Origin of the sequence: Bradyrhizobium sp., from assembly GCF_016219575.1 — a bacterium.
GTDB lineage: Bacteria > Pseudomonadota > Alphaproteobacteria > Rhizobiales > Xanthobacteraceae > Bradyrhizobium.
This window is the reverse complement of record NZ_JACRMG010000001.1, coordinates 1-113,137: the sequence shown is the minus strand read 5'-3', so window position 1 is coordinate 113,137 and position 113,137 is coordinate 1. Positions and strand designations below refer to the sequence as shown.

107 protein-coding genes, 1 tRNA gene and 4 pseudogenes (1 of these 112 cut by a window edge) are annotated in these 113,137 nt (G+C 59.6%); 33 read left to right on the top strand and 79 right to left on the bottom strand.

The features are described from left to right. A protein-coding gene (locus HZB49_RS00560; protein ID WP_291608485.1) for an isochorismatase family cysteine hydrolase crosses the window boundary here: on the bottom strand, positions 1-445 show its 5' portion. Its footprint begins 200 nt before the window's first position; only the first 445 of its 645 coding nucleotides appear in the window; its start codon is at positions 443-445; its stop codon lies beyond the left edge, outside the window. Positions 446-548: 103 nt separating this feature from the next. On the opposite strand from HZB49_RS00560, the gene HZB49_RS00555 reads away from it, so the two are divergent. Continuing rightward, positions 549-1,052 carry a helix-turn-helix domain-containing protein gene (locus tag HZB49_RS00555; RefSeq protein ID WP_291608484.1) on the top strand — a complete coding sequence of 168 codons (504 nt, stop codon included), beginning with the start codon at positions 549-551 and terminating at the stop codon, positions 1,050-1,052. A 200-nt stretch (positions 1,053-1,252) separates the two neighbouring features. Here HZB49_RS00555 and HZB49_RS00550 read toward each other — a convergent pair. Both HZB49_RS00550 and HZB49_RS00545 read right to left on the bottom strand, forming a co-directional pair. After that, positions 1,253-1,444: pseudogene (locus HZB49_RS00550) on the bottom strand (IS3 family transposase); the annotation flags it as partial. Between the two features lie 75 nt (positions 1,445-1,519). Then, entirely contained in the window at positions 1,520-2,113 is a 594-nt protein-coding gene (locus HZB49_RS00545; protein ID WP_291608483.1) for a TetR/AcrR family transcriptional regulator, read from the bottom strand. 140 nt (positions 2,114-2,253) lie between these two features. Between HZB49_RS00545 and HZB49_RS00540 the strand changes: the two genes are divergently transcribed. Both HZB49_RS00540 and HZB49_RS00535 read left to right on the top strand, forming a co-directional pair. Continuing rightward, positions 2,254-2,865 carry an isochorismatase family cysteine hydrolase gene (locus HZB49_RS00540; protein ID WP_291608482.1) on the top strand — a complete coding sequence of 204 codons (612 nt, stop codon included), beginning with the start codon at positions 2,254-2,256 and terminating at the stop codon, positions 2,863-2,865. 3 nt (positions 2,866-2,868) lie between these two features. Next, entirely contained in the window at positions 2,869-3,486 is a 618-nt protein-coding gene (locus tag HZB49_RS00535) for a cysteine hydrolase (RefSeq protein ID WP_291608481.1), read from the top strand. Between the two features lie 612 nt (positions 3,487-4,098). Here the strand turns inward: HZB49_RS00535 and HZB49_RS00530 are convergent. From HZB49_RS00530 to HZB49_RS00505, 6 genes are all read right to left on the bottom strand, one after another. Next, positions 4,099-4,902 carry a xanthine dehydrogenase family protein subunit M gene (locus HZB49_RS00530; protein ID WP_291608480.1) on the bottom strand — a complete coding sequence of 268 codons (804 nt, stop codon included), beginning with the start codon at positions 4,900-4,902 and terminating at the stop codon, positions 4,099-4,101. Between the two features lie 10 nt (positions 4,903-4,912). After that, positions 4,913-5,395: a (2Fe-2S)-binding protein gene (locus tag HZB49_RS00525; protein ID WP_291608479.1), complete on the bottom strand. Its 483-nt coding sequence runs from the start codon at positions 5,393-5,395 to the stop codon at positions 4,913-4,915. Between the two features lie 101 nt (positions 5,396-5,496). After that, positions 5,497-6,216, bottom strand: a complete 720-nt coding sequence (locus tag HZB49_RS00520) for a hypothetical protein (RefSeq protein ID WP_291608478.1) — start codon at positions 6,214-6,216, stop codon at positions 5,497-5,499. 39 nt (positions 6,217-6,255) lie between these two features. Next, the gene (locus HZB49_RS00515) at positions 6,256-8,592 is read right to left on the bottom strand and encodes a xanthine dehydrogenase family protein molybdopterin-binding subunit (protein ID WP_291608477.1); all 2,337 of its coding nucleotides are present in this window, start codon (positions 8,590-8,592) and stop codon (positions 6,256-6,258) included. An 86-nt stretch (positions 8,593-8,678) separates the two neighbouring features. Beyond that, entirely contained in the window at positions 8,679-9,362 is a 684-nt protein-coding gene (locus HZB49_RS00510) for a TetR family transcriptional regulator (RefSeq protein ID WP_291608476.1), read from the bottom strand. A gap of 25 nt (positions 9,363-9,387) precedes the next feature. Beyond that, on the bottom strand, positions 9,388-10,587 hold the full coding sequence (locus HZB49_RS00505) for an ABC transporter substrate-binding protein (RefSeq protein WP_291608475.1): 1,200 nt from the start codon (positions 10,585-10,587) through the stop codon (positions 9,388-9,390). Between the two features lie 257 nt (positions 10,588-10,844). On the opposite strand from HZB49_RS00505, the gene HZB49_RS00500 reads away from it, so the two are divergent. Beyond that, positions 10,845-11,378, top strand: coding sequence for a helix-turn-helix domain-containing protein (locus tag HZB49_RS00500; RefSeq protein WP_291608474.1), 534 nt, complete (start codon positions 10,845-10,847; stop codon positions 11,376-11,378). On the opposite strand, the gene HZB49_RS00495 is transcribed toward HZB49_RS00500, so the two are convergent. Beyond that, positions 11,365-12,426, bottom strand: coding sequence for an aldo/keto reductase (locus tag HZB49_RS00495; RefSeq protein WP_291608473.1), 1,062 nt, complete (start codon positions 12,424-12,426; stop codon positions 11,365-11,367). The genes HZB49_RS00500 and HZB49_RS00495 overlap by 14 nt on opposite strands. A gap of 490 nt (positions 12,427-12,916) precedes the next feature. Between HZB49_RS00495 and HZB49_RS00490 the strand changes: the two genes are divergently transcribed. After that, entirely contained in the window at positions 12,917-14,905 is a 1,989-nt protein-coding gene (locus HZB49_RS00490) for an acetoacetate--CoA ligase (protein WP_291608472.1), read from the top strand. A gap of 345 nt (positions 14,906-15,250) precedes the next feature. On the opposite strand, the gene HZB49_RS00485 is transcribed toward HZB49_RS00490, so the two are convergent. Both HZB49_RS00485 and HZB49_RS00480 read right to left on the bottom strand, forming a co-directional pair. Further along, positions 15,251-16,495: a cytochrome P450 gene (locus tag HZB49_RS00485; protein ID WP_291608470.1), complete on the bottom strand. Its 1,245-nt coding sequence runs from the start codon at positions 16,493-16,495 to the stop codon at positions 15,251-15,253. Between the two features lie 31 nt (positions 16,496-16,526). Beyond that, positions 16,527-16,847, bottom strand: coding sequence for a 2Fe-2S iron-sulfur cluster-binding protein (locus HZB49_RS00480; RefSeq protein WP_291608469.1), 321 nt, complete (start codon positions 16,845-16,847; stop codon positions 16,527-16,529). Between the two features lie 153 nt (positions 16,848-17,000). Here HZB49_RS00480 and HZB49_RS00475 point away from each other — a divergent pair, with 153 nt between their 5' ends. Beyond that, positions 17,001-18,062 carry an AraC family transcriptional regulator gene (locus tag HZB49_RS00475; protein ID WP_365856140.1) on the top strand — a complete coding sequence of 354 codons (1,062 nt, stop codon included), beginning with the start codon at positions 17,001-17,003 and terminating at the stop codon, positions 18,060-18,062. A gap of 49 nt (positions 18,063-18,111) precedes the next feature. Here the strand turns inward: HZB49_RS00475 and HZB49_RS00470 are convergent, their stop codons facing one another. Beyond that, entirely contained in the window at positions 18,112-19,674 is a 1,563-nt protein-coding gene (locus HZB49_RS00470) for a fatty acid--CoA ligase (RefSeq protein WP_291608467.1), read from the bottom strand. Between the two features lie 173 nt (positions 19,675-19,847). After that, positions 19,848-20,789, bottom strand: a complete 942-nt coding sequence (locus HZB49_RS00465; protein WP_291608466.1) for a LysR family transcriptional regulator — start codon at positions 20,787-20,789, stop codon at positions 19,848-19,850. Between the two features lie 171 nt (positions 20,790-20,960). Here HZB49_RS00465 and HZB49_RS00460 point away from each other — a divergent pair, with 171 nt between their 5' ends. Next, positions 20,961-21,419: a MaoC family dehydratase gene (locus HZB49_RS00460; RefSeq protein ID WP_291608465.1), complete on the top strand. Its 459-nt coding sequence runs from the start codon at positions 20,961-20,963 to the stop codon at positions 21,417-21,419. On the opposite strand, the gene HZB49_RS00455 is transcribed toward HZB49_RS00460, so the two are convergent. From HZB49_RS00455 to HZB49_RS00425, 7 genes are all read right to left on the bottom strand, one after another. Next, entirely contained in the window at positions 21,416-22,204 is a 789-nt protein-coding gene (locus tag HZB49_RS00455; protein WP_291608464.1) for an SDR family oxidoreductase, read from the bottom strand. The genes HZB49_RS00460 and HZB49_RS00455 overlap by 4 nt on opposite strands. 54 nt (positions 22,205-22,258) lie before the next feature. After that, positions 22,259-23,050, bottom strand: coding sequence for a crotonase/enoyl-CoA hydratase family protein (locus tag HZB49_RS00450; protein ID WP_291608462.1), 792 nt, complete (start codon positions 23,048-23,050; stop codon positions 22,259-22,261). Positions 23,051-23,214: 164 nt separating this feature from the next. Next, positions 23,215-24,315, bottom strand: coding sequence for an NADH:flavin oxidoreductase (locus HZB49_RS00445; RefSeq protein ID WP_291608461.1), 1,101 nt, complete (start codon positions 24,313-24,315; stop codon positions 23,215-23,217). Between the two features lie 69 nt (positions 24,316-24,384). Further along, positions 24,385-25,584: an ABC transporter substrate-binding protein gene (locus HZB49_RS00440; RefSeq protein WP_291608638.1), complete on the bottom strand. Its 1,200-nt coding sequence runs from the start codon at positions 25,582-25,584 to the stop codon at positions 24,385-24,387. A 114-nt stretch (positions 25,585-25,698) separates the two neighbouring features. Continuing rightward, complete coding sequence (locus HZB49_RS00435; RefSeq protein ID WP_291608460.1) at positions 25,699-27,294, bottom strand: AMP-binding protein; 1,596 nt, start codon at positions 27,292-27,294, stop codon at positions 25,699-25,701. 505 nt (positions 27,295-27,799) lie between these two features. After that, positions 27,800-28,789: a quinone oxidoreductase gene (locus HZB49_RS00430; protein ID WP_291608459.1), complete on the bottom strand. Its 990-nt coding sequence runs from the start codon at positions 28,787-28,789 to the stop codon at positions 27,800-27,802. 46 nt (positions 28,790-28,835) lie between these two features. Continuing rightward, complete coding sequence (locus HZB49_RS00425) at positions 28,836-29,627, bottom strand: NAD(P)H-dependent oxidoreductase (protein ID WP_291608458.1); 792 nt, start codon at positions 29,625-29,627, stop codon at positions 28,836-28,838. Positions 29,628-29,782: 155 nt separating this feature from the next. Between HZB49_RS00425 and HZB49_RS00420 the strand changes: the two genes are divergently transcribed. After that, a complete protein-coding gene (locus HZB49_RS00420) occupies positions 29,783-30,175 on the top strand; it encodes a helix-turn-helix domain-containing protein (protein ID WP_291608457.1) in 393 nt (130 codons plus the stop codon). 71 nt (positions 30,176-30,246) lie between these two features. On the opposite strand, the gene HZB49_RS00415 is transcribed toward HZB49_RS00420, so the two are convergent. Next, entirely contained in the window at positions 30,247-30,651 is a 405-nt protein-coding gene (locus HZB49_RS00415; RefSeq protein WP_291608456.1) for a helix-turn-helix domain-containing protein, read from the bottom strand. Positions 30,652-31,174: 523 nt separating this feature from the next. Here HZB49_RS00415 and HZB49_RS00410 point away from each other — a divergent pair. Together HZB49_RS00410 and HZB49_RS00405 are read left to right on the top strand one after the other, a co-directional pair. Further along, on the top strand, positions 31,175-32,161 hold the full coding sequence (locus HZB49_RS00410; protein ID WP_291608455.1) for an MDR family oxidoreductase: 987 nt from the start codon (positions 31,175-31,177) through the stop codon (positions 32,159-32,161). Between the two features lie 37 nt (positions 32,162-32,198). Further along, positions 32,199-32,618, top strand: a complete 420-nt coding sequence (locus HZB49_RS00405; protein WP_291608454.1) for a PaaI family thioesterase — start codon at positions 32,199-32,201, stop codon at positions 32,616-32,618. Between the two features lie 137 nt (positions 32,619-32,755). Here the strand turns inward: HZB49_RS00405 and HZB49_RS00400 are convergent, their stop codons facing one another. Next, positions 32,756-33,850: an enolase C-terminal domain-like protein gene (locus HZB49_RS00400; protein WP_291608453.1), complete on the bottom strand. Its 1,095-nt coding sequence runs from the start codon at positions 33,848-33,850 to the stop codon at positions 32,756-32,758. A gap of 99 nt (positions 33,851-33,949) precedes the next feature. On the opposite strand from HZB49_RS00400, the gene HZB49_RS00395 reads away from it, so the two are divergent. Beyond that, positions 33,950-34,552, top strand: coding sequence for a TetR/AcrR family transcriptional regulator (locus HZB49_RS00395; RefSeq protein WP_291608452.1), 603 nt, complete (start codon positions 33,950-33,952; stop codon positions 34,550-34,552). A gap of 24 nt (positions 34,553-34,576) precedes the next feature. Here HZB49_RS00395 and HZB49_RS00390 read toward each other — a convergent pair whose 3' ends face one another. The 9 genes and pseudogenes from HZB49_RS00390 to HZB49_RS30005 all read right to left on the bottom strand — a co-directional run. Next, complete coding sequence (locus tag HZB49_RS00390; protein WP_291608451.1) at positions 34,577-36,328, bottom strand: hydantoinase B/oxoprolinase family protein; 1,752 nt, start codon at positions 36,326-36,328, stop codon at positions 34,577-34,579. Further along, complete coding sequence (locus tag HZB49_RS00385) at positions 36,321-38,450, bottom strand: hydantoinase/oxoprolinase family protein (RefSeq protein WP_291608450.1); 2,130 nt, start codon at positions 38,448-38,450, stop codon at positions 36,321-36,323. The genes HZB49_RS00390 and HZB49_RS00385 overlap by 8 nt, the downstream gene beginning before the upstream one ends. 199 nt (positions 38,451-38,649) lie before the next feature. Beyond that, a pseudogene (locus tag HZB49_RS00380) lies at positions 38,650-39,355 on the bottom strand (ABC transporter ATP-binding protein). 51 nt (positions 39,356-39,406) lie between these two features. Continuing rightward, positions 39,407-39,529: a hypothetical protein gene (locus HZB49_RS00375; RefSeq protein WP_291608449.1), complete on the bottom strand. Its 123-nt coding sequence runs from the start codon at positions 39,527-39,529 to the stop codon at positions 39,407-39,409. Between the two features lie 19 nt (positions 39,530-39,548). After that, on the bottom strand, positions 39,549-40,520 hold the full coding sequence (locus HZB49_RS00370; protein ID WP_291608448.1) for an ABC transporter substrate-binding protein: 972 nt from the start codon (positions 40,518-40,520) through the stop codon (positions 39,549-39,551). A gap of 37 nt (positions 40,521-40,557) precedes the next feature. Next, positions 40,558-41,352, bottom strand: a complete 795-nt coding sequence (locus HZB49_RS00365) for an ABC transporter ATP-binding protein (protein ID WP_291608447.1) — start codon at positions 41,350-41,352, stop codon at positions 40,558-40,560. Next, positions 41,349-42,296, bottom strand: a complete 948-nt coding sequence (locus tag HZB49_RS00360) for a branched-chain amino acid ABC transporter permease (protein WP_291608446.1) — start codon at positions 42,294-42,296, stop codon at positions 41,349-41,351. Before HZB49_RS00360 ends, HZB49_RS00365 begins: the two co-directional genes overlap by 4 nt. A 56-nt stretch (positions 42,297-42,352) precedes the next feature. Beyond that, the gene (locus HZB49_RS00355; protein WP_291608637.1) at positions 42,353-42,646 is read right to left on the bottom strand and encodes a hypothetical protein; all 294 of its coding nucleotides are present in this window, start codon (positions 42,644-42,646) and stop codon (positions 42,353-42,355) included. 62 nt (positions 42,647-42,708) lie between these two features. Further along, a pseudogene (locus HZB49_RS30005) lies at positions 42,709-43,122 on the bottom strand (branched-chain amino acid ABC transporter permease); the annotation flags it as partial. 264 nt (positions 43,123-43,386) lie between these two features. Here HZB49_RS30005 and HZB49_RS00345 point away from each other — a divergent pair. Beyond that, on the top strand, positions 43,387-44,337 hold the full coding sequence (locus tag HZB49_RS00345) for a LysR family transcriptional regulator (RefSeq protein ID WP_291608444.1): 951 nt from the start codon (positions 43,387-43,389) through the stop codon (positions 44,335-44,337). Between the two features lie 133 nt (positions 44,338-44,470). Here the strand turns inward: HZB49_RS00345 and HZB49_RS00340 are convergent, their stop codons facing one another. Continuing rightward, on the bottom strand, positions 44,471-45,472 hold the full coding sequence (locus HZB49_RS00340; RefSeq protein ID WP_291608443.1) for an NADP-dependent oxidoreductase: 1,002 nt from the start codon (positions 45,470-45,472) through the stop codon (positions 44,471-44,473). Positions 45,473-45,636: 164 nt separating this feature from the next. On the opposite strand from HZB49_RS00340, the gene HZB49_RS00335 reads away from it, so the two are divergent. After that, positions 45,637-46,188 (top strand): TetR/AcrR family transcriptional regulator, encoded by a 552-nt coding sequence (locus HZB49_RS00335; protein ID WP_291608442.1) that lies wholly within the window; start codon positions 45,637-45,639, stop codon positions 46,186-46,188. A 43-nt stretch (positions 46,189-46,231) separates the two neighbouring features. Here HZB49_RS00335 and HZB49_RS00330 read toward each other — a convergent pair whose 3' ends face one another. The 7 genes from HZB49_RS00330 to HZB49_RS00300 form a co-directional block, all read right to left on the bottom strand. Then, positions 46,232-47,011 carry an SDR family oxidoreductase gene (locus tag HZB49_RS00330; RefSeq protein ID WP_291608441.1) on the bottom strand — a complete coding sequence of 260 codons (780 nt, stop codon included), beginning with the start codon at positions 47,009-47,011 and terminating at the stop codon, positions 46,232-46,234. Between the two features lie 363 nt (positions 47,012-47,374). Beyond that, positions 47,375-48,220: an alpha/beta hydrolase gene (locus HZB49_RS00325; RefSeq protein ID WP_291608440.1), complete on the bottom strand. Its 846-nt coding sequence runs from the start codon at positions 48,218-48,220 to the stop codon at positions 47,375-47,377. 113 nt (positions 48,221-48,333) lie between these two features. Then, the gene (locus HZB49_RS00320) at positions 48,334-49,428 is read right to left on the bottom strand and encodes an alkene reductase (protein WP_291608439.1); all 1,095 of its coding nucleotides are present in this window, start codon (positions 49,426-49,428) and stop codon (positions 48,334-48,336) included. 171 nt (positions 49,429-49,599) lie between these two features. After that, the gene (locus HZB49_RS00315; protein ID WP_291608438.1) at positions 49,600-50,388 is read right to left on the bottom strand and encodes an SDR family oxidoreductase; all 789 of its coding nucleotides are present in this window, start codon (positions 50,386-50,388) and stop codon (positions 49,600-49,602) included. A 67-nt stretch (positions 50,389-50,455) separates the two neighbouring features. Beyond that, positions 50,456-51,460 (bottom strand): NADP-dependent oxidoreductase, encoded by a 1,005-nt coding sequence (locus HZB49_RS00310; RefSeq protein ID WP_291608437.1) that lies wholly within the window; start codon positions 51,458-51,460, stop codon positions 50,456-50,458. Positions 51,461-51,494: 34 nt separating this feature from the next. After that, positions 51,495-52,358: an alpha/beta hydrolase gene (locus HZB49_RS00305; protein ID WP_291608436.1), complete on the bottom strand. Its 864-nt coding sequence runs from the start codon at positions 52,356-52,358 to the stop codon at positions 51,495-51,497. A gap of 100 nt (positions 52,359-52,458) precedes the next feature. Beyond that, positions 52,459-53,286, bottom strand: coding sequence for an oxidoreductase (locus HZB49_RS00300; RefSeq protein WP_291608435.1), 828 nt, complete (start codon positions 53,284-53,286; stop codon positions 52,459-52,461). Positions 53,287-53,496: 210 nt separating this feature from the next. Here HZB49_RS00300 and HZB49_RS00295 point away from each other — a divergent pair, with 210 nt between their 5' ends. From HZB49_RS00295 to HZB49_RS00275, 5 genes are all read left to right on the top strand, one after another. Next, entirely contained in the window at positions 53,497-54,096 is a 600-nt protein-coding gene (locus HZB49_RS00295; protein WP_291608434.1) for a TetR/AcrR family transcriptional regulator, read from the top strand. A gap of 92 nt (positions 54,097-54,188) precedes the next feature. Continuing rightward, entirely contained in the window at positions 54,189-55,103 is a 915-nt protein-coding gene (locus HZB49_RS00290) for a LysR family transcriptional regulator (protein ID WP_291608433.1), read from the top strand. Positions 55,104-55,210: 107 nt separating this feature from the next. After that, positions 55,211-57,283, top strand: a complete 2,073-nt coding sequence (locus HZB49_RS00285; RefSeq protein ID WP_291608432.1) for a hydantoinase/oxoprolinase family protein — start codon at positions 55,211-55,213, stop codon at positions 57,281-57,283. After that, the gene (locus HZB49_RS00280) at positions 57,283-59,052 is read left to right on the top strand and encodes a hydantoinase B/oxoprolinase family protein (protein ID WP_291608431.1); all 1,770 of its coding nucleotides are present in this window, start codon (positions 57,283-57,285) and stop codon (positions 59,050-59,052) included. Before HZB49_RS00285 ends, HZB49_RS00280 begins: the two co-directional genes overlap by 1 nt. A gap of 44 nt (positions 59,053-59,096) precedes the next feature. Beyond that, the gene (locus tag HZB49_RS00275) at positions 59,097-60,074 is read left to right on the top strand and encodes a tripartite tricarboxylate transporter substrate binding protein (RefSeq protein ID WP_291608430.1); all 978 of its coding nucleotides are present in this window, start codon (positions 59,097-59,099) and stop codon (positions 60,072-60,074) included. Positions 60,075-60,147: 73 nt separating this feature from the next. Here the strand turns inward: HZB49_RS00275 and HZB49_RS00270 are convergent, their stop codons facing one another. The 4 genes from HZB49_RS00270 to HZB49_RS00255 all read right to left on the bottom strand — a co-directional run bounded on the left by HZB49_RS00270 (position 60,148) and on the right by HZB49_RS00255 (position 64,737). Then, positions 60,148-60,969 carry an enoyl-CoA hydratase-related protein gene (locus tag HZB49_RS00270; protein WP_291608429.1) on the bottom strand — a complete coding sequence of 274 codons (822 nt, stop codon included), beginning with the start codon at positions 60,967-60,969 and terminating at the stop codon, positions 60,148-60,150. A 78-nt stretch (positions 60,970-61,047) separates the two neighbouring features. Beyond that, the gene (locus HZB49_RS00265; RefSeq protein WP_291608428.1) at positions 61,048-61,752 is read right to left on the bottom strand and encodes an SDR family NAD(P)-dependent oxidoreductase; all 705 of its coding nucleotides are present in this window, start codon (positions 61,750-61,752) and stop codon (positions 61,048-61,050) included. A gap of 17 nt (positions 61,753-61,769) precedes the next feature. Further along, positions 61,770-64,097 carry a molybdopterin-dependent oxidoreductase gene (locus HZB49_RS00260; protein ID WP_291608427.1) on the bottom strand — a complete coding sequence of 776 codons (2,328 nt, stop codon included), beginning with the start codon at positions 64,095-64,097 and terminating at the stop codon, positions 61,770-61,772. 16 nt (positions 64,098-64,113) lie between these two features. Beyond that, positions 64,114-64,737, bottom strand: coding sequence for a TetR/AcrR family transcriptional regulator (locus tag HZB49_RS00255; protein ID WP_291608426.1), 624 nt, complete (start codon positions 64,735-64,737; stop codon positions 64,114-64,116). A gap of 170 nt (positions 64,738-64,907) precedes the next feature. Here HZB49_RS00255 and HZB49_RS00250 point away from each other — a divergent pair, with 170 nt between their 5' ends. The 3 genes from HZB49_RS00250 to HZB49_RS00240 all read left to right on the top strand — a co-directional run bounded on the left by HZB49_RS00250 (position 64,908) and on the right by HZB49_RS00240 (position 67,952). Further along, positions 64,908-66,107, top strand: coding sequence for an acetyl-CoA C-acyltransferase (locus tag HZB49_RS00250; protein WP_291608425.1), 1,200 nt, complete (start codon positions 64,908-64,910; stop codon positions 66,105-66,107). Positions 66,108-66,202: 95 nt separating this feature from the next. Continuing rightward, positions 66,203-67,414, top strand: a complete 1,212-nt coding sequence (locus tag HZB49_RS00245; protein WP_291608424.1) for a multidrug effflux MFS transporter — start codon at positions 66,203-66,205, stop codon at positions 67,412-67,414. A 226-nt stretch (positions 67,415-67,640) separates the two neighbouring features. After that, positions 67,641-67,952, top strand: coding sequence for a YciI family protein (locus HZB49_RS00240; protein ID WP_291608423.1), 312 nt, complete (start codon positions 67,641-67,643; stop codon positions 67,950-67,952). Positions 67,953-68,130: 178 nt separating this feature from the next. On the opposite strand, the gene HZB49_RS00235 is transcribed toward HZB49_RS00240, so the two are convergent. The 7 genes from HZB49_RS00235 to HZB49_RS00205 are packed head-to-tail and all read right to left on the bottom strand — an operon-like array spanning position 68,131 to position 75,826. Continuing rightward, complete coding sequence (locus HZB49_RS00235; protein ID WP_291608422.1) at positions 68,131-68,784, bottom strand: flavin reductase family protein; 654 nt, start codon at positions 68,782-68,784, stop codon at positions 68,131-68,133. Positions 68,785-68,819: 35 nt separating this feature from the next. Next, positions 68,820-69,833 carry a nitronate monooxygenase family protein gene (locus HZB49_RS00230; RefSeq protein WP_291608636.1) on the bottom strand — a complete coding sequence of 338 codons (1,014 nt, stop codon included), beginning with the start codon at positions 69,831-69,833 and terminating at the stop codon, positions 68,820-68,822. Between the two features lie 53 nt (positions 69,834-69,886). Beyond that, positions 69,887-71,074 (bottom strand): acetyl-CoA C-acyltransferase, encoded by a 1,188-nt coding sequence (locus tag HZB49_RS00225; RefSeq protein WP_291608421.1) that lies wholly within the window; start codon positions 71,072-71,074, stop codon positions 69,887-69,889. A 52-nt stretch (positions 71,075-71,126) separates the two neighbouring features. Further along, positions 71,127-72,257: an acyl-CoA dehydrogenase family protein gene (locus HZB49_RS00220; RefSeq protein ID WP_291608420.1), complete on the bottom strand. Its 1,131-nt coding sequence runs from the start codon at positions 72,255-72,257 to the stop codon at positions 71,127-71,129. 21 nt (positions 72,258-72,278) lie between these two features. Then, positions 72,279-73,460: an acyl-CoA dehydrogenase family protein gene (locus HZB49_RS00215; protein WP_291608419.1), complete on the bottom strand. Its 1,182-nt coding sequence runs from the start codon at positions 73,458-73,460 to the stop codon at positions 72,279-72,281. A gap of 14 nt (positions 73,461-73,474) precedes the next feature. Continuing rightward, positions 73,475-74,212, bottom strand: a complete 738-nt coding sequence (locus tag HZB49_RS00210) for an SDR family oxidoreductase (RefSeq protein ID WP_291608418.1) — start codon at positions 74,210-74,212, stop codon at positions 73,475-73,477. Between the two features lie 15 nt (positions 74,213-74,227). After that, positions 74,228-75,826 carry an AMP-binding protein gene (locus tag HZB49_RS00205; protein ID WP_291608417.1) on the bottom strand — a complete coding sequence of 533 codons (1,599 nt, stop codon included), beginning with the start codon at positions 75,824-75,826 and terminating at the stop codon, positions 74,228-74,230. 236 nt (positions 75,827-76,062) lie between these two features. Here HZB49_RS00205 and HZB49_RS00200 point away from each other — a divergent pair, with 236 nt between their 5' ends. Both HZB49_RS00200 and HZB49_RS00195 read left to right on the top strand, forming a co-directional pair. Then, a complete protein-coding gene (locus HZB49_RS00200; protein WP_291608416.1) occupies positions 76,063-76,806 on the top strand; it encodes an SDR family NAD(P)-dependent oxidoreductase in 744 nt (247 codons plus the stop codon). A gap of 1 nt (position 76,807) precedes the next feature. Then, positions 76,808-77,485 (top strand): glutathione S-transferase family protein, encoded by a 678-nt coding sequence (locus HZB49_RS00195; protein ID WP_291608415.1) that lies wholly within the window; start codon positions 76,808-76,810, stop codon positions 77,483-77,485. 32 nt (positions 77,486-77,517) lie between these two features. On the opposite strand, the gene HZB49_RS00190 is transcribed toward HZB49_RS00195, so the two are convergent. Both HZB49_RS00190 and HZB49_RS00185 read right to left on the bottom strand, forming a co-directional pair. Then, positions 77,518-78,717, bottom strand: a complete 1,200-nt coding sequence (locus tag HZB49_RS00190; RefSeq protein WP_291608635.1) for a CoA transferase — start codon at positions 78,715-78,717, stop codon at positions 77,518-77,520. Positions 78,718-78,816: 99 nt separating this feature from the next. Then, the gene (locus HZB49_RS00185) at positions 78,817-79,449 is read right to left on the bottom strand and encodes a 2-hydroxychromene-2-carboxylate isomerase (RefSeq protein WP_291608414.1); all 633 of its coding nucleotides are present in this window, start codon (positions 79,447-79,449) and stop codon (positions 78,817-78,819) included. Between the two features lie 238 nt (positions 79,450-79,687). Here HZB49_RS00185 and HZB49_RS00180 point away from each other — a divergent pair, with 238 nt between their 5' ends. Further along, on the top strand, positions 79,688-80,203 hold the full coding sequence (locus HZB49_RS00180; RefSeq protein WP_291608413.1) for a helix-turn-helix domain-containing protein: 516 nt from the start codon (positions 79,688-79,690) through the stop codon (positions 80,201-80,203). 137 nt (positions 80,204-80,340) lie between these two features. On the opposite strand, the gene HZB49_RS00175 is transcribed toward HZB49_RS00180, so the two are convergent. Continuing rightward, positions 80,341-80,733: a molybdopterin cofactor-binding domain-containing protein gene (locus HZB49_RS00175; protein WP_291608412.1), complete on the bottom strand. Its 393-nt coding sequence runs from the start codon at positions 80,731-80,733 to the stop codon at positions 80,341-80,343. 80 nt (positions 80,734-80,813) lie between these two features. Here HZB49_RS00175 and HZB49_RS00170 point away from each other — a divergent pair, with 80 nt between their 5' ends. Both HZB49_RS00170 and HZB49_RS00165 read left to right on the top strand, forming a co-directional pair. Beyond that, the gene (locus HZB49_RS00170; RefSeq protein WP_291608411.1) at positions 80,814-81,041 is read left to right on the top strand and encodes a TetR/AcrR family transcriptional regulator C-terminal domain-containing protein; all 228 of its coding nucleotides are present in this window, start codon (positions 80,814-80,816) and stop codon (positions 81,039-81,041) included. A 303-nt stretch (positions 81,042-81,344) separates the two neighbouring features. Continuing rightward, a protein-coding gene (locus HZB49_RS00165) for an IS630 family transposase (protein WP_291608410.1) occupies positions 81,345-82,284 on the top strand; the annotation gives its coding sequence in 2 pieces (ribosomal slippage) (positions 81,345-81,691 and positions 81,690-82,284; 942 coding nt in all). A 79-nt stretch (positions 82,285-82,363) separates the two neighbouring features. Here the strand turns inward: HZB49_RS00165 and HZB49_RS00160 are convergent. From HZB49_RS00160 to HZB49_RS00115, 10 genes are all read right to left on the bottom strand, one after another. Further along, on the bottom strand, positions 82,364-83,383 hold the full coding sequence (locus HZB49_RS00160) for a branched-chain amino acid ABC transporter permease (protein ID WP_291608409.1): 1,020 nt from the start codon (positions 83,381-83,383) through the stop codon (positions 82,364-82,366). Position 83,384: 1 nt separating this feature from the next. Next, positions 83,385-84,272 (bottom strand): branched-chain amino acid ABC transporter permease, encoded by an 888-nt coding sequence (locus tag HZB49_RS00155; RefSeq protein WP_291608408.1) that lies wholly within the window; start codon positions 84,270-84,272, stop codon positions 83,385-83,387. Between the two features lie 14 nt (positions 84,273-84,286). Beyond that, positions 84,287-85,033, bottom strand: coding sequence for an ABC transporter ATP-binding protein (locus HZB49_RS00150; protein WP_291608407.1), 747 nt, complete (start codon positions 85,031-85,033; stop codon positions 84,287-84,289). Further along, positions 85,026-85,781 carry an ABC transporter ATP-binding protein gene (locus HZB49_RS00145; protein ID WP_291608406.1) on the bottom strand — a complete coding sequence of 252 codons (756 nt, stop codon included), beginning with the start codon at positions 85,779-85,781 and terminating at the stop codon, positions 85,026-85,028. Before HZB49_RS00145 ends, HZB49_RS00150 begins: the two co-directional genes overlap by 8 nt. Before the next feature lie 114 nt (positions 85,782-85,895). Beyond that, on the bottom strand, positions 85,896-86,873 hold the full coding sequence (locus HZB49_RS00140) for an NADPH:quinone oxidoreductase family protein (RefSeq protein WP_291608405.1): 978 nt from the start codon (positions 86,871-86,873) through the stop codon (positions 85,896-85,898). 44 nt (positions 86,874-86,917) lie between these two features. Next, positions 86,918-88,435, bottom strand: a complete 1,518-nt coding sequence (locus HZB49_RS00135; protein WP_291608404.1) for an AMP-binding protein — start codon at positions 88,433-88,435, stop codon at positions 86,918-86,920. A 54-nt stretch (positions 88,436-88,489) separates the two neighbouring features. After that, positions 88,490-89,473, bottom strand: coding sequence for a quinone oxidoreductase (locus HZB49_RS00130; RefSeq protein WP_291608403.1), 984 nt, complete (start codon positions 89,471-89,473; stop codon positions 88,490-88,492). After that, positions 89,473-90,396, bottom strand: coding sequence for a 3-hydroxyisobutyrate dehydrogenase (gene mmsB / locus HZB49_RS00125; protein WP_291608402.1), 924 nt, complete (start codon positions 90,394-90,396; stop codon positions 89,473-89,475). Before mmsB ends, HZB49_RS00130 begins: the two co-directional genes overlap by 1 nt. Before the next feature lie 19 nt (positions 90,397-90,415). Then, complete coding sequence (locus HZB49_RS00120) at positions 90,416-91,633, bottom strand: ABC transporter substrate-binding protein (protein ID WP_291608401.1); 1,218 nt, start codon at positions 91,631-91,633, stop codon at positions 90,416-90,418. A gap of 53 nt (positions 91,634-91,686) precedes the next feature. Then, positions 91,687-92,460: an enoyl-CoA hydratase/isomerase family protein gene (locus HZB49_RS00115; RefSeq protein ID WP_291608634.1), complete on the bottom strand. Its 774-nt coding sequence runs from the start codon at positions 92,458-92,460 to the stop codon at positions 91,687-91,689. 135 nt (positions 92,461-92,595) lie between these two features. On the opposite strand from HZB49_RS00115, the gene HZB49_RS00110 reads away from it, so the two are divergent. The 4 genes and pseudogenes from HZB49_RS00110 (at position 92,596) to HZB49_RS00095 (ending at position 96,124) form a co-directional block, all read left to right on the top strand. Further along, positions 92,596-93,258, top strand: coding sequence for a GntR family transcriptional regulator (locus tag HZB49_RS00110; RefSeq protein ID WP_291608400.1), 663 nt, complete (start codon positions 92,596-92,598; stop codon positions 93,256-93,258). A gap of 64 nt (positions 93,259-93,322) precedes the next feature. Further along, entirely contained in the window at positions 93,323-94,801 is a 1,479-nt protein-coding gene (locus HZB49_RS00105; protein WP_291608399.1) for an aldehyde dehydrogenase family protein, read from the top strand. A 217-nt stretch (positions 94,802-95,018) separates the two neighbouring features. Further along, positions 95,019-95,780 (top strand): annotated as a pseudogene (locus HZB49_RS00100) (IS5 family transposase); the annotation flags it as partial. After that, entirely contained in the window at positions 95,780-96,124 is a 345-nt protein-coding gene (locus HZB49_RS00095) for a hypothetical protein (protein ID WP_291608397.1), read from the top strand. The pseudogene HZB49_RS00100 and the gene HZB49_RS00095, both read left to right, overlap by 1 nt. A gap of 160 nt (positions 96,125-96,284) precedes the next feature. On the opposite strand, the gene HZB49_RS00090 is transcribed toward HZB49_RS00095, so the two are convergent. The 8 genes from HZB49_RS00090 to HZB49_RS00055 all read right to left on the bottom strand — a co-directional run bounded on the left by HZB49_RS00090 (position 96,285) and on the right by HZB49_RS00055 (position 103,717). After that, positions 96,285-96,361 (bottom strand) — tRNA-OTHER (locus HZB49_RS00090). Between the two features lie 110 nt (positions 96,362-96,471). Next, on the bottom strand, positions 96,472-97,929 hold the full coding sequence (locus tag HZB49_RS00085; protein ID WP_291608396.1) for an NAD-dependent succinate-semialdehyde dehydrogenase: 1,458 nt from the start codon (positions 97,927-97,929) through the stop codon (positions 96,472-96,474). Between the two features lie 12 nt (positions 97,930-97,941). Beyond that, the gene (locus HZB49_RS00080; protein WP_291608395.1) at positions 97,942-99,093 is read right to left on the bottom strand and encodes an iron-containing alcohol dehydrogenase; all 1,152 of its coding nucleotides are present in this window, start codon (positions 99,091-99,093) and stop codon (positions 97,942-97,944) included. 15 nt (positions 99,094-99,108) lie between these two features. After that, positions 99,109-99,750: an ATP-binding cassette domain-containing protein gene (locus HZB49_RS00075; protein ID WP_291608394.1), complete on the bottom strand. Its 642-nt coding sequence runs from the start codon at positions 99,748-99,750 to the stop codon at positions 99,109-99,111. Beyond that, positions 99,743-100,471 (bottom strand): ABC transporter ATP-binding protein, encoded by a 729-nt coding sequence (locus HZB49_RS00070; RefSeq protein WP_291608392.1) that lies wholly within the window; start codon positions 100,469-100,471, stop codon positions 99,743-99,745. Before HZB49_RS00070 ends, HZB49_RS00075 begins: the two co-directional genes overlap by 8 nt. A 31-nt stretch (positions 100,472-100,502) precedes the next feature. After that, on the bottom strand, positions 100,503-101,450 hold the full coding sequence (locus HZB49_RS00065; protein ID WP_291608391.1) for a branched-chain amino acid ABC transporter permease: 948 nt from the start codon (positions 101,448-101,450) through the stop codon (positions 100,503-100,505). Then, positions 101,447-102,343, bottom strand: a complete 897-nt coding sequence (locus HZB49_RS00060; protein ID WP_291608390.1) for a branched-chain amino acid ABC transporter permease — start codon at positions 102,341-102,343, stop codon at positions 101,447-101,449. Before HZB49_RS00060 ends, HZB49_RS00065 begins: the two co-directional genes overlap by 4 nt. A 90-nt stretch (positions 102,344-102,433) precedes the next feature. After that, entirely contained in the window at positions 102,434-103,717 is a 1,284-nt protein-coding gene (locus HZB49_RS00055; protein ID WP_291608388.1) for an ABC transporter substrate-binding protein, read from the bottom strand. A 188-nt stretch (positions 103,718-103,905) separates the two neighbouring features. Between HZB49_RS00055 and HZB49_RS00050 the strand changes: the two genes are divergently transcribed. The 3 genes from HZB49_RS00050 to HZB49_RS00040 all read left to right on the top strand — a co-directional run bounded on the left by HZB49_RS00050 (position 103,906) and on the right by HZB49_RS00040 (position 107,775). Beyond that, positions 103,906-104,676: an IclR family transcriptional regulator gene (locus tag HZB49_RS00050; RefSeq protein WP_291608387.1), complete on the top strand. Its 771-nt coding sequence runs from the start codon at positions 103,906-103,908 to the stop codon at positions 104,674-104,676. A gap of 119 nt (positions 104,677-104,795) precedes the next feature. Beyond that, on the top strand, positions 104,796-105,785 hold the full coding sequence (locus HZB49_RS00045; RefSeq protein WP_291608386.1) for an MBL fold metallo-hydrolase: 990 nt from the start codon (positions 104,796-104,798) through the stop codon (positions 105,783-105,785). A gap of 985 nt (positions 105,786-106,770) precedes the next feature. Next, positions 106,771-107,775: a LysR family transcriptional regulator gene (locus HZB49_RS00040; RefSeq protein ID WP_291608385.1), complete on the top strand. Its 1,005-nt coding sequence runs from the start codon at positions 106,771-106,773 to the stop codon at positions 107,773-107,775. On the opposite strand, the gene HZB49_RS00035 is transcribed toward HZB49_RS00040, so the two are convergent. From HZB49_RS00035 to trbJ, 7 genes are all read right to left on the bottom strand, one after another. Beyond that, positions 107,748-107,990, bottom strand: a complete 243-nt coding sequence (locus tag HZB49_RS00035; protein ID WP_291608383.1) for a DUF2274 domain-containing protein — start codon at positions 107,988-107,990, stop codon at positions 107,748-107,750. The genes HZB49_RS00040 and HZB49_RS00035 overlap by 28 nt on opposite strands. Positions 107,991-108,002: 12 nt before the next feature. Continuing rightward, positions 108,003-109,196: a TrbI/VirB10 family protein gene (locus HZB49_RS00030; RefSeq protein WP_291608381.1), complete on the bottom strand. Its 1,194-nt coding sequence runs from the start codon at positions 109,194-109,196 to the stop codon at positions 108,003-108,005. Continuing rightward, a complete protein-coding gene (gene trbG / locus HZB49_RS00025; protein WP_291608633.1) occupies positions 109,196-110,137 on the bottom strand; it encodes a P-type conjugative transfer protein TrbG in 942 nt (313 codons plus the stop codon). Before trbG ends, HZB49_RS00030 begins: the two co-directional genes overlap by 1 nt. A 32-nt stretch (positions 110,138-110,169) precedes the next feature. Then, a complete protein-coding gene (gene trbF, locus HZB49_RS00020) occupies positions 110,170-110,847 on the bottom strand; it encodes a conjugal transfer protein TrbF (RefSeq protein WP_291608379.1) in 678 nt (225 codons plus the stop codon). A gap of 86 nt (positions 110,848-110,933) precedes the next feature. Then, positions 110,934-112,160, bottom strand: coding sequence for a P-type conjugative transfer protein TrbL (gene trbL, locus HZB49_RS00015; RefSeq protein ID WP_291608378.1), 1,227 nt, complete (start codon positions 112,158-112,160; stop codon positions 110,934-110,936). Further along, positions 112,161-112,535 (bottom strand): putative entry exclusion protein TrbK-alt, encoded by a 375-nt coding sequence (trbK-alt, locus tag HZB49_RS00010; protein WP_291608377.1) that lies wholly within the window; start codon positions 112,533-112,535, stop codon positions 112,161-112,163. Then, positions 112,532-113,137: P-type conjugative transfer protein TrbJ (gene trbJ / locus HZB49_RS00005; RefSeq protein ID WP_291608376.1), on the bottom strand; the 606-nt coding region annotated here is incomplete at its 5' end. The genes trbJ and trbK-alt, both read right to left, overlap by 4 nt.

The window sequence follows — 113,137 nt, the reverse complement described above, 5'->3', positions numbered from 1 at the left end:
TGTTGGCGAGTAATCCAACGACGATGACATGGGTGATGCCACGTTGCTTTAGCTGAGCGTCGAGATCAGTGTTGGCAAAGCCGCTCTGCGCCCAGTGTTCGCCAGCTACGACGTCGCCTTTCTGCGGCACGAAATCGGGGTGCCACTCGCCGCCCCAGCTGCCTTTGGCGAAAACCTGATGCTGGTTTGTGCCGATCTGCGACGGGTTGGGATGATCCCAGCCTTCATAATCTCCCTCTCGCCAGCGGCGATGGGGGACGAAGAACACAGTAACTCCTTTGTTCCTAGCTGACGCCACGGTGGAGCGGAGATTGTCAAGAAGGCCCACGGCCTCCGCCACGGGCTGGACCAAGGCCCACAGCTTGCCCCCTTCCGCCAAAAAGTCGTTGTAGGGATCCACCAGCAGCAGCGCAGTCCGGCTTGAATCATAGTGAATATTAGGCATCAGGCGTCTCCTGGAGGACGTGGCACTTGGTCGGTTAGCGCCCCGACGAAATATCGACTATGATTATCATAGTGTCAAGAGAATATGAAAAGGAGAGTCGACAATGTCGGATTCTGTCCCGGCGGAACAGACCTTGTGTCCGATCGCGCGGTGCACTGAGCTCGCTGGTGATCGATGGACGATCCTCATCCTGAGAGAATTGTTCGCAGGCTGCACACGCTTCGATGACATTCAGGCCCAGACCGGCGCAACAGCACAAATGATGGCGGGTAGATTGAGGCGGATGGAGGGTGATGGCCTGATAACCCGCAGGGTCTACGAGAAGCGCCCGCTGCGTCACGAATATCTGCTCACCGACAAGGGCAGAGACTACTACCCTGTGATCCTAGCGTTGCGGTCTTTTGGCGAACGTTGGTGCAAGCGTGCGGACGAGCCCAAAGCGATCCGCCTTTTTCACAACGACTGCGGCGGCGAGGTGGGCCTGGATGGCGTTTGTATCGGATGCCGGAACGCGGTCAATCTTTCAGATGCGACCGCGCACCCCACGCCCGAATACACTGACGAGCGACGGAAGCGAATGCGGGCGTTTAAAGCGCGAAACAAATAATTGTATCGAGTGAGATCGCCAAGCGGCCGGGACCAGTGAATAGTGATGGGATGTTGAGTTCCTGCCGCGTGCGAGGTGCCGCAGCACCTATGGATATTGGATATCAAAGCGGTCTCTTCACTGCGACCAACGGCTTGCGCTCGGCAACAGTCCGGCCTTGCCGGGCGCGCCTCCAAAATCGGTCGCCAGCGTCAAGTTGCGATCTTGGCGTGCAGTACCCTCACGTCCACCGCCGGCTCCGCGCCGAATACGTCGGCCGCGCTCTCCAGCAGCTTCGCCCACCACTGCGTGATTGGGTTCGGGTGAACGTCATACTGCTGCGCCAGTTCGGCCAAAGTTCGTCTCGCCCTTCACGCAGCCAACGCCACTTCCGCCTTGAATGCCGGCGCGATCGCTTACTCATCGTGCCTCCCTATCCGCGGCCACCTTGGCCGCCGTCAGGCCGACAATCCACTCATCCTCGCTGTTCAGATTTCCCGAGCCACCCTTCTGGCGATCAAAGGATTTGCCTCGATCATGTCGCGCGCTTCGCGCAAAATATCCTGCGAAAGCTGAGGATCGTTGACGGCACGCGCGAGCGTAAGTGCTCCGACCATTGTAGAAAGCATTCGAATGGATTTGCCCCGCGCATTCTTCTTGACGCGCCAAGGGAATAGCCGCTGCAGCTTGTCAGTCATCGCGACCACATGACGCGTCAAGACAGAGCGGACATCCTGTTCTCGCGCAATCTCAGAGGCCAATGCAGCCAACAGACATCCCTGGCCGGGCGCATCGCGATGTTCCTCACTCAGGTAGCCATGCAGGTACGCCAATAGTCCTTCCGGCGTATCAGCCGCCGCATCCATGGCCGCGAGCGCCTTTTCCGAAGCGTCATGGAGACTCTCGTAAATCAAGGCTTCCTTCGACTCGAAGTGGTTATAGAACGGCCCATGTGTGAGCCCGGTGGCCTGCATGATTTTCCCAACGCTGACGCCAGCGAACCCGTACTCGCGGAACAGCGCAGATGCTGCGCTGAGGATTTTCGTATGTTTTTCCGCTGTTTCGGCCACGGGGTAGCGCATGGGATCCCTTTTCGCATTGAACACTGACATCTTACATGATAACTATCATGCTTCATGCATGATAATCATCATGCTTAAGGCAATCATGATGATTATCATAGTTAACGCGAAACCTCTGCACATCCCTGTTGGAGTATCGAATGCCTGATATCAAAAATACGGCACTGGTCCTGGTGGATCCCTACAACGACTTCCTGTCCAGACGCGGTCAGGTTTGGTTGATGATGAGGAACGTGGCGCTCTCGAACGGAATGATTGCCAAGGCCCGATCTATCCTCAAGGCTGCCCGGGACCGTGGGATGACCGTGGCCTACGCGCCTCACCATCGCTGGCGGCCGAATGGCCTCACCGGACGGAAGTACTTGCATCCAACGCAATTCATGCAAGAGCGATCGCACATTTTCGCAGAGGGCCGGTTTGGCGGCAAGTTCCTTTCCGAGCTCGCCCCCGCCGACGGCGATATCATATCCAGTGAACATTCGTGCTCGAGTGGCTTCGCGGGTACCGATCTGCACCCACAGTTACAGGCCCGCGGCATCACGCATCTCATCATCATCGGCCTTGTGACGAATTCGTGCATCGAAGCCACTGCACGCAGCGCCGTGGACCTCGGTTACCACGTCACGTTGGTCACCGATGCCGTTGCGGCGTTTGCGCCCATCGAACACGACCTCGCCATCCGCGAGAACTACCCGCGCATTGGACACCAGGTCACCGATACATCGACCCTGCTCGAATCAATGGGAGCCTGACGGATGCTCAACCACCTGCTCAATGCCGCTACCGGCTGGTATGTCCGGCGGGGCCTACGCGCCTATCACCACTACCCTGCCGACAAGACGGCCGTGGTGTTCATTGATGTGCAACGCGCATTCATCTCGCCAGATCCGACTCTGGCTGTATCCTTGGCCAGTCTCGCACGGCTGGCGCGGTCCCGAGGATTCTTGGTCATCCACGCCCCAATAGCCGCGCACCCGCACACATCCTTTCCGACGCCCGCGCATCGCGAGATCGAACGCGCACTTTCAAGTCTACCAGATGCGCCCGATATCGCGTCGGCCGTCGGACCGTCACCGTCCGATGTCGTGCTGCCGAAACGCTCGACCTTTAGCATCTTCGGGCTTCCTGAGATCGACGCGCTGATCGAGTCACGTGGCCTGGAGCATTTGATCCTGGCCGGGCCGCTTGGCGACCTGACCCTTGACTCATCGCTGCGCGATGCCGTGCAGAGGGATCTTCATGTCACGGTTGTGAGCGACTGTGTCGCTGCGTCGTCTCCGACGGCCCTTGAACTAGAGCTCCGGTACACGATGCCACGCTACGCGCATCTGGTCACCGACCTTGAGCACCTTGAGCGCTTGTTGGACTCATGAGAGAATAGCCAACGAACGTGCGCTCGACCGCTAACACGCTGGGAGCCGTGGACATTGACGCGACCATATCGTGCGCGCTGGACCGTGGAGAAAGAGGCTCCGGCGGTTTGTTCGTAGCGGGTTGCGATGCGGCGAAAGTATTTGGCTTTGTTCAAGACGCACTCGGCACCGCTGGCTCTAACGCAGTGCGCAAGTTCAGCAAACTGGCCGCTGGCGAGACAACAGGGAGCTCGTTTGCTCCCTGCAAGTCATCGTGGCTTACCTTTGGGTGATCAAAAAGCCTGCTTATCGCACGCACAGACGCGGCGACTCTCGTCGCCCATTTGGCGCGCCTGCTTCCACCTTATCAGAGTATCCAGCCAAATCCGAAGGATCGGATTGTGCGCAGCTCCCGAAAATGTAGCCAGTGACCTGAGCCCCGACCTTCATCCGCCGATAAGTAGAGCCTCGGTGACATTGCAGCGAGACCGAACTTTGGACCACCCGGAGCTAGAGTTTAGCGCCAGAAGTTCGGAGCTCAAGATTATCTGACTTGTTCTATCGTGCAATCTGTTAAGGCACGACTGCGTGCGATATCCTGAAGATCGCCACTCGCAATTATCCTTGTGCTCTCTAACTTTCCAGCGCTATCGCTACCGCACGCCGCGTCAAGACGCCGACTAAATGAGCTCGGTATTCAGCACTTCCATGAACGTCGCTGTTGAGCCCGGCAGGCGAGACCGACAGTTTTTCAAGTGCTTTGAGCGAAAAACGTTCCTGCAGTGCGTCTTCGAAGGCCGTCAATCGGAATACGCCATCAGAACCTGCACCGGTCACAGCGATGCGAACCTCGGAAGTCCGTCGCGCAACGAACACGCCAACCAAAGCGTATCGCGAAGCCGGGTTTCGGAATTTTTGATATGCCGTCCTTGTCCAATGTGGAAATTTTACACACGTTATAATCTCATCAATGTCTAAGGCCGTAGTGAAGAGACCTCGAAAATATTGCTCTGGCTCAAGGCTGCGCTTGTTTGTGACAATGGTTGCATTCAGTGCCAAAACAGCCGCAGGATAATCTGCCGTTGGATCGTTGTTGGCGAGCGAGCCACCGATTGTGCCACGGTGACGCACAGCTGGGTCACCGATCGACCCCGCCAGCTCGGCCAGAGCAGGATTCGTCTCAGCAACGATTGCCGAGCCTGCCACCTCTGCGTGCGTGCTCGTTGCACCCACGAGAAGATCCTGCCCTGATTTTTCAATACGCCGCAGTTCCTCCAAACGGCTAAGGTCGATGAGGACCGACGGGTTGACCAGTCGCTGCTTCATAACGGGCACCAGGGTGTGCCCACCTGCAATCAGCTTGGCCTCGTCATTCTCGCGAAGACAATCGACAGCGCTCTGGACGGTGTTGGGCCGTTGATATGCAAATGTATACATGCCCGATCCCCTAAATGCGCTCGGATTCGGCCATCGCCGCGGCGCCCGCTGCAATAGATGACACGATACTGTTGTACCCGGTGCATCTGCACAAATTCCCTTCAAGTTCCTCGCGGATCAAATTATCACTTAAATCGTGACCTCGTCGTCGCACTAAGTCGACGGCGGTCATGATCATGCCAGGGGTACAAAAGCCACATTGAAGACCGTGGTTTTCATGAAAGGCTCTCTGCATCGGATGCAGCCCCCCCTTTCCAGCGAGACCTTCAATCGTTGTCACCTCCTGACCGTCCACCATCACGGCAAGCGTTGTGCAAGCCTTGGTGGCCTTGCCATCGATGTGGACAACGCAACAACCGCACTGAGAGGTATCGCAACCGACGTGTGTCCCAGTCAGTTCCAACGTCTCGCGCAAATATTGAACAAGCAACGTACGAGGGTCGACTTCCGATGTGACGGGGCTTCCATTCACGATAAGCGAAATCTGGATCATGTTGTCCCATTATATTAAGATGGTCAGTGCGGATCAAAGCTCATTCACGATTGATTGGCGGCAGAGGAACAGGCCAGGATTTATCTCAGAGCCAACGTTGTTTACGCAAAGTTGATTTCGACCGAGCCCAAGGCTTTCATTAAAAGCTTTGCGGACTGATTAGGCGCAATATTGATATTGGGCATCATTGCCCCTGTGATCAAAATGTCATCAGGATTGAATTGGCGGCCAAACGCGTCGAGGTAGAGAACGGCATGCCTGACGTTCTGCATGATGCCGCCGGTCAGCGCCATTGGCTCATTGGTTGAGTGCATCGTCTTGCCGTCCACACTCACGTCCGCTGCACTTCGAGCAATATCGTCCTCACGCCATTCTGAAGCTTCCGATCCTAAAACCACATGTTTCTGAAAAATATTCGCGGCGACGATGCTTTCGACATTTCTCGCTGTCACGTCGATGTCGACGAGTTCGATTGCTAATCCAATCCCAGAAATTCGTTTCAATATCTCCTCATCGTTCATTTTCGTTGTAACCGCATCGGCAAACCGTACAGCAACTTCGCCTTCCAACATGGGTTGTTTCCAACCGTCCAACGCGACAGTTGCGCCGCTCTGGCGAAAATCACTTCGAAGGATAAAACCCATAGCTGCTGCCGGCAATCCGAGGGCTTCGCGAGCAGCCGGTGCGCCGAGTCCCAGCTTCCAGCCACCTAAGTGAAATCCCTGACGCACATAACTGTCGAGCAGTCTCAATTGACGATCCATACCGGCCATTATGCGCGGGTCGTTCCATGCGTCCGCACCGACATCCTTGGTGTTCATCGTGAAGCTCTCGCTGTTTTACGGCCGCAAAGGACTAGCTTATGAACTGGCGTGCTGAAGAGCTTGCCACAGTCGATATGGCGTCGCCGGCATATCAAAATGATCGATACCCTTGCCAGCCAACGCGTTCAAAACTGCATTCATCGACGCAGGAAGCGCGCCAGCCACACCGGATTCGCCCGCCCCTTTCACGCCAAGAGGATTGTTTGTGCACGGGACAACGTGAAGAGCGGTTGTTATCGACGAAACATCGCTCGCACGCGGCATGAAATAGTCCATCAACGAGGACGTTAGCAGTTGCCCATCACTGTTATAAACGACCTGCTCACCAAGCACCTGTCCGAGGCCTTGCACGACACCACCGTGAATTTGTCCACACACGGCGGCTTCGTTCATCACGTTGCCGACATCGTCGACGGCTGTAAAGTTAACGACCGCTACAACACCCGTGTCGGGATCAATTTCAACCTCGCAGACATGACATCCGTTCGGAAACGTCAGTTGTGGCGAAACGAACTCGGCCACCGTGTTGAGAACCGTTTCGTCAAGATCGCCTTCGAGTGATGACGCTTTGGCCGGAATATCAAGAATAGAGAGCCTTAGGTCGGTTCCTGCGATCCGATAGTGCCCATCCCGATATTCAATGTCTTCCTGCGCGCTTTCAAACACGCGCGCAGCGATCGGGAGTCCCTTCTCAATCGCCTGTCTACAGGCCAAGACCGCTGCATTTCCTGCCATCATGAGTGACCGCGATGCAAGCGAAGGCAGCCCTTCGTGGATTTCATCGCTGTCACCTTGAATCAGTTTTACGCGATCAACCGGCACGCCTACCTGAGAAGCGATGACATCGTACATGGTGGCATTAAAACCCTGCCCCATCTCTTGCGCACCCATACGAACTTCCAGATAGCCATCCTTGCTAAATCGAATGTCCGCCTTCTCGTTAAGGATCGCACCTGCAACCTCAAGAAAGCAACAAATTCCAATGCCGCGTATCTTACCGCGCGTCTCCGCCTCGGCGCGACGCTCCGGAAAGGTTCGCCAGTTCGACAGTTCTAGCGCCTTATCCATAACGGCTTCGAACTCGCCGCTATCGTATATAGGTCCAACAGCCGTCTGATATGGAAAAGCGTCCGTGCCGATAAGATTGCGTCTTCGCAGTTCAACGCAATCTATCTTCATTGATCGTGCCGCCGCCTCGATGAGGCGCTCAACAACATAGATAGCTTCAGGCCTTCCCGCTCCTCGATATGGACCTAACGGGACCATATTTGTCAGAACAACTTTTGCTCCCATTTCGATGGCGGGGATCTTATATACGCTTGAAAGACAATTCTTGGTGTTCACTGTCGAAAAAGCTGTTGTGAAAGGGGACGTGTAAGCTCCAAGCCCGATCATGTTATTGACTCGAAGCGCCAGGATTCGCCCCTCAGCGTCGAGCGCTATTTCACCGTGAATGATATAGCCGCGCCCCTGAGTATCGCTGAGAAAGCTTTCTAATCTGGAATTCTTCCACCTCACTGTCCTGTTCAGTTTCTTGGAGGCGTAAAGGATAGCAGCATACTCGGAGTATGCTTGTATTTTCATTCCAAACCCGCCACCGACGTCGTCCGTCAGTACACGTAATGAATCGACGGGAACCTTAAGAACAGACTCCGCGATGACTTTACGAACGACCGCGACGCCCTGGGTGGCAGTTATTAGAGTGAACCGTCCGCTCTGCTCATCCCAATTAGCAATACCCGAACGTGGCTCCATTGATACCGCGGCCACGCGGTCGTCGTTCAAGCGAATGCGCTCGATGTGATGAGCGCTCTTGAATGCAGCTTCAACGGCCTCCAGATCGCCGCTGGTCCAGTCAAGCACGATATTGCTGGGAATGTGCTCGCTAAGCTGTGGAGCACCAGGCTTCATTGCATCCTCGATATTCAGGACCGGCCTAAGCGGCTCGCAATGTACAAGAACCGCCTCTGCGGCGTCCGCCGCCTGATTCTCGGATTCAGCTACAACAATCGCGACTGGCTCACCCGAGTGTTTCACGCGGTCGACCGCCAGGACCGGCGCTGTCGCCACCAACATTGGTTTTCCATCGCGACCTATTGCGCTTGCGAGAATAGGAAATTCGCCGATGCCATCGGCCGCAAGATCAGCGCCGGTAAAAATCGCGAGTACGCCGGGCATTTTTGCAGCGTCTTTAATATCGATAGACCCGATGATAGCGTGGCTTACCGTGCTACGCACAAAAACCGCATGGACTTGCCCAGGGACCCTCACGTCATCCGAGTATCGTCCTTGACCTAATACGAGTGAAAGCTTGCCGCTTTTCGCAGCACCTCGATCACTGCCAAAAGCGATTGACTTGAGATCTACACTCATTGTTTCTTTCTGACACACTGATTTTGTGGAAGGCAACGACAGCACCCACCCGCTGCACAAACGGTGGCGACAATTCACACGGGCGCTCAACCACTCTGATCTGGCACCAAGCCGTCGTCCGCCGACAGTCCACCGATCACAAACGATACAAGCGAGGAAGCCACGTCCGGATCATCAACGTCGATCCGACCATTCGACAGTCGCCTCATGCGGCTGCCTCCGGCAGGATCAGAAATGGTAAAGACAACAGTACCGACCATAAACTCGTATCGCCTGTAAAACTTGGAAGCTTCCACAGAAGGGCACGCGAGCGAAAAGGCCTCAATGAAGCGCTTCGCCATCGGATCGAAATGACGCTCCACAATGACCTTAGTTAGCGAGGTGGGAGCAATGCGACTCTGAAGTATCAGGCGAGCGAGCAACTTCCCATCTGACCCTGGCTCGAAGTACGGCCGTATGAACGCGAGCACAATATCCCGCAAGGAAGGGGGTCTACATTCGTTCCGCGCAAGACTTAGAAGGCTCTCGAGGTCTGAGAGCCTTTTGATATTAATGCGCTGAGATAACTGCTCAAAAATTGCTTCCGAAAGAGCCGTTTTCGAACTAAAATAATAATTCACCGCGGCGATATTAACATTCGCGAGCTCTGTTATTTCTCGGATAGATGTTTCCAGGCCATTTTTTGCGAAGAGTTCTTCAGCGGCATTCAGAATGCGCGACCTGATCTCACTGTCTTCTGCAATTGCTTTAATCATTTTGGCGGCTTTCACTGCATTAGGCGGCTCTTGAAACCACCTATCTATCTGAGCCGCCGACAACGCCGCCGATCCTCTCCCAGCTCGTCCCGGTCCATCGCTGTAACTGGAGAAGCGTGATCGCCTGGTTGTTATCGGGGCCCGTATTCACTTGAATCCCTGGGAGAACCAAGGGTAGAGTCAAATTTCTTAAGTTGCGGGCCTGCTTAACAATGTTCGCCCGCGAGAGGTCATCGCCGCACTGTTTTAAGACTTGCTCAAGAAGTCGTGCTTGCTGCATTCCCAGCATGTAGGGCGCATCCGCCGGATCTGCCGATGGCAGATGCTTCGCCAGAAACGCCACGTAATCCTTCACTCCAACGTCGTCTTTCCATTTAGGATCATTTGGATCCTTGAATAACGAAGCAGTCACGACACCCGCCGACTTGTCCAAGCCCGCCGGCGTGAGCGTTGCGGAAACCGAGTTAGAAACCGAGTTGATAATAACCAGAGGCTTCCAGCCCAGCTCATTGACCTTGCGGATGGTTTGCGCGGCGAATCGAGGAGAACCAGCAAAAAGGAGCACATCGGCACCCGAGCTTCGGAGAGTTATCACCTGTGAATCGATCGTAGGATCAGTTATGTCATAGGATGCGGAGATTACCCGGTTGGCGTAATCTGCCTTGAGGTAGTCCTTGAAAGCCACAAGGAAATCTTTTCCCAAATCGTCGCTTTGATACAGGATCGCGATTTTCGCAGTCGGGAGCGTTTCGGCGATATACCGTGCGTAAATTTTTCCTTCTTTGAACGAACTCGGAAGCCCAGTGGTCGTGTAAGGATATTCGTCAGTGTTTGTGAATTTGGCTGCGCCGCTAACGATAAAGAGACCGGGCACTTTCTTAGCGGTAAGGTACTTCGCCGTTGCGGAATTGCTGATTGTTCCCAACTGACTGAACATAAACGCGACCTGATCGCTCTCCACCAGTCGGCGCGTGTGCTCTATGGCTTTCGCCGGATTGTAAGAATCATCCAGAGCGATGAATTTGATTTTGCGGCCGTTAATTCCACCTCGCTCATTGAGCGCGTCGATGTAAGCAATAATTGCTCGCCCAACGTTTCCCTGAGGCGAGGCCGGACCGCTAAAAGCAAATGTCGATCCGATTTTGATTTCAGATGAACTGATACCCGGTTCTTCTGCTGAAAGAGCGGGGTGAATTGCAATGCTGAAGGTCAAAAAGAATGAAGCAAACCAGCGAAACATATTTACCTCCAGACAAGGCGGCCAAAGGGAGGCACGCTCTTTCTTAAAACAATCATTTCAAATGACCATTTGAAATGATTGTTTGAGTTTGTCAATGCTTTTTTCTGGTCGCTTCGGAATTGATGATGCCCCAGCGCCGCCCGCAGGACCGCGCTTTTGCTATGATTTGATGCCGTTAGCGCGGCACCTTTTTATGTATGATAGCGAGGGCCTCCGCCGGTGGAACGGCGGTTTGAGTCTCTAGCACTGGACGTCGCTTGAAACGCAAATCATTCGAAAAATCACGCTGCTCAATTGCCCGCAGTCTCGACCGCGCGGGGGATTGGTGGACCATCTTGATCATGCGCGATATTTTTGAGGGGCTTTCACGGTTTGACGAAATTGAAGCGAGCCTTAGGATCAGCCCTGGAATTCTGTCACGTAGAATGTCCGCACTGGTGAAAAATGGGTTGCTCAGAAAGGTGCCCTACAGCAAAAAGCCGCTTCGGTTCTGCTACGAGCTCACATCGGTTGGTCGAGATTTTCAGCCGGTGCTCCTTGCTCTGTTTGCCTGGGGCCATCGACATTTTGCGGCCGCAAAGCCGAGCACAAGGCTAATCGACTCACGGACTGGAATTGATGTTGACCTAGGACTGATGGATAAAAGAACAGGCATGCCCATCACCGATGATGTGCATGCCTTTGTTCTTGGTCCGGGGGCGGACGATCGGATTAAGGCGAAGTACGCCCGGCTTCGGCCCTTTTCGGTCCCCAAAGCATCTAAGCCCAAGCCCCTCATCAAGCCACGGTGAACTTGGGATAGTCGAACAACTCGGGCTTGCCACCGCTGAGTTTGGTTCGATAATAGTCGTTACCGATCATCTCATGAGGAACCCCTAGTGCAAATGCGCTCGCCTGCTCGAGCTTTTCGAGCTGCTCTATACTTAGAGTAACAGTTAATGCGTCTAGGGTGTCGTTAAGCTGATCAATGGTACGTGGGCCCAGAATCGGAACGATACCCGTGGTCGATCGCGCAGACCGCGCTCTCAGCCATCCGATCGCGACATGCGTGGGCGTGCGTTCGATTTCTTTTGCAACATCAAAGAGCGCATCAATGATTGCTGTGTGACGCTGCTCGGTTTCGCGGTGAACTAACACACCCAAACTTTTCGCTCGCCCTTCCGGACTCGAACGATATTTGCCGGTGAGCAAACCACCGCCGAGCGGGGACCATGTGGCCACGCCCAGGCCGAGCGCTTCGGCCATGGGCAAAAGCTCACGCTCTGCCGTGCGTTCGACCAAGCTATATTCAATTTGGATAGCAACGATCGGTGCCGCCCCCCTTAAATCGCTAATCGTGGCCCCTCTGGCGGCTCGCCAAGCGGGAAAGTTAGATAGGCCGGCGTGTAGGATCTTGCCCGCCCGCGCAAGATCGTCGAAAGCACGCACAATTTCCTCCATCGGGGTCATGAAGTCGGGCATATGCACCCAGTAAAGATCGACGTGATCGGTCTTCAAGCGCTTGAGACTCTGCTCAAGCGAGTAAATCATATTCTTGCGGCTATTTCCGGTTTTTGAAAGCGTAGCTTCTTTATCGGCGCTTTGAGTAAACTTCGTTCCGATAACGAACTCCTGGCGCCGACCCGCTATGAATTGCCCCACCAATTCCTCGGACTCGCCAAATTGATAGTTTTCGCTAGTGTCGATGAAATTTCCTCCGGCGGTTACGTAGGCGTCAAACATCACCCGCGCATCCTGCGCTTGAGAGCCATAGCCCAACCTATTTCCGAAGTTACCACCACCGAGAGCAACCTCGGACACTCGCAATCCCGTCTGCCGGCCAAATGTTTTATATCTCATAATGTCCCTCCCATCATTGCTGGGCGTTACGGAATGCCCAACCGATTAATCTAGCCCAAGAAAACAGCCTTGCGCCCCAAGAGGCCGCAGCCCTGCCCGAAAGCGTCTCGAACGAATGTAATGGATTGTCATCCATGCAGGCCGCTTCAGCAGCCTGCCCACCGACATTGATACTATCATAGTATCAACAATCTTTTATGTTGCATGTCAACAGACCTGCCCTGTATGCGGGTCCATGCTTCGCGCTTTGACACGTCAAGTGCCAACAAATGGCTGGGTACACCTTCGGGGGATGTGTCGTTAAAAGAGAGTTTCGGGGGAGACGAAGGACCATGCGGGCAAACTTGCTGCAACACGCGATGACACAAAGGCGCGCTGTGGAATCTGCAGCTCCGTGACTGCGCACGGCGCTATTCTTGCTTCCGGTCCGTTGATACCATAATAGTACCAATACCAGATCTGAGATGATTACTGGGCTACGGAGTGAAAAATGAGCGATTTGAAATTGTTGTGGGAGCCGTCTGCAGAAACAATCGCGAATGCGAGGATAACTCACTTCATCTCATTTTTGCGAGAAGAAAAGGGTTTGCATTTCTCGGACTATCCTGCGCTACACCGCTGGTCCGTAAACGATCTCGAAGGGTTTTGGGAATCAGTTTGGAAGTATTTCGATATTCAAAGCGATGCTCCTTACAAGCAAGTGATCGCGGGTTCTCACATGCCTGGCGCGAGATGGTTTGAAGGATCTAAAGTCAACTACGCCGAACATATCCTACGCGGCGAACAATCTGGCGATCCGACGCGACCAGCGATTGTAGCTTATTCGGAGACTCGCCCGAGTGTTACTCTAAGCTGGGGAGATCTTTGTGCCAGAGTTTTGCGCCTCGCAACGTCATTGAGGCAGCTTGGCATAGGTAAAGGAGACCCAGTAGTATCCTATATGCCGAACATTCCAGAAACTGTCATAGCTATGCTCGCTACAATTTCCATCGGGGCTGTGTGGGCATCTGCGGCTACCGAATTCGGGACGTCAGCCGTTATTGATCGGTTTGCCCAAATGCGGCCGAAGGTTTTGTTTGCAGTGGATGGCTACCGTTTCAACGGAAAGGATTATGACAGAACCACGCATGTCGAACGAATCATCGCTGAGCTTCCGTCTCTCGAAACGGTAGTTTGGCTACCGTATCTGCGCTCGGACGCCGAGGCGCCGAGCAAGTTGTCCGTGCCTTATGCCGATCTTCTCGCGGGCCCAGCAATCGATCGGCAGAGCTTTAAATTTGAGAGAGTGGACATCGATAGTCCTTTATGGGTGCTTTTTTCATCTGGGACGACAGGCCTCCCTAAAGCCATTGTACACGGCCATGCCGGAATGATTGCCACCCACTATGTCAGTGCACTTCATTCCAATTTTCATGAGGCATCCCGCATTTTTTATTACACCACCACCGGCTGGATGGTCTTCAACGTACTTGTTAGCGCGTTGATGACAGGAGCTTCCATCGTCACCTACGATGGTAGCCCCACCTATCCAGAGCCGGACGTTCTTTTCGATATTGTCGCCAAGTCAAAAGCGACCGGATTTGCAGCCAGTCCTACTTTTATTCAGGGCCAGCGCAAACTTGCCACCAAACCCGGCGTCAAGCACGATCTCTCCTCCGTCAACTACATGATGGTCACTGGTTCGCCCGCGCAGCCAGAGGATTTTGAGTGGGTTTACGATGCAGTAAAGAAGGACGTGTGGATGTCGGCCCCGTGTGGCGGCACTGAAATTTGCAGCGCTATTGTCGGCAGTATTCCTACCCTACCCGTCTACGCCGGGGAGATTTCAGCGCCTATTCTTGGGATAGACGCAAGAGCCTTCGACCCTCAAGGTAACACAATCGTAGATGAAATCGGAGAACTAGTACTCGCGGCCCCCGCACCATGCATGCCGCTTCATTTTCTAAACGATCCAGATGGACGTAAGTATTTCGATAGCTACTTCAACGTTTTTCCCGGAGTCTGGCGACATGGGGACTTCGTGAAGTTCGATAAAAAAGGCGCGTCCGTCGTCTATGGGCGATCGGATTCCACGTTAAATCGTCATGGTGTGCGCATTGGAACAGCCGAAATTTACAGATGCATAGAAGCATTACCGGAAATCGCTGATAGCATTGTTGTTTGCAACAAGGACAAAGAAGGTCGGGACTACATGTCGCTTTTTGTCGTGCTGAATTCCGGATTTGCACGCAGCGACGGACTAGTCTCCAAAATCGCAAATACCCTGCGTACGAATTGCAGCCCTCGGCATGTGCCAGATTCGATCCGAGTCGTCGCCGGCATCCCTTACACCCTGACGGGCAAGAAAATGGAGATTCCTGTTCGAAAGATTCTCGAAGGAGCATCTCTGGCAACAACAGCCAATCCAGATTCAATGAAAGACCCGAGTGCGCTTGACGATTTTCTTAGGTTTGCCCAAGAGTCTCAATTGGCACCGTAATTGCCGCGATCGCTGATCCGATTAATCAATATCTTTATCAGTTAGATGTTGATTGATATCTGGCCTCCACTGAATTTACCTCACGCTATCCTGACGCAACGATGGGGCTCGCATAAACCGTCATTCCGCTGCAGGGCAGTACTGCTGCCTCGGCGTGGCAAGGCAATGTCGCTGGTTACGAATGAGCATATCTGTTCATCCCTCGGTAGTCCGGACTAGCGATAGTTGACACATAACGAGTTTTAAGGCCGTGGTAATTGGACTGACTTAATGGCCCCCCAGCCGACTTGTTGCGCCGTTAGTTCAACGTTGGCGCGGCCGCATTCCGCATTCTCGTTTAGCTGCCTAAGCGGCAATCCGCACAGGCAACGCGGAATAACCGTGCACGAAGTTCGACGATACCCGCTCTGGTTCGCCCACGACGTTTATGTCGAAGCGCCGCGACAACATCTCCTCCCACAATATCCTGATCTGCATTTCGGCAAGACGGTTACCGACACAGCGATGGATACCGAAGCCGAAGGAGATGTGCTGCCGCGGGTTCTTGCGATCGATGATGAAGCTGTCGGCATTCTCGATCACTTCGTCATCGCGGTTTCCGGAGATGTACCACATGATGACCTTGTCACCCGCCTTGATCTCCTTGTTGCCGAGGTTGGTATCGACCAGGGCGTTGCGGCGCATGTGCGAGAGCGGCGTCTGATAGCGAATAATTTCGGATACGGCGCTCGGGACTAGGGCAGGATTGCCGCGCACCTTGCGCATCTGATCAGGGTTCTGGTTCATGAACCACACACCACCGCTGATCGAGTTGCGCGTCGTGTCGTTGCCGCCCACGATCAGGAGGATCAGGTTTCCAAGGAACTCCCGCGGTGCCATGTTCCGGGTCGCCGGCGAATGCGCCATCATCGAGATCAGGTCGGAGCGCGGCTCTGCACTGATGCGTTCGTTCCATAGCCGCGTGAAATAGGCCAGGCATTCAGACAGTATCGAGGCGCGCTTCTCCCAGCTATCGATCTCCTGACCTGCCTGCGGAATGGTCGTTGCCACATCGGACCAATAAGTCAATAGCCGCCGATCCTCGAACGGAAAATCGAACAACGTGGCCAGCATTTGCGTCGTCAGCTCGATCGAAACCTTGTCAACCCAGTTGAAGGTCTCGTTGCGCGGCAGGCCATCAAGAATGGCGCTGACGCGGCTGCGGATCAAGCCTTCAAGCTTGGCGAGATTGCCTGGCGCCACGATCGGGCTGACCGTCTTGCGCTGCTCGTCGTGTTTCGGAGGGTCCATCGCGATGAACATCGGATTGCGCTCCTCCTCCGTCCGATCGATAATGGTGATGTTGCTCACTTCCGACGAAAACACCTTGTGATTGGTATCCACCGCCATGATGTCGCGATACTTGGTCACCGACCAGTACGGGCCGAACAGGCTGTCATTGCAGTAGTGAACGGGATCTTCCTTTCGCAGCCGCTCGAAATATGGCCAGATGGTATCGTTCTGAAAACGACTGGCTTCACTCACATCGAGTCTGTCGAGCGGAATCGCATAGGCGTCATCGCGAACGCGTTCCAATGAAATGTTGTTCATGGCTTCCTCCCTGATGTCGGCTTTTCAATTGTCAGTGCTGACCTGCGGGCATTCGCACCACTAGGCCGTCAAGCGCGTTTGTCATCTTGATCTGGCAGGCAAGCCTGGAGTTCGGTTCCGTGGCCGACGCGAAGCCGAGGAGTTCTTCCTCGGTCGGCGTTCGCTCACCTGTCTGTGGCAACCAGGCTGAATCAACAAAGACGTGACAGGTTGCACAGGCACATTGCCCGTCGCAGTCGCCGTCGATGCCGGGCACACCGTTATCAACCGCGGCCCGCATCACGCTCGTGCCGACGGAGACCTCAATTTTGTGCTCGCTTCCATCGAATTCGAGGAACTTGACTGTCGGCATGATGTCCTCCCGCGGTTTTCGTCGCGTTTGCGCGTTTTGATCAGACATACCTGTTTGGTGGATGTTCTGGTTTGCCATCTGGGACACACACTTTGCTTTCTGGGACATTGAGAATAAGGTCGCCTGCGGCACAGACCAGCGGGGTCTCAGGCTTTGGCTCTTCCAGCAAATCGCTTTCGCGCCGCAATATTGACGGGCTATGTCGACGTCGCGGAGTCGCTTGGACTCGATGCGCGTCGATTGATCAAGAAGTTCGGTCTGCACGGGTTGAACCTGTCCGATGCCAATACTCTAATTCCCGCCGGCCCCGCGGCAGAGCTCCTGGAGCACTCGGCGGCTGTCGCAGGTGCGGAGGATTTTGGCCTGCGAATGGCGGCCAAGCGCAGCCTCGCCCATCTCGGCCCCATCGGGCTTGTCGCTCGCGAGCAACCAACGCTCCGTCACGCCCTCAGGATGTTCGAGCGGCACTTTCGGCTCTATTCGGAAACGGTGATCCTTCGTCTGGAAGATCACGACGGTGTGGCCAGCCTCAGCTTCCAGCTCGTCATGGCTACCAGCGGGAGACTTCGACAAGTAATCGAAGCCGTCGTGGGAGCGGCGTTCCGGACGGTGGATACGCTTGCCGGCAATGCCTGGATCCCGGATGGGATCAGTTTTTCGCACCCGGCGCCACAAGGACGGACCATCCACAACAGCTTTTTCAATACTCGTCCGCATTTCGGGAATGGCTTTGACGGCATTCTATTGCGGGCCGCCGATCTGGATGCGCCGATTTCGACTGCAGACCCGGTCATGGCCCGCTACGTTCGTCAATATCTGGATGCGATGATCGCTCAGCCCGATCTCACGATCGATGCGACGGTCCGGCAGCTGGTATTCACCCTGCTCCCCTCCGGGCGGTGTACGAGCGACGGGCTTGCCAGCCATCTGGGGCTCAATCGCAGAACGTTGCACCGCAGGCTGGCGTTACGCGGCGAGACAGTTTCCACTATCATCAACGATGCACGCATTGAGCTCGCACAGCGTCATGTCAAGACCGAGCGCAGATCGCTCACTGAGACGGCTCAGTTGCTCGGGTTCTCCGGCTTGCCGACGTTCTCCCGTTGGTTTCAACGGCAGTTCGGCAGCAGCGCGACGACGTGGCGCAAAACCGACATCCCGGCTCCCACACGCGGGGCGCCGACTATATCCCGCGTCGTAGCTCCAGGGAAATAATAATAGAGAACCGAGCCGGTTCCGCTGTGCAATCAAGCGTACCACCGCTTCAGTTGACCCTCCGCTCATATCCTTTCCAATAGCGCTCGCGCAGCAATCGCTTCAGGATCTTCCCGGACGGATTACGGGGAAGCTCGTGGACAAACTCGATCGACTTCGGGATCTTGAACCCCGCCAGTCTTTCTCGCGCGAAATGCAGTATGGCCGCCGGGTCCGCCGAGCGATCCGGTTTCAATACGATGAGGGCCTTGACGGCCTCGCCCCACCGGTCGTCAGGGACACCGATGACGGCGACGTCGGCGATATCCGCGTGCCCGTACAAGGCACTTTCGATCTCGGCGGGGTAGACGTTCTCTCCGCCGGAAACGATCATGTCCTTCAAGCGATCGTGGATGTACAAATAGCCATTTTCGTCAAGGAACCCGGCATCACCTGTATGCAGCCATCCGTTCCTGAGGGTCCTCGCGGTGTCGTCGGCCCGATTCCAGTATCCCCTCATATTTTGCGACGAGCGGCACACGACTTCACCCACCTGTCGGGCCGGCAGGGATTTTCCCGAAGCGTCGATGATCCGCAACTCGACGCCTTCGATAGGGCGGCCGCATGACCTAAGGATCTCGTCCTCGCCGGCAGAATGGTCTGCGGCTGCCAGAACGGTGATGACGCCGGTCGTTTCGGTAAGGCCATAGACCTGGAAAAACCCCGTATGCTTGAACACCCGGAGCGACTTCCTGAGAAGTTCGAGCGGTATCGGGGACGCCCCGTAAATAATCTGCCTCAGCGACGAGAGATCGACTTTCTCGACGTTGCGCTCAGCGAGCATCGCCAACAACATCGCCGGGACGAGAAACGAGATCGTAGCCCGATCACGCTGTATCGTTTCGAGCGCCTGAGATGGAACGAACTCGCGAAGCACGATCGTCTTAAGGCCCGCCATCAGCCCGAGGACACCGGTACCAACCCCCGCTATGTGAAACAACGGCATTGCAAGCAGCATGACGTCGTCGGACGACCACGCCTTCCAGTCGTCAACCGCCTGCAGGGGAAAATTTGCGTGAGAAAGCTGAACGCCCTTTGGATAACCGGTCGTGCCGCTGGTGTATAGCTGCACGCAGACGTCATCCGGGCTAACCGGCAAGCCCGGATCCGATCGGGGTTGGGCATCGCGCCACTTGGGGTATATCGAATTCAGCACGATGATTTGGCGAACGGTATCCAATTGGTCCCGGATTGCGGAGATGATTTCTACGAACCGTTCGCCGACGAAGAGAACTTCGGCTTGGGCATCGTTGATTGCGAAGGCAATCTCGGGAGGCGCCAGCCTTGCATTGATCGGGACCAGAACCGCGCCGACCTTGGCCGCTCCGAGCAGAATTTGAAAGAAAATGTCCGAATTCTTGTCGAGGATCGCAATACGGCTCGCCGACCGCACACCCGTCGCCACAAGGCCGTTGGCGACTTGATTGGATAATTCGTCGAGGGTCCGGTAGGTTGTCTCGCGCCCTTCGAAGCTCAGGGCGACGGCGTCCGGAGTACTCACGGCGTAGCGTTGCGGAATTTCCGCGATCGTCTGGACCGGCTTTGACAGCAAGGCCCCATCCGATTCGATCATCAATCCCTCCCCCATTATAGGTTTTGGGGTACACGATGGCCGGTAGGGCACATGGAAGGTAGACAAATTCTGGATTAGCGTTATTCAGCGCAGAATGACCTGACCGCCGGCCTCGCACGTTTTACAGCCGATCCGATTGCTAAAATGCGGGCGACGGGACCATGCGAGCGACTTCAAGCCTTGCGTTTGGTCGGCCTCCGGACCGTGCCCGCGAGCCATTCCCTTGAGGAGGCAAACTCTGCTTCCAGGAACCGTCGGACCTCTCGGGTCATTTTTCTAAGATCGCTCTCACGTCTGCGGAGCAGCCAAACGTTCATCGTAACAATCTCTTGCGGCAATACCTGGACAAGCCCCTCGGCTTGCGCGAACGGCACAGCAAGAAGCGCAAGCCCTAGCCCGCAACCGGCGGCGGCAAAATGGTTAGCCACCGGATTGACCCGAACAACGCTGCGAGCGCCCGCCGCCTCCGAGAAATACTCCAATAGGTGCCTCTGGTTCAGCCGAACATTGCGGAAGGAGACAAAATCGGTCGTATGGCCGATGATGTCGTGATCCTTCAACTCGGGCAAGGACCGTGGCGCGGAGCGTCCGGCAAGGTACTGCTCGGAAGCAAATATCCCCATCGGTATATCGGCAACGCGCTTTCCAATGAGATCGTTCTCGCCGGGATCTCCCATCCTGATGACGTAATCCAGATCGCTCGTGGCCACGCTCTGCTGGTTCACCGTCGAGATTATTTCCAGATAGATCCGGCTATTGCGCCGCCGCAGCTCCTTAACGCGAGGCAGCAGCCAGTGCTTGGTCATGCCTTCGGTCGCCGATATCCTGACCACTGACGATCGCTGCCCGACCCGCGAACGCAGATCGCGTTGAAACGACTCGAATGCGAGCATCATATCGCCGGCCGAGCGCTGCAGGTCTTCGCCTTCCTGCGTCAGCTTCACACCGGATGAGGCCCGAAAGAACAGCGGTGCGGCCACGTAACGCTCCAGTTCCTTCAGACGTCTGCTCAACGTCGGTTGGCTCATACCGAGCTCGTGCGCGGCACGGTTGACGCTTCCGGTTCTCGCCACCACGGAAAACAAGCGAAACAGATCCCAGTTTGCCTCGGTCACGCCATCATCCTTCGAACATTGCTTTGAGTTGTTGGCCTCGGGAACGCCGAGCGAAGACCATCGGTGCGCGACCGTTATTCAATATTGCGCCCCCCGTTCAACATAATCGTCATGGTCTTCTTGCGGTACTTCGGAATATGCCAATACTCAATAGAACAACGGATACTAGCGATGGCAAAGGTCACACTTGCGGCGATCAGGGATTTCATAGGCCAGGATCTCGGCAGGTCCCATTGGGTCACCGTCGACCAGTCCATGATCGACCAGTTCGCGGCATGCACTGGAGATAGACAATGGATCCATGTTGACGCGGAGCGAGCGAGCAAGGAAAGTGCCGCAGGCGGCACAATTGCCCACGGCTTCCTGAGCCTGTCGCTGATTGCACCACTCGGCATGGACCTGGGGCTCGCTCCGGTTGATGCATCTGCCGTCTTTAACTATGGCCTGGACAAGGTCAGGTTCCTGACACCGGTAAAATCGGGCAACCGCGTTCGCCTTCAGCTTTCGATGACCAGCGTCGAGCCGAAAGACAACGGACGCTTGCTGATCAAGGGCAACGCGATACTCGAGATCGAGAACAGCGAAACGCCGGCCCTGGTTGCCGAGACGCTGACGCTGGTGGTTCCCTAGCCCGATATCACCGAAGTTAGACCGCCATCGACGGCAAGGATCTGACCGGTGATGTGCTTGCCGGCGTCGCTGGCGAAGAGAACCGCGGCGCCTTTCAGATCGTCATCATCGCCGATGCGGCGCAGCGGCGCGCCGGCGGCGAGCTTTTCGACACCGACAGCCTCGATCGTGCCCTTCGTCATCCTCGACGGGAAAAAGCCGGGCGCCAGAGCATTGGCCGTAATTCCGTAGCGCCCCCAACTACCCGCCAGGGCCCGCGTGAAATTTACCACCGCGCCCTTGCTCGTATTATAGGCAACCATCTGCATATCCCCTGAACTTCCGAACAGGCCGGCGATCGAAGCAAGGTTGATAATGCGACCATATTTGTTGGGGATCATCGAGTGCTTCGCAACCTGCTGGCTGAGCACGAACAGCGAGCGGATGTTCAGATTCATCACCTTGTCCCACGCCTCGATCGGGTGATCCTCGGTCGGTGCGCCCCAGGTTGCGCCCGCGTTGTTCACCAGAATGTCCACCCGGCCGAGCTTCTTGATCGTTTCGTCCGCGAGTCGCTTGACGTCTTCGTCCTTGGAATTATCCGCTGCGATCCACTCCGCCTTGATGCCGAGACCTGCAAGATGCGCCTGGGCCTTTTCCAGGTCGGGCGCCTTGCGAGAGGAAATCACGACACGAGCCCCCTGCTCACCTAGCGCCTCGGCGATCTGCAGCCCAAGGCCGCGCGAGCCACCCGTAATAAGCGCATTCTTGCCGGTGAGGTCGAATGCCTTCTTGATGCTTCCCATGGTCAAATCCTCACGCTTGTGGGCGAAGTTCTACTCTGCGTTTCCGCCGACATTCTATTTGCCACGAAACACGGCCGAGCGACGTTCCACGAAGGACTGGATGCCCTCCTTCATGTCTTCGCTGCTGAAGACGCGATCCTTGATCTTGGGAATGTAATCGATCGCAGCTGTCTCGCCGGCCTCGATGTATTTCAGTGCGGCTTCCTTGGTCACCTGAATGCCGATCGGCGCGTTCTTCGCGATAAGTTGCGCGATTTCCATCGCACGACCCACCTGCTGGCCGGGAGCGACGACTTCCTGAACAAACCCGATTTTGTGCGCACGGGCCGCATTGAACTCGTCGCACAGGAACAAATGATACATCGCATCTCCCCAGCCGGCCCGGGTCAGATAGCGAAAGTGGGCTCCACCGAGTGGCGCGATCCCGCGCTTGGATTCCATCTGGCAGAACCGGGCGTCATCGGCCGCCACGACGATATCGCCAGCCAGCATCATTTCGATGCCGATTGTGAAACAGATCCCCTGCACTGCCGTCACAATTGGCTTGCGGCAACGGCTTTTCAGCGCGAACGCATCGACGTTCCCAGGCTTGATCTCGGTATTCTCGGCCTTGGGTCCGAAGAACTTCGGCATATCAAGCCCGGCCGTGAAATCCGGGCCTTCGGCACAGAGCACCCCAACCCAGTAATCGTCCGTCCGGTCGAGAAGCGTCATCGCATCCGACATCTGCGCCATCATCTGCGGACTGAAGGAGTTCTTCTTCGCCACGTTGTCGATGATGATCTTGAAGACATGCTCGTGCACCTCGGTGCGTATCTGACCGACTTGAGTTTTCGTCTCGCTCATTTGCTACCTCCGAATTTTTTCCAGGCGACTGCGCAACGACATGGGGGCTGCAACCGACTATTCTTTGCCAACCAACTTGGAACGGTCGCCCAAGCATTGGCTACATAAACCTTGGATGGCTCTTATTCAGTGGCGATGCGCCCCGGCTCTAGACCTTCCGTCTCTCAGCTCAGCGCCGCGAACGCCGTCCGTTCGAACGCCATCAGTTCTTCCGTCCGGCCGTCACGTACCTTCAGTAGCCACTGCGGGTCCTGAAGCAGCGCTCGGCCCACGGCGATGAGATCGAACTCCTCGCGATCGAGGCGGCGGATCAACTCGTCGAGGGAAGCCGGACGGGAACTCTCGCCGCCGTACGCGGCGATGAATTCGCCGGTCAGGCCGACCGACCCGACCGAAATGGTCGGCACTCCCGTTACTTTCTTCGCCCATCCGGCGAAATTCAAATCGGAGCCATCGAACTCCGGCTCCCAGAAGCGCCGTTGCGAGCAATGCAGAATGTCGACTCCCGCGTCGACCAGAGGTTTGAGCCAGGCTTCCAGTGCGCGAGGCGTATCGGCAAGCTTCACTTCAAAGTCCTGCTGCTTCCACTGGCTGATGCGGAGCACGATCGGAAAATCCGTTCCGACCGATGTGCGCACCGCGTGGACGATATCAGCGGCAAACCGGGCCCGGCCGGGCAGGTCCTTGCCTCCGTAAGTATCCTCGCGGCGATTGGTACCCTCCCAGAAGAACTGATCGATCAGATAGCCGTGCGCGCCGTGCAATTCGACGGCGTCGAACCCCAGGCGCTTCGCCGCAAGCGCCGCATCGGCGAAAGCGCGAATGGCGTCTGCGATGTCTTCCTCGCTCATCGGCTCGCCGAACTTCTTCTCCGGTCGCGACAGGCCGGACGGAGTGTCGTAGGCGCCGGGAGGAGACCAATCCTGGGCGCGCGTGCGAACGGCGCCGACATGCCATAGCTGCGGTGCCATCAGGCCACCCGCGGCGTGTACCTCGTCAACCACAAGCCGCCACCCCGCCAGCTCCTTCTCGCCATGAAAGCGAGGAACATTCGGATCGTTCAGGGATGCCGGACGATCAACGCCCGTCCCCTCCGATATGATTAACCCGACCGCTCCTTCGGCACGGCGGCGATAGTACCGCGCGACCTCTTCGGTCGGAATTCCGCCTGGAGAGAATGAGCGCGTCATTGGCGCCATCACCACCCGGTTCGGCAGGTTCAACCCTTTCAGCTTGAAAGGCCGGAAAAGTGCGTCGCTGGACATTCGCGCTCCCTGATTCAGTTAGTCGCTTTGCGGCTCCGATCACCGCATTGCTTCATTCAAAAGGCAAGCTCACTTTTCCTCGGCGCTGAGAACCTTGCCGAATTGATCCCACGTGCTGCCGTTCCAGCGCTGCAGCTGCAGCTGCGTGTACGCCATACTGCTTTCCGGGCCCGTGTTGATCGTAACACCCGGTATGAGAGTGGGAAGCGACAATCCGCGTATGCTCCGCGATTGCTTGACAATGTTCTCACGCGAAAGATCGTCTCCGCACTGCTTGAGCACCTGCTCCAGGATCTGTCCCTGCTGCGTACCGAACACATAATTGGCGTCCCCGATGTCCGCGCCCGGCAGGTATTTCGTGAAATGCTCACGGTACCATTTGATGCCGGGGTCGTCGGCCCATTTCTTGTCATTGGGGTCCTTGAGCATTGTTGCCGCGACAATGCCAACCGCCTTTTCCGGCCCGGCCGGGACGATGGTTGAAGAGACCGAGCTCGACACCAGATTGATCAGGAAGAGAGGCTTCCAACCAACCTCATCAGCTTTCTTGATAGCCTGAGCCGCGAACTTCGGCGTGCCGGCAACCAGGAACGCCTCAGCGCCAGACGCCTTCAACTTCACCACGTGGGAATCGATCGTCGGCTCCGTCACTTCATAGGAAGACGCTACAACTTTCTTGTCGAACTCCTCTTTCAGGTAGCCTTTGAATGCATTGACGAAGTCCTTACCCAAATCGTCGTTCTGATACAGGATCGCAATCTTCGCACCCGGCCGGGCCTGGGTGATGTATTTCGCGTAAATCCGCCCCTCCGTGTCATAACTCGGCAAACCCGTGGTGGTCATCGGGAATTCAGCGAAGTTCGTGAACTTGGTCACGCCGCTTACCACGAATAGATGAGGCACCTTCTTCGCGTTGACGTATTTGATGGTGGCGCCGATGCCGGGAGTACCGAGCGGACCGAACAGGAAAGCCACTTCATCGCTTTCGACAAGCTTCCTGGTCTGCTCCACCGTCTTGGGCGGACTGTAAGCATCGTCGTAGGTGATGAGGTTGATCTTGCGGCCGTTGACGCCACCGCGCTCGTTGATCGAATTGATGTAAGCGATCAGCCCCTTTCCGGTATTGCTGAGCGGCGAGGCGGGACCGCTAAACGGGAAAGTGGCCCCCACCTTCACCTCGTCTTTGGTAACGCCAGGCATTTCCGCACGCGCGTTCGCGCCGACAATCGTCACGCCGATCGCGGCTGCTAGTATAGACTTCCTGAACATCGACTTCTCCCTTGTGCGGCGACGGGCTGCGTCGCTCATCAATCGTTGAATTTCCGTAGCGGCCTCGGCGACCGACCCTGGTGCGGCTTCGCCGCATCCCTTGCAGTGCATCACTCAGCCCGCGGCTGCGGCATCGGACACCTTCCCGGCCGCCCGTTCGATCGCCATCTCTCGCAACTTGTGTTTGAGTATTTTGCCGGTGGAGGCAGAAGGCAGAGCGTCGAGCACGATCAATTCGGTCGGACGCTTGTACGAAGTGAGCTGTTGGGCCGTGTATGACTTCAGCTCTTCGGCGCTGACACTGGCGCCGGAGAGAAGCTGCACGAACGCGACGACCTCCTCGTTGCCATCAACCGGTCGTCCCACCACAGCTGATTGGACGACTTGGTCGTGCGCATTCAGCACCGCCTCCACCTCGGCGGGATAAACGTTGAAGCCGGAGCGGATGATGAGTTCCTTGGTTCGGCCGGCGATGTAGAGATGACCCTCGCCGTTCACCCGGGCCAGATCCCCTGTGTTGAACCATCCCTGGTCATCGATCGCCGCGGCGGTCTGCTCGGGAGAGCGATAATAACCAAGCATCACGTTGGGGCCTCGGACGTGCAATTCGCCCACTTCGCCGGTCGCCACCTTCTTGCCCTGCCTGTCCACGATCCGGTGCTCGATACCGGGAAGAAAGGGGCCGACCGATTCGTCCGAGACGGGGTGTTCTGAACGGACACCCGACAGGCCCGGCGAACATTCGGTTATGCCGTAATTGTTCAACAGCGGGATTCCGAATTCGTCCTCGATCCGCTTCTTGAGATCGAGGTCGAGCGGAGCGCCGGCGACGGCTATGATCCGCAGCTTGCCTCGTTCGAGTCGTTGGATGCCCTTGACCGCCTTGTGTTCGAGCAGACGCTGATATGTGGCGGGCACACCGAACAGGCTCGTAATTCCCTCCTCGGCTATGGCGTGGGCCAGCGCAGCGGGGTCGGCCTTGGCCACAACATACAACGTGCCGCCGTGCATCAGCGTGGAGATCAGCAGGATCGAATACCCGACGATGTGGGACATCGGCAGCACGCCGTAGATGCGGTCGGCCGGACCGCTCTGGCGAAGGATTCCCGAAGTCTTTCCGGTAAAGAGCAGATTGCGGTGGCTCAACATGACTCCCTTCGGAGCACCGGTCGTGCCCGAAGTGTACAAAAGGCCCGCGACCTGACGGGCGCCGTCCTTCTCGACGGGCTCCGCTTGCGCATCCGCATTGGGAGGACCAATGCCGATTCCACCGAATGGCCCCACAGCGCCAACTTTCGCTCCGACGCGGCTGGCGTGATCGGCGGCCTCCTTCGAGAGCGCCGAGTTGAACAGCACGCGTCTAGCGCCGCTGTGCGTCCCGATCAGGTCGATCTCCCTGGCCGAGAGGCGGGGATTAACCGCAATGCCCCATGCATCAAGCTTGCTCGCCGCGAACAACATCGCCCCCAAGGCCACGCTGTTCTCGCTCGCAATCATCACGCGATCTCCAGGCCGGATCCCCAAATCGGCGAGATCCTTCGTCGTGGCGTCGACAGCCTCCGAAAACTGTCGGTAGCTCCACGAACGCCCCCCTTCCACGAAGGCCGGATGATCCGGCATGTCCCGCACGAACGGCGCGTAGACCTCGTGCACCCTGGACGGCAGGCCATCCAGCAATTCGGCCGCAGTGATATCGTCCACGCTCCTCATGCCACCCTCCTCGCGCCTTGCTGTCAGGAGCGCTGCGCGGCCCCCTTCGAACGAGCAGGTCCGCCCTTCACTTTCATCGGTTGAGCAAGTAAATAGTTCTAAAATAGAACTGTCAAGCTGAATTGGTATCCGATACCCGTAAAGCAAAGATATCTCTGCGTACCTCATTAATACCTATTTGGAATTTAACACTCTGGACGTAAATCGTTCGGAGAAATCTGCGAGATATGACGCGCTTTGGGAAACGCAGTGCTCGTTGGCACGCATAGCCGTGGTATTCGGCGCTCGTTGGAGTCTGCTGATCCTGCGTCAATGCCTGCTTCGCGTGCGCAGGTTCGAGAGGTTCGGCACAGCCATAGTTCGTTGGCGGTTCGCAACAATCGCCTCGTCGCCATACCGCTGCGGCATCAATCGCCACGCGAACACTGGCTGAAGCTGGCAATTGGCCCAGTTGAGCCGCACGGCGCCAGCTCTCTGGTGCCGTGCGGTGAAACATCTCGACGGCTCAGGCATCGATCCAGGGCTGCAGCACAACTTTGCCCGTGGTCTTTCGGCCTTCCAGAAGCCGATGCGCTTCCGCCGCCTGGGAAAGGGGCAGAACCGTGCCCACCTGCAGCGACAGCTTTCCGCTCATGATGAAGCCGAAAATCTCACCCAGCGTGGACTGGATGAGGTCCGGAAAAGCGAGATATGCGCCGATGTAGAAGCCGGTCACGGTGTAGTTTGGAACCGTGAGCTGCCATGGCTCGATCTGGGCCGTCTTGCCGCTCGACTGGCCGATGAAAATCATTCGGCCAAAAGGCGCAAGCGCGTCAAGCGCCTGAGCGACGGTTTCACCGCCAGCGGTCTCCAGCACCACGTCGACGCCGCGACCGTCCGTCAGCTCCCGAACCTTCTTTGCCCAGCCTGGCGCCGTGTAATCGACGGACGCATCAGCACCGAGACGCTCGGCAATTGCCCGCTTCTCGGGCGTGCTCGCGGCAGCGATGACCTTGCCGGCCCCATACAGCTTGGCCAATTGGACCGCAAAAGACCCGACGCCACCGGCCGCAGCTTCGATCAGCACGCTTTCCCCCGGCGCGAATCGCGCAGCGTTACGAAGCGCGAGAGCTGCGGTCAGCCCGTGCCCCACGATCGCCGCCGCCTGTACGGCTTCAAGGCCGGGCGGGCGCGGTATGGCCCTTTCTGCCGGCACGCAGATGTATTGCGCGTAGCCACCCGCGCCGGGCGTTGCAAGAACCGGAGTTCCGACTGCAAGCGACGTGACCCCTTTTCCAATCGCGGCGATCGTGCCGGCAACTTCGGCTCCCAAAATGAACGGAGGGGGTGACGGTTCCGGGTACTTGTCGCCGCGTCGACGCATCACGTCAGCGAAATTGAGCCCGACGGCTTCGACTTTGATCAAGACTTCTCCGTCCTTGGGCGTCGGGTCAGGCACATCCTCATAGACAAGGACTTCAGGGCCGCCAGTTTTGTGGAATCGAACTGCTTTCATGTTTTCTCTCTCTGCGTTTGAGGATGCAGCGGCGACGTGCCCCGCCCTACTTGGAATCGCTGCGGTGCGCGTCGAAGCCGATCACGCCCGGCGCCAATTCGGAGCGCAAGGTCAGTGCCGGGATCTCGTAGTCGCCAAAATTCTGGCGCCGGAACGGGATAGGCTCGATAGTGAATAGCTCATCCATGCGCTTCTCGATCGCGGAAGCGATGGCTTCATATTGATTGTCGTCGACCCGACCGCGGCCAATTCCATAGCTGACGAACGCCGGCAAGACCGTGAACCCGGGGTAGTGCAAAATTCCGTGGTGGATCGGAAACAGCAGGTCGTCGATGGGGCCGTTGATACCGCGCGGGCCGTAATGCGAAGTCCAGCCCCCGGCGGTGACGACCAGCATCGCCCGCTTGCCGGTCATCAGGCCTTCTCCATAGCGGTCGCCCCAACGCAGTTTCGAATGCTCGCCCACACCGTAGGCAAACCCGTATGCGTAGACGCGTTCGACCCACCCCTTGAGAATCGCGGGCATCGAGAACCACCACAGCGGGAACTGCAGAATGACAGCGTCAGCCGCTAGAAGCTTTTCCTGTTCGGCAGCGATGTCTGGACTCTGCTTGCCTTCCTTGTAGGCCTGTTTCGAATCCAGCATTGGATCCAGCCTGGCTCCGGGCTCGCGATTCAGAAAATCATCTCCGTCCAGTACTGCTTTCCACCCCATTGCATAAAGGTCGGAGACCTCGACCGAGTGCCCGTTGGCCTCGAGTCTCTTGACCATGAGATCAAGCAACGACGCGTTCAGTGACTCGGGCACCGGATGCGCGTAGATGATTGCGATCTTCATCGAAGCTCCGTCGCTGACTTGAGAATGCCGATTCTGAAGCGGTGATGCATGTCAAACGAACTGTCGAAATTGTCGTTGCCGCGAACAAGTATACGCAATATACCTAGCGTCAATTAGGTACTTTGAATCGCCCAGGTATCCTCGAGGAAACCGCCATGAGAAAAGAAAGCAACGCGAGAAATGCCGCCTGCCCAAGCCGCTTGGTCCTTGACCAGATTGCCGACAAGTGGTCAATCCTGATCCTCGCTGCATTGAGGTCGGGTCCGTTGCGATTCAACGCCCTGAAGCGCGAATTGGACGGAGTCACGCAAAAGGCCCTCACGGAGGCACTAAGACGTATGGAGCGCAACGGCATCGTTGCGCGTCGCGTCATCCCCGTATCGCCGGTCGCCGTTGAATACAGCATCACGCCCCTGGGACGCACCCTGAAGAAGCCGTTCCAGGCCCTCTACAACTGGACCGTGGAACACCGAGCTGCCGTTGATAAAGCGCGTCGCGCGTTCGACGGGAAGAACCTGAGCGAGCCGGCACTGGAAGCAGCGGAGTAACCGCTTCCCTACGCTCCACCTACGACCATGTAGTCACCCAAGAGGCACGCCGGTTCGTCCGTCCGGCTCAATTATGCTGGCTCTGTTTGCGAAACGAGGCCTCTCACGTCGACCGATGCTGGCGATGTAGATGCCACGTAGCATGCGCTTGGCTGCCGATCTTCGGGCGCGTGGTGTGGCTGAGGGACCCCTTCAATTGACCCCCCATATTGCTTGCCCCAGCTCCGAAGCGAAAGCAGTACAGGCCCGAGGCTCTGGCCGAAGGCGGAGATTTCATATTCCACCTTCGGAGGAATCTGCGGATAGGCATGGCGCACGATCACGCCATCAGCCTCCAATTCGCGTAGCTGAAGGGTCAATATCCTCTGCGTGGCGTTAGGAATGGCTCGGGACAGTTCCATGAACCGCTTCTTGCCAGCGAACAGATGAAACAGGATCAGCGGCTTCCACATGCCGCCAATGACGGACAGTGTCACTCCGACTGCACATCCGCTTTTCGCGTCAAACCTTTTTGGACGCATGGAGACCTCCATCTGCAATGATTCTGCGTACTGACGGCATGCAGGACACGGGTCCGGACCCGTGAAACCTGAAGCCTATTCCATGGCGCCGAACGCTCCGGTCACACTCGCCCCGTTAAAGGCCTTGGATGTTGCCGTTGAATGGCTGTTTAGACCTTGTCTTCATATCACATGACGACCCTAATACAATAGATGCTGACAGCCTCCTGTAAATTGCCGCAGCACCTCGGCAGAGAGCTCGTCGACAACCCGCGCCAGAGCGCACGGATGGGCCTCGGGGTAGCAGGCTGCCTGGTCGCGCTTCGGAGTACGTCGCCATGTCAGCCCCGCTGTCATATCGGCCCAAGCCTAGCTCCACGCTTTGGAACGCGTCAGGTACCTACATAAATGATAGTAGCCGCTTTAATTGTGCCTTCTTGCGATACGGAGCCGCGACCCTAGGTCCGTGGACAGCGAAACACCAATCTAGGATATGGCGATGACGTTCAAGGCGCTGCTGGCTGCAAAGACAGGTGAGAAGATTTCGACCAGCGTGGTCGAAATGAACGAGCAAGATCTCATGCCCGGCGACGTTACGGTCGCGGTCGATTATTCGACGGTGAACTACAAGGATGCACTGGCCATTACCGGCCGCACCGAGGTCATTCGTAAGTTTCCGCTCATTCCCGGTATCGATCTTGCTGGAACGGTAGAGGCATCCTCCTATCCCGGCATCGCTGTCGGAGATCGCGTCGTCGCCAACGGCTGGGGACTGAGCCAGACCCACCATGGCGGTTATGCCCAGAAAGCGCGGGTCAAAGGCGAGTGGCTCGTAAAAATCCCCGCGCCCTTCTCCACAAAGGACGCCATGGCGATCGGCACGGCCGGTTATACCGCCATGCTGTCGGTGCTCGCCCTCGAACATGGCGGCCTTACACCGCAGCGTGGTGACATTCTGGTCACCGGAGCCAACGGCGGCGTCGGCTCGATCGCGATCGCTCTCCTCTCAGATCTCGGCTATCGCGTCGTTGCATCGACGGGACGTCTCGAGGAAGCCGATTACCTGCGGGGTCTGGGCGCGGCTGATGTCATCGATCGACGAACGCTTTCGGAGCCGGGAGCACCGATCTCACGCGAGCGTTGGGCTGGCGCAGTCGACTCGGTCGGCAGTCATACGCTGGTGAACGTGCTGGCGCAGACGCAGTATCGCGGCGTAGTGACGGCCTGCGGACTGGCTCAGGGTGTCGATCTTCCCGGAACGGTTCTGCCGTTCATCCTGCGCAATGTCACGCTGGCGGGCATCGACTCGGTGAATACCCCTCAGGAGGCGCGACTCGAGGCATGGTCGCGTTTGGCTCGAGATCTGGACGTGAACAAGCTCGTCCGAACGATGCAGGTAGTCGGCCTCGCAGAGGTTCCCGATGTGGTGCGCCAAATGTTCGCCGGGACGGTCCGAGGTCGAACGGTCGTTAACGTCAATGCTTAGCTAGCCAGCGCCCCGGCTTGCCCCGTTGGAGAACTTCATGGCTCAAGATCCAATATCGCATTTGCAGCGCCTGACCGCGATAAACGCCTCGGCGGCATTCAATAAGCTGGCGCAATTTCATGTGGATTCAGCGCAACAAGGCGTCGTTGAAATTCACATGAAGTGGAGCGACGAATTCACTCAGTACTCGGGCTATCTCCATGCCGGATTGATCGCGGCCCTCCTTGATACTGCATGTGGGTTCGCAGCAGTCACTGTGTCTGGCAACGTAACGGCTTCTCATTTCTCGATGAACTGTCTAAAGCCCGCGATTGGTCGCCGATTTATCGCAAAGGGGTTCACTGTGCGGGCTGGACGCAGGCAAGTTTTTGCAAGGGCAGAACTTTTCGCGGAGAGCGATCAGGGCGAGAGAGCACTCGTCGCGACAGGCGAATCGCTCCTTGTCCCTATTGATTAGGACGGACCGCGAAGGCCTGGATCGCGCGGGCGTGCATCCCTAACGCTGGGCAGCAGCTCATACATCGATTGCGGCAGAGATCAGCTTGCGCACCCCAGACGCTGCATAGCCAAAGCCCGAGGGACATCGGTCGTTGCTTAAATTTGATGCGCCGCAACCACATCCTCGTTCCATTCAATGCCAACGCCCGGCACGTCTGGAATATGCAGGTTCCCGCCTTTGATCGCGTAAGGTTGCTGCAAGATTGGATCAACCCAATCCTGCCATTCGAGCCAGTGCGCCGTCTCGGTAACCCGCATAACTTGGGCGGCAACCTCTGGATAGAGATGCGTCGACATGGGTATTCCCGCCGAACCCGCGATGGCCGCTGCCCGCATCCATCCGGTGACGCCGCCGATGCGCATAAAATCAGGCATGACAAGGTCGCACGCCCCGCGCTGAAGCGCCTTGTGCATCTCCCGCGGGCCGTAGAAGTTCTCCCCTATCTGCAGCGGCGTCTTCAGTTCGGCCGCGAGCCGGACATAGCCATCGAGATTGTCATAGACGATCGGCTCCTCGATCCAGGCTAGCCCGTGATCATCGATCATGTGGCAACGCTCAAGCGCCTCGGCCAGCGTCAGCCCCTGATTGAAATCAACCATCAGATGAATGTCGTCGCCGACGGCCTTCCGCACAGCATCCAGCGTCGCAAGATCATCAGAAATGCGTTCGCGCCCGAGCCTGAGCTTCAGGCCCGCGAAACCGCCCTCGTCGCGCAATTCAATTGCCTCGGCGGCGACAGCCTCCGGTGATTTCAACCACAGACCATTGCTATTGTACGATTTCACGGGACCAACCGTGCCACCGAGCAGCACGCAAAGTGGCTGGTTCGCCGCTTTGGCCAGCGCATCCCACGCTGCCATGTCGAGGCCAGATGCGGCGATCATAGACAAGCCTTCGTAGCCGACGAAATGCAGCGATTTACGTGCTGCGTCGAACAACTCGACCGGAGCGAGGCGACGTCCTTTGAACATGTCACCAAAATCCTGCAATGCAGGCACCAGGTAACGCATGGACTTCACGATATAGGGTTCGAGGTAGCCCCGACCCGTGATCCCTTCCTCGGTATGCAAATCGATCAAGATAACCGGCCACTCGGACAGGGTGGCGATACGGGCCACGACTGGTCGCTTGAGCTTGAGGACAACGGCTCGCGCGGTAATGCTTCGTATAGTTAGAGCGTGGTGAGGCATGCCGCGATCCCGGAGCTTAGGTTCTGATATGAATGCCTTCTACATCAGGCCCCGGTCATGTAAATTCACTATTGAGTATACTTCAGCAAGGGTAGCGCCATGCGACGGTCAGCCGAGCAGACACGCGGACGGATTCTCGAAGCGGCTTACAAGCTCTTTCGCCGCCAAGGTTACAACCGTGTCACAATGGATAACATCGCTGAAGCGGCGAAGCTCACGAAGCGCACGCTCTATCACCATTTCAACAGTAAGGATCAACTGCTCGCCGATGTGCTCGAATCTCAACATCATCTGGCGGTGCAGGCTTTCCGCTCCTTCGGAGATGGTCTCTCTGGATCAGCCGAGACCATCGTCCAGGCGATGTTCCAAGACCTTGCCGTTTGGGCAGATAGGCCAAGGTGGGCCGGGTCCGGATTCACACGTCTCGTCATAGAACTCGCAGACTTGCCGGGCCATCCGGCAAGGCTAATTGCTCGCCGACACAAGGCCAAGTTGGAGAAATGCTTCGGGGAGCTATTGGCTCAATCTGGGGTCGGCCGCCCCAATAAGCTGGCTCGCGCAGTCTGGCTCCTGTCCGAAGGCGCGGTCTCATTGATTCTAGTCCATGGAGATCGTGGGTATTCGGCTGCAGCGTCTGAGGCGGCAATCACCCTCGTTCGACATCACTTGAAGAACAATGGCCCTGAGCTGCTGCCGGTTTGATGGACACCGAGATAGGGTGTTTTATCAAGCCGGAGGTAGCTCACCTTGTCCCTTGTCCGCGCCGTTCTTCAACACAATTCCGTAATCGCTGAGCGCGCCCTCGACGGTGACATAGCCCTCCAGAACGTCCGCGTTGAGCCGGTCGGCAGTACGTTCGCTCGCGGGCCCATGGCCTCCGCCACCCCCGCTCGATATGACGAGAACGTCGTCCTTACCTACCGCCAGGATTCCTTTACGAAGAGGATGGCGCTCGCCGGAAGCCCTGATCACCTCTCCACCAGCTGGCTTTCCCGGTCCACCGCCGACCAACCCCCAAGGTGGGCATTTCGTTCTATCGAGCTTGTTCATAAGCGTAAGTGGTTGCAGGAAGCGGTAGACTTTCTCGACACCGAGACCGCCACGGAAGCGCCCGGGCCCACCTGAATCTTCGCGCAGGCGCTTCGTTTCGATACGGTAAGGATACAAGGCCTCCTGAATTTCGACGGGCACGTCCCGCACGTCGCCGTGAGCCGTGGACCGGAATGGTCCCGGCCCATCGGAATTCGCAAACGCACCCCAACCACCTGACATCGCGTCCATGCAGAGGAACCGTTCGCCGGTCCTTTCGTTGACGCCGGTTATCGTGTGCGTGCCAAAGATCCCGTGATGTCCCGCGGGGACCATGTCGGGGAGAGCCTCGTGAAATGCACGAAGGATCGTATCAACCACCGAGGCGTGGGTATTTGGCCCGGATCCATGCGCTGCTTCGGGGCCGGCGCTCAGAAACTTTCCATCCGGGATTTCAACGCGCACATTATCGAATTCCCCTTCGTTGACCGGGGTCGACGAGGATAACAGGAACTTCAGCGCCATGCGGGCGGTCGCCACCGCCCCTCCGTCCCGGCCCGAATTGAACGGACCGGGTACCTGATCGCTGACATCTGAAAAATCGATTGTGAGGGTCTCGCCATCGGCGACCACCTTCACATTCACTTTTATTGGCTGGTCCAACGCCACACCGTCGTCGTCAAAGAACGAGGACGCCGTATAGGTGCCAGGTGGCACGGCACGAATGGCGCGAGCCATGTTTTGGCTGGAGTCAGCCCGCATGGCTTCAATGGCTGCAAGGATTCCAGCCTGCCCGTGCTGGGCGACGACCTCGCGAACCAATTCGCGCCCCATCGCACATCCGCCGAGCTGCGCCTCGACGTCTCCCATCAGCAGCCGCGGAAAGCGCGTGTTCTTCGCGATCAAGCGAAAGATTTCATCCAGCCTGCGGCCTTCCTGCACCAGCCTCATCACGGGATACTGGATACCCTCCTGGGACAATTCGGTCGCCGTGGGCGCAAGGCAGGAGCCTGCCGTGGCGCCTCCGACATCGATCCAGTGGACGATCACCGCAAAGAATCCGATCAGGGTGCCTTCAATCCAGATCGGCGTGAACATGCAGATATCATTGAGATGCCCGCCAAGAACCTCGGCATCGCTGACGAAGAATACGTCCCCATCGCGCATGGCTTTTTCGCCAAAGGCCGCCAAACCCGATCGGACACCAAGACCGAGGGCGTTCGCGACGAAGGCTGGAAGGCTATAGCGTGATTGCGTCACCAATTGCCCCCGAGCGTCGACAAAGCCAACGGCGTAGTCCTTGTATTCCTGGACCAGCAGACTGAACGCTGTTCTCTCGATGTTTTTCTCGATCAAATTCGGAATGGCAATCAGACGCTGCCGAATGATCTGAAGTTCGATGGGGTCGACGGCCGGAACGGCCAGGCTGGAAGCAAGCATCTTATTCATGGGTCGACCTCTCCGTCCGTCGATTGATCGCGCAAGTGATGCGGAGTTCTCCGAGCTTGCCCACGACGAGGCGGTCTCCGGCCCCGATCACCGTTGTGGAACTGTATTCCTCGACCACAGCGGGTCCCTCGATGGCGGCCCCGATCGGCAGGTCCGATCGGCGGTACACCGGGGTGGTCAGCCGTGCCTTGGCTCGAGCGAAGTAGATTTGCCTGTAGAAGCTGGGCCCAGGTTCGGCGTTGACCTCGCCGACCCATTTGACAGCCTCAAGGCTTGGCCTTGCGGTCGGAACGACGCCGCCGGCACGCAGCGCCACAAAGGTCACTTCCATTCCTTCGTTCGAATGACCGTAACGGGCGAGATACTCTCTTTCGAAGGCCGATCTGACTGCCCCAACCGAGAGCTCAGGCGGGAGACTGACCCGTACGGTGTGGGATTGGCCAACATAGTTCATATCGGCCTCGCGAAGATAGCAGATGCGGCTGACGTCGAACTCGGCGCTCATGGAATCCCGCAACTCGCGCTCCATGACCTCGAACTGTGATTGAGCGCCTACGATCGAGGCTGGGGAAAGGGCGCTTAGAAACGTCCGGGCGGCATCGCGGCGCGCCTCCGTCATCAACATGCCCAGGGACGAAAACGCCCCCGGATGAGGTGGAACCACGACCTCCTCGATCCCGAGATCCCGTGCCAGCTCAGCAGCAAAGAGCGGACCGCCGCCGCCAAATACGAACAACTGATAGTCGCGAATATCACGACCGCGCTCGACGGTAATCTCCTTGATTGCGCCAGCCATGGTGACGTTGGCGAGATCCAGGATGCCCTGCGAAACCCGGTCGACCGCATCCGGTCCGGAGTAGCCCAGCGGTCCAGCGAGCTGTTCCGAGATACACGTCTTTGCGGACTCGACGTCCAGCAACAGCCGACCGCCCATGAAGCTATCCGATCCGATTCGGCCGAGCACGACGTTCGCGTCCGTCACGGTGGGTTCGATGCCCCCACGGCCGAATGCGATCGGACCGGGATCCGACCCAGCGCTCTTGGGGCCCAGGCGCATCCGCTTGTTCTCGTCGACCCAGGCGACCGAGCCGCCGCCCGCTCCGACTTCGACGATATCAAGGACTGGAGTGCGTATCGGAAACCCGCGCTCATACCCGCCGACCCAGTAGGTGCTAACGACATCGAAACGCCCATCCTCGACGAGGGCACATTTGGCCGTCGTGCCGCCCATATCGAAAGCCACGATCCGCGGGAGCTCCAGAGCGGCCGCGTAGGCGGCGGCCCCGATGCAGCCTCCCACCGGGCCTGACTCGACGAGGGCAATTGGCTGAGCGATGGCATCCTCGGCGGTGATCACTCCTCCGCTCGAGCTCGAAAGGTAGAATCGGCCGCGGAAATCGCGATCGTTCAGTTCGGAAAAGAAGCCCGCGATGTATTCGGACATGCGCGCACCGACGAACGCGTTGCCCACTGCCGTCGACGTTCTCTCGTATTCCATCCACTCCCGCGACAGCCGCGTGCCCGAGGTGACGTAAACGTGGGGCAGCGCTTCGGACAGCATCCGCGCTACCTCCTCCTCATGGATCGGATTAACGTAAGAATTCAGCAATGACACGGCGATCGCCTCCACTCCTGCAGCGCGCAGAACGGGAATCAGTCGCTCCACGTCCTTACGATCGAGCGGCTGAACGACCTCTCCTTTTCCTTCGATCCGCTCCGCCACTTCAAAGCGAAGCCGTCGGGGCACAAGACATTCTTGCCGACGGTAGCGAAGATTGAAGGTTTCCGGCCGGTTGCCGCGGGCGATCTCGAGCACGTCGCGGAAGCCCTTGGTCGTCACCAGGGCCGTCCGTGCCCCCTGCCTCTGGATGAACGCATTGATGACGTGCGTCGTGCCGTGCTTGAATATCGCCGCCTGATCCAGTCTAACCTTGGTGTCCTCAAGGCCTGCGATGACCCCCGCGACCAAATCACCATAGGTGGTCAGCGTCTTTCCGAAGCGGGTCTCGCCGGTTTGCGTGTCGAACACGGCAAGGTCTGTGAACGTACCGCCTGTATCCGCTGCTATCAGGTAACGGCGACTGTGATTGTCCGCCGTAACATCCGGTCCAACTTGGTCCATCGTGCATCCCGCTCCCGTTCAGTGATCAGAATTTTTATTTCCTGGCTTTCGCGCCGACCGCCCGAAGCGATCGGGTAGCGCTGCACCTTCTGGTCATCCTCAACCTGTTGGCCCCCGTCGGCCAGATGCCCAGCTGACAAACGGATGTGACGTCAATTCATCAGCCCACGCGCCGGCGCTTCCAGGAAGCGGATATTTCTCAGAGGCCGAGATAGGCCTTCCTCACGCGGTCGCTGTTCAACAATTCCCGGCCTGTTCCCTCAAGCGCGATGCGACCCCGCTCCAGGACGTAGGCCCGATCAGCAAGGTTCAGCGCCAGAAATGCGTTCTGCTCCACGAGGATGATCGTCAGCCCTCCTTCGTGAAGACGCTTCATGATAGTACCCAGCATGCCGACCAGCAGAGGAGACAGTCCCAGAGACGGCTCATCCAGCAGAAGGAGTTGGGGGCCCAGCATGAGGCCCCGCGCTATCGCGCACATCTGCTGCTCACCTCCCGACATATTGCCGGCGAGCTGGTGCTTCTTCTCTTCCAGCACCGGGAAGTCGGTGAACACAGTGCGCACCCGGCTTCCAAAGACGGACTTGTCCTTAAGGCGATAGGCCCCCAGCTCGAGATTTTCCATCACAGTCATGGCGGGGGAAAAGCGAACGCCGTTCCGGGACGTGGACGAGGCCAAGCCCCACGATGGCGTGCGCTGGAAGGCGATCGATCTGAACGTCGCGATAGGTTATCGCTCCTGCGGAAGGCCTCGAAAGGCCCGAAACCGTACGCAGGAGCGTGCTTTTTCCGGCTCCGTTCGCGCCGATGAGAGTCACGAACTCCCCCTCATTGGCGACGATGTTGACACCATTGAGAGCTGTGACTTCGCCGTAGCGGACGTGAAGATTCTCTACCTGAAGCATCGTCTGGACCTGCTCTGTCAACTTCACGTGCGAGTGCTCTACCCTCGCATTTCACTCAGCCAGCACGATTTCGCCCTTACGCACGACGATGGGATAGTCGGTCACGAGCGCCTGGCCGATGCCGTCGAACGTAATATTGCCGCGAGGCCCTACGAAGGTGGTCGTTCGGAACACTTCGGAAATCTTGTCGGCATCAGTTGCCGAGCCGGCCTTTCGATGGCCTGCGCAAGAAACAGGAGCGACTCGAATGCAGTTGCCTCCTGCTTGCCGGCCGGCTTACCGAAGTCCTTCTCATAGTTTTCCACGAACCACTTGTTCGCAGGCGTATCCAAGTCTTTACCCAGCTATCGACGCTGACGATGCCTTCGGCCGCACCGCCCGCCAGGTCCACCAGTGTTTTGGTCAGGACGCCCGCCGCCTGCGCCGCCGGAGCATCGAACCCGATCTGCTTCTTCTGCTTCAGGATCGTCGCAGCGACCGCATCGGAAGGAGCGGCCAGCAACATGAGGTCCGGCTTCGCGGACTTGCCTCGCGCAAGGTAAATCAGGAAATCGGTGTCGTTGCTGTTGTAGAACTCTGTGCCGAGGAGTTGTATCCCGCTTTTTTCGAGCGATTCCTTGTAAACCGCTGCGACGGAGCGTCCGTATTCGTCATTAACCCCGAGATACCAAACAGAGCGCGGCTTGATCGTTTCGACCACATACTTCAGGAGGGCCCGACTTCCCATCTCCACGGTCGTGTTGAACCGGAACAAATGCGAGTGCCCTTGCATGGTAATGTCCTTATGCTGGGCAGTGATGATGACGTGAACCTTGCCCGCTTCGCGCGAGACTTCCTTCTGGGCCAGCGCCGGGCCGCTGATCGCGCCGCTCACGAGCGCGTCGACCCCATCCCGCGAGAAGAGCTTCTTGGCCGCACTCACGGCCTCCTCGGTCACGCCCTTGTCGTCATAGACGATCACCTCGAAAGGCCTGCGCTGTTCGGCCTTGATCTTCTTCTCCGCAAGCACCATGGCATTCTGATAGTTGCGACCATTGACGGACAACGGACCCGACAGCGGGAGCGTAACCCCAACCTTCGCCGGCGCCTCAGATTGCGCTGATGCTCCGCCGGCCAGCATCGTGCCAATGGCCAACGCTGCGAACTTGATCCACTTACCGCCCATTCCTTGTCTCATCTCATCCCTCCTGTTGATTGTTTCCTTAATTGATGGCGGCGGGCATCGTCCAAGAACCGTCACCGAGGTAGGCCCGCAGCACCTCCTTGTTTGTGGAGATTTCCGCTCCGGTGCCCTCGGCGAGCTTCTCGCCGCGGCTGAGAACGACGATCCGGTCGCTCACGCCCATGACGACCCGCATATCGTGTTCGACCAGGACGATCGTGATTCCATCCTGCCTCAACCGGCGGATCAGCGCGGTAAGCTGCGCGCTCTCATCCGGATTCAGCCCCGCCGCCGGCTCGTCCAGCAAGAGCAGGCTCGGCTGTCCCGCTATCGCGATCCCGATGCCGAGCTTGCGCTGATCACCAAAGGGCAGGTTGCGGGCCACGATGTCTCGTTGAGCTTGCATGCCGATCGCGTCCAGTACGCGGTCCACCCCGATGCGGATTGCGCGATGTTCCTCGCCGAACGCTGCGCTGTAGAACAGGGATGCAAAGAAACCCGACTTGACGCGGGTGTGGAGACCGGCGCGGACATTCTCTGCGACTGTGAGATCGAACATCAAACTGTTCTGTTGGAACGTCCGACGAATCCCGTTCGCGGCGATCCTCGCCGGAGGCGTCCCCGTGATGTCGTTGCCCTGGAAGTTTATTTTCCCACCTGACGGTCTCGCAAAGCCGGTCAAGAGATTCAGAACCGTCGTCTTTCCTGCGCCGTTTGGGCCAATGAGACTGACGATTTCGCCCTGCTCCACGGTCATGCAGAACTTGTTTACAGCCAACAATCCCCCGTACTTGACGGTCAGATCCGATACGCTGAGGTAATCGCCGGCGCTCATTTTCCGCCCTCGTCACTCGATGGCCTGCCCCGCCGGGACGGCCAGCTGGGGAGTTGGGCGAGAGCTGGCCCGATCCCCTTTGGCATGTAGTGAATTGACAGAATGAGGATCACGCCAAACACCAGAAGTCTTGCGTCCTCAACGAACCGCAAGATCTCCGGTACGATCGTAAAAATGAACGCTCCGATGAGTGCGCCGGATATGGTGGCTGCCCCGCCGACAACGACCATGATCAGTGCGCTGGAGGTGTAGTAGACGTCGGCAAGGTGGGGCGTGATGACCCTGACGTAGTGCGCATACATCGCGCCTGCGATCCCCGCGATGAAAGTGGAGATGAAGAATGCAGTGATCTTGTAGCGATAGAGATCGATGCCGACCGACTGTGCGAGAGCCGCATTCTCGCGGATGGCCACGATCGCGTGTCCGGTGCGGGAGGCGAGCAGCCGGCGGACCACGTATACGGTTACCAACAGCAGCGCGAGCGCGAGATAATAATAGGACAGTTCGGTACTGAATCGAATGGTGGGTAGCATGGGGAGGTCCAGCGTCGGAGCCGGAATCCTCGATATGCCCATCGGGCCTCGCGTAATCGAGGTCGAATTCGTGATGACCAGACCGATGATCTGGGAAAATCCGAGCGTCACGATGGCGAAGTATGGTCCTTGCAGCCGGAAAGACGGAATCCCGACCAGGATTCCGGTCAGGCCGGAAATCAATCCGGCTACCGGAAGCGAAAACCAGAAGGGCCAGTTCTGATCGACGCTCAGCAAGGCGGACGCATATGCGCCGACTGCAAAGAACCCTGCCTGCCCAAGCGTCAGTTCACCAAGAAACCCGACGATGATGCTCAGGCTCAGTGCCAAGGTCCCGAAGATCAGGAAGAGGACTAGCAAATGGAGAAAGTAGCCGCTCGGGACCACGAGCGGCGCCATGCAGGCGATCAAGAAAACGATCCCATACAGGGTAACGCGTCTCGGGTCGGCGCCCACAATTTGTCCTTTCATTGTCTGGCGCTGACCAGGCCACTCGGCCTGAACAGGAGGACGGAGATGATGACCGTGTAGCTGAAGAGATCCTTGTACTCGGTCGACAACAATCCTCCGGCGATCGCTTCCACGAGGCCGAGAGCCATTCCTCCAAGGATCGCGCCGGGAACGCTTCCCAACCCTCCCCGGATGATGACGGCAAAGGCCTTGATAGCGATGGCCTGGCCCATGAACGGGTATGCCATCGCAGTCGCCCCAAGCAGTCCGCCCGACAGGCCGGCCAGACCGCACCCGAGCCCAAACGTGATCCCCGTACGGCGTCGATATCGATGCCGACCAAAGCGGCACCTTCCGGATCCTGAGCCGTCGCGCGAATGAGTTTTCCCGCCGTGACGTATCGCAGAAAAATGCCAAGCAGCGATACGGTAATCGCGCCGATCAGCATGATGAGAACGCGTTGCTCGGTCAGATAGATTGGGCCGACGACGATGATTTCTTGTTCAAACGGGCTCTGAACCGGTCGCGGAGACGCGCCCCAAATGAGTTCAGCGCCGTCGAGGAGAATGATACTGAGGCCCAGCGTGGCAAGAAGCGGGGTGAGCGGAGACCTGTCGTGAAGCGGCGCGAGGACGAGCTTCTCGCACACGATCCCGATAAGCCCGACGATGAATGCCGCAAGTGGCAGGGCCACGAGATAGTGCAGGCCGAGACTCGCGATCAGCGTCGACGCAGTAAATGCGCCGGGCATGTAAAACTCGCCATGCGAGAAGTTCACGACCCGCATGACGCCGAATATGATGGTGAGGCCGAGCGAGGCGACGACGTAGCCGACGCCGTTGGCGATCCCGAGGACGGCGAGCTGTGCAATAAGATCGATCACGCGTTCTGCCCCTCCCTCGCGAAGCATTCCTTGGGGTCGTTCCGCGTTGTCCGCAGAATCGATTTAGCCAAGGTGCTTTAGAGCCCGGGATCGGATCACGCCACGCTGCGGAGTGAAAAACGGCTATGAATTCAATTCACATCACGCTAGATCGGATGTGTCTGATCCATGAGCGCAGGTATCGGTAGGGGGAGAACCAGGGACGTGACGCGGAACGACCGGTTTCAAGAGATTCTGGTGTTCGTACAGATCGCGAAGAGCGGGAGCTTCTCGGCCGCTGGCCGTGCACTGGAGCTCACGCCGTCAACCATCAGCAAGGTCGTGACCAGGCTTGAGCACAAATTCGGCGCCCGGCTTTTCAATCGCACAACCCATTCCGTCCGGCTCTCGGAGGAAGGTAAGGCGCTGTTTCAGAGGGCGTCCCGCGTTATCGAAGCCATGACCGACGCAGAGAGCCTCATCGAGAAATTCTCGTTGGCTCCCACGGGGCAGCTTCGCGTATATGCCCTACCCTCCTTTGCCCTTTCCCAGCTCGCGCCGGTCCTTCCGGAATTCCTGGACGCCAATCCTGGAATACGAGTGGACATTCAGCTCGGAACTGAAAACATAGACAGCGTCAACACCGATATCGATATTGTCTTGAGGTACGGACGCCCCGAAAACAGCAGGCTCGTCTCTCGCAAGGTAGCGGACAGCAGCTGGGTCGTCTGTGCATCGCCGATCTACCTCGAGCGCCGGGGCATTCCAGAGTCGCCGGCCGATCTCGCACTGCACAACTGTCTGAGCTTTTCGCTTCAAACAAGGGCTGTCCCGTGGTCGTTCAAGTCCATTCCCGAAGGCCCCGGAATCGAAGGAAATGCCTCGTCGAACCATGCGCCGATGCTGCGTGAGCTTGCGCTTCGTGGCGTCGGGATAATCAGAGTGGCCGACTTCGTGGTAGCGAACGACATTAGAGCCGGCACACTGATCCCGCTTCTATCGGAATTCACCAGCAAATTGGACGAGCCGATCTTCGCGCTTTACCAGCCGCAGCCGGGTGGATCGCAGCGCGTCCGGGCATTCACAGAGTTCCTTCACCGAAAATTTTCGAAACGGCCCTGGCTCGTTGCGGCTCCGTAGATCAACACCGAGGCACCACACTTCCTCCTCTTCGCAGTTGGGACGGGCAATATGGAGCTTCGGTGGAAAGCGTTGACAATGCGTGCATCCGCGGCGTCGCGGCCTGGTCGGTCAACGGCCATGTTCAACGCCGTTACTTCATCTGGACGACGACCTTCCCTTTGGCCCTTCCCTTGTCGAGATACGCGAGCGCTTCTTTCGCTTGTTCGAATGGGAATACCTTGTCGATCACCGGCCGGATGTGCCCTGCCTTAAGAAGCTCGCCGATCTCGGCGAGTTGCCTACCGTCCGGACGCACGAACAGGAACGAATACGCGACGCCGCATTTCCCGGCGCGGCGCATGATTTTACGACTCATCAATCCGAACAGAAACACCATGAAGATGTTCAATCTTCGGGCGCGCGCAAACGCGGCGTCCAGTGGCCCGACGAGCGAAACGACGGTACTTCCAGGCTTCAATATCCGAAGGGATTTCTCGATCGCATCGCCCCTGACTGTGCCCAGCACGGCGTCGTAGTCCCGCAACACATCCTCAAATTCCTGCTTCTTATAGTCAACCACCTCATCGGCTCCGAGGCTCCGCACCAGATCCACGTTTCCGGTGCTGGTTGTCGTCCCCACCTTTGCTCCGAGGTATTTCGCGAGCTGGATCGCGAACGTACCAATACCGCCCGCACCTGCGGGGATGAACAACTTTTGTCCGGGCTTGAGGCGTGCACGCTCCTTGAGCGCTTGCCACGAGGTCAGTCCGACCATAGGGATCGAGGCCGCTTGCACGAAGTCCAGATTTGGCGGCTTGAGCGCAGCGGCATCCTCCGGCACGAGTGCAAATTCAGCGAGAGCGCCTGTTCCGAGATCGAAGAGGCTGGCGAAGACGGCGTCGCCCGGCTTGAAGCGAGTCACGCGGCTTCCTACCTCGACGACAACACCCGCCAAATCGCTGCCCAGCGTGGCCGGCAGGTCAAACCGGAGGATGGGCTTGAATGTTCCTTTCGGAATCATATTGTCGATCGGATTCAGCCCAGCCGCGTGAACCTGAACGAGAATTTCGGTCGGCTTGGGCGTCGGCTGGGGGGTGTCAGCAAGCATAACCTGACCTGGCTTGCCGTAACGCTTGAAGACGAGTGATCTCATGTTTCTCTATGTCCTAAGGTTCTTGGCGGTAGCGGCGGCAGGAGGCGACATTTGCACTGGTCAAATTCAGTCGCTTTTTTTAATTACGATCGTAACTATTTTTGATAGATGACGATCGTAATTATATACTTGTCAAGCCCCTCCTCCAACCTAATATGTGCGCCATGCGCGTATCCAAGGAAAAGGCGGCCGAAAACCGCGACCGAATTCTCAAGGCCGCGTCGCGCCTGATGCGAGAGCGCGGCATCACCGGTGTAGGCGTGGACACGCTGACCGAAGCGGCCGGGATGACCCACGGCAGTCTCTACAGTCAGTTCGGTTCCAGAGAGCGGCTTGTCGAGGAAGCGGTCGCCGACGCGATAGCCGTTAAAGGACAGGAACTGCGTGAGGTGTCCGCTCTCGGCGACTACGTTTCGGAATATCTCTCGGCGGCGCACCGCGACCAGCCGGGAAGCGGCTGCCCCTTTGCAGCTTTGTGCTGTGAGATGCCGCGCCAAAGCCAAGGAGCGCGAGAGCGATTCACAGCCGGACTGAGGGGCATGGTCGGCTGGCTTGGTGGCCGAATGGATTCCGGGATCAAGCAACGGCAACGCGATGAGGAGGCGCTGACGACCCTCGCCTCTCTGGTTGGAGCGCTCGTGCTTGCCCGCGCCGTAAGTGATCCCAAACTATCGGACGATATCCTTCGTTCGACCAGGAAAAGGCTGGAGCGCTAAACTCTCGGCGCAACCGGACCGACAGCGCCGCCGCGAACGCCAATCACCATTTCTCGACCCACGGCCGGAGCACGACTTCGAAGGCCCAAGTCGACCGATGCTGGCGATGCAGTTGTAGATAGGTTTTCGCGATGTGGACAGGGTCGGCCATATTATCGTCGACGGTCGTTCCCGCCAGTCGGTGCGCGCGGGTCCCGTCCTCCTGAGTCCAGCCGATCGCGGCGTCGATCGGCACATTCGCTACATGGATCCCCTGCGGCATCAATTCTCTTGCCATGCTTTGCGCGAGTCCGGACTTGGCATGACATGCCATTGCAAAGGCGCCACTTGACGGGAAGCCTTTGAGCGCCGCGCTGGCGTTCGTGAAGATGACCGTTCCTCTCGCGCCATTGGCGTCGGGTTCGTTTCCGAGCATGAGCCGAGCGGCCTGTTGACCGACCAGAAACGCGCTGAACGCCGAATTTCGAAGTGTTTCGAGCGCCATGACCGGGTCGGCTTCAATGACGTTCTTGCGGAAAATGCCGGGAACCCGGCCGTCGATGTTATGCACGACGAGCCTCGGCGCCCCGACGTCTCGAGCGACATTCGCGAATAGCTGTGCCACGGCTGCCGGTTCGCTTGCATCGCAGGCGTATCGGCGCACATCATGCGTCTTCTCGAGCGTCGTGAGAACCGCCTTTTCAGGATTTCTGGCCGCGACGCAGACACGCATGCCGCTTTCCGCGAACAGCCGGGCGCAACTCGAGCTGATGCCTGGACCGCCGCCGACAATGAGTGCAACGTCCTGCACGGAAGGTTGGGGATCGCCTTTGGATTGAGTCATGTTGCTTCCTCCGATGCGTTTGGTGGCCGGCAAGTTTTCGGCACCGTCTTTGTATATCTATTTCTTCAGTGGTTCATCGCTGGCATGATTACTCTTCCCTGAAGTCTCCCCGGGATTTCCTAGCAGTGACCAAAGCGTCCTTACCTCGGCCTCGAGATGATGAACGCGCGTCCCGAGTGCAAACCGATAGTCACCATAAGGATCATCAAGGGTGGAAAGAAGATCGAGGAGGACTCGCGACTTCTCGATTAGTCTGGCCGCTAATCTTCGGATCGCAGCGTACATGGGTCTTTCCTACTGGCTCGCCTAGGGGAATCTGGCGCTCGCAGATGGTCGCGCCCTCCGTTGGGGGGCGCAGTGCATTCATTCGGCTAGAAACTGGATGGCGTGTTTCAGAAACTTGTCGGGATATTGGAACTGCGCCCCGTGACCGGCATCGGGGTAAACGATCAACTGAGCATTCGGAATGTTCTGAACCATGTGCCACGAGTTGATAGTAGCGATCATGACATCGTTGACACCGTTGACCACCAGGGTCGGCTGGGTGATTTCGTTCAGATGGGCGAATGGCTTTTCCGGATCGAGCGGCGCTACAAAGGCCCCGTTTGCCGCAATCTGCGCCTGCATGAACTCAGGCGAGCTCGGCGGATCCTGATCCTCGCGCTGATGACGGCGCTTCCAGAAGTCGCGGCCTGCCTGTTTGGCCGCTTCGGACGGACCGAAGAACAGGAACAAGAAGTCATCGACGGTCGGCACCGGTCGGGGCGCGACCTCGAAAATCTTCGGATTCGGATCGGGATTGCCGCCGCGCGGCTGAGTGCCGAGCAACATGAGCTTACGGACGAGATCGGGATGACGCCGGGTCAAATCCTGTGCCACCATCCCCCCGAGCGAAAACCCCACGACGTCGATCCTGGAAAGACCGAGCGCGCGGATTACCTTTGCCGCGTCATCCGCCATGTCCTCAATGAGGGTGCACGGCACGCCTGTTGACGATGCGCAGCCCCGGTAATCGTACAGAATCACCTCGCGGCCCGCTGCCAGTCCATCGGTCATGAGCGGGTCCCAATGATCCATGCCGCCGCGAAAATGCTGAAGGAAGAAGAGCGGAGGCTGTCCCGAGCCCGCCTTGCCCCAGCGACGATAGGCGAAGCGGTCGCCCTCCACCTCGATGATGCGGGTCGGTGCAGTAAGATGCGTGTCTGCCATGATGTGCTCCTTGCAATGACCGGACGAACTGCTCGACACCTGCCGAGCCGACTGCCGCGACACCTAAAATCGGGCGCGCGAGCGTTAGGGCCGCGCGCACGCGGCTAATACCATCAAGGGCGGGCTGACTCGGCCATGGCCGGATAGTCGGTGTAGCCCGCCGCGCCTCCTCCGTAGAGGGTCGCCGGATTCAAGCCGGCCAGCGGCGCGCCGATCTTCAGGCGCTCGACCAGATCCGGGTTGGCGATGTATGGCCTGCCAAAGGACACCAAATCCGCGAGCCCTTGCTGCAGCTTGGTCATCGCAAGCTCCAGATCGTAGCCGTTGTTGGCGATGTACGTGTTCTTGAACCTGCGTCGAAGCGCCTCGTAGTCGAAAGGCGCAACACCGTGCGGCCCGCCCAGCGCACCTTCGGCGACATGGAGGTAGGCAATACCGAGTTCGTCGAGCTTCTCGACGATATAGTTGAATTGCGTCTGCGGGTCAGTTGCGGACACCCCGGTCATGGCCGACACCGGCGAAATCTTGATGCCGGTTCGCTCCGCGCTGACTTCCGCGGCAACCGCAGCTGCGACTTCCAAGATCAACCGAGCCCGGTTTTCGATCGACCCGCCATACCTGTCAGAGCGGATATTGGCTCCGTCCTTGGTAAACTGGTCGAGCAAATAGCCGTTAGCCCCATGAATTTCGACACCGTCGAAGCCGGCTTCGATCGCATTTGCTGCCGCACGACGGAAATCCTCAATGATACCCGGAATTTCGTCCAGTTCGAGTGCGCGAGGCTCGGATGTATCGACAAAGGCATTGTTCACGAACACCTTGGTCTCGGCCCTGATGGCGGATGGGGCCACGGGAAGTTGTCCGTTCGGCTGCAGATCGACGTGCGACACCCGGCCAACGTGCCAGAGCTGCAGGAAGATATGACCGCCCTTGGCGTGAACGGCATACGTCACCTTTCGCCAACCGTCGATCTGCGCCTGTGTGTAGATGCCGGGCGTATCCTGATAACCCTGACCCTGCCGCGATATCTGGGTCGCCTCCGAGATGATCAGGCCCGCCGAGGCGCGTTGTGCGTAGTATTCCGCAGCCAGATTGCCGGGCACAAACCCGGCCGCAGCTCTGTTGCGCGTCAACGGAGCCATGACGATCCGATTAGACAGCGTGAGAGAGCCGAGTACGTAGGGTTCAAAGAGTGTCTTGTTGCTCATTGTCACTTTCACCAAGAGTTTGAGGAGTTTCGCCTTGAAGCTCTAAATCTGTCTTCGCTTATCATCGCCCGCTTGCGCTACCAAGGACATCAGACCAGCAGCGGCGCAGAGTGCGGCACCGCAGATGTTTCAAACTCGACGTGCCAGCGCTTTACCGCAGCACCGAGAGTGTCAGAGCGCCGCCTGATAACGGGCGGCCGCATGTTCCTGCCGAAGGCCCGGAAGTATCGCTTGCCGGGCCGCCTGGTAAGCGTCCCACTGCCCGGCGTCTTGGAGCGGCGGGATGGTCACGGATTCACGGCGATCGAAGCCAACCAACGCAGCATCAACCAGCTCTCCAACCTCCATCACCACGGGAAGTGTGTTGACGTCGATGCTGGCACGCTCCCAGATCTCGGTGCGCGTCGCCGCGGGAAGGACTGCCTGGACATAGACGCCCTTGGGGCCGAGCTCGAGACTGAGCCCCTGGGACAGAAAGGTCACGAAAGCCTTGGTCGCGCCGTACACCGACATCCCAAATTCCGGCGCAAGCCCGACGACCGAAGAAATATTGATGATCGCGCCTTCGCCGGCCTCTGCAAACCGCGGCGCCACGGCGCTGGCGAGACGAGCGACCGCTGTCGTGTTCAGAGCGACGAGACGTCCGACATCGTTGGCTGCTTGCGCGACGAAGGCTCCGCCCAGGGCCGCTCCTGCATTGTTGACGAGGACGCCAATGCGGCGGTTATCACGAAGCCGCGTTTCGACGACTGCAAGGTCGCGCGCGTCGGTGAGATCGGCCTGCAGGATGTCAATAGCCACACCCGTCTCGCCGTGAAGCCGCGCAGCAAGAGCTTCCATTCGCTCCTTGTCGCGGGCCACCAGCACGAGATCATGTCCGCGGCGTGCGAAACGGTCTGCATAAGTTGCTCCGATGCCAGAGGAGGCTCCGGTGATAAGGACGGTGGGATTTTCAGCCATGATTTTGCTCTCTCTCAGGGTATTCTATCAAGCGGCATCGTAAATACCGGCGGTGCCGCGGTGGATTTTAGTCTGCGACCGTGACGACGACCTTGCCCTTTGCGCGTCCTGTCTCGACGTAAGCCAAAGCATCCGCGGTTTTTTCAAACAGGAAGACCTTATCCACGACCGGACGGATCACGCCGGATTCAATCAGGGAAGTGATCGCGCCCAACTGCTGTCCCTGCGCACGCATGAACAGGAATGAGAAGCGCACACCCAGGCTTTTGGCTTGCTTCCGCGCACCACGGCTCAGGAGGCGTATCACCAGCTTCAGGAACAGGTTCAACCCCAGTTCCTTGGCGAATTCGGGATCCGGCGGCCCCGAAATCGAAATGAGGAGGCCGCCCGGCTTGAGCACGCGCAGGGATTTTTCAAGCGTCTTGGCGTCCTGGCTGTGCAGGACCAGATCGTAGCCCGACAAAACCTTCTCGAAATCCTGCGTCTTGTAGTCGATGACCACATCCGCGCCGAGTCCCTTGACCAGCTCGACATTTTTCGTGCTCGTCGTCGTCGCAACTGTCGCGCCGAGATGCTTGGCAAGCTGGATGGCAAAAGTCCCCACACCACCGGAGCCGGCCTGGATGAAGACCTTCTGCCCGGGTTTCACCTTGGCCACCTCTACCAGCGCCTGCCAGGCGGTCAGCCCCACCAGCGGGATGGAGGCGGCTTCTTCCATGCTGATGTTTTTGGGCTTTAGCGCCACGTCGGCTTCATTCATGGCAATGAATTCCGCGAATGTTCCGACCCGGTGATCGCGTGGCCGTGCATAGACCTCGTCGCCCGCCTTGAACCGCCTGACCTTGGGACCAACCCTGGTGACGATCCCGGCAACGTCGTGGCCCAGGACGAAAGGCGGACGATACGGCAGGAAGAGTTTGAACTCTCCGTTCCGAACCTTGGAGTCCAGAAGGTTCACACCGGTTGCGTGAACTCGAACCATGACATCATCGTCCCGCACCTCCGGCTCCGGTACTTTGGCCAAGCGCAGAGCGCCGTTCTTTTTGTATTTGTCGACAACGAATGCCTTCATGGTGTCTTCTCCAACTTGAAATATTGTCGCGGCGTCATGCGCCGAGGAAGGACAAGGCCTTCGGCACAAAATCGGCGTGATTCTGGAAAATCCCGCCATGCCCGGCATCTTCGTAGATAACCAGTTCTGCGCCCGGGATACGGCACGCCATATCGATGCTGTTTGCGGTCGGCACCATGATATCGTTGTCGCCATTCGCGATCAGTACCGGGACCCGAATGCTTCCGAGATCCTGAGGCGCCTGCCGGCCCCAAGCAGTGATCGCCTTGAGCTGCCGCAAGAAGGCGCCGGGCGTAGGTCCTTTGTCCCGGCCTGCCTTGCGCTCTTTTAGGCGTTTCAGGAAGGCTTCCGCCGCCTGGCGGCCATTGGCCGTGGACGTGAAGAACAGATAGAATTTCGGATCCCGCAGCGTCAGAAAACCTTTGATCATCAAAGGCCAGGATACCGGCCACACCTTATCGATGCCTTCGCCGCCCGCGGGCCCCGTGCCGGTCAAAATGAGCTTTCGCACAAGGCCCGGTGCCTTCAGCGTGATATCCTGCGCCACAAAACCGCCGAGGGAAAAGCCGAGCAGATCGACTTTGTTGAAGCCCAGCGCGCGGATCAGGGCAATCGCATCCCGCGCCATTTCATCGATGGTCACAGGCGCTGTTCCGCCCGACGCACCGATCCCCCGGTAGTTTGTCGCGATCACGCGATGTTTGCTGGCGAGGCCGTCGACAATCCGCGGATCGAAATTGTCCAGAACCGCGCCCCAATGATTGAGAAGAATGAGCGGCACGCCGCTCCGGGGGCCGATGTCGCGGTAGACGAAAGGTGTCCCCCCGACATTTATCGAGAGCGTGGGTGCATCTATGTAGCGCGCTCCCCGTCCGATGTGAGTAACAGAACTAGCCATGGCTTTCTCCATTGTCCGGCTCGGACCGAAAATTCCAAGATGGAAGGGATATTCGGCCGGATGGCACAGCTCCCTTTTTGCGCGCCAGTACATGTGCTGATTACGCCAGCCCGAATTGCGACCGCAGAATCTTGTCGAACAGGGCCCGAGGAACAAAGCGCCGGGCGAATGCGACTTGCCGCGCGGCCTTGCCGGACGGGTAGCGCAGGCGCGGAGTTTTATCGCGCGCTGCACGTACGATGGTTTCAGCTACGCTTTCAGCGGTGTCCGCCACGGCCATCGCGCGTTCATACGCCACGAGATATTTCGCGCGGCTCGCGTCGTAGGCCGCGAGTGGCGTATCAGACGGGACAGTGCTCGTTTCAAACGAAGTGCGCGTGGCAGCCGGCTCGATGACAACGACGCGTACGCCGAATTCACGCACCTCATGATCGAGCGATTCCGAATACCCCTCGATCGCGTGTTTACTTGCCGAATAGTACGCGCTGTAGGGAGCCGGAATGAGCCCGAGCCCTGAACCGACGTTGAGAATGCGCCCGCTACCCTGCCCTCGCATGATCGGCAGCACAGCATTGGTCACCCGCACGACGCCGTGAAAATTAGTCTCGAACAACGAACGGACTTGCGCGATCGAACTTTCTTCCGCCGCGCCGGTTACTCCGACCCCGGCATTATTCACCAACAGATCGATCTGCCCGAGTTCGGCATGCGCCCGAGCTACGGCGACTGCAACGGATTCATCTGACGTCACATCGCACACAATCATCCGGATGCCGTCACGCACCGCGTCCGGGCCGGCGTGCCGACTGGTTCCAATCACCCGGTAGCCGGCATTCGTCAGCGCGGCAGCGGCAGCCTTGCCAATGCCGCTGGACGCGCCGGTGAGGAACGCGGTCTTCCGGCGCGCCTGCGCCTTCAAAATCGGCATTATATTACCTCTCATTTCACGAAATGGTTGGTTTTCCCGGGAACGGCGGTCATTCGCCTCATTTTTTTGATGACGACCGTCATTTTAACTGATAGATGATGGTCGTCATGAATAATGTCAAGCGGAGTTTTTGCGAATCTGAGAACGCTCGGCCGCGGTTGGGACCATCAGACGCAGGTCCGGTCCTGCTACCAGCGGAGTGAGCAGACCATGAGGGTGTCGCGAGAAAGGGCGCAGGAGAACCGCGAGCAGATCATCGAGACTGCGGCGCGCCTGCTGCGCAAGCATGGTTTCGACGGGATCGGCGTTGCCGATATCATGAAAGCAGCCGGGCTGACTCATGGCGGCTTCTATCGCAACTTCGCTTCAAAGGATGATCTGGCGGTCAAGGCCAGCGAACGTGCGATCGCGGACACGAAAGCGTTGCTGAAGGACGGACTGGCACAGCAGCCAAAAGATCCGCTTCGCACACTCATCGAACGCTATGTGTCATCGGCTCACCGTGACGATCCAGGGTCCGGATGCATTCTGCCGGCGTTGGCCGCCGACGCCGCGCGGCGCGACGATCCCGCTCTCCGTGCTGTCTTCATCACGGCGATCCAATACTATCTCGACCAGATTGCGAAACTATCGTCCGCGTCCCCTGGGGCTAGCGGCAGCAGACATCCCGCTGCCATCCTCTCAGAGATGGTTGGCGCTGTCATATTGTCTCGGGTGATTGCAGATGCCCCGCTGGCGGAATCGCTGATGGCTGCCGTGGTAGCGGATATTGCCGGACCATCCCCGGAAATCAAATCGGCCGAAAAGTGATGCAACGCGGCAGCAGAAAGGCTTTGGTATCTTCATGTCATAGGCGTTTTGGCTGCGGATGCGGCGACGCAAGGTGGGAGGCTGAACCGCACATGGAAATTGATCTTATCCGGCTGTTTGCGGCCGTTATCGAAAACGGAAGCATCGCCGCAGCGGCGCGCAGTTTGGATGTTTCTCCTTCCCTTGCCAGCCGCAGGATCGCCGCACTCGAAGCCGATCTTGGAGCACAGCTTTTGGTGCGAACGACGCGATCGGTCGCTCCGACTCCGGCTGGCTCCGCACTTCTGGACTGGGCGAAAGTTGCTCTTTCAGATTGGTCCCGGATACGCGACGACATCGCCGCAATGCAAGGGAAGGCTTCTGGAATCGTCAGAGTTGCTACGAATGATTATGCCGCAGTGACGTACCTGCCATCCATCCTGTCAGATTTCATCAAACTTCAACCGGACGTGCGCATCGTGATTTCGATTGCGCAGGAGCCGGCCCAACTACTTGATGGAGCCTGCGACCTGGCAATTCACGCAGGTCGGAGGCCGAACGCCGATCTCTTCGGGCGCAGGATCTGGGAGTACAGGCGGCGGCTCGTTGCATCGCCGGCGTATCTCGTTGGCAACGGATCACCCAAAACCTTAACTGACCTAACGCAGCACGCATGCCTGACGCATACGATCAGCGAGCCCGCCGAGTGGCATTTTGAGTATCCGGATAACAGGCTTCGCGAGGTCCGTCTGCGGTCTCGTTTGGCTTCGGATAGTTGGACAATGCTGCTGGGACTCGCACTTGCCGGGGCCGGCATCGCCAGGCTGTCGGAATCCCTCGTTCGGGAACCAATCGCCGATGGGCGCCTGGTCGAGCTCTTTCCTGAGTTGCGGTCGGTTTATCCGGACGGCGATCCGCCCGCGATGTGGGTTTTGACGGCGCACAGGGATTTGCCGTTACGCATTCGGCTGCTGGCGGATCATGTCGCAGAAGGCCTACTTGCGTATCATCACCGACCGAATTCGTAGCAGCACTCGTGCAGATTCTGCACGGAGCTCAACCGTTCCTGCTGACTACACAGGGTTTCGATATCATCCCATGCTGTCGAGCAATAAGCCGACACTTGGGAGCACTCTTGCCGCATTTCATCGCCGCCGATACCGGGGGAACGTTCACTGATGTCGCCGTCTACGACTCATCCAAACGGCTCCTAACGTTCGCCAAATCGCTTACCACCTATGGGGATCTCGTGGACGGCGTCGTCGCGGGAATCGAAGAGGCGAGAGGCGATCTCAAGTCCACGGCGGCGCTGAAACACGGTACGACCCATGTCATCAACGCTTTCCTCCAGCGCAAGGGCGCTCGTGCGGCGCTCGTATGCACGCGCGGCTTCCGCGACGTCATCGAGATCGCCCGCGGCAATCGCCCTGTTCCTTTCGACATCGCCGAGCGCCGTGACCCGCCGCTCGTGCCGAGGGCGCTGCGTTTCGAAGTCACGGAACGGCTGGGTGCGGACGGATCGGTCGTGGAAGCGTTGGACGAGGCTGAGGTCATTTCTCTCGCCTCTACGTTGAAGGCGGCCGGCGTCACGGCTACCGCCGTCTCGTTCCTCAATGCCTACACGAATCCCGCGCACGAGGATAGGACCGTAGAAATCCTGCGGAAGTGCCTCCCAGATGTCTTCATCACATCCGGAACAGCTCTGACTCGGGAGTGGTTCGAATACGAACGAAGCGCGACAGCCGCAGCTAATGCATACGTAGGTCCGGCGATCGCCGCCTATACGGCCGGATTCACGAAACGTTTCAGAGAAAAGGGGTTCGCGGGAACGTTGGCAATGATGGGATCGAACGGCGGCCTCATGCCATTCGAGGCTGCCGTCGACCGCCCGGTTGCCCTGGTCGAATCGGGTCCGATCGGCGGCGTGATAGCCGCCGCGGAGTACTCGCGCGCGCTTGGATTGGACAAAGTGATCGCATTCGACATGGGAGGTACCACTGCGAAATGCGCGTTGGTAGAATCGGGATCATTCGCTGTTCAACCGACTTATTGGGTCGGCGGTTACGTCCGCGGCTTTCCGATCAGGAGCCCGGTGCTGGACATCGTCGAGGTCGGGGCCGGCGGCGGATCCATCGCATGGATCGATCCGCAGATGCGTCTACGGGTCGGCCCTCGCAGCGCGGGATCTGAACCGGGGCCCGCCTGCTTCGGAAGAGACGGGACCGAACCAACGGTCACCGACGCAAACCTGCGACTCGGACGCATTGGCGGCGGCAGCTTCCTGGGCGGACGGCTCTCGCTGAATACCCAAGCGGCAAATGCCGCAATAAGGGATCGAATAGCCGCTCCGCTCGGTTACGGATCGGATGATGCCGCAACGACGCGCGTGGCCCACGGGATCCTCGATCTGGCCAACACGCTGATGGCCAGTGCCGTGAAGGAGATCACGGTCGCACGCGGCCACGACGTCCGAGAGTTTACTCTCCTCGTCTTCGGCGGTGGTGGCCCCATCTTTGGCGCAGAGCTCGCCAGATCACTCGGCATTCGTCGAGTAGTCGTTCCACCGGAACCCGGAAACTTTTCTGCGCTGGGAATGTTGATGGCGAATGCCCGAACCGACGTAGCCCAGAGCCTGCTTGCCGATCTATCCGAGCACGGCATCGAGACACTTTCTTCCGTCAGAGACAAGCTTCGGATCGAGGTTGTGACGGCGGCGGAACGCGAATTCCTAAACAAGTCGCCATCGCTCCAATGGCAGGCCGACATGCGCTACAGAGGCCAGCGTCATGCCATTCCCGTTAAGTTCGGAGGCGATCCAGACGCAGACGTTTTGGTCCGTGCATTCGAAACAGCCTACGCGAAGAGGTTCGGACGAACGCTAGGAGAAGACTTCACGCCTGAGGTCGTGGGTCTCCGTGTCGCGGCCGAAAGCGTGGGTGAGCGTCCCGACCTGTTGGCGTTGGCGCCATCCCCCGACACCTCCCGTTCGCCTGCGCCCATCAATCACCGGCCGCTCCATCTTCGGCCCGGAGGTTGGGTCGAGGCAGCAGTCTGGAAACGCGAGATGCTTCCTGCCGGATTCGTCATTACCGGACCTGCGATCGTCGAGGAGTACGGGTCGACCACGCTCATCGGGCCCGGGGATGTCGCGACGGTCGGGCGGCTCGGAGAGATGAGCATCGCTGTTTCGAGCGAGAGAGCCGAATAATGAACGAAGCATTTGCGCTCCTCGAGGCCGAAATCGACCCCATCGACATCGAGATTCTTCGGCATGAGATCCTCTCCATACCAAATCAGATCGAACGCAACATCGAGCGGAGCGCGTTCAGCCCGCTGGTGCAGGAATACAAGGATTACTCCGTAGGACTCGTGGATCCGGAAGGTGCCCTGATAGCCCAGTCACGCGGCAGCCTGCCGATCTTCGTCGCGAATGCGCTCGGGACCGGAGTCCGAGAAGCGATTTCGGTACACGGTGCGGACAACCTGATGCACGGCGATGCCATCGTTACCAACTCGGCAGCCACGCTCGGCCAGCACCTCAATAATGTCGCGTTGTTAACGCCGGTCCGTGAAGGCGGCTCAGACAACGGGCCGCTCCTGGGATTCTTCGCGGTGCTGGTGCACTGGATAGACGTTGGCGGCTCCGCGCCCGGTTCGAGCACGGGTACCGACACCACGGACGTCTGGCAGGAAGGTCTTCAGTTGCCGTGCGTCAGATTACTGTCTGGCGGACGTCGGGTCGAAGACATCTTCCGCCTATGCGCCACCAACAGTCGCTTTCCGAAGCTGCTTCTGGGTGATCTCGAAGCGCAGCTCGCGGGATGCCTCCTTGGTCGGGACATGGTCCTCCAGATCGCGCATAGACGGAGTGTCGCTCTGTTGCGTGCTACCTTCGAAAGCATGCGGCGTCAGGCGCGTGCGGCCGCGTCGGCGGTTATCGCCGATATTCCCGAAGGCGAATATTCAGCGGAAAGCTTTCTCGACGGAGACGGCGGCGGGGCCATTCCAATCCGGGTCGCAGTACGTTCGACTGCCGGACGTTTGATCGTGGATCTCGAGGGGCTCGGTCCGCAGATGACAGGTCCGTCCAACGCAGGCCGCAACGGTGGAGCAATCGCGGCCGCCAGGATCGCAGCAAAATACATCCTGACACCGCAGGAGCCAGTCAACCAAGGTGACTTTGATCTGCTCGACGTCGAGGCGCCGGATGGAACGTTCCTCACCGCTCGCCCCGACGCACCGATCGGAGGATCCGGAAACACGATTCCGACCGTCGTCGATACTATCCTCAGAGCAATCGGCGACGCTCTGCCCGCTCATGCTGTTGCAGCTCATCATGGTACGTACGGTGTCCACACCATCTTCGGACGGCTGCCGGAGACCGGGGAACTCTTCACAAATCTCGATACGGTGACTGGAGGCTGGGGGGCGACCGCTCAAGACGACGGCGCATTTCCGCTACGATCCAACGCGCATGGCGACGTACCCGACATCCCCGTCGAAATGCAGGAAGCGCTCTATCCATTCCGGCTGATCAAAAAGGCACTTCGACCAGACAGCGGCGGCCCGGGCCGCCGCCGCGGCGGCCTGGGCGTGGAAAAGGAGTACCGCATTCTCTTTCCCTGCAAGGTAAGTCTGAAGTTCGAACGCGGCCAGTGCCCCCCCTGGGGAATGGCGGGCGGCGGGGCCGGTGCCACCTGTTTCGTCGAAATCATGCGAGCGAGCGGTACGACAGTCCGCACGTGGAAGGGAATCTATGCGTTGGAGGCCGGCGATCGCTTGCGTGTAGTGTCCGGAGGTGGAGGCGGATACGGCCCTCCGCATGAACGCGAGATCGAACGCGTCCTGCGCGACGTCGAGGCGGGTTATGTCGGTCGCGAACGTGCCACCGAGGACTACGGGGTCGTGTTCAAGCCGGACGGCACCCTCCACGAAGCGGCTACGCAGGCCAGGCGCGCAATCATCTGCCGAAAATAATCGAACATATGAAGCAACGGGAGGAACACTTGGGGGGGGCATCCATGATCGACAGACGCACGTTGCTTGGAGCGAGTGTCGCGCTATTGGCCGCGCATAAAGTTGCGGCAGCGGAGGTGTGGCCGACAAGGAATGTTCAAATTCTTGTCGGCTTCGGCGCCGGAGGGGTGACGGACGTCGCCACGCGTCTTCTGGCGGAGGGACTCCGCCAGCGCATCGAAAAACCAATCGTAATTGAGAATCGTGTGGGCGCGACTGGCCTGATCGCCGCCGGCACGGTCGCACGCGCCGTCCCGGACGGACATACGCTTCTTGGGATGCCGGGCACCATCACGATCGCGCCTTCCGTCCTTCCGGATATCGTCCTTGACGTGAGGCGAGACCTTCAGCCGATCACCATCTTTGCGACGTCACCGAACGTGCTCGTCGTGGCTCCAAGTTTTGCTGCGCGGACACTGCAGGAGTTCCTCACGACGGTAAGGAGCAAGCCACGGGACGAGTTCGCATACGCTACGTCGGGGCGCGGCACGACCGTACACCTGATGGCCGGAATGATCGAACGTTCCGCCAACGTGAAGATGCGCATGGTACCCTTTCGTAGCTCGACAGACTCCATACAGTCGGTGATCGCCGGTGAGCTCCCGATGGTGTTTTCGTCATTGAACTCCGCATTGCCATTCATCCAGTCAGGGGCCGTGCGTGTAATTGGCGTAGCATCAGAACGGCGTACACCAATTCTCCCCGACGTTCCGACGTTCGATGAGGCCGGGTTAGTAGACATACGGAGCGACACCTGGTTCGGGCTCGCGGGGCCGGCAGGCATGCCGCGGCCGGTACTCGATCAGATTGCCGGGCTTTGCGCCGCCGTCATGGCCGAGCCGGCGATGCTTGAGCGACTCGCGGTGCTCGGCGCCGAGCCACTTCTTCTCGGCCCCGACGCAGCTCGCGACCAGATCGATCGTGAACTCACGGCGTTTTCAAGCCTGACAAAGATCATGGGAATTCATCGCGATCAGACCTGATTGTTGGCGAGAGGTCCAATCAATGGATGAGGTTCAGACCCGCTGGACCTAAAAGGCGATGAACCGAAAAGTTTCACCTGAAACTAGGAGCGCGTTTCTCGATGAAGGCGCGAACGGCTTCGGTATGCTGCGCGGTGCTCGCTGCGAGGACCATCTTCTCGGCCTCGTGATCCAATGACGTCAGGAAGTCAGCCGACAAAGCAAGGTCGAGATTATCCTTGATGGAGGCAAAGGCACTCCCCGGACCGTTCGCCAACGTCCTCGCGATCCCAAATGCTTCGCTCTGCAGGTCAGCATCAGGCACCACGCGATTTACCAGCCCCAGAGCTTCGCAGCGGCATGCATCGATCCGTTCGGACAGGAACATCAGTTCGCGGGCACGCGCCGTCCCGGCCAATCGGGTCAACAGCCACGAAATGCCATAGTCACCGGTGAGCGCAATCCTGGCATAACCAGTCGTCATGATGGTAGATTCGGCTGCGATACGAATGTCGCAGGCGAGCGCGATCGCAAGCCCAGCGCCAGCCGCCGGTCCCGGCAGGGCCGCGATGGTGGGTTTACGCACCGAGACAAGTACGCCGGTCAGGGTTCGCTGGCGTTCCTGCAATCGCGCAACCTTGTCGCTGAATGACATGGCCGGCGCGGCAGAGTTGCCGCCCATCCCCTTGACGTCGCCGCCCGAACAGAAAGCACTGCCTGCACCGGTAATCAGCAGTGCACCGACGTCCGGATCATCCCCATTGCGCTTGATCATCCGGCGCAACGCCGGCGTGAGATGGTCGGAGAGCGAATTTCGTGCTTCCGGTCGGTTCAAGGTGATCACGGCGACGCGATCCCGGATTGCACACAGCAGTTCGTCCGTCCCTGTATCAATCGAGATTGACTCATCAGTCATAGTTCTGACCTTTCAGGTCCAGCGTCTGCGGCGCTCTTAAATCAGTAAGCGCGTTACCCAGCTGTAACCGCGTTTCTGTTACCAGTTTTCGCGGAATGGCCGCAGTTCCGTGAGGAATGACCAGGCCGACCGGTCCTGACCGTAGAGATGGTACAACTCGTCGGCGATGGCGGCAGGTTTGATGAAGAACTCATCCGGTTTGTCGCTCATTCGCGCGCGCATCCGGGGCGTGTCGATCACGGCGTCGATGAGAACATAGGCGACGTGCACGCCGCGAGGTCCCATGTCACGTGCGATCGACTCGGCCAATATACGCTGCGCCGCCTTTGTCGGAGCGAAGCCGGCGAAATTGGCCTTGCCTCGGATCGACGACGTGTTTCCGGTCACCAGGATTGCGCCCTTGCCTCGATCGATCATGTCAGGAGCCACTTCGCGGGCCAGGTACAACAAGCCCATTACGTTGACCTCGAAATTGCCCTTCAGCATCTTCGGATCGATCTCGCGAAAGCTTCCCCAGCCTCCTCCGACCGCGTTGTGGATGAGAACCTCGGCCGCTCCAAAACGGCGCTTTACGTCCGTGACCACGGTCTGCACCTGGCTCTCGTCGGACACGTCGCAGGTCATCGCGTGGACGTCGGGAAGCTCTTGCGCAAGGCGATTGATGAGCTCCGCTGAGCGGGCAAGCGCTATGATCCGGAACCCGCCAGCAGAGAAGCGCTTGACGATGGCAGCTCCTGTGCCCGGCCCTACCCCGGTCACGATCGCGATTGGCTTCTCGGTCATTTGACGCTCCCTTCGAGCTACTGTGCGGCCGCTCTCATATGAATTCGCTCGGACTGCGACTGATAGGCGGCAGCCTCGTGCGCCGATACCAGGGTCAGACGAACCGCAACGTTCTTGTGGTAGGGCGTGCCCGCAATGGGGTCGCGGTTGCCGCTCTCGGTGAGCAGATTGATGCGCGGCCCGTTGATCAGGCGCTCTCCGTCCGAGGTTGGGTATGCCTGACCGTAGCCGTGCGGCAGCGCCAACTGGCCATTGCGCATGGCGTCATCGACCTTGCAGCGGACGACGAGCCGCCCGACCACCGACTCGACGGCGATCCAGTCGCCATCCTTCGCGCCCAACTCGCTCAGATCGTTCGAATTGATCAACATGGCGCCATCCGGATCGTCGCGACGCCATGCGGGATCACGAAAGATCTGGTTGGCGTTGAACATGCGGCGGCCACCGGCCGCCAGCATGAAAGGGAACTCCCTTGGCGCACCCGCTGCTTGCGGATCGAGCCGTGCCAGCCATTCCAGCATCTGCGGGACCACCAGCCGAACCTTGCGGTCCGAATGGCTGATCAATGACCAGACCTCATCATAGTCGTGCCGGGTAACGGCAGTGCCTTGCCGGGTGGCCACGATCGTATCGAACAGGAGATCGCCGAGCTGATGATCCGCCACATCATCCGATGCGCCGATCGCCCGCCGCACCGCTTGCGGCGATCGCTTCGCGCAAGCCAGCGCCGCGCTCCACATCGGGGCCGCGGCCGCCGTGCCATCCGGAAGCGTCTGCCCCAGCGTATGGTAAAGCACCAGGGCAGGAACTGCGCCGCTTGACGGGTTCTCCGCGATGAAAGCACGAAAGGCTGTGGCAAACTCGGCCCGCGAACGCCGCGCCGCCTCCCGCAGGGGGGCGAGCACATTGTCACCCGGCAGAAGCCCCAGGGCGACGGCAAGCCGCGTGTAAATCTCCGGCTCCGGCAAGGTGCCGGCGAGCGGCGGCAAGACACCGGCGCGAACGTGAAAATAGTTCGTCGGAAATTCGAAGTTGAACAGGGTAAATTCGGTCTTCTCGAATTGTGAGGACGCCGGGAGAACGTAATGCGCGAGCCGTGCGGTTTCGGTCATCGCAACGTCGACCACCACACATAGCTCCAGCGAGCGCAGCGCGCGCTCCACCGCCTCGGTGTTTGCTGCCGTGTTGGCGGGATTGGAGCTGTCGATCCAGGCACAACGCAACCTGTCGGGATGGTCCTTCAGCACCGCTTCGGGGAAAATGTTCGGCGGCAACAGGCCCCCAATGATCGCGTCGCCGGTCGGCGCGAATGTCTGGTTCGGAGAATTACCCCATAGCGGCTGAAGCCAGCTATGCAACTGGTTGGTGCCTTTACGGCCGAAACTGCCGGAAAGCATGATCAAAAGCTTTTCGAGATAGGAGTTGAGCGTCGAATTGATGCCTTGCTGGATACCAAGCTCGACCCGCACCACCATGGCCTTCGCCGCCACGATCATCGCGGCGCAACGCTCCAGGTCCGCGATCGAAATATCGGCGGCGGCAGCCCACTCTTCAACGGGGACGTTCAATAGCGCTTGCCTCACTTCCGCGAAGCCGATCGTGTGCTCCTCAATGAAGGCATGATCGACCCGGTCGGACCGGACCAGCGTGGCCAGCAGCGCGCCAAGGAGAAACGAGTCCGTGCCGGGACGAACCGCGAGATGCAGATCCGCCATTTCGGCGGTTTCGGTTCGCCTGGGATCAATGACGATCAGCTTGCGTGCGGGATCCTTGCGGATTTGATTGAGATGATCGCGCGCATTGGGAAAGCCGTGCGCGATCCAGGGATTTGCACCGATGACAAGTAAGAGATCGCAATGATGGACGTCCTCGGCGGTGTGGCAGGTCTGGCTGCCGAACATGTGGCCGTTGACCCAGAAGTCGCCGGTTTTTTCCTGCGAAAGGGCATTGAAGACGCTGCGCGAACCCAGCGCGCGCAACAATCCACTGGCGTAGGCGCCGCCGGCGTGGTTGCCCTGCCCGCCACCGCCGTAAAGGGCGATACTCTTGCCACCATATCTGTCGACGATGTCTCGCAGCCGCTCCGCGATTTCTGCGATCGCCACGTCCCATTCGATTGCATCAAAGCCGCCGTCGGCGCGACGACGCAGCGGGGTCGTAAGCCGATCCTTGTCATTCGCATAATATGGAATCCGGGTCGCCTTGTTGCACAGATAGCCCTGTGATTTCGGGCTCGAACGGTCGCCCCGCACTTTCTCCAGGCGCCCATCATTCACCCAGACTTCGATCCCGCAATTGATGTAGCACAGGTTACAGGCTGTCTTGAGCCATTTGCCGGCCGTCATAGTGACCTCCCTTACGTTATGATTTTTTGCAGCGCATCGCCTTTATGGTTCTTCGCTGGGGCTTCCGAATCCGCCCGCCTGCTGTCTTGCGGCCAGCATCGAGGATGCGGTCGGAAAGTTTCCCCGCGCCGACGGCACGCGACAGCACGATCGATCCCACCATGGTTGCGATAGCGCCCGTCGCGATTTGGCGGGCCTGTCGAGGTGGCTCACCGGGAAGGAGCTCGACAAGGACATCGATCATCTTCTCCAGTTTGGAAGCCAGGGCCTGCTGCTCGCCCGGGCCCGATCGAGCGACATCGGCGGCCAGGGTTGGAAGCGCGCAACCGTGTTTGGGATTGTCGCGATGCCGAGGACTTAGATAATCGGCGATCAACGCCTCGAAGCGCTCCCCGTTGGCCTTCCCGTTCGCCAGTTTCTTCCATCGCTCAGTCATTTGGTCCATTGCAAAGGCGATCGCCTCGCCAACGAGCGCGGCGCGTGAATCGAAATGATTATAGAAGCCGCCGTGCGTCAGACCCGCGAGCTTCATCAAGTCGACAACACTGAGCCCTTTGGCACCCTTGAGGCGCAGACCGTAGGAGGCATTTTCAACGATCCGACTGTGGGTTTGACGCCTGTGGTCTTCTACGTATCGCATTGCCACTCCGTGCAAGGTCCTAAGGTGGTCGGCTGTAAAGCCGTTCCCATCTCCTCCGAGCAATTCTGGAACCGCGCTTCCTTGATGGTCACGGCAACATTTCATTGCATTGCTGCTTATCTTATATGATTATCGTCATATAACAACACCTATCAACAGGAGAGTTCGCCATGGCCACCGCTTCCGACCCCGTCGTCATCCTTTCCGCCGCCCGCACGCCATTGGGCCGCTTCATGGGCGAGTTGTCGCCTCTCAGCGCCCACAAGCTCGGCTCCCACGTGATGTCAGCGGCGCTGGAGCGGGCCACGCTTGCCCCCGAGCGGATCGATGAGGTTTTCATGGGCAATGTATTGCCGGCCGGACAAGGTCAGGCACCCGCCCGCCAGGCCGCCCGCGGCGCCAAACTGCCGGATGCCACCGGCGCCACCACCATCAACAAGGTCTGCGGCTCCGGCATGAAGGCCACCATGCTCGCCCACGACATCATCCATGCAGGCTCGGCCTCGATCGTGCTGTCCGGCGGCATGGAGAGCATGAGCAATGCACCCTATCTGCTCGCCAAGGCGCGCGGCGGTTATCGTGCCGGCCATGACCGGATCATCGACCACATGATGATGGATGGGCTGGAGGACGCCTATGAGACCGGCCGCTCGATGGGCGATTTCGGCGAGGCTACCGCGGAAGCCTACCAGTTCACGCGCAAGGACCAGGACGCTTACGCGATCGAGACGCTGACCCGCGCGCGCAAGGCGGTCGAAGGCGGCGCGTTCAAGGCCGAGATCGTGCCGATCACGCTAACCGAAAAAGCCGGGCCGCGGATCGTCGCCAACGACGAACATCCGTTGAAAGTGGACCCCGCCAAGATCCCCGGGCTGAAAGCCGCGTTTCGCGCCAACGGTACCATCACGCCGGCCGCCTCCTCCGCCAATGCCGACGGCGCCGCGGCGCTCATTCTCGCAAAGCGCTCACTCGCGGATCGCGACCGCCTCCCCGTACTGGCCGAGATCAAGGGCCACGCGACCCACAGCCAGGAACCGCAATGGTTCACAACAGCGCCAATCCCGGCCATTCGCAAGCTGTTGGACAAGGTCGGCTGGAGCGTCGGCGATGTCGATCTGTTCGAGATCAATGAGGCTTTTGCCGTGGTGGCGATGGCGGCTCAGAAGGATCTCGGCATCCCCAGGGAGAAGCTGAACGTCAATGGCGGCGCCTGCGCGCTCGGCCATCCGATCGGTGCCACCGGCGCGCGCCTGATCGTGACGCTGTTGCACGCGCTGGAGGCGCAGAACCTCAAACGCGGCGTTGCAGCCCTTTGCATCGGCGGCGGTGAAGCCACCGCCATCGCGATCGAGCGCGTCGTCCGCAGATAGCACGGCCGATTCGACAAGAAGGGCTTGGCGAGCGGCGCTAACCGCGTCACTCGCCGCCTTGTAAACTGCCTATCCCTATCAGCGCGAAAGTTCCCATGGCTGACCAGTGCCAAACGGCCAAGAGCGTGCCGCGGGATGTTCCCGTCTCCAGCGGCCTGGCGATCGCGGTCCTTTCCGTCCTGGCCGCCATGGGAACGCTCGCGACCAACATCTTGCTGCCGTCGCTGCCACAAATTGCGATCTCATTGAATGTCACCAGCGCGGCGGTCACGTCCGCCATCACTGTCTTTCTTGCGGTGTTCGGGATAGGCCAACTCCTGGTCGGACCGCTTTCGGATCGCTACGGAAGACGCTGGCCAGTCCTGATCGGATTTGCCGTGTTCTTCGGCGGCAGCGTCTGGTGCGGTTTGGCAAACGACCTGCCTAATCTTTTGGCCGGCCGCGTCGTGCAGGCGGCAGGCGCTTGCGCGACATCAGTACTGGCTCGCGCCATCGCCCGCGACAAGTTCCGTGGGCCGGCACTGGCGCGCGCTATGGCTCTGATCATGATCGCAATGTCCGCAGCCCCTGGATTCTCACCGCTGCTTGGCGGCGCACTCGATCACAGTTTTGGTTGGCGCTCCGAATTCGCTCTTGTCGCGGCCTTTGCCGCGGCTGGCGCCATTGCCTACAGCATCATCCTCGGCGAAACCCACAATTCGATCCGCACCCCGTTCAATCTGGTCGCCATCGCCAGGACCTATGCTGGCCTGCTTGGCGATCGGCGTTTCGCCATACCGGCGGCAACCGCGAGCCTGATCATAGGCGGCTTGTTCTCGATGTTTTCGGCTGCGCCGCGCCTGTTCATTGAAGCGCTGCACTTCACGCCGATCCAGCTCGGCCTCTTCTTCGCCGGCACCGTCTTTATCGTATTCGCCGCGGGCATGCTGGCGACGAAATTGGCGCCACGCTACGGGCTCGATCGCCCGATCCGGGCGGGACTGTGGGCGACGGCCGCCAGCAGCGTTGCGATCCTGCTCATCTCGATGATCAGCCCGACCTTCTTGCCGTTTCTGGGCGCTATGTGCGTGTTTCTGCTCGGCATGGGCGTTGTCAGTCCACTGGCCACCGCGCGGGCGCTCTCTCCATTCGGGGAGAAGGCCGGCGCCGCCTCCGCGCTGCTGGGTTTCTGGCAGATGATGAACGCAGCAATCGGTGTATGGCTCGCTGCAACGGTGTCGCATGAAGCAATGTTCGCGCTCGGTGTCGTGTTGAGCGCGTTTTCACTGCTGGCTCTTGGTTTGTATGCGAGGATTCCGAGGTCTTGATGGCTACGACTCAACATAGGCCGCTCGTCAGTCACCCGCGGTTCAGCCCACGTATAAATGGATTGCTTCCCTAGAAGAATGGCGGCCGTCTTCGCCCCATGCGGCTCTTCATCTCCAAAAGACTTTCGACAGGAGCCCCCGCAAGCAGACAAATGTACCCGATTGATCGCTCATGTCGCGACATAGCCAACTGGATCAGCGTACCTCTTTCACCAAGGAACGAAGAATGAAGTTCTATCTTTGCAAGTATATCCCGCCGCGCGCGGATTTCCTCGCGACCACGACTGCCGAGGAAATGAAATGGATGAAGCAGCACGGAGATTTCTTGAATAACCTACTCGACAAGGGACTGATCGTGGCCCACGGCCCCGTGATGGATCCAAGCGGCGGGTATGGCGTGTCACTCTACCAGATTTCCGATGATCAGGACATCGCGACAATCACCTCGGAAGACCCCATCGTGAAGAACGGCGCCGGCAGCTACGAGCATTACCCCATGCTTCACTTGAAATCGCGGGTGACACCTCCACCAAGCTGATGGCACGAGCAGCGAACGAGGCTTGGCCGACCTTACACAATCACTCGCCAGCAGCGCGCTGTTGCAAGGTAACTCAGGACCACATTCATGACGACCGCATTGATTACCGGCGCGTCGAGTGGGATAGGCGCAGTCTACGCGCGCCGTTTTCACATGCCGTCATCGGTCCTCTCTCTGATCAACTCCCGTGAAACTCCGGTTTGCTGCTGCCAGCCGGGCGCTTCATCTCGAACATGTTCTCCGTCTTGACCTCAAGGTAATCTCCACCACGGCCGGCGCGCAGTATGGGACGCGCAAGTGCAGTGTTGTATACACCGTCCTCGATCAAAGACTTGTCGATGTATACTGCGACGACTTCGCCGAGCACGAACCATCCTTCGACTTTTTCACCACGCGCATTCGTCAACTGAGAGACCTCGGTGACCTTGCATTCCATAGCGGCCCTGCTTTCGCCTACCCGCGGCACAGCGACGTGGCGCCCGGGTATTGCCGTCAGCCCTGCTGCTTCGAACTCGCTCACGCCGTGATCGAGCGGCGTCGCCGTCACGTTCATGCGATCGCCCAACTCCATTGTCACCAGATTCCAGACGAATTCGCGGGTCTCGCTGACGTTCTTGACGGTGTCCTTCCACGAAATTGAGGAGAACCCGATTATCGGAGGATCGTAGAGGAACGCGTTGAAGAAGCTGTATGGAGCGAGATTCAGTTGACCAGCTGCATTCCGTGACGAAATCCAGCCAATCGGACGCGGCGCGACAATCGCGTTGAACGGATTATGTCGGAGCCCGTGACCCTTGGACGGCTCGTAATAGTGGAAGTCGGTCAGATCCATGAATTCCCCCGCCAGTGATATTTCGCTCGGAAAGGTTAGGCGATCGCCAGAGCGGCAGCCGGCCTCTTCCCGGCATCATCGAGGAAGCCAGTCAGACGCTGACGGATGATACGTTCGGCATCCGCCATGATGCGATCGATCAGTTCCTTGACCGTCGGAATGTCGTGAATGAGGCCCGCGACCATGCCGCAACTCCAGGCGCCCGCGTCCATATCGCCGTCGATCATCACCTTGGGATAGACGCCCGCCACCTGATCGTGGATATCCTCGATCTTGAGTTGCTTGCCCTTGGCTCGTTCGATTTCGAGCAGCTGCTCAACGCCCTTGTTGTTCAAAACGCGCTCGGTATTCCGGAGCCCGCGCATGACCAGACGGGTGTCGAGTTCCGTTGCCTTCACCAGCGCATCCTTGACGTTCTGGTGTACCGGCGCTTCCTTGGTAGCGATAAAGCGCGTTCCCATGTTCATGCCGGCGGCGCCCATCGCCAGCGCCGCGACCAGGCTGCGCGCGTCCGCCATACCGCCGGAGGCAACGAAAGGTATCTTCAGTTCCTCGGCCGCGCGCGGCAGCAGGATCATGTTGGGCATATCGTCTTCGCCGGGATGCCCGCCGCATTCAAAGCCATCGACACTGACGGCGTCGCAGCCGATCTGCTCAGCCTTCAGCGAATGTCGAACGGACGTGCATTTGTGAATCACTTTGATGCCCCCCGCCTTCAAGGCCGGCATGTACTGCTCGGGGCTGCGTCCCGCTGTCTCAACCACCTTGATTCCGCATTCCCTGATGGCTGCGATGTATTCCGGATAGGGCGGCGCGCTAAAGGTCGGCAGGAACGTCAGGTTCACGCCGAACGGCTTGTCCGTCATGTCCCTGCAACGCGCGATCTCCTTAGCCAGCAGTTCCGGTGTCCGCTGCGTCAGACCGGTGATGATTCCAAGCCCGCCGGCATTCGAAACTGCGGCAGCGAGTTCGGCAAACCCCACATAGTGCATTCCGCCCTGGATGATCGGATGTTCGATGCCGAACATCTCGGTGATTGCTGTCTTCACAAGTGCCTCCGATGTGGTTTCACAGATGCCTGGTCTAGCCGACTTGTTGCTCGTTAGTGGACAATTTCGAGAAGTCCTGCAGCACCCATGCCGCCGCCCACACACATGGTGACGACTGCGTATTTGGCCTTGCGCCGGCGACCCTCGATCAAGGCGTGGCCGGTCAGCCGAGCTCCGGTCATGCCGTAGGGATGGCCAACCGCGATCGAGCCGCCATTGACGTTGAGCTTTTCCGGATCGATCCCGAGCTTGTCGCGGCAATGGATGACTTGCACCGCGAAGGCCTCGTTCAATTCCCAGAGATCGATATCGTCGATCTTGAGTCCGTGACGCTTGAGTAGCCGCGGCACGGCGTAGACCGGCCCCACTCCCATCTCGTCCGGCTCGCAGCCCGCCGCGACAAACCCGCGGAAAATGCCGAGCGGTTTTAGTCCCTTCCGCGCCGCCAGCTTGTCGCTCATGATGACGGCGGCACTTGCTCCGTCCGAGAGCTGGCTCGCATTGCCGCCGGTAACAGTGAAGCCCGGCCCCTTTGCCGGCTTGACGCCCGCCAGACCCTCGGCCGTGGTATCGGGACGCGGCCCCTCGTCGGCCGACAGCGTCACTTGCTGATATGACACGGCGCCGGTCGCCTTGTCCGTTATCGCCATCGTGGTCTTGATCGGTGCGAGTTCGTCGTTGAAGCGACCGGCCTGCTGCGCTGCCGCGGTCCGGCGCTGGCTTTCCAGGCTATATTCGTCCTGGCGTTCGCGCGAAATGTCATAGCGCTTTGCCACGATCTCGGCGGTGTCCAGCATCGCGATGTAGGCGTCTCCTTTCATGGCGAGCAGCTCCGAATCGACGGCATGAAAATTGTTCATCTGGTTGTTTTGCACTAAGCTGATCGACTCGCCACCGCCGCCGATAGCGACTTCCACGCCATCGAAGATGACCGAACGCGCAGCCAAGGCAATCGCCTGAAGGCCAGATGCGCATTGGCGGTCGATGGTCGTTCCGGCCACGCTCACCGGAAGTCCGGCGCGTAGCAGCGCCTTCCGCGCGATATTGGTGCCCGTGGTACCCTGTTGCATGGCGCACCCCATCACGACATCCTCTACTTCGCCACCTTCGAGCTTGGCTCGCGACAGCGCCGAGGAGATCGCATGGCCTAACAGGGTCGCGCCCTCGGTATGATTGAGCGCACCTTTGTATGCCTTGCCGATCGGGGTGCGGGCGGTCGAGACGATCACAGCTTCAGTCATTGTTATACCTTCGGTTGGATATGACAGTCGGATTACCGCCTCGGACGCACAGTCAGCTTTGCTGCGCGTACCGCATCAGATGATAGGCAGGATCGCCAAACTGGATGTTGATGGAGCTTATTCGCTTGAAGTAATGACCGACATTCAATTCGTCGCTCATACCCATGCCGCCGTGCAGTTGCACGGCCTGCTCTGCGACGAAACGTGCGGCGTAGCCGACCTTGGATTTCGCGCCAGACGCCAGTTTCGATCCGTTTGGCTCCCGCGCCGCAAGGCTGAGGCTCAAATGTTGTGTGAGCGAAATCGATTCTTCTAGGGCGATGAACATGTCGACCATGCGGTGCTGCAGCACCTGAAACGTCCCGAGAGCAACCCCGAACTGCTTGCGCGCCTTGCTGTATTCAAGTGTCGCCGAATTCAGCACTGACATCGCGCCGACGGCTTCCGCGCAGAGCGCTGCGATAGCACGGTCGCGGCACGCTTCGAGCGCCACGACGCCTTCACCTTCGGCGCCAAGCAATTGGCTGGCCGGAACGTGGACGTCCATCAGCGTGAGTTCGGCGGCGCGCCGGCCATCGACGGTTTTGAAGCTTTGCAAGTGGAGATTGGCCGAATGGCGATCGACGACGAACAGGCTTACGCCGTCGCGATCGCGCGGCCCACCGGACGTGCGTGCCGAGACTATCAGTTTGTCGGCCCACGGCGCACCAATCACCGCCGCCTTCGCTCCGCTCAGGACGAAATTATCCCCCTGGCGCCGCGCCGTCGTCGTGACGTTGTTGAAATCGTAGCGTGACCGTCCTTCTGCCCAAGCCACAGCCCATATGGCGCTGCCATCCATGATGTTCGGCAGGAACGCCTCGCGCTGCTCGGGCGAGCCAGCGTCCTCGATCAGACCGCCGGCGAGAACAACGGTCTCGAAGTACGGTTCAATGACCAAGTGGCGTCCGAACTCACGCATCACAATCATTGTTGCAAGCGATCCGCCACCAAGGCCGCCGGAGCTTTCCTGAAACGGTGCCGCGCACAACCCTAGCTCGGCAAAGGCGCTCCAGTGCTTGCGGCTCCAGCCTTCATCCGTCGCAACAATTTTTCGACGCTCGTCGAAATCGTACTGATCGCGCAGGAACCGCTGAATGCTGGAACGGAGCAATTCCTGTTCTTCCGTCAACTGGATATCCATCCGATGCCTCGTGCGATGTGGTCAGAGACCGAGAACCGCTTTCGCGATGATGTTGCGCTGGATTTCATTCGATCCCCCGTAAATGCTGAGTTTTCGGGAGTTCAGATATTTCTCCGTCGCCGTGTGGCCGTAGTCCGGCCCCGGCATGAAGCGGTTGGCGCTCACCGGGTGTTCGCGAATCGCCAGACCATAATTTCCGATCGCTTGATGCGTCAGATCCGTGATGCGCTGGAATATTTCTGTGCCCCTGATCTTGAACAGTGAGGCGGCCGGCCCCGGATCGATGCCGCGCGACATCTGTGCGACGATCCGCAGTTCGGTTGCCTCCAACGCGAGCACATCCAGCTCGACGCGCGCGATTTCCTTGATGAATTCCCCGAAGGTCGGATCGTCTTCGCCGATCTCGGTTCTCACGATGTGCTTGAGACGCTCCAGATAACGCGTCGATCGGCCGATCCCGGCCATGCTGGTACGCTCGTTGCCCAGCAGGAATTTTGCGTAGGTCCACCCTTTGTTTTCCTCGCCGATCAAATTTTCCACAGGGACGCGCACGTCCTCAAGGAACACGTCATTCACCTCATGCGACCCGTCGATGGTGATGATCGGCCGCACGGTGACGCCGGGCGATTTCATGTCGATCAGCAGGAAGGAGATGCCGGCCTGAGGCTTTGCCGAAGGATCGGTCCGCACCAGGCAGAATATCCAGTCGGCATGCTGGGCCAGTGTCGTCCAGGTCTTGTGTCCGTTGACAATATAGTGATCGCCGTCGCGGACGGCCTTGGTGCGGACCGACGCGAGGTCGGAGCCGGATCCCGGCTCCGAATAACCCTGGCACCACCAATCCTCACCGGAGAGGATTCGCGGCAGAAATTTCTGTTTCTGCGCGTCGTTGCCGAACGTGTAGATGACCGGGCCGACCATGGTCACGCTGAACGCGAGTGGCGGCAGCGTCCCGGCACGTGACGTTTCCTGCTCGAAGATAAAGCGCTGGGTGATCGACCAGCCCGGCCCGCCATGCTCCTTGGGCCAGAGCGGGGCGATCCATCCCTTCTGGTGGAGGATACGGTGCCAGAGCAGCATCTGCTCTTTGGAAAGGTCGGTTTCCGGATTGGGAACGCGCATTTCCGCGGGATAGTTCTCCGCGATGAAAGCGCGCACCTCGTCACGAAACGCAGCCTCCTCACTGGAAAGATTGAGTTCCATTTTGAGAGGCTCCGCTACCACTTCTCGCCGAATGGGCGAATCTCCAGCTCAAAAGTCCATGCGCTTTTGGGCTGCTGATAAAGCAGCCAGTAAGACTCCGCGACCGACGATGGCGGCATTAGCAGATCAGGATCATCCAGTGCGTTCGGGCCAAGCGCCTCGATTCGCCGCTGCCGCACCCATTCGGTGTCGACCCCGGAGTCGATAATGAGATGCGCTACGTGGATGTTCTTTGGACCCAACTCACGTGCGGTCGCCTGTGCAACGGCCCGCAGGCCGAACTTCGCGCTGGCGAAAGCCGCATATCCCGTCCCGCCACGGAGGCTCGCTGTAGCGCCGGTGAAGAAGATATTGCCTTTGCCGCGGGGCAGCATCAGGCGAGCGGACTCGCGGCCGGCGAGAAAGCCGGAGTAGCAAGCCATCTCCCAGACCTTGCGGAAAACACGCTCGGTGGTGTCCAGAATTGGAAAGTTGACGTTGGCGCCGATGTTGAAGATGCAAACCTCGAGCGGCGCGTGCTTGTCCGCATCACCGAGGAAAGAAATGATTTCCTCTTCTTTGCGTGCGTCGAGCGAGCGCGCGTGAATTTCGCCGCCGGCCTTCTCGATCTCCTTGACCAGCGGTTCGAGCTTGGCGCCGTTGCGGCGCCCGGCGAACACCGTAAAACCCTCCGAGGCGAACTTCTTTGCAATTTCACTGCCGATAAAGTCGCCAGCACCGATCACGGCCACGGTCGCGTTTCTCTTCTGCAAGGGTGTTCTCCCAGGTTAGATCTGTTGTCTGCGAAGTTCGGCGATCTGCCCCGGAGGGGTTTCGCCACGCAAGGACTCCGCGAGCTTGTGCTTGAGTATCTTGCCGGTTGAAGTGGCCGGCAAGGCATCGAGGAGGACGATTTCGGACGGGCGCTTGTATGAGGTGAGCTGAAATCGGATGAAACCCATCAGTTCCTCCGCCGTCACGCGTGACCCCGGCAGCAGTTGCACAAAGGCGACAATCTCCTCATTGCCGTCTGCGGCACGGCCGACCACGGCGGACTGCACGACGTCCTTGTGTGAACTGAGGACCGCTTCGACCTCGGCCGGATAGACGTTGAAACCCGAACGGATGATCATTTCCTTGGTGCGGCCGACAATGTACAGGCAGTCGCCGTCGAAGCGCGCCAGATCGCCGGTGTTGAACCAGCCCTCGCTGTCGATTGCCTTGGCGGTCAGCTCGGGGGCACGATAGTAGCCGAGCATCACGTTGCGTCCGCGTACATGCAGCTCTCCGACTTCACCTCTTGCCGTCGGAATTCCGTCGAGCGTTCGGACCCGCGCCTCTACTCCCGGCAGCACAGTGCCAACCGCCTGGTCGGCGCGCGGCGCATCGAAACGGACGCCCGATATCCCCGGCGAACATTCGGTGATCCCGTAGCCGTTAAGCAGCGGAAGGCCGAACTCCTTTTCCACACGCAACTTCAGATTCAAATCGAGGGGTGCGCCGGCGACGGCGATCAAGCGTAACGAGCCTCGGGCGAGTTGTTCCACACCCGCCACGCTCTTGTACTCCAGCAGCCGTTGATAGGTGGCGGGCACGCCATTGAGGATGGTAACGCCCTCCTCCGCAATCGCCCTGGCGGTCGCCGCAGGATCGTATTTGCTGACCATCCGCACCGTGCCGCCGGTCATCAATGTCATGATCAGGAGCGAGATGCCGACGATATGGGAGATCGGCAAGACGAGATAGATCTTGTCGTCTTCATTCATTTTGCGCATATGCGCCGTGGTCTTTGCGCTGATCAGCAGGTTGTCATGCGAGAGCATCACGCCTTTCGGGGTTCCCGTCGTACCCGAGGTGTAGATCAGCACCGCGACTTGTTTCAGGGGATCGGCCTCCACCGGCTCGACGATTGCGCTTTCGTTGAGCGGACCAACACCTATCTCCGGCAACGGGCCTACTTGCCGGTCCTGGGCGGCACAGCGCGAGGCGTGAGCTGCGGCCTCCTTCGAAATACCTGACGTGAAAAACATCCGGCGGGCGCCGCTATGGTCGCGGATCTGATCCAGTTCGCGCGCGGACAATCGCGGGTTGGCGACGATCGCCCAGGCATCGAGCCGGCTCGTCGCCAGCAGCAACGCGGCGAGCGTAATACAGTTTTCGCTGACAAGGATCATCCGGTCGCCCGCCCTGATTCCCAGCGACGACAGGACGGTGGCGATCTCGCTGACACGCCGGTCCAGATCGCGGTAGCTCCAGGATGCCCCGTCTTCGATCAGCGCGATCCGGTCGGGGGCTTTGGCAACCTGTCTTGCCGTTACTTCATGGATGCGACGCGGCAAGCCGACAGCAATCTCGTCGAGATTGATCGCCTCTGAAAGCTCCGCCACGACCGACCTCCCCGTCAACCATTGCCCGCCCGCGCCATGCGCGGGTGCGTTGCCGAACCTAACGTTCTTTTTTAGAACTCGTCAATGTCTAATTCGTCGGCCCGGCTTCGCGAGGCCCGAAGGGGCAACCAAGCTGCCCTAATGGGGTCGGGATATCGTTGAACGCCGTCGTTTACAATGCGCCATCCGCCCGTTACGATAACAGTACCAAATAGGAACTTGATGGGAGGAATGGAATGACCGCGAACCGCGGCGTAGCGATACTTGTGGGCGCAGGCGACGCCATTGGAGCGGCGGTCGCGCGGCGTTTTGCCGAGGGCGGCTATACGGTTTGCATTTGCAGGCGTGATGCGTCCAAATCGCAGGGACTTGTGGCCGAGCTGAGGGATGCTGGACATAAGATTCACGCCTTCAGCGTCGATGCCCGTCAGGAAGCAGAGGTCCAAGGCATATTCGCGCGGATCGAAAAAGAGCTCGGACCGATCGAGGTCTGCCTCTACAACGCGGGATCGAACGTCAACAAGCCACTGCTGGAGACAACCGAGAAGCTGTTCTTCAAGGCTTGGGAACTGGCCTGCTATGGCGGCTTCCTGGTCGGACGTGAGGCTGCACGCGTCATGCTTCCGCGCGGACACGGCACCATCTTCTTTACGGGTGCGACGGCCAGCGTGCGCGGCGGCCAGGGGTTTGCGGCATTTTCATCAGCCAAGTTCGGACTTCGGGCAGTAGCCCAGGCGATGGCGCGCGAGCTGGGACCGAAAAACATTCACGTCGTGCATCTCCTGATCGACGCCGGCATCGACAGCGAGGCGATCCACCAGCGCATGAAAGCGGCGAAGGGGATCGAGGCAAGCGAAATTCCCGCGGATAGCCTGACCAAGACGTCTTCCATTGCCGACGCCTATTGGTTCACCCACCAGCAAAGCAGGGACGGCTGGACCCACGAGCTCGATCTCCGTCCATCCGTGGAGAAGTGGTAACATGACCGCGACACCAAACCTGACCCTGTGGGGTGTTGGGACAAGCCGCACCATCCGTCCGCATTGGGCCATGCACGAACTGGGCTTGGCCTACACGACAAAGCCGATCGGGCCGCGAACGGGCGAGACCAAGACCGCGGAATACACCAAGCTCAATCCGCGCCAGAAGATTCCATTGCTTCAGGACGGCGACTTCTCCATCGGCGAGAGCGCCGCGATCGTTGCCTATCTGTCGCGAATGTATTCCACGACGGAGCGCTCGCTGATTCCTGAAACCACCCGTGAGTATGCCGCGTGGCTGGAATGGTGTTTCTTTATCGTCGCGGAACTGGATTCAACCAGCCTTTACGTGATGCGCCGCCATCGGGCCGATGCACTCGGTCCGATCTACGGCATTGCGCCCGAAGTCGTTGCCCAGGCCGGCGAGTATTTCCGTCAGCAGTTGCGCCATGTCGAAGTAGCACTCGCGGACGACCGGCAATTCCTGATGGGCGACCGGTTTACCAGCGCCGACATCCTGCTCACCACCTGCCTTGAGTGGGCTATCGCCTACGGCGTCGGCATTTGCGACAACGCGCAGCCTTATCTCGAACGCATCAGGAAACGGGATGCCTTTCAGCGAGCCGTCGCGGCGAATGTCCCGATGGCACCAATCACGCCGGTGCCGGCCAAGGTTTAGAAATCGACAACCACTCGCGCAGGGGTACGAGGTCAGACCGCCACGCGTACGCTACGCTCGGCGACCATCTTATCGATGGCGCCGTCGTCATAACCTAGTTCGCGCAACACGCCGCGCGAGTGCTCACCGACCCGGGGAGCAGGCCCGCCGATCGCGGCCTCATTGATCTCAAAGCGGGCCGCCGGCTTCGGCTGCCGCACCCGCCCGACCTTCGGCTGGTCGAACTCCGCGATGATGCCGCGCGCGACCACCTGTTCGTTGTGGATGATTTCGCCTCGCCGCAGGATCGGTGCGCAAGGAACATCAGCGGCGTCCAGGCGCTCCAGCCATTCGCCCGTCGTGTGCTGGCTGATGTACTCCGCCATCTTGTTGATGCGGGCCGTAGCGTTGACTGAGCGTGCCCCCGGCGTCGAAAACCGGGGATCCCTGGCAAGCTCGGGATCGCCGGAGGCCCGGCAAAAGCCCTGCCATTCGGAATCCGAGATGGTGCCGGCGGTGATGTAGCCGTCGCTGGTCTTGAACACGAGATCCGGCCGGTCGTTGGGATCTGCTGCGGTGGTCTCGGCTCCTACCACCGTGTACTGCATCATGCCTTCCGGCCACAGGTACGAAATCATCGCATCCAGCATCGCAACCTGGATATGATCGCCCTGCCCGGTCTTCTCGCGAGCATAAAGCGCCGCCGCTACCGCCTGTGCGGTGAACACCGCCGTGGTCTTGTCGCATACGATGGTTCGGATCATCTGCGGGCGGTTGGTTACCGGCTGCGACTGGATATCGGCAAAGCCCGACAGCGCTTGAATGATCGGATCATAAACGCGCTTCTTCACATACGGGCCGGTCTCGCCGACGCCGCTGATCGAGACATAGATCAGGCGTGGGTGAAGCTGGCGCAATTCGTCCACGCCGAGACCGAGGCGCTCCACGGTGCCGGGACGGAAATTCTGCACCAGGACGTCGGCCTGCGCGACCAGCTTGGCGAGGACCTCTCGGCCGGCCGCGCTCTTGACGTCGATCGACAGTGAACGCTTGCCGCGGTTCGAAGAGATAAAAAGCGCGGAGAACTCGCCATCCTTGTCAATGGTGGCGCGGCTGCGCCGCGTAATATCGCCGCCAATCGGCTCGATCTTCAGGACGTCAGCGCCCTGATCCGCCAGAAACATGGTCGCGTAGGGACCGGATACCACGCCTGTCAAATCCAGGACTCGAACACCGCTAAGTGGGCCAGGCATGGGCATTCTCCCTTAGTTTACTTCGTTGCTGGGCTGACTGAGTTTTCCTCATGCGAGCCCGAAACGTCGGCCCGGCTCTGCAGGCCTCAATTCCCAACCTTAAGCCGTTTTCGAAACCAGCTGGCTGGTCTGTTCGACGATCGACTCCTCGACGTCACGGAGCTGGTCCTTGCCGAAGAACATTTCCTTTCCAACGAAGAAAGTCGGTGAGCCGAATGCTCCGCGGTTAACCGCGTCGGTAGTTCGATCGATCAACCCCTTCTTGACGTCATCCTGCTGCGCACGTGCAATCAACCGGTCGATATCGATGCCTGAGGAGATGAATGCGTTCCGGAAAGTTTCGAGGTCATCCATCTTCTTGGGCTCTTCCCACATGTGATGGTAGGCCGCGCGGAAATAGGGTTCAAACATGCCTTCGAACTGAGCCGCGACGGCGCCGCGCATCAGCATCAGCGTGTTGACCGGAAAGAACGGATTCGGACGGAATTTCGTGATGTTATGGCGGCGGATGAAGCGCTGAGTCTCGAGCGCCTGGTATTCCGGCTTGTTCTTGATCCCGCGAAGCGAGTCAAAGGGGGACATGTTGCCGGTCCCCTTGAAGATGCCGCCGAGCAGCACCGGGACATATTCGAATTTCACGCCGGTGCGCCGTTCGATTCCCGGAAGGACCAGCTCCGCCAGATAAGCGTTCGGGCTGCCGAAATCGAACAGGAACTCAACTTTCAGGGGCATGTCAGCTCCTCCCGCAGAGTGCAGTGATGGTCAGGTTGGTGATCTTCTAGCCGAACCCTGGCTACTATTCGTTCATACAGTTCTAAAATTGAACTGTCAAATCTGTCCTGGATTCTGCTAGTTCGGCTGACCGCGGGGGTATTGTTTCGACTTTAGTACCTATCTAGAATGGTATACGCGGCTTGCGGTTCCCTGAATGATTCGAGCGGAACAGGCGCCGGTCAACCGGAGAGCACGAATGAAATGGGATGAACTTGAGGAAGAGCCATGTTCGATGGCTCGAACCATCGGTGTGATCGGCGACCGTTGGACTCTTCTGATCCTCCGCGAATGCTTCCTGCGCACGCGCCGCTTCGAGGGTTTTCAGTCAGCGCTTGGAATCACCCGCCATTTGCTCGCAGAGCGGCTGAAAAAACTGGTTCGACAGGGCGTCCTGCGCCGCATTCCATATCAGGAGTCGCCCAAACGCCACGAGTATATCCTGACGCAGAAGGGACTCGATCTCTATCCGATCATGATGGCGCTCGTCCATTGGGGCGACACCCACATGGTCGACGAACGCGGACGCCCCCTGCTGCATGAGCATCGCAAGTGCGGCAAGATGTTTGATCCAGTGATGGTGTGCTCGGAATGCGGGGAGCCGCTTTCGGCCAAGGAAGTTCATGTCCATCCTGGACCGGGCGCGAGCCCGGCTTTGGAGAAAGCTTCTCTGGAGAAGAAGGCCAAGCTGAAGAGCCGCAAGGCAGCGGCGTGACGTAAATCTCCGTGGGGGCCAACAGTGACTTCCCAGAGGCCGAGATGCTTCTGGATGTTGCCTTCACCTGAGAGTCTGCCAATTCCATAGCGTTCCCCCCGTCTCACCGATCCGCCACGTCTACGCACTCGCAAGCGTCAGCGGCAGGAGCGCAACCGCCTGCCCGTGGCGGCGAAAATCGCATCTGCTACGGCGGGGGCGATTGCCGGCGTACCGATCTCGCCCACCCCTCCGATGGCGGCGCCGGAATTGACGATCTCGATGCTGATTGCGGGGGCGGTGTCGAGCATCAGGACCGGATAGCTGTCGAAATTGGTCGGAACTACCGCGCCCTGGTCGAAATCGACCCTGCCGTAGAGCGCGGCGCTAAGGCCGAAATTGATCGCGCCGCGCACCTGCGCCGTCACGTTGGGCGGGTCGATGGCGAAGCCGCAGTCGACGACCGCGTGCACCTTCCGGACGCGGATAGTGTCGCCGGAAACCTCGACATCGGCGACCTGCCCGACGAAGGAATGAAAGCACTCGGTCAAGGCGAAGCCACGCCCGGCCTTCCCGCCTCCAGTAGCGGCCGCAAGCCGTGAGACCTGGTCGTGGTGTCGCATCCGGGCAGATGGAGCGCCTACGCAGTCCGTCGGTGGACTACCTTCGCGAACAGATCGATCGCGGCGTGCTCCCAATCCCCGATCTCGATCTCGATGCGGCCGTGCACCATTACGGGTTGCTGGTCTATGGCCAGGCCAGGGAGCGCGCCCTCCTTGGCGAGACGCAGTCCCCCGAGGAAATCGCTGCCATCGTGCGACGAGGCGTTCGGCTTTTTGTTGCAGGCTATTCCAGATAGATGTGGCTCGCACGCGTAGCCGCTCGCCGGATCAAACCTAGAAGCCAACATTATCGGTTCCCTTGAGCAGCAAGCCTTTCGCGCGCCTCGGCCGGCCTCACAATCTCCAAATGTCGCTCCAGAACCGAAATATTAGGCAATCTCAAAAGCGCCGGCAAAGATGTGACCACCGCTGTGTATCACCTTTTTCGGGTCAGTGTACCAACCGGCCTAAAGCGGGATGGGGTTAGGTTGAATCGATTTGGGATTCCCAAATCAGTCTGTTTCTGATTCACCATGCTGGCTGGAAGGAGGCCAGCATGGATGGGCAAGCCTTATTCCTTGGATATTCGCAAGCGCGTCGTGGCCGCGATCAAGGGCGGGATGTCCCGCAATCAGGCCGCCAAGCAGTTTGGGGTGGCGATCAGCACGGCCATTGGCTGGATGCAGCGGGTCGAGGAGACCGGCAGCGTTGAGCCTGGCCAGATGGGCGGTCATAAGCCGAAGGCGGTTTCAGGAGACCACGCGGTCTGGCTGTCGCAGCGGATCAGAGAGGGCGATTTCACTATACGCGGGCTCGTTGTCGAGCTTGCTGGCCACGGCCTGAAGGTCGACTACCACTCGGTGTGGGACTTCGTGCATGCCGAGAAACTCAGCTTCAAAAAAAAGCGTGGCGGCTGGCGAGCGCGATCGGCCCGACATAGCTCGGCGGCGAGTCCAGTGGGCAAAGTATCAAGGTCGCGTCGAAGCTGAACGGCTGGTCTTCATCGATGAGACCTGGACAAGAACCGATATGGCGCCCTTGCGGGGATGGGCGCCACGGGGGCGCAGACTTCCCGACAAGGTTCCCCATGGGCGCTGGAAGACCATGACCTTCCTGGCGGCCCTGCGCCATGACCGGATCGATGCACCATGGTTCATTGAGGGACCGATCGATGGCGTGAGCTTTCGGACCTATATCGAGAAGGTTCTCCTGCCCGTCCTTCGGCCCGGCGATATCGTCGTCTTGGACAACCTCGGCAGCCACAAGAGCAAAGCAGTTCGTCAGCTCATCCGCTCCGTCGGCGCCAAGCTCTTCTTCCTGCCAAAATACTCACCCGACCTGAACCCGATCGAACAGGTCTTTGCCAAACTCAAGCACCTGCTTCGAAAAGCTGCCGCCCGGACCGTCGATGCGGTCTGCGCCGCAATCGCCCAGGCTCTTGATGCCTTCACCCCCGACGAATGCGCCAACTATCTCAAAAATTCAGGCTATCGAACCTAATGCCATCACGCTTTAGTTTTGCATGGGCAAAATGTTCGCCACCACCCAAGGGCCCGAGAAATGAGTTAACGAGGGGCTTCTATAATGAGTGACCAACTCTGTTGGCGACCTCACCGACGATCCCGCGACGAAAGGCCAGCACGCAACCGACGAAGATCACGCCCTGTATCACCGTCACCCATTGGCCGAACCCGGCGAGATATTGCTGCATGGCGATGATGATGAACGCGCCGACGATCGGGCCGAAGATGGTGCCGAGCCCGCCGACCAGCGTCATCAGCACGATCTCACCCGACATCGTCCAATGCACGTCGGTGAGCGAGGCGTTCTGCGCCACGAAGACCTTCAGCGAGCCGGCAAGGCCCGCCAGTGTTCCGGACGCGATATAGGCGAGCAGCTTGTACTGGTCGGTCTTGTAGCCCAGCGAGATCGCGCGCGGCTCGTTCTCGCGGATCGATTTCAGCACTTCGCCGAAGGGCGAGTTGATGGTGCGGAAGATCAGGAGGAAGCCGGCGAGGAAGACGGCAAGCACGACGTAATACAGGATGGTCGGCTTGGAGAGGTCGATGAAGCCGAACAGCATGCCCTGCGGAATGCCCTGGATGCCGTCTTCGCCGTGGGTGAACGGCGCCTGCAGGTAGATGAAGTAAAGCAGTTGCGACAGCGCCAGCGTGATCATCGAAAAGTAGATGCCCTGGCGGCGGATCGAAACGTAGCCGGTGACCAGGGCGAGCAAGGCGGAGACCAGCACGCCGCCGATAATGCCGAGTTCCGGCGACAGGGGCGGCAGCGGGATGACCACCCAATGTCCTGCCCAGTAGGGAAACGAGATCTGCCCGACCTTGAGCAGATGCGCCGTGACATAGCCCGCCGTCCCCAGGAACATCGCGTGGCCGAACGACAGCAGGCCGCCGAAGCCGATCAGCAGGTTGAACGCGCAGGCTAGCAGCGCGAAGCACAGCGCCTGCATCACGAAGAACGGGTAGATGCCGGTCGCCGGCACGATGGCGAGCAGCGCCGCCATCACCACGAAGACAATCATCTCGTCGCGCACGGCTCGCGGCGATGCCGGCAGGGTGTCGTCGGTGAGTGCGCTCATGTCAGGCTGCCCGTCCAGTCAGTCCCGTCGGCTTTACCAGCAGCACCAGCACCATCAGCACGAACACGACGGTGTTGGAGGCCTCGGGATAGAAGTATTTGGTCAGGCCCTCGATCACCCCGAGCGCAAAGCCAGTGATGATGGAGCCCATGATGGAACCCATGCCGCCGATCACAACCACGGCGAAAACAACGATGATGAGGTCGGCGCCCATCAGCGGGCGGACCTGGTTGATCGGCGCCGACAGCACGCCGGCCAGCGCGGCAAGGCCGACGCCGAGGCCGTAAGTCAGGGTGATCATTCGCGGTACGTTGATGCCGAAGGCGCGCACCAGCGTCGGGTTTTCGGTGGCGGCGCGCAAGTAGGCGCCAAGCCGCGTCTTCTCGATCAGAAACCAGGTGGCAAGGCACACCACCAGCGAGAAGATCACCACCCAGCCGCGGTAAATCGGCAGGAACATGAAGCCGAGATTGATGCCGCCCTGCAGCCCGCGCCAGTCGCCGATCTGCGGATAGTCGGGGATGGCATAGGGCAGACCGGAAGAGCCGAAATAGTTCTGGAACAAGCCCTGCACGATCAGCGCGATGCCGAAGGTGAGCAGCAGGCCATAGAGATGGTCCAGGCCGGCCAGCCATTGCAGCATGGTCCGCTCCAGGATCATGCCGAAAACGCCGACTGCGATCGGCGCGATGATCAGCGCCCACCAGTAGCCGATGCCCGCAAGGTTGAGCAGGAAATAGGCGCAGAACGCACCCATCATGTAGAGCGCGCCATGCGCGAAATTGATGATGTTGAGCATGCCGAAGATGACGGCGAGGCCGAGGCTGAGCAGCGCGTAGAACGAGCCGTTGATCAGTCCCACCAGAAGCTGCGCGTAAAGGGCTTGCATCTCTCTGTCGTCCTTCAAACGCCGAGATAGGTGTGGAGCTTGTCCATGTTGGCTTCGAGCTCCGAATTGGCAAAGCCGTCGATTACCTTGCCGTGCTCGACCACGTAGTAGCGGTCCGCCACGGTGGAGGCGAAGCGGAAGTTTTGCTCGACCAGGAGGATGGTGAAGCCCTCCTTCTTCAGCCGCGCAATGGTGTGGCCGATCTGCTGGATGATGACGGGGGCGAGCCCTTCGGTCGGCTCGTCCAGCATCAGGAAGCGCGCGCCGGTGCGCAGGATTCGCGCGATCGCCAGCATTTGCTGCTCGCCGCCCGAGAGCTTGGTGCCCTGGCTGTTGAGCCGGTCCTTCAGGTTCGGGAACAATTCGAAGATCTGGTCGAGCGAAAGACCGCCGCTGGAGACGATCGGCGGCAACAGCAGGTTTTCGCGCACGTCGAGGCTTGCAAAGATGCCGCGCTCTTCCGGGCAGAAGGCGACGCCAAGCCGGGCGATGCTGTCGGATGACGCCCGCGAGATTTCCTTGCCGTTGAACTGCACCGACCCCGAGCGCTTGCCGATGATGCCCATCACCGACTTCAGCGTGGTGGTCTTGCCGGCGCCGTTGCGCCCGAGCAGCGTGACCACCTCACCTTCCTTCACATGAAAATTGATGCCGTGCAGGATGTGCGATTCGCCGTACCAGGCCTGCAAATCCTTGACCGATAGTACCTGCGCGCCGCCAGCGCCGGCGGCTGGCCTGGTTGCCGTCTTCGTCTCAGGCATGACCGGCTCCCAAATAGGCTTCCTTGACGCGCTCGTCCTTGGTGAGATCGGCATAATTGCCTTCGGCGAGCACCTGTCCGCGCGTCAGCACGGTGATAATGTCGGAGAGGTTGGCGACCACGCTGAGGTTATGCTCGACCATCAGGATGGTGTACTTCGCCGAGATGCGCTTGATCAGCGCTGCGATCTTGTCGATGTCCTCGTGGCCCATGCCGGCCATCGGCTCATCCAGCAGCATCATCTCCGGATCAAGCGCGAGCGTGGTGGCGATCTCCAGCGCGCGCTTGCGGCCATAGGGCATCTCCACCGCCGGCGTGTTGGCATATTCGCTGAGGCCGACGTCGTTGAGCAGCTCGAGCGCCTTCGGATTGAATCGGTCGAGCACCGACTTGGAGCGCCAGAAGTCGAAGGAATGGCCGTGCTGGCGCTGCAGCGCCACCCGCACGTTTTCGAGCGCAGTCAGATGCGGAAACACCGCCGAAATCTGGAACGAACGCACCAGGCCGAGCCGGGCGACATCGGCCGGTTTCATCGCGGTGATGTCGTGTCCCTTGTAGAGGATCTGCCCCGCGGTCGGCTGCAGGAATTTGGTCAGGAGATTGAAGCACGTGGTCTTCCCGGCCCCGTTCGGACCGATCAACGCGTGGATGCTTCCGCGGCGGACCTTGAGGGCAACGTCGCGGACGGCAAAGAAGCCCGCGAACTCCTTGGTCAGCCCCTGAGCTTCGAGGATGATATCAACTGCCAAACTAACATCTCCATTCTAGCCGTTCGGAACAAGAATTCTCGCGACGGCAGATGCCCGAAAAGGGCGAGTTTCCGCTGATCAAAGAGCTTCCTTCAGCTCTCGCTGCGAAGCGCATCACTTCATTTCAACTACGATCTTCCCCAGCGCTTGCCGCGCGCTGATAGCTTCAAAGGCGTCCTGAAACTCTTCGAACGGGAACGCCATCGTTGGAGGCGGCTCGAGCGTTCCGGCGTCGAGCCAGGCGACGATTTCCTTCGTTAGCCGACCGTAGGTTTCCGGCTCGCGCTTGCTGATCTGCGCGCTATCCACGCCGACCAGGGACGCTCCCTTCAGCAGAGCGATGTTCATGGGCAGAGCCGGTATCGTTCCTGCGGCGAAGCCCACGACCAGATGGCGTCCGCGCCAGCCCAAGGTACGGAAGGCGATCGGCGAGCTATCGCCGCCGACGGTGTCGAAGACGACGTCTATCGGCGCTCCATCCGTCATCGCACTCAGCGTCTTGCGCCAATCGTCCTTCGTGTAGTCGATGGCCTGGTGGGCACCCTGCGCGAGGCCGAATTTTCGCTTCTCCGTGGATGCGGCCGCGGCGATGACATGCGCGCCACGCATCCGCCCGAACTTCATCGCGGCCGTACCCGTGCCGCCCGCCGCGCCCAGGACCAGCAAGCGCTGTCCCGCGCTCAGGTCCGCCAGTTCGATGAGCCCGTACGCGGCGGTAAGATAGTTCACGGGGATGGCGGCCGCTTGAACGAAGGACAGGCGGTCGGGGATCCGCCACAGTCCGTCTGCCGGCACGCACATCTCGTCGGAGAACGCGCCGCGCGCGCAAGGACCGAAGACGCGTTCGCCGACCTGGGGCCAGGTCACGCCGTCGCCGACTTCCTCGACGAGACCGGCGAACTCGGTCCCAGGTACGAACGGCAGCGGGTCCTTGGTTTGGTAGCGCCCGGCGATCTTGAGCGCTTCCACGAATCCGATGCCGGCGGCCTTGATGCGGACGCGGACGTTGCCGGGCCCGACCTTCGGACTAGGCACGTCGCGAATGCGCAGAGCCGCTACGGATACGTAGTTCTCAACGAGCAGAGCCCTCATGGTTTCACCACCTTATCGTGCCGCGGTTCGTGGATCGCCGACGGCTAGGTGCCGCTCGACGCGGCGAGCAGCGACGCCCGCAGTTCATTCTTCAGTACCTTGCCCATGGTGTTGCGGGGCAGATCGTCGACCACGATCACCTGTTTGGGAACCTTGTAGTTCGCAAGGCTGCTCTTGACCCGTTGAATGACGTCGGCGGCGGCGGGCGGCCGGTTCGCGTCAGCCGGGATGACGAAGGCGACGACGCACTCGCCGAAGTCGGCGTGCGGTCCGCCTACGACGGCGGTCTCTCGAACGGACGGCATCTCGTCGATCACCGCTTCGACTTCCGCGGGGTACACGTTGTAGCCGCCGCTTATGATCAGATCCTTCGCCCGCCCGGTGATCGTGACGTAACCTTCTTCGTCGATCCGGCCGAGATCGCCGGTCCGGAAGTATCCATCAGCCGTGAATTCCGCGCGCGTCTGATCGGGCTTGTTCCAATACTCGGAGAAGAAGCCGGGTCCGCGCGCCTGTATCACCCCGATGCTCCCGGTCGGCAGCGCTTCGTCCGACTGTCCGGCGATACGCAATTCGGCTCCGGGGATGGGCAGTCCGACCGACCCGGGGCGCCGCTCGCCGTCGAGCGGATTGGAGCAGATGATCATCGCTTCGGTCGAACCGTACCGTTCGAGAATGCGGTGTCCGGTACGCGCTTCGAACTCCCGGTGGACATCCGCCGACAGCGGCGCCGAACCGGAGACGAATAGGCGCATGGACCGGCACACGTCCTTCGAGAGCGCGGGATCCGCGAGCAGCCGGTGATAGTACGTCGGCACGCCCATGAAGACCGTCGACCGCGACAGTGCTCTCAGCGCGTTCGCTGCGTCGAATTTCGATCTCAACAGAAGCCGGGCGCCGCTCGCCAGCGCGACGTTGAACGCGATGAACAGCCCGTGACTGTGGAAGATCGGCAGCGTGTGCAGCAGGACGTCATCGGACGAGAAGCCCCAGATGTCGCTCAGCGTGCGCGCCGAGTAGCTCAGCGCCCGGTGACTGAGCACGGCACCTTTGGGCCGACCCGTCGTCCCCGACGTGTACAGAAGCGCAGCGGCATCCTCTTCGCGCATGCCGGCGGTCGAGAAGGACTCGCTCGCAGCCGCGGCCGCTTCCGCGAATGTGCCCTCTCCCTTCGGTCCGAGCGAGAACGGGCGTGTCGCCGCCGGCAAGATGTCCGCGACCTCGCCCGATTCCCCATCGTTGAAGAAGGCTTTCGGCTGTGCGTCCTGCAGCAGGTAGGCCAACTCGGCCGGCTTGTAGGCCGTGTTCATTGGGAGATAGCAGAGGCCGGCCCGGAGGCACGCCAGGTACAGCGCGAAAACATGAGCCGACTTGTCGAGTTGGACCGCCACGCGGTCGCCGGCGACGCAACCGAGCTCGCGCAACGCGTTGGCGTATCGCCCGGACTGGCCATGCAGCCATTGGCGGGACACGGTCCGCCCATCCTCGAGTTCGAAGACGACAGCCGATGGGTCGCGGCCTACGCTCGCCTCGAACGTCGAATAGAAGTTGCCGTTGGACATCTTGCAAATTCCATTGAGGCGGTCCCGACGGGCGTGCGGTCGAAACGCAGGGGCTTATGGGATCAGGACGATCGAGCCGATCGTCTTGCGACCTTCGAGCGCACGGTGCACGTCGGCGGCCTTGTCGAGCGGTGCGGTGAGACCCACCTCGGCGGTGATCGCGCCTCTCTTCAGTCCCGCGAAGACACCTTCCGCCAACCTGACGATCGCCTCGCGGTTCGCGACGAAGGTCGCCAGCGTCGGTTTCGAAAGGAAGATGGACCCTTTCTGCGCCAGCTTGCTGATGTCGAGCGGGGGCACCGGACCACTCGCCTGGCCGACGCTGACCAGCATGCCCAGCGGGCGGATCGAGCTGAGCGACTTGTCGAAGGTGTCTGCGCCGATGGAGTCGTAGACGACGTCGACGCCGCGCCCCCCGGTGATCTTCCGCGCCTCGGCTTCGAAATCCTGGTCCTTCATGACGATGACATGAGCACAACCCGCGTCCTTGGCGACCATCGCCTTGTCCGCGGAGCCGACCGTACCGATCACCGTCGCGCCGAGGTGCCGCCCCCATTGCGAAAGCAGTCGACCTACGCCGCCCGCCGCGGTATGGACCAGCATGTTGTCGCCCTTCTTCACCTTCCAGATGTCGTGAAGGAGGTAGAACACCGTCGAGCCCTTCAACATCACGGCGGCCGCCGCCTGGTCGGTCACGCCCTCGGGAATCCTGACGAGCCGCCAGGCGGGGGCGACGCGCCGGTTGGCGTAGGCGCCGGGCAGCATCCAATAGGCCACCCGGTCTCCCACCTTCACGTTGTCGGCGCCGGCGCCGACCGCCTCGACCACTCCTGCGGCTTCCACGCCCAGCGTCGTCGGACGCGGCAGCGCGTACTGACCGCTGGTGGCGGTCCGATGGTAGACGTCGATCAGATTGACGCCGACAGCCGTGTGGCGGACGAGGGCTTCGCCCTCGCCCGGCTCTTTCAGGTCGACCTCGTCGATTTTCAGGACCTCGGGTCCGCCGGCCTCATGAACGCGGATCGCTCTCGTCTTCATCACTGCACCTTCGCCTGGGAAGGTTCGGCCGGCAGCCGTCCCGAGATCAGCTTGTAGACGATGCTGAAATCGCTGTGGCCGTGCCCGGTTGCGACCAGCATCTGGTAGAAGGCGACTGCAGCGCCGGCGAGCGCCGTAGGCGCTGATGCTTGCGCCGCGGCGTGCTGCGAGAGCCTCATGTCCTTGAGCATCATCTCCGCGGAGAAACCCGGCGCGTAGCCGTTGTTGGCCGGCGAAGTCGGCACCGGTCCGGGGACCGGGCAGTAGTTCTGGAGCGTCCAGCAGTTGCCCGAACTCTTCGTGACGACATCGTAGACGGTCTGATGATCGAGGCCGAGACGCTCCGCCATGGTCAGCATCTCCGAGATAGCGACCATGCTTAGCCCGGTCATCATGTTGTTGCAGATCTTCATCGCCTGCCCGCAGCCGGCGGGGCCGATGTGAATGAAGGTCTGACCCATGGCCTTGAGGGGCGGCACGGCTTTGTTGTAGGCGCTCTCCGTGCCGCCGATCATGAAGATCAGCCTTCCCGCGATTGCGGCAGGCTGCGCCCCCGAGACTGGCGCGTCGACCATCTCGAAACCGGCGGCGGCCGCTGCCGCGTTCACCACCTTGGCGCTCTCGATGTCGATGGTCGAGCAGTCGATCAGAATGGCGCCGGGTCGCACGTGCTTCAGCACGCCGTCACGGCCTTCGTAGACCTCTCGAACGTGCTTGCCGGTCGGCACCATCGAGATCACGTAGTCGGCCTCCCGCACGGCCTCCTCGATGGTGCCGCAGGGCGTGCCGCCGATCTGCTTGAGCCTGCTCAGCGCGTCTGGGGAGACGTCGTAACCGAAGACGGAGAAGCCGTTTCGCTCGAGATGGGTGCACATGGGATGACCCATGTTGCCGAGTCCGATGAAGGCGACGTTGTTCGACATCGTTCCGTTTCCTGCCTTGTCACTTCTTCACCAGGGGACACTTGCTTTCCGAGAGGGGGCTCGCAGCCTCGTCTCCGGGGATGGTGCCGAGGATCTTGTAGTAGTCCCACGGCCCCTTGGATTCGGACGGCGCCTTCACCTGGATGAGGTACATGTCGTGCACCATCTTGCCGTCCACGCGGACCTTGCCGTTCTTGGCGAAGACGTCGTTGACGGGAAGCTCCCGGAGCTTGGCGGCGACGGCGTCGGCGTCGTCGGTGCCGGCGGACTTCATGGCCTTCAGATACTGAAGCACGGACGAGTAGACGCCGGCCTGGATCATGCCGGGCATGCGGCCGGCCAGCTTCATATAGCGGTTGCCGAAGGCGCGGGTTTCGTCGTCGCGGTCCCAATAGAAGGCGTCGGTCGCTACGATTCCCTGCGCGGCCTTAAGTCCCAGCGCATGGACGTCGCTGATGACGAGCGCCATGCTGGCGAGGCGCTGACCGCCCTGCACGATGCCGAACTCGGCGGCCTGCTTGATCGAGTTGGTCGTGTCGGCCCCGCCGTTGGCGAGAGCGATGATCTGCGCCTTCGAACTCTGCGCCTGCAACAGGAAGGAAGAGAAATCCGACGTCGACAGCGGCGCTCGGACTTCGCCGGCGATCGTGCCGCCGTTCGCCGTGACGACGCTCCTCAGGTCTTCGGACATCTGCTTGCCGAACGCGTAGTCGGCGGCGAGGATGAACCAGCTCTTTCCACCCTCCTTGAGGACGTTACGCGCAGTACCGACGACCGAGGAGTAGGTGTCCCAGGTCCAATGGAAGCCCGTCGGCGAACAATCCTCCTGCGTGAGGCGTTGCGTGCCGGGGCCGGAAGCTATTGTGATCCGACGCTTCTCCTTCGCGAGACCTTGCACGGCGATGGCCGCCCCGGAGTTCGTCATGTCCACGATGGCGAGCACACCATCGCTATCGAACCACTTCCGCGCGATCTGCACAGCGTTGTCGACCTTGTTTCCGTGGTCGGCGGAGATGACCTCGATGTCCCGACCCAAGGCCTTTCCGCCGAAATCTTCGACTGCCATCTTCGCGGCGGTGACGGATCCTACTCCTCCGAACTCCGCGTAGAGGCCGGACTGGTCGTTGAGCACGCCGATCCGGACCGGACCGCCTTGCGCCAATGCGGATCCGACCGATCCTGCGGCGACGACCGCCGCGAGAGCGACCTTGGTCTTCCAACTGTCTGAACGTTTCATCTTGGCTTCCTCCTGTTATTCGGCTCTTTTGGCCGGCTACCGACTATTGACGCCTAAGCGTCGGCGAACTTCGCAGGTCTCCGTTCGGACCAGGCATTGAGCCCCTCCTTCGCGTCCGACGAAGCAAGGCTTTCGAAGAAGCTGGCGTCGATGGCAGACGCATCGTCCAAACCGCGCGCGATCGCATTGAGGGAGGCCTTCAGTCCGCGCAGGGACTTGGGGGAGCGCTGGGCAAGCGCATCGGCGATCGCCGATAGCCTGGCTTCCAGCTCCTCGGACGGCGAGACCTCGCTGAGAAATCCGATGCGGAGCATGGTCGCCGTATCGACTTGCTCGCCGGTAAGGAACAAGCGCTTGGCTTCCGTCAGCCCTAGCCGCTCGACGTATCTGCGAAGTCCGCTGTGGTAGTATTGGATACCGAGCCGCGCCGGCGACATCTGCAACCGGCAGCCCTGGACGCCGATGCGGAAGTCGCACGCCAGCGCGATGTCGGTGGCCCCGCCGTAGACGTTTCCGTTGATCCCGCAAACGGTGGGTATCGGCATCGTTTCGATCCGGTCGCAGAGCGCCGCGAACGCCGCCGTGCATTCCCGCGCCCGGGGGCCGGACAAGGTCTCGAGATCGAAGCCCGAACTGAAGCTCTGCCCGCGGGCCGTGACGATGAGCACCCGCGCCTGAGTGCGCAGCGCCAAATTTCCCAGCATCGCCGACATGGTTTCGATGTCGGCCGGCTCGAATCGATTGTGCCGATCCGGCCTGTTCAAGCGGATTCGCGCTACATTGCGCTCGATTTCGAGCGACGGGCCGCCTTCCGATCCCTGATACATGCGTTCCATAGATGCTTTATTTCTAATAAAAAAAATATTTGTCAATAGAAAAAAAATATGTGATGGTTCGGACGCCCGGTTTGCGATTCCCGCGGGGGTAGCCTTTAAGAAGGTGATGGTTGGATGGATGTCGCCTTGCTGAATCGAAAGCAGTACCGAACCGAAGAAATCGCGAGGTGGATCCGCGACGAGATCGAGGCTGGCACGTTTCCTCCAGGCACCCGGCTGGAAGAGCGTCCGCTGTCCGAGCGCTTCGGCGTCTCGAAGACGCCGGTGCGGGAGGCTCTCATTCAGCTCGCTTCGATCGGGATCGTCGATCTCCGTCAGCGCAAGGGAGCGACCGTCACGATCCTCAGCGTCGAGCAGGTCATCTCGATGTTCGAAGTCATGACCGAATTGGAGACGATGGCGGCAAAGCTCTCGGCGACGCGCATGTCCGCTTCCGATCGCGACGAACTGGCGAAGATTCACCGCCGCAGCGAGGCCTGCATCCCCGCCGAGGATTTCGCGACGTACGACGCGATCAACAAGGAATTCCACGAACTGATCTACCGCGGCTCCTGCAACGACTACCTGGAGACGAGCGTCAGGGACGTGCGTAGCCGCCTCCGCGTCTACCGTCGGTATCCGTTCACGAAGGCCGGGCGGATTCGTCAGTCATTCGCCGATCACGAACAGATCGTGCAGGCCATCTCGAAGGGCGACGGCGAGACCGCCGCAGCCGCCATGCGAGACCACATCAGCATCGGCGGGCGGGTGTTCGCCGATCTGGTGGTCGAGATGCGACGGCAGCACTGAGACGAAGCCGGATTATCCGTCAGCCCACGAAACACAAATCGAAGACCTGTTACGGGAGGAAGAGATGAACACCATCGTCGGCCAACAGAAAGTGCAGCAGCAGTCGATGCTGATCGGCGGAGAATGGGTGCCGGCGAAGTCGGGCGAGACCATCGCCGTGGAGAATCCGGGACGCCGGGAGATCATCGCGACCGTACCGCGCGGTGCGGCGGCGGACGTGGATCTCGCCGTCGAGAAGGCCCTCGCCGCGTTCGGGTCCTGGCGTCGCGTCGCGCCGCGCGAGCGGGGCCGCCTGCTGCAGACGATCGCAGAGAAGATCGAAGCCGAGCACGAAAATCTCTCGAGAAAGATCGCGGAAGAAACAGGCAACGCGCTGCGGACTCAAGCGCGCCCCGAGGTGAAGATCGCCGCCGACATCTTCCGCTATTTCGGCGGACTGGCCTCCGAGCTCAAGGGCGAGACTCTGCCGCTGAACTACGATCTCCTGAGCTTCACGCAGCGCGAGCCGCTAGGCGTCGTCGCGGCCGTCATTCCCTGGAACGCACCATTCCTGCTCGCCGCCGTGAAGATCGCACCCGCGCTGTGCGCCGGAAACACGATGGTGATGAAGACAGCGGAAGACGCTCCTCTCGCCGTGCTGGCGCTCGCCAAGATCTGCGCGGAAGTGCTGCCCCCCGGAACGCTGAACATGCTGAGCGGCACCGGTGCGGAGTGCGGGGCTCCGCTCCTGAACCATCCGAAAGTCGCTAAACTCTCCTTCACCGGCTCGACGGCGGTCGGCAAGCTGGTCATGGAGGCGGCGGCCAAGCGCGTGTTGCCCGTATCGTTGGAGCTCGGCGGCAAGAGCCCGTCGATCGTCTATCCGGACGCCACCGACGACTGGGTCGTGGAAGGCATCGTTGCCGCCATGCGTTTCACGCGCCAGAGCCAGTCCTGCACGGCCGGATCCCGCCTGTTCCTGCACCGCAATATCTACGACAACGTTCTCGGACGACTTGTCGAGGCGGCTTCCAAGCTGCGCGTCGGGGATCCGCTGGCTGAGGAGTCGGACGTCGGCGCCATCATCAACGAGCGTCAGTACAACAAGGTCTGCGGCTACATCGATGACGGCATGAAAACGAGCGGCTCGAAGCTGCTATGCGGGGGTCATCCGCGAGACGACAAGTCGCTCGGCAATGGCTACTACCTGCGGCCGACCATCTTCGCCCAGGGCTCGAACGACTGGCGACTGGCCCGCGAGGAAATCTTCGGGCCGGTTCTTGTCGCGATCCCCTGGGACGACGAGGATGACGTCATCCGGATGGCCAATGACTCCCACTACGGTCTCGCCGCATACGTCTGGACGCACGACGTCGGCAAGGCGCTGCGCGCCGCGCGCGACATCGAAGCCGGATGGGTGCAGGTCAATCAGGGCGGCGGTCAGTTGCCCGGCCATTCCTACGGCGGCTACAAGCAGAGCGGTCTGGGTCGCGAGTTCTCGTTGGCCGCAATGCTCGATAGCTTCACTCAAACGAAGAACGTTACCATAAATCTTATCCGCTAGACGGCAAGCTCAGTCAGCCCTGACGTCCCTCACAAGTCGATCTTGCGCGCCGCCTCGCGGATCTAGCCGTGCATCTTCCAGCCCTAACAGATGGGGGCGGTCTTGGATTCGAGGAAGGCCTATTGATGCCGTTCGTGGCGGTGGAGAGCCAATGCTGGACCTCCTCGATCATCCGGCAAACATGGCTGCCACCATTTCGCTCAGACAGGAAAGACCAAACCGCGACCGGCTGCTGGAAGGCGACATCGCGGCCAAGTTTCTGGCGGCGGTGCTGGCGCAGCCCAAGGTGAAGAGGCTTCTGTCGAGCGACCACTTCTCGGTCGACGGTACGCTGATCGAGGCCTGGGCTTCGATGAAGAGCGTCAAGCCGAAGGACGGCTCCGGCGAGCCGCCGGCGCCAGGCGGCGGGCGCAATGCCGAAGCGGACTTCCATGGCGAGAGGCGCTCGAACGACACCCATGCTTCGACGACCGATCCGGACGCCAGGCTGTACCGCAAGGGCAAAGGCAAGGAAACGAAGCTGTGCTTCATCGGGCACGGACTAATGGAGAACCGCCACGGCCTGCTGGTCGACGCCTGCCTGACGCAGGCCGACGGGCATGCCGAACGGGTGGCCGCGCTGCACATGATCGAGCCTCGCGCCGACCGACCGACAGCGATCACGCTTGGCGCCGACAAAGCCTACGATGCAGAAGACTTCGTCAACGAACTTCGCTCGATGAATGTAACGCCGCATGTGGCGCAGAACACAAGCGGCCGTAGTTCTGCGATTGACGGACGAACGACCCGGCACGGCGGCTATGCCGTCAGCCAGCGCATCCGTAAGCGCATCGAGGAGGCATTCGGCTGGATCAAGACGGTCGCCGGGCAAGAGAAGACCAGCTTCCGTGGCCGTGATCGCGTCGGATGGGCTTTTACCTTCGCTGCCGCCGCCTACAATCTGGTGCGGCTGCCCAAGCTGATTGCGGAGACCGGCTGATGGCCAAGGTGCCCGGCTTCGCCAAGGCCTTTGTCGGCCGCTGGCGCATCGTCGAGATGGACAACTGGGACGGCGACTTCCTCGATCTTGTCGAAGAGGCGCATCTCATCTTCCAGGGCAAGTTCGATGGCGAAATCGCCTTTGGGGCTCTCAAGGGCTTCCTCGACGTGCGCTACGGCACCCGTGACGGATCGGCCTGCGCGGAGTTCTCATGGGAAGGGCACGATGAGAACGATCCGTCCTGCGGTCGCGGATGGGCTATGATCGCCTCTGCGGGTAGGCTCGTCGGCCACTTCTACATCCACAATGGCGACGATTCAGCCTTCGTTTGCGTACGCGGCTGAGTTCTTCAACAGCCTGCTAGGGCGACGAGGAAATTTTTCGCGAATGCGCCAGCCTCAGCGAGGCGTCGCGCCGAGGCTGCTTCCGCAAGCGTTCGCCGCTGTTCACCAGCGTCTTAATCCAACGAACGCGGCTGATGGTCACCTAAGTGCCTGAGTTTGCTGGCGCTCCTAGGGGAATCGAACCCCTGTTTCAGCCTTGAGAGCTGACGCGCGTCTGCGGCGGCGACTCCGCCACGCGCTTCTAGGCCTGCAGCTTGATCCCCTTGATGACTTGCGTCGGCCCGGCAGCCAGTTGCCGTGCCCGGGCCATCGACGGCGCAGTTGAAATTTCAAAAGTGCTGGTTTGTTCAAAGCCCGCCGATTGAGAGATACTTCACGTCGAGGTAGTCATCGAGCCCATATTTCGAACCCTCACGCCCCACACCCGACTCCTTCGTGCCTCCGAAGGGCGCGACCTCCGTGGTGATGATGCCGGTATTGATCCCCACCATGCCGAACTTGAGCTCTGCCGAGACCCGGAAGATGCGGGCGAGATCGCGGGTGAAGAAGTAGGAGGCGAGGCCGTATTCGGTGGCATTCGCCATTTCAACCGCCTCCTCCTCGGTCTCGAAGGGGAAGAGCACCGAGACGGGGCCGAAGACTTCCTCGCGCGCAATGCGCATCTTCTGCGTCCCGCGGGTGATCAGCGTAGGCTCATAAAAGTTGCCACCAAGCGCATGCAGCTTCCCACCTACTAGCACCTTGCCGCCCCTAGCCGTCGCATCGTGCACCAACGCCTCCACCTTGGTGATGGCAGCCTCGTTGATAAGTGGTCCCTGCATGGTGCCCGCCGCGAAACCTGGGCCGACCGTCAGCGCTTTGACCTTTTCGGCGAGCTTGGCAGCAAATGCATCATAGACCCCGTTCTGCACATAGAAGCGATTGGTGCAGATGCAGGTCTGGCCTGAGTTGCGGTACTTTGCGGCCATGGCTCCCTCGACCGAAGCATCGAGGTCCGCATCGTCAAAGACAATAAACGGGGCGTTGCCACCAAGTTCCATCGAGTAGCGCTTCATCGAACGCGCTGAGGCCTCGGCCAACAGCTTGCCGACACGGGTCGAGCCGGTAAAGGTCACTTTGCGTACCAGCGCCGAGTCGGTCATTGTCGCGCCTATAGCTGACGCATCCCCCGTGACAATATTGACCACACCCGCGGGAATTCCAGCCTTTTCGGCCAGTACACCCCAAGCAAGGCCGCTATACGGTGTGAGTTCACTCGGTTTGGCAACAATCGTGCAGCCTGCGGCCAGAGCCGCACCCAGCTTGCGTGCAAGCATGGAGAAAGGAAAATTCCAGGGCGTAATAGCCGCCACCACGCCAACGGGCTCCCGGGTGACGAGGATTCGTCGCGCCGGGAATGGTGAAGGGATGACATCGCCATAGACGCGCTTGGCTTCTTCGGCGAACCATTGGATATAGGCCGCCCCCCCGAGCACCTCGCCTTTGGCTTCCGCAAGCGGCTTACCCTGCTCCAGTGTTAGCAATTCCGCCAATGCTTCGGCTTGGGTGCGGATCAGATCGGCCAAGGCGAAAAGCTTTGCGGCACGCTCGCTCGCCAGCAATGCCGACCAGCCGGGAAAAGCCCTGTGCGCGGCAGCAATCGCGGCGTCTGTTTCCGCCTTTCCAGCCAATGGAACAGTTCCGATTTCCTCGCCACTGGCGGGATTCTTGACGCTGATGGTGCCCGCTCCCGCCGCACCGACCCATCGGCCGTCAATGAGATTGGCTTGGCGTCGGAAGGTCATGGCACGGGTGAGATCAAGCATGTTCAGCTCTGCTCAAAAAGCGTTGGCGTAGATCGACTGCGCATGCTGCAACGTCAATTCGCGCGGGTTGTTCACCAGAAGCCTCGTCTGCTTCATCGATTCGTTGGCAAGCAGCGGCAAGGCAGACTCAGGGATGCCAACGTCGCGTAGCCGCTGCGGGATCTTTAGTGCTACTGAGAGTGCGACGAGCTTCTCGATGAAAGCTTCGGCGCGCCGGGATTCCGGCACGGTGGCGAGATCCGGGAACGCATCGGTGGCGATTTCGGAATAGCGCGAAGAGGCATCAGGCAGGTTGAAGCGCAGCACATGAGGTAACACCAAGGCGTTCGAAAGCCCGTGCGGTACATGGTAGTGGCCGCCGATCGGGTAAGCCAACGCATGCACCGCAGCCACCGGAGAATTGGCGAAGGCTTGCCCGGCGAGCAAAGAACCAAGCAACATGTTGGCGCGCGCCTCGCGGTTAGTGCCGTTGAAGCAGGCCTCGGATATATTGGCGCCCAGTAATTTGAGCGCCTGCTTGGCCAATCCGCGCGAGATGGGGTTGTTGTTGGCTGATTTGGAAGCATAGGCTTCGATTGCATGCACCATGGCATCGATGCCGGTGGCGGCAGTAACGGCGGCGGGTAGGCCCAGCGTGAGGTCTGCGTCGAGCAGTGCGAGGTCCGGCAGCAACAGCGGGGACACGATGCCTTTTTTCTCGGCCTCGCCGGTCGTGATGATGGCAATCGGTGTTACCTCCGAGCCGGTGCCAGCGGTGGTCGGCACCAGCACCAACGGCAGGCGCGGCCCCTTTGCCATGCCCACGCCGTAAGCCCCGGCGAGCGATTCACCCGAACCTTGCAGCAGCGCAATCACCTTCGCGACATCCATGGGTGAGCCGCCGCCTATCGCCAAGATGCCGGTCGCGCCGTGGGCTTTGGCGGCCTCGACGCCCGCAAAGATATTGGCTTCGGGCGGATCGGCCTCAACCTTGTCGAAAATGGCTACCGCGATGCCCGCCGCCTTGAGTGAGTCGAGTGCCGTATCGAGCACGCCGAGCCGCACGAGCCCGATATCCGTCACGAGCAGTGCGCGGGGACCGAGGATGGATTTTCCGATGTCGCCGAGTTGCGCGACAGCACCGGGGCCCGAGACAATGGACCTGGTGGTATTGAAGATGAACATCCGCGTTCTCCATGCTCATTGGACGATTTCGCCGCGATCGAGCTTGTAGATCCTATCGAGCCCGCGCCCGGCGTGTTGCAGATCAGCGCCGGAGAGGACTATGGAAAGTCCGAGCGGACGCAGTGAGGCCACCACCTCGGCAATGCGCTTGGAGAGCGCCGGTGCCACGCCCTCGAAGGGCTCGTCAAGCAGCAGCAACTTGCGACCCGACATGCGCGCGCGGGCAATGGAGACAAGCTTCTGCTGACCGCCCGACAATTGCATGGCCCGCCGCGTGCGAAATTCCTTAGCCTCTGGAATCAGGCTATAGACATCCTGCAGGCGCGCGTCGGCGTCACGAATTCCCGCCGACCACGCTGGGATCATCAGGTTTTCTTCCACGGTCAGTTCAGGAATGAGTCGGCGATCTTCGGGCGCATAGCCGATGGCTAGTTCAGCGCGCGCATGCGCTGGTCGACAGGTGAGGTTTGCGCCCTCGAAGGTGATGCCGCCTGCCCTCACCGGCAGCAGGCCCATGATGGCACGCATTAGCGTGGTCTTTCCAGCCCCGTTTCGGCCGATGATGCCGATCATCGCGCCCTGCGGTGCCGAGATCGACACCTTGCGTAGCACCTGCACCTGCCCGATCGCGACATCTATGTCTTTCACCTCAAGCATGGGCAGGCTCCTCGCCAATGATGAGGGTGCGCACCTGCGTGTCCGAAAGCACCACATCAGGTTTATCGTCGATCAGCACGCGGCCCTCGAAGAAGGCAAGCACACGGTCCGAGTAGCGGCGCACAATCTCCATATCGTGCTCTACGAAGAGCACGGTGAGCCCGGTGTGGCGGGCGGCTGCGATAACGCGATCCATGATGGCGAACTTCTCTTCCGCGGCGACACCCGATGTCGGCTCGTCCAGGAAGAGCACGCGTGGGCTGCGCGCCATGGCGATCGCGATGTCAAGCAGCTTGCGGATACCTTCAGGCAAGGTGCCCGCTAGTGAATTCGCAAACCCTTCCAGCCCAAACTCTTTGAGAAGTTCGACGGCGCGGGCTTCCAGTTCGTCCTCCGAGACCAGCGCGAAGCCGCGCAACCCGCGCGCCTGCTGCGCCGCAAGGGCCAATTCGAGGCTTTCGATAGCAGAAAGCGTATTAAAGAGCTGTGGGATCTGGAAAGAGCGCGCCACGCCCAGTCGAGTGATTTCGCGCGATGTAAGCCCCACGATCTCCGTGCCGTCCAATGTGATTGAGCCGGAATCGGGCCTCAGATACCCGGTGAGCATGTTGATGAACGTGGTCTTGCCTGCACCGTTCGTGCCGATCAGTCCCGAAATAGTGCCCGGCAGGATATCCACATTCACATCGCGCGCGGCAACCACCGCGCCGAACGACTTCATCAGATTCCTCGTACGAATGGCGGGTTCCATCTCACGCTCCCACCGTTGTCTTGGCGTGCTTGCGGCGCTTGTGCAGACCCGCCAGCCCCGCGGGAAGAAATAAGATCAGTGCGAAGATGATAACGCCGAGCACGAGTTGCCACGTGTTGGGGGCATATTGCGTAGCGTAGGACCGCACGAACTCAAGAACCAGCGCTGCGGCAAACGGCGTAATTAAGGAGGCCGAGCCACCGAGCACCGCAATTACCACGAATTCTCCGGAGGTCGCCCAGAAGGCCATTTCCGGGTCTACATGGCCAACGAGAATGCCCGCAAGCGCCCCACCGATGGCCGCGAGCACCGCCGAACCCACGTAAGAGATCCGCACGATTAGATCGGCACTGGCGCCGAGATATTCGACGCGGATTTCGTTCTCCTTCAGCCCCTCCGCCAGCCGCCCGAAGGCGGTGCGGGAATAAACATAGCTCGCCACGATGCCGCCTAGTGCGAAGCCGAGCACGACAAGCAGGCTCGAATACCGGGCGGTCCCACCGATTGGCATACCGAGGAAGGTGATGGACTTCACGTTAAAGCCATCAGTGCCACCCAGCGCCGCCGATTTCACCAGCAGGCCGTAAAGTATCATCGAAAGCGCCAGCGTGAGCATAGCGAAGAAGATGTCGCGATACCGCGCGATGAGGAAACTAACTACCAGCGCAAGACCTGTCGAAAGCAACACCGCCGCGCCAATCAGCAAGCTCGCCTCATGAACCTTGTAAAGGTGCGACAGGATACCGGCTGTGTAGCCGCCGATCGCATAGAAGAGTCCTTGCCCGAAGGAAACAAGGCCAGCGCGCATCATCATGACGAGACCGAGCACGGCGAGCCCTTTGGACAGCGCCACGGCCAGCAGGAAATTGATCGCCGGAAACGCATAGCCGACGCAGGCCACCGCAACTCCCAGAATCGCGATCAACGCGAAAAAGCGTGCGGCATTCATATCTTGCGGAGCTCCATGCCTGCGAACAGCCCCTTGGGCTTCACCACCAACACGAGAGCCATGACCGCATAAATCGAGAAGAGTTCGACCTCTGGCCAGAAATGCACCGCCGCAGAACGCACCAGCCCCACGACGAGGGCACCGATAATGGTGCCCGGAATGGAACCCAGTCCGCCAATCACCACCACGGCGAACATCATCACGACGACCTCGACTGCCATGCCGGGCACGACCGAAATCGTGGGCGCGGTGAGCGCACCACCTAGGGCCGCCAGCACCGAGCCGGTGATGAAAGCAACGAGGCTCCAGCGCGTCACGTTGATTCCTAACGTGCTCGACACCTCGGGATCATGGATCACCGCGCGCAGTATCTTGCCATAAGCGGTCTGTTGCAGAAAACTCGTCAGCACGACGCAGACCAGCACCGCCACGACCACGACAAGAAAGTTATAGCCGGGGTACACCAGCGTCCCGATCTTTACTACGCCCAACAATCCCAGCGGCTCGCCGACGATATAAGGATCGACGCCCCAGATCAGCTTGATCGCATCCTCCAGCACCAGAAATAGCGCATAGGTGACCAGCAGCATTACGATGGGATCGCGCCCGCCGAACAGCCGCAAGATGCCGCGCTCGACGATGAGACCTAGCAAGATGCCGCCGATAAGCGCCGACATGAAGATCGCCAGGAAAGCCCCCATCGGCGGCAAGCCTGCCGCGAAATACTGCCCGAGTGCGGTAGCGCAACAATAGGCACCAAAGGCATAGAAACTTCCATGCGCCATGTTGAGGATTTTCATCACGCCGTAGATCAACGTGAGCCCTACGGCGATAGTGAACAGCCAAGCGGCGTGCATGACCCCATCTATCAAAACTGCAAGCAGAGACGACATTTCGGATGCTCTTGAGCAAGGAAAATGCGGCGCGCGCCTTGGGAGAAAATCGGCCGCGCGCCGCCGTTCGGCGAAGCAGAGAACGGAGGATCACTTGACCTTAAGTGTTTTGATCCATTCAGAGGTCTTCACACCATCTGGCGGGTTCACCTCCTCTGCGGCGAAGCGGCGTACGTCCACCACGGTCGTCTTGCCATCCACCAGCTTCGTACGGCCATAGGCCGTGCCCTGAATCGCCTGTTGACCGCCGCCTAAGCTCATCTTCACCGTTCCCGAGGGGCCCTCGAAGGTTGTGCCCCTGAGCGCGCCAGCGATTTCATCGGTGGTCGGAGCCTTATTGGTGTCCCCGCCCTTGGCCTTCTCATAGGCGAACTTCAGCGCAAGCAGCGATTGGACCATGTGGTAGCTGGGATAGCTGGGCAACGCGTTGAACTTGGCTGAATAGGCGGCCCTTAACCACGTGTTGTAGGCGTTCTCTGGCGCAAAGATTGCGTTGGGCCCCCGCGCACCGATGATGGTGCCATCCGGAATCTGCTGCGCCTGTCGGTGCGTGGCAGTCTCACCAGCCGTTAGCACCACGTTCATCGTCTTGAAGAGATTGCGTGGTGCGCCTTGGAGCACTAACCCCTCAAGATCCCCGCCCCAGAAGGAGGAATGCAGCACCTCCGGCTCAGCCGCGAGAATAGCGGAGATTTCCGCATTGTACTGCCCCGCACCGAGCTTGGGCATTTGGGAGCTGACAACCACGGCTTGGGGACGGATGGCCTTTAGAGTTGCCTCGAAGTCATTCCAGCTATCTTGACCCCAGGCATAATTCTGGTTGATGCCTGCGTATTTCTTGAAGTCCTTGTTGGTCGCGTTCACGTAAATCGCAGCCGCGACGTTGTCCATGGCGGCGTGACCCACTGGACGAAAGACATACTTGTAACTGCCTTCCTCAAAGATGCGCGGCGTGCCGCAATCGAACAAGAGCAGCAGCTTCTTCATCTGCTCCGCTGCCGGAGCCACAGCCACGCAATCTCCCGAAGAAATGTAGCCGACGACCGCATCGACCTTCTGTTGCTCCACGAGGTTCTGGAATTCGGACACCTGTTTTGTAGCGCCGCCAGCCTCGTCAATCGTTACCAATTCAATGGCACGACCGCCAAAGCCTTTGGCGGCGTAAGGTGCGGGCAATGCTCCTTTGTTAGCGGCTTCGGCAAACAGATCGGCTGCGTTCTTGGCCGGGATGCCGAAGGGGCCCGCCGCTGCGCCGGAAAGGAAAGTAACGATACCGATGCGGAAAGCTGGAGCCTCCTGCGCTGATGCGCTGGAAGCGACAAATGCGGCCACCGAAGCCGCAAGAAGAAATCTAACAGAATGTCGGTTAGTCATATTTCCGTTCCCTCCAAAAAGCGTCGCTCATCGCTCCGGTTCTTCTTTTGCTCCTGACCGGGAAGAGGAAGCCCGCCTGCCCTTGATTGTTGCCAGTCGTTCAGCTAATAGAACGCTAGTCAATATGTGATACACAAAGGTGAAGTCTCGTGCAAGCGAAGAGAAGCCAAACGATGTTGAAGTCAGAAATGACGCGGCAACTCAATGAGGGCGGCGTGCCCGCCGTGGTTCGCGCAAAAGCGATCCTGGACTTTGTTGCTCAGTGCGAACTACCCCCGCATGTATCGGAGGTCGCTCGGCAACTCGATCTCCCCAAGAGTTCGGTGCACGGGCTCTGCAATACCCTGGTGTCCCTGGGGCTTCTGTTGCGGCAGGGGGCAGGCAACCTCGCTCTTGGCGGGCACCTCATGGTATGGGCGAACGCCTTTGCGGCTCGCTCCGACCTCATCACGTCCTTTCTTCGCTTGTGGGAGGAGACGCCAGCACTCCAGCGCCATACGGTGACGCTCTCCACGCTGGACGGCTCCGACGTGACGTATGTGGCCTGCAAGGAAGGTATTGCGCCGCTGGGCATTACTTTTCGCATCGGCATGCGCCTGCCCGCCGCTTTCACCGCTACCGGGAAGGCGATGCTCTCGACCTATGAGGACGCCACCATCGCCACGCTTTTCGCCGAGGGCATGCCGGAGCCGCTAACTCGTATGTCGGTGCGCCGGCTTGAGGATCTGCAACAGGAAGTCGGGCTCGTCCGCCAGCGCGGCTATTCCGTCGACAACTGCCAGGTTCGGGAAAGTATGTACTGCTTTGGCGCGCCAATCATGGGGTTTGCATCGCAGCGCGCTATTGGAGGCATCGCGATTTCGGTACTTGAAGGCGAAGTCAGTGCCGAAACGGAGCGAAAGCTGGGCGGCTTGGCTCGCGCCTGCGCGGAGAAATTGAGCCGCCATCTAGGCGGCTAAAATAAGTGCTTGCCAAGCAAGTCTAATTTTGTCCAATATTTTGGCTGTCGTTCATCTAATTGAACGATAGATACTGCGGGAAGTGAAGCCCGCTCGGAAACGAACCCTTGGAGAATTCCATGATCCACGATGCTTCGCGGACGATCGAACTGTCGCGCCGATCGCTTTTTGGTCTAGGCGCAGCCATTGCTGCCACGGCGGTGGCCGGGCCGGTTTGGGCTCGCGCACCCAAGCTTGGAACGCAATCGCCCTACTATTACCGTTTTGGCTTCGGCGAAACTGAAGTGAGCGTCGTCTCCGACGGGCCGCTGCCGCTGGGCGATCCATCCGGTGCCTTCCTGGGTGTCCCCAAGGAGGAGATCAGCGTGATGCTGACCCGCAACTTCCTCGACACCAAGAACGTCGTGCTGGAGCAGAACATTCCGATCGTCAACACTGGCTCCAAACTCATCATGTTCGATACCGGCATGGGCACCTCGCAACTTTTCGGTCCCACTACAGGGCGGTTGGGCAAAAGCCTCGCTGAAGCCGGCATCAAGCCGGAAGACATCGATGCCATCGTCTGCTCCCACGCGCATATTGATCACATCGGCGGGATTGTCGGCACAGACGGCAAGCCACTTTTTGCCAACGCCGAGATCTGGCTGTCTGAGGCCGATTTCAATTTTTGGACGGATGAGGGCAAGCTCGGCTCCAACCTCAAGGACTTCATCGTACACGCCCGCAAGAACCTGCTGCCGGTGCGCGATCGCATCAAGTTCTTCAAGGACGGACAGGAGTTCCTCCCCGGTGTTACCGCCATCGCAGCACCCGGGCATACGGTGGGCCACACCATTTTCTTGATCTCTTCCAGCGGCAGAAGCTTCTGCTTCATGGGCGATCTTACCCATCATCAAGTGCTGCTTCTCGAAAAGCCGGCCATGGAATTCGCCTATGACACCGATCCGAAGCAGAGCGCGCGGACCCGCATCCGTCTACTCGGCATGCTGGCGGACAAGCAGATTCCGGTCATGTCCTATCACTTCCCATGGCCAGGCTTCGGAAACCTTGCCCGCGCGGGTGAAGGGTTCCGCTTCTACGCTGAGCCAATGAAGATGATCCGCGGTTGATCTTGTTGAAACGAATTGGGCCGGAGGACTCACTCCGGCCCAGAAAAGAACTGAATGGGACGAGTAAGCCGTTTGAGGCTGCTTGCCTAGGTCGGTCGCGGCTCCTTGCTCAGCTAAAGACCACCATGAAAAGTTATGCGTGTCTTTGTAAACGGTTCTTCCGCATCAGCTCGACTTGGCCTGGGGTTCCTGTTGCATCTCCGTTAAGCCGCCGCAGATTGTTTCTGACCACCCTGCGATATCCGACAGCCAATATGAAGGGCTGCCTCCCATTCAACACTGCTGACGGGTCTCTTCAGTTGCAGCGGTCTTTTCTACCACGATGCGCCACGCCTCTTCGAGCGCCGACTCTCCCCCCGCTCGCCAGCTTGATCGCGCGCATCGCGATGACACAGTGAGATTTAATTGAAAGCAACCAGAGATGCCGCCAGACTCTGAGCATATTTCCTCGCATTAAAAGATTGTCTCGCGAACGACTGCTTTGCAGAAGGGATTGCTCGGCTATCGTCGCTCGACCAGCCGGGCATTTAGCGATAGACACAAGAGCCTTCTTTCCGCCGGACCCATGCGGTTCGCCTAAAAGCCAACATTTGTCGGCGCCTCTAGGCAGGTGTCGCCTGAAACGGCGAGGTAGCGATCTCCAGAAAGAACGGCATCGCTGGCCAGATGGCTTCCGACGTTACAGTTTGTCCGCAAAGTCTATGCTTGTCTCAGCTGGCCAGGATCGACCGGTATCCTGCGAAGACGCTTGCCTGTTGCGGCAAAACTCGCATTGCTGACGGCCGGAACGATCGCCGAGGTGCCGGCTTCGCCTATTCCACCCGGTGGTTCGGCGCTTTGCACGATGTGCACCTAGAGATCGACAAGGAACGCAAACTATTGAGCTGGCGATAGGCATGCCTATCGGTCAATAGACATGATCCAAGGTTGGTTCACCTATGCCAGTAGCTAACCACCGCCCATTCGCAACTAAGAATCGTCTTATTTGTCTGTACAACCGGTGTCTCCTTTCCATTTGGATGGTGCGGCTATCATGGAGCGCCCTAGCTTTCCCGGCCTGTTAATAGGAGGACGGCCTGTTGGCGTAAATTTTGATCAACTCCAACATGCTATCGCAGCGTCGGATTACGGCAGCTTCCGGCAGGCTGCCGAAGTGCTGTCCATCAAGCAATCGACCCTTAGTCGGTCAATTCAGCTACTCGAATACAGTCTTGGAGCCAATATATTTGAGCGATCAAGCGGTGGAGTGCGTGCGACGTCGGCTGGTCGCTATTTCTTGAAGGTAGCACGCTCGATAGTCGAGCAGATAGACGCACTTGCTGCCACTACAAGGGCAAGCGGCCGTGGCGAAGCCGGCCGACTCGCAGTTGGCTTCTGTACATCTCTCGCCGCGGGCAATCTGAGAGCATCGTTGCTGGATCTCCTTCAGAAATTTCCTCAAATCGAACTCGCTACCGTGGAACGACGGCGCGCACATCTGATGGCGGCGCTTCGTAATGGCGTGCTGGACGTTCTGATCTTGACGGGAGGAATATCATCTCAAAGCACAAGCAGAAAGGCGCTTTGGAATGAGCGGGTGTTGGTCGTCTTGCCCGCGGAACATCCTCTAGCAGAGCGAGAAGTCATTTATTGGACTGACTTACGGGGCGAGACCCTTATCTTGAGTCACTACGATCCCGGGCGCGAAATTGAGGATTTGTTGGTTTCGAAACTTGTTTCACCCGATGATCGACCGAAGATAGAACACCACGATATCAGTCGTGGCATTGTAAAGAGCCTGGTCACAATGAAGGTAGGCATCAGCCTCGTTCTGGAATCGGATGCTGGCGCCACTCTTTCTGGCCTCGTATATCGGGAACTGCGTGACGGCAGTGGACCGAGCGTATTGAGCTATTCAGCCTATTGGCAAAAGGACAACGAAAACCCTGCCCTGGAAACCTTTCTGAAGCTGCTCTCCGAACGCTACCCCTCACCTTGCTTGGGAAGTTGACGCGCACGGCGGACCTTGGCAAATGCTCGATCCGTTGCCATGAACCGCGCCAGCATGGGCGCGATTAGCTTGACCGGGTCACCAATTGATTGTCCGCTCTGTCGCGCGAGAGCTTCGGCATAAGCGACGAGGTCGCGATGAACGCTTGCGGGCAGCTCATGTGTGACCTTGACCGGCTTGTCTTCGGCAAACGCGCCGAGTTTAAGTTTTGCCATGTCGGTCTGCCCTTATCCTTTGTAAGGCTCAAGCACGAGGTCGCGATTGATGATCACGCGAACCGGGAAACCTGGCCGGATTGTGAGCGTCGGTTGAATGTTGAGGTTCCGACGAACGACTTCCTGTCCGGTCTGATTGAGAGAATTTGCGGCCCCCTGACGGAGCGCCTGAAGAATGGCCGTGTTGGATCCGGTGTCCGCGCCAGATCCGAGCTCTGAACCCACACCGAGCAGTGTCGACAAGGCCGCTGCTCCGAGCAACTCCTTCCAATGGTTGTCGACCTCATCCTCGAGACCGGAATACCCCGCGGTATCTGCCCCCTGCTGTCTTTCGAGCACGATAGAGCGACCATTCGGCATGATCAGCCTTGTCCAGACCAGAAGCACGCGCGACTGTCCGAACGATACTCGGCTGTCATAGACACCGATCAAGCGCGCTCCCTGCGGGACAAGTCGAGCCCGACCGGTCGGTGTGTCAAAAATATTTTCGGTTACCTGCGCGGTGATCTGGCCCGGCAGGTCGGAGCGGATCCCAGTGATGAGCGCTGCCGGAATGATGGTCCCGGCCTGAATTACGAAAGGCGAAGCCGGCTTGGCCAAACGGTCAGGACTAGTGGTGCGTCGATCGACAGAAGCGTTAACGAACGCAAGTTTGCGGTCTTGACCGTTCTGAGCAAATGCGTCGTCAGATGAAGCTGTTCCGTTTGCAGCGGTTTCATTGGTCGGGCTTTGACTAGGTGACGGGCGCGCAACGGTATTGGCAAAGACCTTGCTGGTACGAGCTGCTTCACTCTCCTGGCTGATCCGTTGCTGTTCCGCATCGACTGCAGTTGGGCCAGTTTGGGTCTGCGCTGCGACAATCGGACGGCCAAGATCACCCGGTAAAGGTGGCCCCAGTCGCGGCACGTCCGGAGGAATCGAGCCGTAGTCCTTGGGGAGGTTCGCAAGCTTGTCGGCCACGTTGTGGTGATCGGTCGAGTAGAGTTCGTCCGGGGCAGGAGCCCGCTTCTCGCGTGTTTGCAGCGCCAGGAGAACGGCAGCGGAAATCAGGGTGAGCACCAACGCGGTGCCTCCGATCAGTGCTTTGCGCGAGAGCCGCGTGACGTGCGGGTGCTCCGGCCGCAACCGGAACGAACTCGTCATCTCTGCCTCGGATGCCGGCCGAACACCCGCCGTGTTTGCGCCCTCCTGTTCGGTATTGCTCATCATGATCTCCCATCGGTTCTGATGATGCGGACCTTTTGCTGGTCCTCACCCCCCAGCCGTAGTTCGGCGGCCGCGAACAGCCGGTCGACAATCAGGACGTTACCGAACGCCCGGTAGTTGACGAGGCCCGTCTTGCCGTCGGAGTTAATGACGAATAGCGGGGGCATCTCGCCTTGCCCGATACCGGGCGAGAACTCGATGTAGATCTTGCGGCCGTCGTCATAGGCGCTGACGGGGCGCCAGGGAGGATTGTCGCCCTCAAAGGTGTATCGATAGCGCCGTTGGGCAACGTCGGGAATGAAGGGCTTGGGCGGAAGCGCACGACTGCGCGCGGCTCGGTCTTCAGGATAGAACCAGGAGACCGATGGCATGTATGATTTTTCACGCGAGCGCAGCTCGATCAGGTACGTCCGCCGATCTGTGTTGAGCACGAGGTTGGTTTCGATGGCGGCCCGTGTCGGCTTGACCATGATATGGACCCGCCTTGTGTCGCCACTGCCACTCTCGGTATCTCCGACCACCCAGCGCACCGTGTCACCCGCGGATATGGGTCCGGAGCCGATCAATTGCTCACCTGGCTCCAGGGCAATGTCCGTGATCTGCCCCGGCGCCGCATAGATTTGATAGAGCGCGCCAGGGCTGTATGGAAACACCTGAACCGCGTTGAAGTATCCCGCCTTCCGAGGCTGAACGCGAGCCGCATCGTTGGCGCTTTCGATCCGTTCAACGGGTGCTTCGGCTTCCTTCTCCTTGCCACCCCGCGCCGGCGTCCAAGCGGGTGGGACGTGAAGGGAGCGCGGCCGATCGTCTGCAAGCGGCGGCTGATTGGGCAGCTGCGGGATTTCGTCGTCATAGCTGATCTGCGGAGGTTTGAATGTTGTGCATCCCGCGAGGGCATATGCACAGATCAGGAAAACCGGAAACCCTTTCCCCATTTTCATTCGCAGTGAACGTTGATTAGTCGGCATCACTGTCAAAACTCCTTGGACCAGTTGATGGCGTTGACGTAGATGCCAAGGGGGTTTTTACGCAGCCGATCCATGTCGCGCGGCGGTTCCACGACAACACTGACGATGGCGCTCCACCGCTCGGTCGCGGCAAGCTGACCATTCTCGTAGCGGCGTTCGATCCAGGCGATGCGGAAGCTGTCGGGCGAGGCCCTGATAACACTGGACACTTCGACGGCGACCTGGATCTTCCCGACTTTTGTAAACGGGTCGTTATTGCGGGCGTAGTCGTTGAGCGCAGCTGCGCCGCGATCGGTTGCGAAATCATACGCCCGAAGCCAATCCTCGCGCAGCACGATGGCATCCATGGGGAGGCCGCGGACGTGTTCGATGAAGCGGGCGAGATGGAAGGCAATTTGAGGGTCGGTTGCCTTGTAGGTCACACTTGCCGGCGCGACCGCCTTTGCGTCGCCGATGCGATCGACTTCTACGACCCACGGCGTAATTGACCCCTGTGCCGACTGCCATACGAGAGCAGCGGCAAAGCCGGCAGAGAGGAATAGACAACCGAAGGCCATCAAGCGCCAATTCCTGGCCTGGACACGCGCCGAGCCGATCCGGTCATCCCAAACCTGCGCGGCTTTCTGGTAAGGCGTAACCGGCTGCGGTGTGCGGCCATAGTGAACGGCCGATCGCTTGAACATGTTTGACCTCGACATACGGGAAATCGGGCGTGGGTGGCGTTTGCTGCGTTTGAAGAGTTTTGGGAGGTGCTCCGATAGTGCTGATCTCAGCGCTCTGGATCCCTGAGATCGACGGAGGCCCCACCTCCGCCGTGATCCCCGGACCTCAGCGCCTGCGTCGTCGCCGAGACACCATGACTGACCGCCTGTCTACGTTTCATGCGGCGAACCCAGGCGGGTGCGCTTCCGGAAGAAGCATCTGCGCTACCGGCTTCATCGCCCGCGGCATTTGATCTGCCAAAGCGGGCGGCAAGCGATCGCAGGGGACTCGCTGCAGAGGCGCCCGTCTCCCCGGCCTGCGCTCCCGTCCGAAACGCGGATGAAGCGCCGCCTACGAGCGCGCTGCCTCCCCTCGCCGCGCCTCCAACCATGCTGCCGGTGAGAGCAGCGCCGCCTGCTGCGAGTGCTGCTCCGGCGGCTACCACGCCGCCTGCAGCCATCGTGGTTCCAACTGCTGCACCGGCCCCAAGTTGCGGACCGCCAGATACAATGCCGTTGGCAATTCCCGGCCCGAAGATACCGAGGCCCAGCAACGAGAGGGCCGCGAGCACCAGCGCCATAGCATTTTCAATCGTCGGCTGGTTGCCGCCGAAACCCGAGGTGAACTGGGAGAACAGGGTCGATCCGATGCCAACGACGACGGCAAGTACCAATACCTTGACGCCGGACGAGATGACATTCCCGAGGACGCGCTCGGCTGCGAAGGCGGTCTTCCCAAACAGGCCGAAGGGAATCAGAACGAAGCCGGCCAAGGTCGTCAGCTTGAACTCGATCAAGGTGATAAAGAGCTGGATGGCGAGGATGAAGAACGTCAGCAGCACGACGATCCATGCAAACAGCAGCACCACGATCTGTACAAAGTTCTCGAAGAAGCTGACGTAGCCCATCAGCCCCGAAATCGATTCAAGGATCGGCCGTCCGGCGTCCAGGCCGACCTGGGCGATCCGCCCAGGTCTCAAGAAATCTGCGGACGACAAGCCCGTGCCAGAGGCCTTCAACCCCAGACCGGCAAAGCTCTCGAAGACGACGCGTGCAAGGCTATTCCAGTTACCGATAAGGAAGGCAAAGACGCCGACAAACAGGGTCTTCTTGATCAGGCGAGCGATGATGTCCTCATCGGAGCCCCAGACCCAGAACAGGCCCGCCAGCGTGATGTCGATGGCTACTAGTGTGGACGCGAGATACCCGACCTCATTTCCGACCAGGCCGAAGCCAGAGTCGATATAACGGGTGAACGTTTCCAGAAACTGGTCAATGATGCCTGTACCGCCCATTCATCGCTCCGTCGGCTTTGGTGCCGGAGACAAACCGGACAGCAAACGGCTCTGATCCTTGAAGGAGGCAGACGACGTGGCATCTGGATCGGGCTGGGCTGGATTGCGCGGAGGGTCGCTGTTTTGCCTGAGGAATTGGCGGCGCTGTTCCGCCCAAACCTTTCGGCATTCGGAAAGCCTGTCTTTTTGCTCGTAGCTAATCGAACGACATCGCTCGAGTTCGGCTGCTACAGGATCGGGTTCTCGGACGACCGATGAGGCGGGCTGGAGCTGATTCTTTTCGTCGCGCAGGGGGATTGTGCAGGCAGCAGCGAGCACGGCGACAAGGATTGTTACGCCGAGAGACAGCGCTTTGAATGCGTTAACTTCGCTCATTGGTGGAACATCCGCACTGTCGTGGGCTGGTAGCCTCGGCTCTGCGCCAGGAAGCGCCGGAGTTGTTCCCTGCCCTGGTCCTGAGCGGCCGTTCGCTGAGCCGATTCCAGATTTTGCGCGCGGTTCTGGGCGGCCACTGTCGCCGTGAGATCGGCCAGTTGTTGTGCCTGAAGCGCGAGCAGCTGGTTACCGGCCTGGCTCGCTTGCAGCGCGCCCGTTGCACCCTGGCTGGCAGTGACGAGCGTCGACATCTGAGCGCGATTTGTGTCGAGGTTACCTACTACCGTGGCCTGCACCCGCATGGCATCTTGAAAGCCCGCAACCGAGTTTTGCCAGCGCACCTGCGCATTGGCAATCAGCGCTTGGTCCGCAGCGTCGGGGGATGCCGGCGCATATGTGGTAGAGAACGCGCGATCGATTTGCTGGATGTCGAAAGAGATGCGCTGGACTTGGGCGAGCAATTGCTGCGTACGCTGGATTGACTGCTCCAACTGCTGCAGTGACGAATAGGGCAAGCTCGCGAGATTCCTGGCCTGATTGACCAGCATCTGCGCCTGATTTTGCAGCGATGTGATCTGGTTGTTGATCTGCTGCAGGGCTCG

Excerpts from the sequence above, each read along its gene's own strand:
- HZB49_RS00555 (WP_291608484.1), top strand. The coding sequence starts at position 549 with ATGTCGGATTCTGTCCCGGCGGAACAGACCTTGTGTCCGATCGCGCGG.
- HZB49_RS00545 (WP_291608483.1), bottom strand. The coding sequence starts at position 2,113 with ATGCGCTACCCCGTGGCCGAAACAGCGGAAAAACATACGAAAATCCTC.
- HZB49_RS00540 (WP_291608482.1), top strand. The coding sequence starts at position 2,254 with ATGCCTGATATCAAAAATACGGCACTGGTCCTGGTGGATCCCTACAAC.
- HZB49_RS00535 (WP_291608481.1), top strand. The coding sequence starts at position 2,869 with ATGCTCAACCACCTGCTCAATGCCGCTACCGGCTGGTATGTCCGGCGG.
- HZB49_RS00530 (WP_291608480.1), bottom strand. The coding sequence starts at position 4,902 with ATGTATACATTTGCATATCAACGGCCCAACACCGTCCAGAGCGCTGTC.
- HZB49_RS00525 (WP_291608479.1), bottom strand. The coding sequence starts at position 5,395 with ATGATCCAGATTTCGCTTATCGTGAATGGAAGCCCCGTCACATCGGAA.
- HZB49_RS00520 (WP_291608478.1), bottom strand. The coding sequence starts at position 6,216 with ATGAACACCAAGGATGTCGGTGCGGACGCATGGAACGACCCGCGCATA.
- HZB49_RS00515 (WP_291608477.1), bottom strand. The coding sequence starts at position 8,592 with ATGAGTGTAGATCTCAAGTCAATCGCTTTTGGCAGTGATCGAGGTGCT.
- HZB49_RS00505 (WP_291608475.1), bottom strand. The coding sequence starts at position 10,587 with ATGTTTCGCTGGTTTGCTTCATTCTTTTTGACCTTCAGCATTGCAATT.
- HZB49_RS00495 (WP_291608473.1), bottom strand. The coding sequence starts at position 12,426 with ATGAGATATAAAACATTTGGCCGGCAGACGGGATTGCGAGTGTCCGAG.
- HZB49_RS00490 (WP_291608472.1), top strand. The coding sequence starts at position 12,917 with ATGAGCGATTTGAAATTGTTGTGGGAGCCGTCTGCAGAAACAATCGCG.
- HZB49_RS00485 (WP_291608470.1), bottom strand. The coding sequence starts at position 16,495 with ATGAACAACATTTCATTGGAACGCGTTCGCGATGACGCCTATGCGATT.
- HZB49_RS00480 (WP_291608469.1), bottom strand. The coding sequence starts at position 16,847 with ATGCCGACAGTCAAGTTCCTCGAATTCGATGGAAGCGAGCACAAAATT.
- HZB49_RS00470 (WP_291608467.1), bottom strand. The coding sequence starts at position 19,674 with ATGATCGAATCGGATGGGGCCTTGCTGTCAAAGCCGGTCCAGACGATC.
- HZB49_RS00460 (WP_291608465.1), top strand. The coding sequence starts at position 20,961 with ATGGCAAAGGTCACACTTGCGGCGATCAGGGATTTCATAGGCCAGGAT.
- HZB49_RS00455 (WP_291608464.1), bottom strand. The coding sequence starts at position 22,204 with ATGGGAAGCATCAAGAAGGCATTCGACCTCACCGGCAAGAATGCGCTT.
- HZB49_RS00450 (WP_291608462.1), bottom strand. The coding sequence starts at position 23,050 with ATGAGCGAGACGAAAACTCAAGTCGGTCAGATACGCACCGAGGTGCAC.
- HZB49_RS00445 (WP_291608461.1), bottom strand. The coding sequence starts at position 24,315 with ATGTCCAGCGACGCACTTTTCCGGCCTTTCAAGCTGAAAGGGTTGAAC.
- HZB49_RS00440 (WP_291608638.1), bottom strand. The coding sequence starts at position 25,584 with ATGTTCAGGAAGTCTATACTAGCAGCCGCGATCGGCGTGACGATTGTC.
- HZB49_RS00435 (WP_291608460.1), bottom strand. The coding sequence starts at position 27,294 with ATGAGGAGCGTGGACGATATCACTGCGGCCGAATTGCTGGATGGCCTG.
- HZB49_RS00430 (WP_291608459.1), bottom strand. The coding sequence starts at position 28,789 with ATGAAAGCAGTTCGATTCCACAAAACTGGCGGCCCTGAAGTCCTTGTC.
- HZB49_RS00425 (WP_291608458.1), bottom strand. The coding sequence starts at position 29,627 with ATGAAGATCGCAATCATCTACGCGCATCCGGTGCCCGAGTCACTGAAC.
- HZB49_RS00420 (WP_291608457.1), top strand. The coding sequence starts at position 29,783 with ATGAGAAAAGAAAGCAACGCGAGAAATGCCGCCTGCCCAAGCCGCTTG.
- HZB49_RS00410 (WP_291608455.1), top strand. The coding sequence starts at position 31,175 with ATGACGTTCAAGGCGCTGCTGGCTGCAAAGACAGGTGAGAAGATTTCG.
- HZB49_RS00405 (WP_291608454.1), top strand. The coding sequence starts at position 32,199 with ATGGCTCAAGATCCAATATCGCATTTGCAGCGCCTGACCGCGATAAAC.
- HZB49_RS00400 (WP_291608453.1), bottom strand. The coding sequence starts at position 33,850 with ATGCCTCACCACGCTCTAACTATACGAAGCATTACCGCGCGAGCCGTT.
- HZB49_RS00395 (WP_291608452.1), top strand. The coding sequence starts at position 33,950 with ATGCGACGGTCAGCCGAGCAGACACGCGGACGGATTCTCGAAGCGGCT.
- HZB49_RS00390 (WP_291608451.1), bottom strand. The coding sequence starts at position 36,328 with ATGAATAAGATGCTTGCTTCCAGCCTGGCCGTTCCGGCCGTCGACCCC.
- HZB49_RS00385 (WP_291608450.1), bottom strand. The coding sequence starts at position 38,450 with ATGGACCAAGTTGGACCGGATGTTACGGCGGACAATCACAGTCGCCGT.
- HZB49_RS00370 (WP_291608448.1), bottom strand. The coding sequence starts at position 40,520 with ATGGGCGGTAAGTGGATCAAGTTCGCAGCGTTGGCCATTGGCACGATG.
- HZB49_RS00365 (WP_291608447.1), bottom strand. The coding sequence starts at position 41,352 with ATGAGCGCCGGCGATTACCTCAGCGTATCGGATCTGACCGTCAAGTAC.
- HZB49_RS00345 (WP_291608444.1), top strand. The coding sequence starts at position 43,387 with ATGAGCGCAGGTATCGGTAGGGGGAGAACCAGGGACGTGACGCGGAAC.
- HZB49_RS00340 (WP_291608443.1), bottom strand. The coding sequence starts at position 45,472 with ATGAGATCACTCGTCTTCAAGCGTTACGGCAAGCCAGGTCAGGTTATG.
- HZB49_RS00335 (WP_291608442.1), top strand. The coding sequence starts at position 45,637 with ATGCGCGTATCCAAGGAAAAGGCGGCCGAAAACCGCGACCGAATTCTC.
- HZB49_RS00330 (WP_291608441.1), bottom strand. The coding sequence starts at position 47,011 with ATGACTCAATCCAAAGGCGATCCCCAACCTTCCGTGCAGGACGTTGCA.
- HZB49_RS00325 (WP_291608440.1), bottom strand. The coding sequence starts at position 48,220 with ATGGCAGACACGCATCTTACTGCACCGACCCGCATCATCGAGGTGGAG.
- HZB49_RS00320 (WP_291608439.1), bottom strand. The coding sequence starts at position 49,428 with ATGAGCAACAAGACACTCTTTGAACCCTACGTACTCGGCTCTCTCACG.
- HZB49_RS00315 (WP_291608438.1), bottom strand. The coding sequence starts at position 50,388 with ATGGCTGAAAATCCCACCGTCCTTATCACCGGAGCCTCCTCTGGCATC.
- HZB49_RS00310 (WP_291608437.1), bottom strand. The coding sequence starts at position 51,460 with ATGAAGGCATTCGTTGTCGACAAATACAAAAAGAACGGCGCTCTGCGC.
- HZB49_RS00305 (WP_291608436.1), bottom strand. The coding sequence starts at position 52,358 with ATGGCTAGTTCTGTTACTCACATCGGACGGGGAGCGCGCTACATAGAT.
- HZB49_RS00300 (WP_291608435.1), bottom strand. The coding sequence starts at position 53,286 with ATGCCGATTTTGAAGGCGCAGGCGCGCCGGAAGACCGCGTTCCTCACC.
- HZB49_RS00295 (WP_291608434.1), top strand. The coding sequence starts at position 53,497 with ATGAGGGTGTCGCGAGAAAGGGCGCAGGAGAACCGCGAGCAGATCATC.
- HZB49_RS00290 (WP_291608433.1), top strand. The coding sequence starts at position 54,189 with ATGGAAATTGATCTTATCCGGCTGTTTGCGGCCGTTATCGAAAACGGA.
- HZB49_RS00280 (WP_291608431.1), top strand. The coding sequence starts at position 57,283 with ATGAACGAAGCATTTGCGCTCCTCGAGGCCGAAATCGACCCCATCGAC.
- HZB49_RS00275 (WP_291608430.1), top strand. The coding sequence starts at position 59,097 with ATGATCGACAGACGCACGTTGCTTGGAGCGAGTGTCGCGCTATTGGCC.
- HZB49_RS00270 (WP_291608429.1), bottom strand. The coding sequence starts at position 60,969 with ATGACTGATGAGTCAATCTCGATTGATACAGGGACGGACGAACTGCTG.
- HZB49_RS00265 (WP_291608428.1), bottom strand. The coding sequence starts at position 61,752 with ATGACCGAGAAGCCAATCGCGATCGTGACCGGGGTAGGGCCGGGCACA.
- HZB49_RS00260 (WP_291608427.1), bottom strand. The coding sequence starts at position 64,097 with ATGACGGCCGGCAAATGGCTCAAGACAGCCTGTAACCTGTGCTACATC.
- HZB49_RS00255 (WP_291608426.1), bottom strand. The coding sequence starts at position 64,737 with ATGCGATACGTAGAAGACCACAGGCGTCAAACCCACAGTCGGATCGTT.
- HZB49_RS00250 (WP_291608425.1), top strand. The coding sequence starts at position 64,908 with ATGGCCACCGCTTCCGACCCCGTCGTCATCCTTTCCGCCGCCCGCACG.
- HZB49_RS00245 (WP_291608424.1), top strand. The coding sequence starts at position 66,203 with ATGGCTGACCAGTGCCAAACGGCCAAGAGCGTGCCGCGGGATGTTCCC.
- HZB49_RS00240 (WP_291608423.1), top strand. The coding sequence starts at position 67,641 with ATGAAGTTCTATCTTTGCAAGTATATCCCGCCGCGCGCGGATTTCCTC.
- HZB49_RS00235 (WP_291608422.1), bottom strand. The coding sequence starts at position 68,784 with ATGGATCTGACCGACTTCCACTATTACGAGCCGTCCAAGGGTCACGGG.
- HZB49_RS00225 (WP_291608421.1), bottom strand. The coding sequence starts at position 71,074 with ATGACTGAAGCTGTGATCGTCTCGACCGCCCGCACCCCGATCGGCAAG.
- HZB49_RS00220 (WP_291608420.1), bottom strand. The coding sequence starts at position 72,257 with ATGGATATCCAGTTGACGGAAGAACAGGAATTGCTCCGTTCCAGCATT.
- HZB49_RS00215 (WP_291608419.1), bottom strand. The coding sequence starts at position 73,460 with ATGGAACTCAATCTTTCCAGTGAGGAGGCTGCGTTTCGTGACGAGGTG.
- HZB49_RS00200 (WP_291608416.1), top strand. The coding sequence starts at position 76,063 with ATGACCGCGAACCGCGGCGTAGCGATACTTGTGGGCGCAGGCGACGCC.
- HZB49_RS00195 (WP_291608415.1), top strand. The coding sequence starts at position 76,808 with ATGACCGCGACACCAAACCTGACCCTGTGGGGTGTTGGGACAAGCCGC.
- HZB49_RS00190 (WP_291608635.1), bottom strand. The coding sequence starts at position 78,717 with ATGCCTGGCCCACTTAGCGGTGTTCGAGTCCTGGATTTGACAGGCGTG.
- HZB49_RS00185 (WP_291608414.1), bottom strand. The coding sequence starts at position 79,449 with ATGCCCCTGAAAGTTGAGTTCCTGTTCGATTTCGGCAGCCCGAACGCT.
- HZB49_RS00180 (WP_291608413.1), top strand. The coding sequence starts at position 79,688 with ATGAAATGGGATGAACTTGAGGAAGAGCCATGTTCGATGGCTCGAACC.
- HZB49_RS00170 (WP_291608411.1), top strand. The coding sequence starts at position 80,814 with ATGGAGCGCCTACGCAGTCCGTCGGTGGACTACCTTCGCGAACAGATC.
- HZB49_RS00160 (WP_291608409.1), bottom strand. The coding sequence starts at position 83,383 with ATGAGCGCACTCACCGACGACACCCTGCCGGCATCGCCGCGAGCCGTG.
- HZB49_RS00155 (WP_291608408.1), bottom strand. The coding sequence starts at position 84,272 with ATGCAAGCCCTTTACGCGCAGCTTCTGGTGGGACTGATCAACGGCTCG.
- HZB49_RS00150 (WP_291608407.1), bottom strand. The coding sequence starts at position 85,033 with ATGCCTGAGACGAAGACGGCAACCAGGCCAGCCGCCGGCGCTGGCGGC.
- HZB49_RS00140 (WP_291608405.1), bottom strand. The coding sequence starts at position 86,873 with ATGAGGGCTCTGCTCGTTGAGAACTACGTATCCGTAGCGGCTCTGCGC.
- HZB49_RS00135 (WP_291608404.1), bottom strand. The coding sequence starts at position 88,435 with ATGTCCAACGGCAACTTCTATTCGACGTTCGAGGCGAGCGTAGGCCGC.
- HZB49_RS00130 (WP_291608403.1), bottom strand. The coding sequence starts at position 89,473 with ATGAAGACGAGAGCGATCCGCGTTCATGAGGCCGGCGGACCCGAGGTC.
- mmsB (WP_291608402.1), bottom strand. The coding sequence starts at position 90,396 with ATGTCGAACAACGTCGCCTTCATCGGACTCGGCAACATGGGTCATCCC.
- HZB49_RS00120 (WP_291608401.1), bottom strand. The coding sequence starts at position 91,633 with ATGAAACGTTCAGACAGTTGGAAGACCAAGGTCGCTCTCGCGGCGGTC.
- HZB49_RS00115 (WP_291608634.1), bottom strand. The coding sequence starts at position 92,460 with ATGTATCAGGGATCGGAAGGCGGCCCGTCGCTCGAAATCGAGCGCAAT.
- HZB49_RS00105 (WP_291608399.1), top strand. The coding sequence starts at position 93,323 with ATGAACACCATCGTCGGCCAACAGAAAGTGCAGCAGCAGTCGATGCTG.
- HZB49_RS00095 (WP_291608397.1), top strand. The coding sequence starts at position 95,780 with ATGGCCAAGGTGCCCGGCTTCGCCAAGGCCTTTGTCGGCCGCTGGCGC.
- HZB49_RS00085 (WP_291608396.1), bottom strand. The coding sequence starts at position 97,929 with ATGCTTGATCTCACCCGTGCCATGACCTTCCGACGCCAAGCCAATCTC.
- HZB49_RS00080 (WP_291608395.1), bottom strand. The coding sequence starts at position 99,093 with ATGTTCATCTTCAATACCACCAGGTCCATTGTCTCGGGCCCCGGTGCT.
- HZB49_RS00075 (WP_291608394.1), bottom strand. The coding sequence starts at position 99,750 with ATGCTTGAGGTGAAAGACATAGATGTCGCGATCGGGCAGGTGCAGGTG.
- HZB49_RS00070 (WP_291608392.1), bottom strand. The coding sequence starts at position 100,471 with ATGAAGTCGTTCGGCGCGGTGGTTGCCGCGCGCGATGTGAATGTGGAT.
- HZB49_RS00065 (WP_291608391.1), bottom strand. The coding sequence starts at position 101,450 with ATGAATGCCGCACGCTTTTTCGCGTTGATCGCGATTCTGGGAGTTGCG.
- HZB49_RS00060 (WP_291608390.1), bottom strand. The coding sequence starts at position 102,343 with ATGTCGTCTCTGCTTGCAGTTTTGATAGATGGGGTCATGCACGCCGCT.
- HZB49_RS00055 (WP_291608388.1), bottom strand. The coding sequence starts at position 103,717 with ATGACTAACCGACATTCTGTTAGATTTCTTCTTGCGGCTTCGGTGGCC.
- HZB49_RS00050 (WP_291608387.1), top strand. The coding sequence starts at position 103,906 with ATGACGCGGCAACTCAATGAGGGCGGCGTGCCCGCCGTGGTTCGCGCA.
- HZB49_RS00045 (WP_291608386.1), top strand. The coding sequence starts at position 104,796 with ATGATCCACGATGCTTCGCGGACGATCGAACTGTCGCGCCGATCGCTT.
- HZB49_RS00035 (WP_291608383.1), bottom strand. The coding sequence starts at position 107,990 with ATGGCAAAACTTAAACTCGGCGCGTTTGCCGAAGACAAGCCGGTCAAG.
- HZB49_RS00030 (WP_291608381.1), bottom strand. The coding sequence starts at position 109,196 with ATGAGCAATACCGAACAGGAGGGCGCAAACACGGCGGGTGTTCGGCCG.
- trbG (WP_291608633.1), bottom strand. The coding sequence starts at position 110,137 with ATGAAAATGGGGAAAGGGTTTCCGGTTTTCCTGATCTGTGCATATGCC.
- trbF (WP_291608379.1), bottom strand. The coding sequence starts at position 110,847 with ATGTTCAAGCGATCGGCCGTTCACTATGGCCGCACACCGCAGCCGGTT.
- trbL (WP_291608378.1), bottom strand. The coding sequence starts at position 112,160 with ATGGGCGGTACAGGCATCATTGACCAGTTTCTGGAAACGTTCACCCGT.
- trbK-alt (WP_291608377.1), bottom strand. The coding sequence starts at position 112,535 with ATGAGCGAAGTTAACGCATTCAAAGCGCTGTCTCTCGGCGTAACAATC.